At 72.3% G+C, this 113,996-nt stretch carries 105 protein-coding genes, 1 tRNA gene and 5 pseudogenes (1 of these 111 running past the window's edge); 60 read left to right on the top strand and 51 right to left on the bottom strand.

Going from position 1 to position 113,996, the window contains the following annotated elements:
* The 3 genes in view from FVS66_RS09615 to hmgA are tightly spaced (at most 14 nt apart) and all read right to left on the bottom strand, a layout consistent with a single transcriptional unit that may run on beyond the window.
* Positions 1-1,033, bottom strand: the 5' portion of a protein-coding gene (locus FVS66_RS09615; protein ID WP_149180597.1) for a type ISP restriction/modification enzyme. Its footprint begins 176 nt before the window's first position; the window shows 1,033 of its 1,209 coding nt (coding positions 1-1,033); it begins with the start codon at positions 1,031-1,033; the stop codon falls past the left edge of the window.
* Positions 1,034-1,047: 14 nt separating this feature from the next.
* Complete coding sequence (locus FVS66_RS09610) at positions 1,048-1,818, bottom strand: GntR family transcriptional regulator (RefSeq protein WP_399225213.1); 771 nt, start codon at positions 1,816-1,818, stop codon at positions 1,048-1,050.
* A 9-nt stretch (positions 1,819-1,827) separates the two neighbouring features.
* Positions 1,828-3,162: a homogentisate 1,2-dioxygenase gene (hmgA, locus tag FVS66_RS09605; RefSeq protein ID WP_187645454.1), complete on the bottom strand. Its 1,335-nt coding sequence runs from the start codon at positions 3,160-3,162 to the stop codon at positions 1,828-1,830.
* A 297-nt stretch (positions 3,163-3,459) separates the two neighbouring features.
* Here hmgA and FVS66_RS09600 point away from each other — a divergent pair, with 297 nt between their 5' ends.
* The 6 genes from FVS66_RS09600 to FVS66_RS09575 all read left to right on the top strand — a co-directional run bounded on the left by FVS66_RS09600 (position 3,460) and on the right by FVS66_RS09575 (position 11,519).
* Positions 3,460-4,044: a TetR/AcrR family transcriptional regulator gene (locus FVS66_RS09600; protein WP_262386897.1), complete on the top strand. Its 585-nt coding sequence runs from the start codon at positions 3,460-3,462 to the stop codon at positions 4,042-4,044.
* A 93-nt stretch (positions 4,045-4,137) separates the two neighbouring features.
* Positions 4,138-6,435 carry a molybdopterin oxidoreductase family protein gene (locus FVS66_RS09595; protein WP_149180595.1) on the top strand — a complete coding sequence of 766 codons (2,298 nt, stop codon included), beginning with the start codon at positions 4,138-4,140 and terminating at the stop codon, positions 6,433-6,435.
* 367 nt (positions 6,436-6,802) lie between these two features.
* A complete protein-coding gene (locus FVS66_RS09590) occupies positions 6,803-7,267 on the top strand; it encodes a DUF3574 domain-containing protein (protein WP_149180594.1) in 465 nt (154 codons plus the stop codon).
* Positions 7,268-7,410: 143 nt separating this feature from the next.
* Complete coding sequence (locus FVS66_RS09585) at positions 7,411-8,802, top strand: aldehyde dehydrogenase family protein (RefSeq protein WP_149180593.1); 1,392 nt, start codon at positions 7,411-7,413, stop codon at positions 8,800-8,802.
* 24 nt (positions 8,803-8,826) lie between these two features.
* Positions 8,827-9,912 (top strand): Zn-dependent alcohol dehydrogenase, encoded by a 1,086-nt coding sequence (locus FVS66_RS09580; protein WP_149180592.1) that lies wholly within the window; start codon positions 8,827-8,829, stop codon positions 9,910-9,912.
* A gap of 221 nt (positions 9,913-10,133) precedes the next feature.
* On the top strand, positions 10,134-11,519 hold the full coding sequence (locus tag FVS66_RS09575; protein WP_149180591.1) for an MFS transporter: 1,386 nt from the start codon (positions 10,134-10,136) through the stop codon (positions 11,517-11,519).
* Positions 11,520-11,673: 154 nt separating this feature from the next.
* Here the strand turns inward: FVS66_RS09575 and FVS66_RS09565 are convergent, their stop codons facing one another.
* Positions 11,674-12,357: a TetR/AcrR family transcriptional regulator gene (locus FVS66_RS09565; RefSeq protein WP_149180590.1), complete on the bottom strand. Its 684-nt coding sequence runs from the start codon at positions 12,355-12,357 to the stop codon at positions 11,674-11,676.
* A gap of 57 nt (positions 12,358-12,414) precedes the next feature.
* Between FVS66_RS09565 and FVS66_RS09560 the strand changes: the two genes are divergently transcribed.
* The 3 genes from FVS66_RS09560 (at position 12,415) to FVS66_RS09550 (ending at position 14,713) form a co-directional block, all read left to right on the top strand.
* Complete coding sequence (locus FVS66_RS09560; RefSeq protein WP_149180589.1) at positions 12,415-13,572, top strand: acyl-CoA dehydrogenase family protein; 1,158 nt, start codon at positions 12,415-12,417, stop codon at positions 13,570-13,572.
* A gap of 139 nt (positions 13,573-13,711) precedes the next feature.
* Positions 13,712-13,999 carry a YiaA/YiaB family inner membrane protein gene (locus tag FVS66_RS09555; RefSeq protein WP_149180588.1) on the top strand — a complete coding sequence of 96 codons (288 nt, stop codon included), beginning with the start codon at positions 13,712-13,714 and terminating at the stop codon, positions 13,997-13,999.
* Between the two features lie 84 nt (positions 14,000-14,083).
* Positions 14,084-14,713, top strand: coding sequence for a TetR/AcrR family transcriptional regulator (locus tag FVS66_RS09550; RefSeq protein WP_149180587.1), 630 nt, complete (start codon positions 14,084-14,086; stop codon positions 14,711-14,713).
* Here the strand turns inward: FVS66_RS09550 and FVS66_RS09545 are convergent.
* Positions 14,704-15,168 carry a MaoC family dehydratase gene (locus FVS66_RS09545; protein ID WP_149180586.1) on the bottom strand — a complete coding sequence of 155 codons (465 nt, stop codon included), beginning with the start codon at positions 15,166-15,168 and terminating at the stop codon, positions 14,704-14,706. The two genes, FVS66_RS09550 and FVS66_RS09545, sit on opposite strands and share 10 nt — an antisense overlap.
* A 120-nt stretch (positions 15,169-15,288) precedes the next feature.
* Here FVS66_RS09545 and soxR point away from each other — a divergent pair, with 120 nt between their 5' ends.
* A complete protein-coding gene (soxR, locus tag FVS66_RS09540; RefSeq protein ID WP_149180585.1) occupies positions 15,289-15,765 on the top strand; it encodes a redox-sensitive transcriptional activator SoxR in 477 nt (158 codons plus the stop codon).
* Between the two features lie 133 nt (positions 15,766-15,898).
* Here soxR and FVS66_RS09535 read toward each other — a convergent pair whose 3' ends face one another.
* Positions 15,899-16,525, bottom strand: a complete 627-nt coding sequence (locus tag FVS66_RS09535; protein ID WP_149180584.1) for a hypothetical protein — start codon at positions 16,523-16,525, stop codon at positions 15,899-15,901.
* A 257-nt stretch (positions 16,526-16,782) separates the two neighbouring features.
* Positions 16,783-18,069, bottom strand: coding sequence for a DUF1343 domain-containing protein (locus FVS66_RS09530; protein WP_149180583.1), 1,287 nt, complete (start codon positions 18,067-18,069; stop codon positions 16,783-16,785).
* Positions 18,070-18,198: 129 nt separating this feature from the next.
* Between FVS66_RS09530 and FVS66_RS09525 the strand changes: the two genes are divergently transcribed.
* Together FVS66_RS09525 and FVS66_RS09520 are read left to right on the top strand one after the other, a co-directional pair.
* Positions 18,199-18,963: an SDR family oxidoreductase gene (locus FVS66_RS09525; RefSeq protein ID WP_149180582.1), complete on the top strand. Its 765-nt coding sequence runs from the start codon at positions 18,199-18,201 to the stop codon at positions 18,961-18,963.
* Between the two features lie 74 nt (positions 18,964-19,037).
* A complete protein-coding gene (locus FVS66_RS09520) occupies positions 19,038-19,634 on the top strand; it encodes a TetR/AcrR family transcriptional regulator (protein ID WP_149180581.1) in 597 nt (198 codons plus the stop codon).
* Positions 19,635-19,754: 120 nt separating this feature from the next.
* Here the strand turns inward: FVS66_RS09520 and FVS66_RS09515 are convergent, their stop codons facing one another.
* The 4 genes from FVS66_RS09515 to FVS66_RS09500 form a co-directional block, all read right to left on the bottom strand.
* Positions 19,755-20,969 (bottom strand): acyl-CoA dehydrogenase family protein, encoded by a 1,215-nt coding sequence (locus FVS66_RS09515; RefSeq protein WP_149180580.1) that lies wholly within the window; start codon positions 20,967-20,969, stop codon positions 19,755-19,757.
* A gap of 5 nt (positions 20,970-20,974) precedes the next feature.
* Positions 20,975-21,997 carry a phosphotransferase family protein gene (locus FVS66_RS09510; RefSeq protein WP_149180579.1) on the bottom strand — a complete coding sequence of 341 codons (1,023 nt, stop codon included), beginning with the start codon at positions 21,995-21,997 and terminating at the stop codon, positions 20,975-20,977.
* 196 nt (positions 21,998-22,193) lie between these two features.
* Positions 22,194-23,105, bottom strand: a complete 912-nt coding sequence (locus tag FVS66_RS09505) for an MBL fold metallo-hydrolase (RefSeq protein WP_149180578.1) — start codon at positions 23,103-23,105, stop codon at positions 22,194-22,196.
* Between the two features lie 220 nt (positions 23,106-23,325).
* Positions 23,326-23,622: a hypothetical protein gene (locus tag FVS66_RS09500; protein ID WP_149180577.1), complete on the bottom strand. Its 297-nt coding sequence runs from the start codon at positions 23,620-23,622 to the stop codon at positions 23,326-23,328.
* Between the two features lie 84 nt (positions 23,623-23,706).
* Between FVS66_RS09500 and FVS66_RS09495 the strand changes: the two genes are divergently transcribed.
* Positions 23,707-24,642, top strand: a complete 936-nt coding sequence (locus FVS66_RS09495; RefSeq protein ID WP_149180576.1) for an NADP-dependent oxidoreductase — start codon at positions 23,707-23,709, stop codon at positions 24,640-24,642.
* Between the two features lie 45 nt (positions 24,643-24,687).
* On the opposite strand, the gene FVS66_RS09490 is transcribed toward FVS66_RS09495, so the two are convergent.
* The 3 genes from FVS66_RS09490 to FVS66_RS09480 are packed head-to-tail and all read right to left on the bottom strand — an operon-like array spanning position 24,688 to position 25,934.
* The gene (locus tag FVS66_RS09490) at positions 24,688-25,014 is read right to left on the bottom strand and encodes a DUF202 domain-containing protein (protein ID WP_149180575.1); all 327 of its coding nucleotides are present in this window, start codon (positions 25,012-25,014) and stop codon (positions 24,688-24,690) included.
* Entirely contained in the window at positions 25,011-25,403 is a 393-nt protein-coding gene (locus tag FVS66_RS09485) for a DUF202 domain-containing protein (protein WP_149180574.1), read from the bottom strand. The genes FVS66_RS09490 and FVS66_RS09485 overlap by 4 nt, the downstream gene beginning before the upstream one ends.
* 9 nt (positions 25,404-25,412) lie before the next feature.
* Entirely contained in the window at positions 25,413-25,934 is a 522-nt protein-coding gene (locus FVS66_RS09480; RefSeq protein ID WP_149180573.1) for an NUDIX domain-containing protein, read from the bottom strand.
* Between the two features lie 97 nt (positions 25,935-26,031).
* On the opposite strand from FVS66_RS09480, the gene FVS66_RS09475 reads away from it, so the two are divergent.
* Positions 26,032-27,687, top strand: a complete 1,656-nt coding sequence (locus FVS66_RS09475) for an FAD-binding dehydrogenase (protein ID WP_149180572.1) — start codon at positions 26,032-26,034, stop codon at positions 27,685-27,687.
* 38 nt (positions 27,688-27,725) lie between these two features.
* Here the strand turns inward: FVS66_RS09475 and FVS66_RS09470 are convergent, their stop codons facing one another.
* The 10 genes and pseudogenes from FVS66_RS09470 to xylB form a co-directional block, all read right to left on the bottom strand.
* Entirely contained in the window at positions 27,726-28,349 is a 624-nt protein-coding gene (locus tag FVS66_RS09470; RefSeq protein WP_149180571.1) for a hypothetical protein, read from the bottom strand.
* A complete protein-coding gene (locus FVS66_RS09465) occupies positions 28,346-29,743 on the bottom strand; it encodes a hypothetical protein (protein ID WP_149180570.1) in 1,398 nt (465 codons plus the stop codon). The genes FVS66_RS09470 and FVS66_RS09465 overlap by 4 nt, the downstream gene beginning before the upstream one ends.
* Entirely contained in the window at positions 29,740-30,516 is a 777-nt protein-coding gene (locus FVS66_RS09460) for an ATP-binding cassette domain-containing protein (RefSeq protein ID WP_262386889.1), read from the bottom strand. Before FVS66_RS09460 ends, FVS66_RS09465 begins: the two co-directional genes overlap by 4 nt.
* Before the next feature lie 31 nt (positions 30,517-30,547).
* Positions 30,548-30,970 carry a hypothetical protein gene (locus FVS66_RS09455; protein WP_149180569.1) on the bottom strand — a complete coding sequence of 141 codons (423 nt, stop codon included), beginning with the start codon at positions 30,968-30,970 and terminating at the stop codon, positions 30,548-30,550.
* Between the two features lie 176 nt (positions 30,971-31,146).
* Positions 31,147-31,548: a DUF4440 domain-containing protein gene (locus tag FVS66_RS35810; RefSeq protein WP_399225228.1), complete on the bottom strand. Its 402-nt coding sequence runs from the start codon at positions 31,546-31,548 to the stop codon at positions 31,147-31,149.
* Positions 31,534-31,953 (bottom strand): annotated as a pseudogene (locus FVS66_RS35805) (ASCH domain-containing protein); the annotation flags it as partial. The gene FVS66_RS35810 and the pseudogene FVS66_RS35805, both read right to left, overlap by 15 nt.
* 87 nt (positions 31,954-32,040) lie before the next feature.
* Positions 32,041-32,550, bottom strand: coding sequence for a gluconokinase (locus FVS66_RS09445; protein WP_149180567.1), 510 nt, complete (start codon positions 32,548-32,550; stop codon positions 32,041-32,043).
* Between the two features lie 27 nt (positions 32,551-32,577).
* Positions 32,578-33,390 carry a pseudouridine synthase gene (locus FVS66_RS09440; RefSeq protein WP_399225202.1) on the bottom strand — a complete coding sequence of 271 codons (813 nt, stop codon included), beginning with the start codon at positions 33,388-33,390 and terminating at the stop codon, positions 32,578-32,580.
* 387 nt (positions 33,391-33,777) lie between these two features.
* Positions 33,778-36,066: an alpha-xylosidase gene (gene yicI, locus FVS66_RS09435; protein WP_149180565.1), complete on the bottom strand. Its 2,289-nt coding sequence runs from the start codon at positions 36,064-36,066 to the stop codon at positions 33,778-33,780.
* A complete protein-coding gene (gene xylB / locus FVS66_RS09430; RefSeq protein WP_149180564.1) occupies positions 36,063-37,532 on the bottom strand; it encodes a xylulokinase in 1,470 nt (489 codons plus the stop codon). The genes yicI and xylB overlap by 4 nt, the downstream gene beginning before the upstream one ends.
* Positions 37,533-37,661: 129 nt before the next feature.
* On the opposite strand from xylB, the gene xylA reads away from it, so the two are divergent.
* A complete protein-coding gene (gene xylA, locus FVS66_RS09425; RefSeq protein ID WP_149180563.1) occupies positions 37,662-38,831 on the top strand; it encodes a xylose isomerase in 1,170 nt (389 codons plus the stop codon).
* 131 nt (positions 38,832-38,962) lie between these two features.
* On the opposite strand, the gene FVS66_RS09420 is transcribed toward xylA, so the two are convergent.
* Entirely contained in the window at positions 38,963-40,225 is a 1,263-nt protein-coding gene (locus FVS66_RS09420; RefSeq protein ID WP_149180562.1) for an ROK family protein, read from the bottom strand.
* Positions 40,226-40,302: 77 nt separating this feature from the next.
* Positions 40,303-40,390, bottom strand: a tRNA-Leu gene (locus tag FVS66_RS09415).
* Positions 40,391-40,560: 170 nt separating this feature from the next.
* Here FVS66_RS09415 and FVS66_RS09410 point away from each other — a divergent pair.
* The 3 genes from FVS66_RS09410 (at position 40,561) to FVS66_RS34895 (ending at position 43,260) form a co-directional block, all read left to right on the top strand.
* On the top strand, positions 40,561-41,895 hold the full coding sequence (locus FVS66_RS09410) for a M20/M25/M40 family metallo-hydrolase (protein WP_149180561.1): 1,335 nt from the start codon (positions 40,561-40,563) through the stop codon (positions 41,893-41,895).
* Positions 41,896-42,073: 178 nt separating this feature from the next.
* Positions 42,074-42,307 (top strand): chaplin, encoded by a 234-nt coding sequence (locus tag FVS66_RS09405; protein WP_149180560.1) that lies wholly within the window; start codon positions 42,074-42,076, stop codon positions 42,305-42,307.
* Positions 42,308-42,456: 149 nt separating this feature from the next.
* Positions 42,457-43,260 (top strand): chaplin family protein, encoded by an 804-nt coding sequence (locus FVS66_RS34895; protein WP_187645453.1) that lies wholly within the window; start codon positions 42,457-42,459, stop codon positions 43,258-43,260.
* Between the two features lie 76 nt (positions 43,261-43,336).
* On the opposite strand, the gene FVS66_RS09395 is transcribed toward FVS66_RS34895, so the two are convergent.
* Positions 43,337-43,525, bottom strand: a complete 189-nt coding sequence (locus FVS66_RS09395) for a DUF5703 family protein (protein ID WP_149180559.1) — start codon at positions 43,523-43,525, stop codon at positions 43,337-43,339.
* 47 nt (positions 43,526-43,572) lie between these two features.
* Here FVS66_RS09395 and FVS66_RS09390 point away from each other — a divergent pair, with 47 nt between their 5' ends.
* A complete protein-coding gene (locus tag FVS66_RS09390) occupies positions 43,573-44,244 on the top strand; it encodes a hypothetical protein (RefSeq protein ID WP_149180558.1) in 672 nt (223 codons plus the stop codon).
* A 138-nt stretch (positions 44,245-44,382) separates the two neighbouring features.
* Here the strand turns inward: FVS66_RS09390 and FVS66_RS09385 are convergent, their stop codons facing one another.
* Entirely contained in the window at positions 44,383-46,890 is a 2,508-nt protein-coding gene (locus FVS66_RS09385; protein ID WP_399225197.1) for a helix-hairpin-helix domain-containing protein, read from the bottom strand.
* Positions 46,887-47,876, bottom strand: a complete 990-nt coding sequence (locus FVS66_RS09380) for an aldo/keto reductase (protein WP_149180557.1) — start codon at positions 47,874-47,876, stop codon at positions 46,887-46,889. Before FVS66_RS09380 ends, FVS66_RS09385 begins: the two co-directional genes overlap by 4 nt.
* A gap of 138 nt (positions 47,877-48,014) precedes the next feature.
* Between FVS66_RS09380 and FVS66_RS09375 the strand changes: the two genes are divergently transcribed.
* A complete protein-coding gene (locus tag FVS66_RS09375; RefSeq protein WP_149180556.1) occupies positions 48,015-49,067 on the top strand; it encodes an LLM class F420-dependent oxidoreductase in 1,053 nt (350 codons plus the stop codon).
* A 234-nt stretch (positions 49,068-49,301) separates the two neighbouring features.
* A complete protein-coding gene (locus FVS66_RS09370; RefSeq protein ID WP_149180555.1) occupies positions 49,302-50,087 on the top strand; it encodes a ferritin-like domain-containing protein in 786 nt (261 codons plus the stop codon).
* A 33-nt stretch (positions 50,088-50,120) separates the two neighbouring features.
* Here the strand turns inward: FVS66_RS09370 and corA are convergent, their stop codons facing one another.
* Positions 50,121-51,104, bottom strand: coding sequence for a magnesium/cobalt transporter CorA (corA, locus tag FVS66_RS09365; RefSeq protein WP_149180554.1), 984 nt, complete (start codon positions 51,102-51,104; stop codon positions 50,121-50,123).
* 62 nt (positions 51,105-51,166) lie between these two features.
* On the opposite strand from corA, the gene FVS66_RS09360 reads away from it, so the two are divergent.
* The 4 genes from FVS66_RS09360 to mshC all read left to right on the top strand — a co-directional run bounded on the left by FVS66_RS09360 (position 51,167) and on the right by mshC (position 54,672).
* The gene (locus FVS66_RS09360; protein ID WP_149180553.1) at positions 51,167-51,853 is read left to right on the top strand and encodes a histidine phosphatase family protein; all 687 of its coding nucleotides are present in this window, start codon (positions 51,167-51,169) and stop codon (positions 51,851-51,853) included.
* An 80-nt stretch (positions 51,854-51,933) separates the two neighbouring features.
* On the top strand, positions 51,934-52,524 hold the full coding sequence (locus FVS66_RS09355) for a DUF3090 domain-containing protein (protein WP_149180552.1): 591 nt from the start codon (positions 51,934-51,936) through the stop codon (positions 52,522-52,524).
* A complete protein-coding gene (locus tag FVS66_RS09350) occupies positions 52,488-53,321 on the top strand; it encodes an SCO1664 family protein (protein WP_149180551.1) in 834 nt (277 codons plus the stop codon). Before FVS66_RS09355 ends, FVS66_RS09350 begins: the two co-directional genes overlap by 37 nt.
* 121 nt (positions 53,322-53,442) lie before the next feature.
* Positions 53,443-54,672 (top strand): cysteine--1-D-myo-inosityl 2-amino-2-deoxy-alpha-D-glucopyranoside ligase, encoded by a 1,230-nt coding sequence (gene mshC, locus FVS66_RS09345; RefSeq protein WP_149180550.1) that lies wholly within the window; start codon positions 53,443-53,445, stop codon positions 54,670-54,672.
* Between the two features lie 457 nt (positions 54,673-55,129).
* Here mshC and FVS66_RS09340 read toward each other — a convergent pair whose 3' ends face one another.
* On the bottom strand, positions 55,130-56,191 hold the full coding sequence (locus FVS66_RS09340) for a PAC2 family protein (protein WP_149180549.1): 1,062 nt from the start codon (positions 56,189-56,191) through the stop codon (positions 55,130-55,132).
* A 189-nt stretch (positions 56,192-56,380) separates the two neighbouring features.
* Here FVS66_RS09340 and FVS66_RS09335 point away from each other — a divergent pair.
* Positions 56,381-56,461 (top strand): annotated as a pseudogene (locus FVS66_RS09335) (short-chain dehydrogenase); the annotation flags it as partial.
* 36 nt (positions 56,462-56,497) lie between these two features.
* On the opposite strand, the gene FVS66_RS09330 reads toward FVS66_RS09335, so the two are convergent.
* The 5 genes from FVS66_RS09330 to FVS66_RS09310 form a co-directional block, all read right to left on the bottom strand.
* A complete protein-coding gene (locus tag FVS66_RS09330; protein ID WP_149180628.1) occupies positions 56,498-57,169 on the bottom strand; it encodes an FCD domain-containing protein in 672 nt (223 codons plus the stop codon).
* A 164-nt stretch (positions 57,170-57,333) separates the two neighbouring features.
* Positions 57,334-58,947, bottom strand: a complete 1,614-nt coding sequence (locus FVS66_RS09325; protein WP_149180548.1) for a glycerol-3-phosphate dehydrogenase/oxidase — start codon at positions 58,945-58,947, stop codon at positions 57,334-57,336.
* Positions 58,948-58,953: 6 nt separating this feature from the next.
* Positions 58,954-60,486: a glycerol kinase GlpK gene (glpK, locus tag FVS66_RS09320; protein WP_149180547.1), complete on the bottom strand. Its 1,533-nt coding sequence runs from the start codon at positions 60,484-60,486 to the stop codon at positions 58,954-58,956.
* 46 nt (positions 60,487-60,532) lie between these two features.
* Positions 60,533-61,291, bottom strand: coding sequence for an MIP/aquaporin family protein (locus FVS66_RS09315; RefSeq protein ID WP_149180546.1), 759 nt, complete (start codon positions 61,289-61,291; stop codon positions 60,533-60,535).
* A 350-nt stretch (positions 61,292-61,641) separates the two neighbouring features.
* Entirely contained in the window at positions 61,642-62,406 is a 765-nt protein-coding gene (locus tag FVS66_RS09310; protein ID WP_149180545.1) for an IclR family transcriptional regulator, read from the bottom strand.
* Between the two features lie 243 nt (positions 62,407-62,649).
* Here FVS66_RS09310 and metH point away from each other — a divergent pair, with 243 nt between their 5' ends.
* The 5 genes and pseudogenes from metH (at position 62,650) to FVS66_RS09290 (ending at position 69,808) form a co-directional block, all read left to right on the top strand.
* Positions 62,650-66,171 carry a methionine synthase gene (gene metH, locus FVS66_RS09305; protein WP_149180544.1) on the top strand — a complete coding sequence of 1,174 codons (3,522 nt, stop codon included), beginning with the start codon at positions 62,650-62,652 and terminating at the stop codon, positions 66,169-66,171.
* A 201-nt stretch (positions 66,172-66,372) separates the two neighbouring features.
* Positions 66,373-67,074 carry an HAD family phosphatase gene (locus FVS66_RS09300; protein WP_149180543.1) on the top strand — a complete coding sequence of 234 codons (702 nt, stop codon included), beginning with the start codon at positions 66,373-66,375 and terminating at the stop codon, positions 67,072-67,074.
* Between the two features lie 473 nt (positions 67,075-67,547).
* A pseudogene (locus FVS66_RS36780) lies at positions 67,548-67,937 on the top strand (hypothetical protein); the annotation flags it as partial.
* A 59-nt stretch (positions 67,938-67,996) separates the two neighbouring features.
* A complete protein-coding gene (locus FVS66_RS36775) occupies positions 67,997-68,182 on the top strand; it encodes a hypothetical protein (RefSeq protein WP_399225232.1) in 186 nt (61 codons plus the stop codon).
* Positions 68,183-68,221: 39 nt separating this feature from the next.
* Positions 68,222-69,808 carry an ABC transporter substrate-binding protein gene (locus FVS66_RS09290; protein ID WP_149180542.1) on the top strand — a complete coding sequence of 529 codons (1,587 nt, stop codon included), beginning with the start codon at positions 68,222-68,224 and terminating at the stop codon, positions 69,806-69,808.
* A 60-nt stretch (positions 69,809-69,868) separates the two neighbouring features.
* On the opposite strand, the gene FVS66_RS09285 is transcribed toward FVS66_RS09290, so the two are convergent.
* Together FVS66_RS09285 and FVS66_RS09280 are read right to left on the bottom strand one after the other, a co-directional pair.
* Positions 69,869-70,540 carry a response regulator transcription factor gene (locus FVS66_RS09285; RefSeq protein WP_149180541.1) on the bottom strand — a complete coding sequence of 224 codons (672 nt, stop codon included), beginning with the start codon at positions 70,538-70,540 and terminating at the stop codon, positions 69,869-69,871.
* A 9-nt stretch (positions 70,541-70,549) separates the two neighbouring features.
* Positions 70,550-71,410 (bottom strand): RecB family exonuclease, encoded by an 861-nt coding sequence (locus FVS66_RS09280; RefSeq protein WP_149180540.1) that lies wholly within the window; start codon positions 71,408-71,410, stop codon positions 70,550-70,552.
* A gap of 122 nt (positions 71,411-71,532) precedes the next feature.
* Here FVS66_RS09280 and FVS66_RS09275 point away from each other — a divergent pair, with 122 nt between their 5' ends.
* From FVS66_RS09275 to FVS66_RS09265, 3 genes are all read left to right on the top strand, one after another.
* Positions 71,533-72,786 (top strand): site-2 protease family protein, encoded by a 1,254-nt coding sequence (locus FVS66_RS09275; protein ID WP_149180539.1) that lies wholly within the window; start codon positions 71,533-71,535, stop codon positions 72,784-72,786.
* Positions 72,787-72,851: 65 nt separating this feature from the next.
* Positions 72,852-73,739: a tRNA (adenine-N1)-methyltransferase gene (locus FVS66_RS09270; RefSeq protein ID WP_149180538.1), complete on the top strand. Its 888-nt coding sequence runs from the start codon at positions 72,852-72,854 to the stop codon at positions 73,737-73,739.
* A gap of 216 nt (positions 73,740-73,955) precedes the next feature.
* Entirely contained in the window at positions 73,956-74,528 is a 573-nt protein-coding gene (locus tag FVS66_RS09265; protein WP_149180537.1) for a hypothetical protein, read from the top strand.
* A 4-nt stretch (positions 74,529-74,532) separates the two neighbouring features.
* On the opposite strand, the gene FVS66_RS09260 is transcribed toward FVS66_RS09265, so the two are convergent.
* Positions 74,533-74,844 carry a ferredoxin gene (locus tag FVS66_RS09260; RefSeq protein ID WP_149180536.1) on the bottom strand — a complete coding sequence of 104 codons (312 nt, stop codon included), beginning with the start codon at positions 74,842-74,844 and terminating at the stop codon, positions 74,533-74,535.
* A gap of 254 nt (positions 74,845-75,098) precedes the next feature.
* On the opposite strand from FVS66_RS09260, the gene arc reads away from it, so the two are divergent.
* From arc to prcA, 6 genes and pseudogenes are all read left to right on the top strand, one after another.
* Entirely contained in the window at positions 75,099-76,865 is a 1,767-nt protein-coding gene (gene arc, locus FVS66_RS09255; protein WP_149180535.1) for a proteasome ATPase, read from the top strand.
* A 263-nt stretch (positions 76,866-77,128) separates the two neighbouring features.
* Positions 77,129-78,640: a depupylase/deamidase Dop gene (gene dop, locus FVS66_RS09250; protein ID WP_149180534.1), complete on the top strand. Its 1,512-nt coding sequence runs from the start codon at positions 77,129-77,131 to the stop codon at positions 78,638-78,640.
* 140 nt (positions 78,641-78,780) lie between these two features.
* The gene (locus FVS66_RS09245; RefSeq protein ID WP_062646942.1) at positions 78,781-78,999 is read left to right on the top strand and encodes a ubiquitin-like protein Pup; all 219 of its coding nucleotides are present in this window, start codon (positions 78,781-78,783) and stop codon (positions 78,997-78,999) included.
* A gap of 148 nt (positions 79,000-79,147) precedes the next feature.
* Positions 79,148-79,335, top strand: a pseudogene (locus FVS66_RS09240) (endonuclease domain-containing protein); the annotation flags it as partial.
* Positions 79,287-80,132 carry a proteasome subunit beta gene (prcB, locus tag FVS66_RS09235; RefSeq protein WP_149180533.1) on the top strand — a complete coding sequence of 282 codons (846 nt, stop codon included), beginning with the start codon at positions 79,287-79,289 and terminating at the stop codon, positions 80,130-80,132. The pseudogene FVS66_RS09240 and the gene prcB, both read left to right, overlap by 49 nt.
* 38 nt (positions 80,133-80,170) lie before the next feature.
* Positions 80,171-80,947 (top strand): proteasome subunit alpha, encoded by a 777-nt coding sequence (prcA, locus tag FVS66_RS09230; protein ID WP_149180532.1) that lies wholly within the window; start codon positions 80,171-80,173, stop codon positions 80,945-80,947.
* Positions 80,948-81,019: 72 nt separating this feature from the next.
* Here the strand turns inward: prcA and FVS66_RS09225 are convergent, their stop codons facing one another.
* A complete protein-coding gene (locus FVS66_RS09225) occupies positions 81,020-82,048 on the bottom strand; it encodes a LacI family DNA-binding transcriptional regulator (RefSeq protein WP_149180531.1) in 1,029 nt (342 codons plus the stop codon).
* Between the two features lie 147 nt (positions 82,049-82,195).
* Between FVS66_RS09225 and FVS66_RS09220 the strand changes: the two genes are divergently transcribed.
* The 11 genes from FVS66_RS09220 to FVS66_RS09170 all read left to right on the top strand — a co-directional run bounded on the left by FVS66_RS09220 (position 82,196) and on the right by FVS66_RS09170 (position 93,690).
* Positions 82,196-83,479 (top strand): MFS transporter, encoded by a 1,284-nt coding sequence (locus FVS66_RS09220; protein WP_149180530.1) that lies wholly within the window; start codon positions 82,196-82,198, stop codon positions 83,477-83,479.
* A gap of 9 nt (positions 83,480-83,488) precedes the next feature.
* On the top strand, positions 83,489-84,850 hold the full coding sequence (gene pafA / locus FVS66_RS09215) for a Pup--protein ligase (RefSeq protein ID WP_149180529.1): 1,362 nt from the start codon (positions 83,489-83,491) through the stop codon (positions 84,848-84,850).
* Between the two features lie 210 nt (positions 84,851-85,060).
* Positions 85,061-86,044, top strand: a complete 984-nt coding sequence (locus FVS66_RS09210; protein ID WP_149180528.1) for an FKBP-type peptidyl-prolyl cis-trans isomerase — start codon at positions 85,061-85,063, stop codon at positions 86,042-86,044.
* A 42-nt stretch (positions 86,045-86,086) separates the two neighbouring features.
* A complete protein-coding gene (locus FVS66_RS09205) occupies positions 86,087-86,458 on the top strand; it encodes an FKBP-type peptidyl-prolyl cis-trans isomerase (RefSeq protein WP_149180527.1) in 372 nt (123 codons plus the stop codon).
* 205 nt (positions 86,459-86,663) lie between these two features.
* Complete coding sequence (locus tag FVS66_RS09200; protein WP_149180526.1) at positions 86,664-87,650, top strand: YafY family protein; 987 nt, start codon at positions 86,664-86,666, stop codon at positions 87,648-87,650.
* A gap of 46 nt (positions 87,651-87,696) precedes the next feature.
* A complete protein-coding gene (locus FVS66_RS09195; RefSeq protein WP_149180525.1) occupies positions 87,697-88,653 on the top strand; it encodes a WYL domain-containing protein in 957 nt (318 codons plus the stop codon).
* 40 nt (positions 88,654-88,693) lie between these two features.
* Positions 88,694-88,966, top strand: a complete 273-nt coding sequence (locus FVS66_RS09190) for a hypothetical protein (RefSeq protein ID WP_149180524.1) — start codon at positions 88,694-88,696, stop codon at positions 88,964-88,966.
* A 19-nt stretch (positions 88,967-88,985) separates the two neighbouring features.
* The gene (locus tag FVS66_RS09185; protein WP_149180523.1) at positions 88,986-89,189 is read left to right on the top strand and encodes a hypothetical protein; all 204 of its coding nucleotides are present in this window, start codon (positions 88,986-88,988) and stop codon (positions 89,187-89,189) included.
* Between the two features lie 186 nt (positions 89,190-89,375).
* A complete protein-coding gene (tatA, locus tag FVS66_RS09180) occupies positions 89,376-89,657 on the top strand; it encodes a Sec-independent protein translocase subunit TatA (RefSeq protein ID WP_149180522.1) in 282 nt (93 codons plus the stop codon).
* Positions 89,658-89,743: 86 nt separating this feature from the next.
* Positions 89,744-90,688, top strand: a complete 945-nt coding sequence (gene tatC / locus FVS66_RS09175) for a twin-arginine translocase subunit TatC (protein ID WP_149180521.1) — start codon at positions 89,744-89,746, stop codon at positions 90,686-90,688.
* Positions 90,689-90,861: 173 nt separating this feature from the next.
* Complete coding sequence (locus tag FVS66_RS09170; protein ID WP_149180520.1) at positions 90,862-93,690, top strand: RNA helicase; 2,829 nt, start codon at positions 90,862-90,864, stop codon at positions 93,688-93,690.
* 77 nt (positions 93,691-93,767) lie between these two features.
* Here the strand turns inward: FVS66_RS09170 and FVS66_RS36535 are convergent, their stop codons facing one another.
* The 4 genes from FVS66_RS36535 to FVS66_RS09155 all read right to left on the bottom strand — a co-directional run bounded on the left by FVS66_RS36535 (position 93,768) and on the right by FVS66_RS09155 (position 98,088).
* Positions 93,768-94,634 carry an HAD-IC family P-type ATPase gene (locus FVS66_RS36535; RefSeq protein ID WP_316248176.1) on the bottom strand — a complete coding sequence of 289 codons (867 nt, stop codon included), beginning with the start codon at positions 94,632-94,634 and terminating at the stop codon, positions 93,768-93,770.
* Positions 94,549-96,582 carry an HAD-IC family P-type ATPase gene (locus FVS66_RS09165; protein WP_316248175.1) on the bottom strand — a complete coding sequence of 678 codons (2,034 nt, stop codon included), beginning with the start codon at positions 96,580-96,582 and terminating at the stop codon, positions 94,549-94,551. The genes FVS66_RS36535 and FVS66_RS09165 overlap by 86 nt, the downstream gene beginning before the upstream one ends.
* A gap of 70 nt (positions 96,583-96,652) precedes the next feature.
* The gene (locus FVS66_RS09160; protein ID WP_149180519.1) at positions 96,653-97,174 is read right to left on the bottom strand and encodes an ABA4-like family protein; all 522 of its coding nucleotides are present in this window, start codon (positions 97,172-97,174) and stop codon (positions 96,653-96,655) included.
* Positions 97,171-98,088: a hypothetical protein gene (locus FVS66_RS09155; protein WP_149180627.1), complete on the bottom strand. Its 918-nt coding sequence runs from the start codon at positions 98,086-98,088 to the stop codon at positions 97,171-97,173. The genes FVS66_RS09160 and FVS66_RS09155 overlap by 4 nt, the downstream gene beginning before the upstream one ends.
* A 183-nt stretch (positions 98,089-98,271) precedes the next feature.
* Here FVS66_RS09155 and FVS66_RS09150 point away from each other — a divergent pair, with 183 nt between their 5' ends.
* Positions 98,272-98,922, top strand: a complete 651-nt coding sequence (locus FVS66_RS09150; protein ID WP_149180518.1) for a MerR family transcriptional regulator — start codon at positions 98,272-98,274, stop codon at positions 98,920-98,922.
* 125 nt (positions 98,923-99,047) lie between these two features.
* Here FVS66_RS09150 and FVS66_RS09145 read toward each other — a convergent pair whose 3' ends face one another.
* The gene (locus FVS66_RS09145; protein WP_149180626.1) at positions 99,048-99,887 is read right to left on the bottom strand and encodes a siderophore-interacting protein; all 840 of its coding nucleotides are present in this window, start codon (positions 99,885-99,887) and stop codon (positions 99,048-99,050) included.
* A gap of 48 nt (positions 99,888-99,935) precedes the next feature.
* The gene (locus FVS66_RS09140) at positions 99,936-100,844 is read right to left on the bottom strand and encodes a 5'-3' exonuclease (RefSeq protein WP_149180625.1); all 909 of its coding nucleotides are present in this window, start codon (positions 100,842-100,844) and stop codon (positions 99,936-99,938) included.
* 149 nt (positions 100,845-100,993) lie between these two features.
* Between FVS66_RS09140 and FVS66_RS09135 the strand changes: the two genes are divergently transcribed.
* Together FVS66_RS09135 and FVS66_RS09130 are read left to right on the top strand one after the other, a co-directional pair.
* Entirely contained in the window at positions 100,994-101,551 is a 558-nt protein-coding gene (locus FVS66_RS09135; protein ID WP_149180517.1) for an XRE family transcriptional regulator, read from the top strand.
* On the top strand, positions 101,551-102,270 hold the full coding sequence (locus FVS66_RS09130; RefSeq protein WP_187645458.1) for a helical backbone metal receptor: 720 nt from the start codon (positions 101,551-101,553) through the stop codon (positions 102,268-102,270). Before FVS66_RS09135 ends, FVS66_RS09130 begins: the two co-directional genes overlap by 1 nt.
* Here the strand turns inward: FVS66_RS09130 and FVS66_RS09125 are convergent.
* A complete protein-coding gene (locus tag FVS66_RS09125) occupies positions 102,197-103,327 on the bottom strand; it encodes a C4-dicarboxylate ABC transporter (RefSeq protein WP_149180515.1) in 1,131 nt (376 codons plus the stop codon). The two genes, FVS66_RS09130 and FVS66_RS09125, sit on opposite strands and share 74 nt — an antisense overlap.
* Before the next feature lie 70 nt (positions 103,328-103,397).
* Here FVS66_RS09125 and FVS66_RS09120 point away from each other — a divergent pair, with 70 nt between their 5' ends.
* Complete coding sequence (locus FVS66_RS09120) at positions 103,398-104,300, top strand: LysR family transcriptional regulator (RefSeq protein WP_149180514.1); 903 nt, start codon at positions 103,398-103,400, stop codon at positions 104,298-104,300.
* Between the two features lie 303 nt (positions 104,301-104,603).
* Here the strand turns inward: FVS66_RS09120 and FVS66_RS09115 are convergent, their stop codons facing one another.
* From FVS66_RS09115 to FVS66_RS09105, 3 genes are all read right to left on the bottom strand, one after another.
* The gene (locus FVS66_RS09115; protein WP_149180513.1) at positions 104,604-105,287 is read right to left on the bottom strand and encodes a gamma-glutamyl-gamma-aminobutyrate hydrolase family protein; all 684 of its coding nucleotides are present in this window, start codon (positions 105,285-105,287) and stop codon (positions 104,604-104,606) included.
* Positions 105,284-106,756 (bottom strand): ethanolamine permease, encoded by a 1,473-nt coding sequence (eat, locus tag FVS66_RS09110; RefSeq protein ID WP_149180512.1) that lies wholly within the window; start codon positions 106,754-106,756, stop codon positions 105,284-105,286. The genes FVS66_RS09115 and eat overlap by 4 nt, the downstream gene beginning before the upstream one ends.
* A gap of 153 nt (positions 106,757-106,909) precedes the next feature.
* Positions 106,910-107,632, bottom strand: a complete 723-nt coding sequence (locus FVS66_RS09105) for an FCD domain-containing protein (protein WP_149180511.1) — start codon at positions 107,630-107,632, stop codon at positions 106,910-106,912.
* 78 nt (positions 107,633-107,710) lie between these two features.
* Here FVS66_RS09105 and FVS66_RS09100 point away from each other — a divergent pair, with 78 nt between their 5' ends.
* From FVS66_RS09100 to FVS66_RS09085, 4 genes are read left to right on the top strand one after another with little or no spacing between them, the layout of a single operon-like run.
* Positions 107,711-109,087 carry a glutamine synthetase family protein gene (locus tag FVS66_RS09100; protein ID WP_149180510.1) on the top strand — a complete coding sequence of 459 codons (1,377 nt, stop codon included), beginning with the start codon at positions 107,711-107,713 and terminating at the stop codon, positions 109,085-109,087.
* A gap of 3 nt (positions 109,088-109,090) precedes the next feature.
* Complete coding sequence (locus FVS66_RS09095; protein ID WP_187645452.1) at positions 109,091-110,470, top strand: aldehyde dehydrogenase family protein; 1,380 nt, start codon at positions 109,091-109,093, stop codon at positions 110,468-110,470.
* 7 nt (positions 110,471-110,477) lie between these two features.
* The gene (locus FVS66_RS09090; RefSeq protein ID WP_149180509.1) at positions 110,478-111,263 is read left to right on the top strand and encodes a 3-oxoacyl-ACP reductase; all 786 of its coding nucleotides are present in this window, start codon (positions 110,478-110,480) and stop codon (positions 111,261-111,263) included.
* Positions 111,264-111,283: 20 nt separating this feature from the next.
* Positions 111,284-112,192: a DUF2510 domain-containing protein gene (locus FVS66_RS09085; protein ID WP_149180508.1), complete on the top strand. Its 909-nt coding sequence runs from the start codon at positions 111,284-111,286 to the stop codon at positions 112,190-112,192.
* A 13-nt stretch (positions 112,193-112,205) separates the two neighbouring features.
* Here FVS66_RS09085 and FVS66_RS09080 read toward each other — a convergent pair whose 3' ends face one another.
* The gene (locus FVS66_RS09080) at positions 112,206-113,408 is read right to left on the bottom strand and encodes an amino acid deaminase/aldolase (RefSeq protein WP_149180507.1); all 1,203 of its coding nucleotides are present in this window, start codon (positions 113,406-113,408) and stop codon (positions 112,206-112,208) included.
* Between the two features lie 183 nt (positions 113,409-113,591).
* Between FVS66_RS09080 and FVS66_RS35420 the strand changes: the two are divergent.
* Positions 113,592-113,996 (top strand): annotated as a pseudogene (locus FVS66_RS35420) (hypothetical protein); the annotation flags it as partial.

The following is a 113,996-nucleotide window of genomic DNA, read 5'->3' as shown; positions in this document are numbered from 1 at the left end:
CCAGGAGGGCCAGGACGGTGATGAGTTCCAGGAGTTCGGACGTCCACTCCTGGGGCCAGACCGGCGGGCGGATCGCGTCCAGGGTGCCCGGCTCCGGCGCGGCGGTGCGGCGCTCGAACCAGAGCGGGAGCATACGGACGCCGCCCATGTGGAACTCCCAGGCCGCCGCCGGGACCGGGGCGATGCGGCCCGCGCCCACGTGCAGCACCTCCTCCTCGGCGTCGTACTCCAGAGTGCCGGGGTGCGGCGGGAGCGCGGCCCGTACGTAGGGGCGCCGCCCGCCGGGCAGGCGTGGCCGCTCCCGGCCCCGCGCGCCGCGCAGCTGGACGTCCGTGAGCCGGTGGCCCAGCTCCACGCCGGACGCCCACACCTCCGGGTCGGCGGGCAGCGGCACCCGGCACCCGCCGGGCGAGGGGAGCGCCGCTGCGGCCGCCCAGGCCAGCAGGTCCTCGGCGGTGACGTCCCGGTCGTACCGCGACCCGAGCAGTGCCAGGAGCCCCGGCGTGACGTTCGGCTCCCGCCCGCCCGGGCGCCGGTACAGCGGACGGATGCGGCCCGGGCGCCCCGCCGGTGAGCGGCCGTCCGGGAGGACGGCCGTCACCAGCAGCGCGGGGCCGGCCGCCTGCGGCACGTACCCCTGCTCCACGGCGAACAGCTGCCGCCCGTCCGCCACCCGCCAGAGCTCCGGCCGCGCCATGTCGATGAGCCGGTGGTCCGGCAGCAGCCACTGCTCGTCGAACGGCCCGTACGCCAACCGCACCGGCTCCGGGCACGGTCCGCACTCCCGCGCGAGCCGCCCGGTCCCGGTCCGCTGCCCCGGCAGCGCGGCGACCGCACTGCGCGGCGTCCGCGCCCGGCTCGGGCGGAACAGGGCCTCGCGCTCCGCGCCCTCGGTCGCCGTCAGCGCGTCCCAGCGCGCCCGCAGCGTCCGTACGTCAGGGGCGACCACCCACTCCCGCCCCAGCCGCAACGGCGCCACGGACCAGGGCATGAGCTCGTCGAGCAGCGGCATCTCATCGGTCACGGGCCGCATCGTAGTAACCGCGCTCAGTCCGCCTCGACCGTCACCGTGAACGAGAACCGGTCACCCCGGTACCGGATCCGCGCCACGTCCACCACCCGGCCGTCCTCGTCGTACGTCACGCCCGTGTAGTGGAGGATCGGCGAGAGCAGCGGGACCTCCAGCAGCTCGGCCGTCGCCGGGTCCGCGAGGCGGGCCTCCACCGTGTCGGTGATCCGGCTGATGCGCACCCCGACGGTGTCCCGCAGCACCTTCGTCATCGGCCAGCGCTCCAGATCCGCCAGGTCGATCCGGTCCGCGACGTCCGGTCGGACCGCGTTCTCCGCCCAGTTCGTCGGCTCCCCGGTCTCCACGTCCCGGCGCAGCCGCTTGTATGTGACGACCTCCGCCACGTCGGGGAAGTGCTCGGCCAGCTCCCCGGGCACCTTCACCGCGCCGCTCCCGAGGATCGTGGTCCGCTCACCCGACTGCTGCGCCACGATCGCGTCGATCGAACCGAGCAGCCGGCGCGGGGCACTGCGCCGGGCGCCCGGCTCGATGAAGGTGCCGCGCCGCCGGTGCCTGCTGATCAGGCCCTCCTCCTCCAGCTCCTTGAGCGCCTGGCGCATGGTGAGCACGCTCACCCCGTAGTGCGCCGCGAGCTGCTCCTCGGTGGGCAGGCGGAGCGGCGCGTCGGGGGAGCGGCCCAGTATCGAGGCGCGCAGGGACTGGGAGACCTGGTACCAGAGCGGCAGCTTGCGGTTCAGGACCAGCGAGTCGGGGGCGAAGGCGGACACGGCATCTCCGTACTGCTGCATGCGGCGGTGCTACGAGCGGAAGTGGCGCTCCAGACCCTGCCACACGTCGTCGTACCCCGGCTGCAGGTGGTCCGCGTTCGCGGCCTGGGCCGTGGTCGTGACCGGCCAGCGGGTCTCGAACATGAAGGCCAGGCCGTCGTCGACCTTCTGCGGCTTCAGCTCGACGGCGCTCGCCTTGTCGAACGTCTCCCGGTCCGGGCCGTGCGCGGACATCATGTTGTGCAGCGACCCGCCGCCGGGCACGAAGCCCTCGGCCTTCGCGTCGTACGCGCCCTCGATGAGGCCCATGTACTCGCTCATCACGTTGCGGTGGAAGTACGGCGGCCGGAACGTGTCCTCGCCGACCAGCCAGCGCGGCGCGAAGACGACGAAGTCGACGCTCGCGAGACCCGGGGTGTCCGACGGGGACGTGAGGACGGTGAAGACCGACGGGTCGGGGTGGTCGTAGCTGATCGTCCCGATGACGTTGAAGGTCCGCAGGTCGTAGACGTACGGCAGATGGGTGCCGTGCCACGCGACGACGTCCAGCGGCGAGTGGTCGTACGTGGCCCGCCACAGATTGCCGCAGTACTTGTTGACGACCTCGACGGGGCCCTCCACGTCCTCGTACGCGGCGGCGGGCGCCCGGAAGTCACGCGGGTTGGCGAGTCCGTTGGCGCCGATCGGGCCGAGTTCCGGCAGCTCGAACGGGCGGCCGTAGTTCTCGCACACGTATCCGCGCGCGGTCGCGTCCAGCAGCTCGACGCGGAAGCGGACACCGCGCGGGATCAGCGCCACCTCTCCGGGGCGGGCGGCGAGCAGGCCCAGCTCGGTGCGGAGCAGCAGCCCGCCGTGCTCGGGGACGATCAGAAGCTCGCCGTCGGCGTCGCTGAACACCCGGTCCATGGAGCTGTCGGCGTGGTACAGGTGCACGGCCATGCCGTTGCGCTCTGCCGCGTCGCCGTTGCCGCCCACGGTCCACAGGCCGGCCAGCCAGTCCGTGCCGGGCGCCGGGGCCGGGAGCGGGTTCCAGCGCAGCCGGTTCGGGTCCGGCACGGACTCGGTGAACGGGGCCGTGCGGAGGGCGCCGTTGCCGGTGCGCGTGAACGGCGGGTGCGCGGCGGACGGGCGGATGCGGTACAGCCACGAGCGGCGGTTCTGGGCGCGTGGCTCGGTGAAGGCGCTGCCGCTCAGCTGCTCCGCGTAGAGCCCGAGCGGGGCGCGCTGCGGGGAGTTCCGGCCCTGCGGCAGGGCGCCGGGGACGGCCTCCGAATGGTGCTCGTTGCCGAAGCCGGAGAGGTACTCCAGGCTCTCGGCGGTCTTTCGCGTCTGCTCGTTCGCCGGTACGGCGCCGCCCATGCTCATCGCGTGCTCCTGCTGCTCATGGAATCCTATGTAAGACCGTAGGATTCCAGGCGGCCCGCGTCAACGGGGGCTGGGCCGCGGGGGTGAGGATGGGACGGTCCCGCCGCCCGAGGGGTTCCCCGCACGGCCCTGCGGCGGCCGCCCTCGTCCGCATCATGGAACCCGTGCCACAGTCGCAGCCCCGGCGGCAGTCCCCGCCGCAGTCCCCGCCGAAGTCCCCGTCCCGGCCCCAGGCCCCCTCCCACCTCAACACGGTGGTCCAGGCCCCACGTCCCGTCGCGGTGGCGCCCGCCCTCCCTGCGCCGGGCCCCCGTCCAGCGGCGCAGCGCCGAGCGTCTGGCCCGCATCCTCGACGCCTGCGCCGAACTCCTCGACGGGACCGGTTACGAAGAGCTCAGCACCCGGGACGTCGCCCTGCGCGCCGGCGTGCCGATCGGCTCCGTCTACCGGTTCTTCTCCAGCAAGCGCGCCATGGCGACCGCGCTCGCCCACCGCAACCTCGACCGCTACGCCACACGGATCACCGCCCGCCTCGCGGACCACGCCGACCTGGGCGCGCACGCCGCCGTCGACGTCGTACTCGACGAGTACCTCGCGATGAAGCGCACCGTGCCCGGCTTCGCCCTGGTGGACTTCGGAGTGCCGGGCCCCGCCGAGGCGCCGGACGACGACCCGAACCGTCTCGTGGCGGACCGGATCTGCGCCCTCCTCGCGGAGCGCGCGGACGCGGGCGAGGTGCTGCGCCGCAAGGTCCTCGTCGGCGTCGAGGTGGCGGACGCGCTGCTGCGGCTCGCGTTCCGGGCGGACCCGGACGGTGATCCGGCGCTGATCGCCGAGACCAGGGAGCTGCTCCACGCCTGTCTCGGGCCGGTTCTGCGCTGACCGTCGCCAACGTGCGTACCGGTCGGTATGCTCGGCTCCGTTCGCATCAGCAGCCCGCCGTCCGATGTCCGCCGTAGAGCCGGGGGAGACCCGATGTCCACCACCACCGCACCGCGTATCTGCCCGCTCTGCGAAGCCACCTGCGGGCTGACCCTCACCATCAGCGGCACCCGTGTCACCGGTGTCCGCGGGGACCGCGACGACATCTTCAGCCGGGGCTTCATCTGTCCCAAGGGGGCGTCGTTCGGCGAGCTGGACGCCGACCCCGACCGGCTGCGTACCCCGCTCGTCCGCGAGAACGGCACCCTGCGCGAGGCCGGCTGGGACGAGGCGTTCGATGTCGTCGCCCGCCGGCTCCCGCCGCTCCTGGCCGCCCACGGCCCGAACGCCGTAGGCGTCGTCCTGGGCAACCCGAACGTCCACACCATGGCCGGCGCCCTCTATCCGCCCCTGCTGCTCGGCGCGCTGCGCACCAGGAACGTGTTCAGCGCGTCCACCGTCGACCAGATGCCCAAGCATGTCTCCAGCGGGCTGCTCTTCGGCGACCCGCACGCCATCCCGGTCCCGGACCTGGACCGCACGGCCCATCTGCTGATGCTCGGCGCCAACCCGCTGGAGTCGAACGGCAGCCTGTGCACCGCACCCGACTTCCCCGGCCGCCTCAAGGCCCTGCGCAAGCGCGGCGGCACCCTCACGGTCGTCGACCCGCGCCGCACCCGCACCGCCCGCCTCGCCGACCGGCATGTGGCGATCCGCCCCGGTACGGACGCCCTGCTCCTGGCCGCGCTGGCCCAGGTGCTGTTCGCCGAGGACCTCACCGACCTCGGCGACCTCGGCCCCCATGTGGAGGGCGTCGAGGACGTCGCGGCGGCGGTACGGGACTTCACGCCCGAGGCGGTCGCCGAAGCGTGCGACCTGGAGCCGGACCTCATCCGCGTGATGGCCCGCGAGCTGGCGGCGGCGCCCTCCGCGGCCGTCTACGCGCGCGTGGGCGGCAGCACCGTCGCGTACGGCACCCTCACCAACTGGCTCGTGGACGTCCTGAACGTCCTGACCGGCAACCTCGACCGGCCGGGCGGCGCCCTGTTCCCGCTCTCCGCCACCGCGCCCGCGCTCCGCCCCGCCGGGCCCGGCCGGGGCTTCGACCTGGGCCGCTGGGCGAGCCGAGTGTCGGGTCACCCGGAGGCCAAGGGCGAACTGCCGATCTCCGTGATCGCCGAGGAGATCGACACCCCGGGCGAGGGCCGGATGCGCGCGCTGATCTCGATCGCCGCGAACCCCGTCCTCTCCGCCCCGGACGGGGACCGCCTGGACCGCGCCCTCGCCGACGGTCTGGAGTTCATGGTCGCCATCGACCCGTACCTCAACGAGACCACCCGCCACGCCGACGTGGTCCTGCCCCCGCCGCCGCCCGCGCAGAGCGCCCACTTCGACTTCGCGTTCAACAACTTCGCCATCCGCAACCAGGTCCGCTTCTCCCCGGCCGCCGTCCCGCTGGAGGAGGGCCTGATGAGCGAGTGCGAGATACACGCCCGGCTGATCCTCGCGGTCACGGACCAGGGCCTCCTCCGCTCGGGCGAAGCCGAGAGCCCCGAGAGCCCCGAGAGCCCCGGGAGGCACGCTTCCGCCGTGGACGCCGTGGACGCCGTGGACGCCGTGGACGCCGCGGACGCCGTGGACGCCCTGGCAATCGACCGCACCCTCGCCAGGGCGGTGACCGAACCCCACTCGCCCGCCCACGGCCAGGACCCGGCCGAGTTCGCGGCCCGGCTCACCGGCGGCACGTCCGCCGAGCGGCGCCTCGACCTGATGCTGCGCCTCGGTCCGTACGAGCTGACCCTCGACCAGCTCCTCGCCAACCCGCACGGCATCGACCTGGGGCCGCTCCAGCCGCGGCTTCCGCGGGGCCTGAAGACCCGCAGCGGCCGCGTCGAGCTGCTCCCGGCCCCGATAGCCGCCGACCTGCCCCGTCTGCGTAAGGCCCTCGACGGCACCCCGGCCCGGCTGGTCCTGGTGGGCCGCCGCCATCTGCGCTCCAACAACAGCTGGCTGCACAACATCCCGGCCCTCAACCGCGGCACCAACACCTGCACCCTCCAGGTCCACCCCGACGACGCGGCCCGCCTCGGCCTCGCCGACGGCGCACCGGCCCGAATCAAGGGCGAGGGCGGCGAACTCGAGGCCCCGGTCGAGGTCACGGACGCGATCCGCAGGGGAGTGGTGAGTCTCCCGCACGGCTGGGGCCACGACCGCCCCGGCACCCGCATGGCCGTCGCCGCCGCCCGCCCCGGCGTCAATGTCAACCAACTCCTCGACGGCACCCGCCTCGACCCCCTCTCCGGCAACGCCGTCCTCAACGGCTTCCCGGTGGAGGTGTCGCCGGTGGGCTGACCGGGCGACCGGGCGCGGCACGCCGTCGGGTACAGGTTCACCTGGACCTCCGGAGGGGCCGGCGGTGCCGGGAAGACGGAGGTGTTCCGCGTCGGCTGTCCCGAAGGCGGGCAGCGGCCGGAACGGCCAGGGTCCGCGCGGCGGTGTCGGCGCGGGCGGCGGCGGCATGGCGGAGACCCCGTCCGACGACGGTTCGGAGTCCGGCGTCGGTGCGGCGCTCGCGGCGGGCCCACGCCGTACCGCGTGGGCCCGCCGGGTGATTCCGGCCGGAACCAGTGTTTCCGCGCGCCTTCGCGGAGTCTCCCTGCCACAGTGATCGTCGCTCCGCCGCACCTCCCGGTGCCCGTCGTCGCAGAGGAGACCCCGCATGCCCGTCCGCGCCCTCACCGCCCGCGCCCGCCTCTCCGCCGCCGCGGCCGTCGCCCTCGTCGCGGTCGGCGCCCCCACCGCGTACGCGACCCTGGGCGACGAAGCGGCTCCCGCCGCCGCGTCCGCCGCGTCCCAGCCGTTTGTCGAGACCCGGCTCCTCTTCGGCACCGAGCGCCCCGACGGCGGCCCCGACGTGACCGACCGGCAGTTCATGGCCTTCGTGGACCGCGAGGTCACCCCCCGCTTCCCGGACGGGCTCACCGTGCAGGAGGGGCACGGCCAGTGGCGGGACGCCGCAGGGAAGATCGAGCGGGAGCGGTCCTACGAGCTGATGCTGCTCTACCCGACCGCCGACGCCCGTGTCGGCGGCCTCAGGATCGAGCAGATCCGCGAGGCCTACAAGCGCGCCTTCGGCCAGGAGTCCGTCGGACGGGTCGACGACCGGGTCCGCGTCGACTTCTGACCGGGGCCGGCCGGGAGGGGCCGTACGGCAGGTTCGCCCCATTCCGTGGCGCCTGGCTCTGGCGATAGAAAACTACCGCCGCTAGTTTGGGTCGTCGGGGGACGACAGCCACACAGTGAGCCAGGCCGAAGGAGACAGAGCGGATGAAGATCCACGAGGGGATGTACATCGACGGCGCGTGGCGGCCCGCCGCCGGCACCGGCACCATCGCCGTGGTGAACCCGTCGGACGAACAGGTCATCGCCCAGGTGCCGGCAGGCTCGGCCGAGGACGTCGACGCGGCCGTACGCGCCGCCCGGGCGGCCTTCCCCGCCTGGGCCGCCACCCCGCCCGCCGAGCGCGCCGCCCGCCTCACCGCCCTGCGCGACGCCCTCGTGGCCCGGCAGGACGAGGTCGCCGCGACCGTCACCGCCGAGCTGGGTGCCCCGCCGAAGCCCGCCCACGCCGTGCACGCCGGGCTGCCGGTCGTGGTCACCGGCTCGTACGCCGAGCTGCTCGGGACGTACCCCTTCGAGGAGAAGATCGGCAACTCCACCGTGCTGCTGGAGCCGGTCGGCGTCGTCGGCGCGATCACGCCTTGGAACTTCCCGCTCCACCAGGTCGTCGCCAAGGTCGCCCCGGCGCTCGCCGCGGGCTGCACCGTCGTCCTCAAGCCCGCCGAGGAGACCCCGCTCACCGCGCGCCTGTTCGCCGAGGCCGTCCATGAGGCGGGCTTCCCGGCGGGTGTCTTCAACCTGGTCACCGGCCTCGGCCCGGTCGCCGGTCAGGCCCTCGTCGAGCACGACGGCGTCGACCTGATCTCCTTCACCGGCTCCACGGGGGTCGGCAGGCGCGTCGGCGCGGCGGCGGGCGGCGCAGTCAAGCGGGTCGCCCTGGAACTCGGCGGCAAGTCCGCCAGTGTCATCCTGCCCGGGGCCGACCTGGCCGAGGCCGTCGGCCTCGGAATCGCCAACGCCATGTTCAACTCCGGCCAGCGGTGCAACGCCCTCACCCGGGTCCTCGTTCACAAGGACCAGTACGAGGAGGCGGTGGCCATCGCCGCCGAAGCCGTCGCCGGGCACACGCCGGGCAAGGACGTCGGCCCGCTCGTCAGCGCCGACCAGCGGGACCGGGTCGTCGGCTACATCGAGAAGGGCCTCGCCGAAGGCGCCCGGCTCGTCGCGGGCGGGCCCGAAGCGCCCCTGGACCGCGGCTACTACGTCGCGCCGACCGTCTTCGCGGACGTCACGCCGGACATGACGATCGCTCAGGAGGAGATCTTCGGCCCGGTCGTCGCGCTCCTGAAGTACGAGGACGAGGAGGAGGCGCTGCGGATGGCCAACGGCACCGTGTACGGGCTCGCGGGCGCCGTGTGGGGCGAGCCCGGGGCGGCCGTCGCCTTCGCCCGGCGTATGGAGGCCGGCCAGGTCGACATCAACGGCGGCCGGTTCAACCCGCTCGCGCCCTTCGGCGGTTACAAGCAGTCGGGCGTCGGCCGCGAGCTGGGTGCCCACGGACTCACCGAGTACCTGCACACCAAGTCCCTCCAGTTCTGACACCTCTGAGCCAGGAGTAGAACGATCGTGGTCGTACGCGCCGCCGTCCTGCCGTCCGTCGGGTCTCCGCTGGAGATAGCCGGCATCGAACTCCCCGAGCCCGGCCCCGGCCAGGTCCGGGTCCGCCTCGCCGCCGCCGGGGTCTGCCACTCCGACCTGTCCCTGTCCGACGGCACCATGCGTGTGCCCGTCCCCGCCGTCCTCGGTCACGAGGGCGCCGGCACCGTCGTCGCCGTCGGCGAGGGTGTCACGCGGGTCGCGCCCGGGGACGGGGTCGTCCTCAACTGGGCGCCGTCCTGCGGCGCCTGCCACCACTGCGGGCTCGGCGAGGTGTGGCTCTGCGCCGACGCGCTGAGCGGCGTGGGCCGCGTGTACGCCATCACCGAGGACGGTACGGAGCTCCACCCGGGCCTGAACGTCGCCGCGTTCGCCGAGGAGACCGTCGTCGCCGCGGACTGCGTGCTGCCCGTCCCCGACGGCGTACCGCTCACCGACGCGGCGCTCCTCGGCTGCGCCGTCCTCACGGGCTACGGCGCGGTCCACCACTCCGCACGGGTCCGCCAAGGCGAGTCGGTCGTCGTGTTCGGGGCCGGCGGGGTGGGCCTGGCCGCCCTTCAGGCCGCCCGGATCGCGGGCGCGGGGCCGGTCGTCGCGGTCGACGTGTCGGCGGAGAAGGAGCCCCTGGCGCGGGCGGCGGGTGCGACGGACTTCCTCGTCGCCTCCGGCACCACGGCGAAGGAGATCCGGAAACTGACCGGCGGTCACGGCGCCGACGTGGCCGTCGAGTGCGTCGGCCGGGCCGCCACCATCCGTACCGCCTGGGACTCCACCCGGCGCGGCGGCCGCACGACGGTCGTCGGCATCGGCGGCAAGGAGCAGCAGGTGACGTTCAACGCCCTGGAGATCTTCCACTGGGGCCGCACCCTCTCCGGCTGCGTGTACGGCAACTCGGACCCGGCCCGGGATCTGCCCGTCCTGGCCGAGCACGTCCGCGCCGGGCGCCTCGACCTGAGCGCCCTGGTCACGGACCGCATCACCCTCGACGGCATCCCGTCCGCCTTCGACAACATGCTGGCGGGCAAGGGGGGCCGCGCCCTGATCGTCTTCTAGGCCCGTACCACAGGCACCGCACCCACCCCGGCCGTCCTCGCGCGGCCGGGGTGCTCGTGCTGCCCGGACGCCGCCCCGACAGCACCGTACCGAGGGTAATAGCTGACCGGAAAGTGATGCCGTTCAGTGCGTTGACTACATACCAGCCGGTCGGTACGGTCCCCGTCAATCAAGGCGCTCCGCCCCCTCTCGTCCCCCGCACCCATCGGAGTGTGCACCGCATGGACACGGCACCCGCACCCGCTCCCACCACGCCCACCCCAACCGACGGCAACCGGCGAAGAGTGGCCACCGCGGCCGCGCTCGCCTCGGCCGTCGAGTGGTACGACTACTTCGTCTTCGGTATCGCCGCGGCCCTCGTGCTCGGTGATCTCTACTTCCCGGCGGGCAGTTCGTCGGCCGGTGTCCTCGCCGCCTTCGCCACCTTCGCCGTCGGCTTCCTGGCCCGCCCCATCGGTGGCGTCATCGCAGGTCAGCTCGGTGACAAGCGGGGCCGTAAGCCCATGCTGGTCCTCGCGCTCACCCTGATGGGCTTCGCCACAGTCGGCATCGGCCTGCTTCCCACGTACGCGACGATCGGCATCGCCGCCCCGGTGCTCCTCGTCGTCTTCCGCGTCCTCCAGGGCATCGCCGTCGGCGCCCAGTGGGGCGGCGCGATGCTCATGGCCACCGAGTACGCCCCCGAGGGCAAGCGCGGCCTGTACGGCAGCCTCGTCCAGCTCGGCGTCCCGATCGGCGTCGTGACCGCCAACACCGTCTTCCTGATCGCCGGCGCCCTCACCAGCGACGCGTCGTTCGTCGCCTGGGGCTGGCGCGTGCCGTTCTTCGTCGGCTTCCTGGTGCTCGGCCTCGCCTGGTACATCCACGCGAAGGTCGAGGAGACCCCCGCCTTCAAGGAGGCCGAGCGTGCCCTGGCGGAGCAGGAGAAGACCAAGGCCCGGTCCCCGCTGGGCACGATCCTCCGCCACCACATGGGCACGGTGTTCCTGGCGGGCGGGTCCTTCGCCGTCAACACCGCGACGTTCTACATCGTCATCACCGGTGTCCTGGACTACTCGACGCGGACCCTGTCCATGGACCGCAGCTCCGTGCTGATGGTGTCCCTCGGAGTCAGCCTCACCCAGCTGGTGCTGATACCCGCGGCGGCGTCCCTGTCCGACCGCGTCGGACGTCTGCGCATCTACGCCGCGGGCGCGGTCGGTCTGCTGCTGTGGGCCGTCCCGATGTTCCTGCTCATCGACACCGCGTCACTGCTGTGGCTGGCCGTCGGCACCTTCGTCTGCAGCTGCTTCCTCAGCATCATGTACGGGCCGCAGGCGGCGCTCTTCGCCGAGCTGTTCACGGCGGAGATGCGGTACACCGGGGCCTCGCTCGGCTACCAGATCGCGGCCGTGCTCGGTGGCGGACTGGCGCCGTTCGTGATGGTGCTGCTCCTGGAGGCGACCGGGACGTCGATGTCCGTCTCCGGTTACATCATCGGTCTCGCGGTGATCGCCCTGATCTCCATCAAGATCCTGTCCTCCCGTGCGGCCGGGGCCGCGAAGGAGGCGCGGGAGGGCCAGGAGTCGCCGGAGGCGGAGACGGCTCCGGCGGCCGCCCGGGACTGACCGTGGCGTCCGCGCTCCCGGCCGCCCCGGCCCGCCCTCGCGGCCGGGAGCGCGACACCGCCACGCCCGCCAGGCGGACCGCCCCCGGTGTGCGCGGCCAGGTCCTCCACCAGCTGTGCCGCCCGAGCGTCCGCTGCGGTCCGGCATCGCCCGCTCATCCTTCGGCGGCCGCCGAAGTGTCACGGCCCGTGACCCCCGCCGCCGCCACCTCCGCGTGCTGGTGGGCCAGCCCGTCCAGCAGGGCCCGGAGCCCCGTCTCGAAGGCGCCCTCGTCGACCTTCTCGCGGCGCTCGGCGAGCAGGTGCGCCTGGCCCAGGTGGGGATAGTCGGCCGGGTCGTACGCCGTCTCGTCGTCGACGAAGCCGCGGGCGAAGGAGCCGAGCGCCGAGCCGGTGATGAAGTACCGCATGAGCGCGCCGATGTACGTCGCCTGGGCGGGCGGCCAGCCGGCCCGCACCATCGCGCCGAACACCGCGTCGGCGACCCGCAGACCGGCCGGGCGCCGCCCGGGGCCCCGGGCGAGGACCGGGACGATGTTCGGGTGGTCGGTGAGCGCGGCGCGGTAGGAGACCGCCCAGTCGTGCAGTGCGGTACGCCAGTCACGGCCGTCGCCCTCGTCGAACATCGACAGATCGACCTGGGCGCTCACCGCGTCCGCGACCGCCTCCAGGATCTCGTCCTTCGTCCGGAAGTGGTTGTACAGGGACGGCCCGCTGACTCCGAGTTCGCCGGCGAGACGCCGGGTCGAGACCGCTTCCAGCCCCTCCGCGTCGACCAGTGCGGCCGCCGCGGCGACGATGCGTGCTCGGCTGAGGAGGGGCTTGCGCGGTCTGGCCATGCGGCTCATAGTAGGGCTGCCCATAAAAACTAGCACTGATAATTAAAGGGGGCCCGCGTGAACCTGGAGCTCAGCGAGGAGCAGGAAGCCGTCCGCCGGCTCGCCGAGGACTTCGTCCGCCGCGAGGTGACCCCGCACGCCGCCGCCTGGGACCGCGCCGAGAGCGTCGACCGGGCCATCGTGAAGAAGCTCGGCAGGCTGGGCTTCCTCGGCCTCACCGTCCCGGAGGAGTACGGCGGTTCCGGCGGCGACCACCTCGCGTACTGCCTGGTCACCGAGGAGCTGGGGCGCGGTGACTCCGCCGTGCGCGGCATCGTCTCCGTCTCGCTGGGCCTGGTCGCCAAGACCATCGCCACCTGGGGCGACGAGGAGCAGAAGCGCGCCTGGCTGCCCGGGCTCACCTCCGGCGACACCCTCGGCTGCTTCGGCCTCACCGAGCCCGGCACCGGCTCCGACGCCGCCGGCCTGGCCACTCGTGCCGTACGCGACACGGGGCGCGGCGACTGGGTGATCAACGGCTCCAAGATGTTCATCACCAACGGCACCTGGGCCGACGTCGTCCTGCTCTTCGCCCGCACCGGCGACGTCCCCGGCCATCGCGGCATCTCCGCCTTCCTGGTCCCCGCCGACACCCCCGGCCTGACCCGCCGCGCCGTCCACGGCAAGCTGGGCCTGCGCGGCCAGGCCACCGCCGAGCTGGTCCTCCAGGACGTCCGCGTCCCCGCCGGGGCGCTCCTCGGTCCCGAGGGCAGGGGCTTCGCCGTCGCCATGTCCGCCCTGGCCAAGGGCCGGATGTCGGTCGCCGCCGGCTGTGTGGGTATAGCCCGGGCGGCGCTGGACGCGGCCGTCGGCTACGCGGGGGAGCGCGAGCAGTTCGGCAGGCCCATCGCCTCGTACCAGCTGGTGCAGGAGCTGATCAGTGACATCGCCGTGGACGTCGACGCGGCCCGGCTGCTGACCTGGCGGGTCGCGGACCTCGTCGACCGCGGCCAGGACTTCGCCACCGCCGCGTCCCAGGCGAAGCTGTTCGCCTCCGAGGCCGCAGTGCACTGCGCCAACAACGCCCTCCAGGTGTTCGGCGGCTACGGCTACATCGACGAGTACCCGGTGGGCAAACTGCTCCGCGACGCCCGCGTCATGACGCTCTACGAGGGCACCAGCCAGATCCAGAAGCTGATCATCGGCCGCGCGCTCACCGGCGTATCGGCGTTCTGAGCGCCGGGCCCGGGTGCGGCCGCTGCGTACGGCCGCTGTGTACGGCCTCTGCGCGGGGTGGCTGAATACGGAGTCTGAGTACGCGGTCTGAGTATGTGCGCGGATGTGTCCCGCGCCACAGCCGAGCATGCTCGACGGCATGAGTGACACACCGGTCAAGCAGCAGAACACCGCGGCCTACTACGGCCAGGCCGTCGCCTCCTTCGGCATAGCCCTGGCGGCCGTCGCCCTGGGAGTCGCCAACCTGGACGCCGATGCCTGGGTGCGCGCCTTCCTCGGTATCGCCGTGCTCTACCTCACCACCTCCGCGTTCACGCTCGCCAAGGTCGTCCGCGACCGTCAGGAGGCGGGGCAGATCGTCAGCCGCGTCGACCAGGCGCGCCTGGAGAAGCTGCTCGCCGAGCACGACCCCTTCCAGAAACTCTGAGCCCTGCTCCGGACCCGCGCTCTAAGCGCTTGCTCAGCTTCGCGGTATGGTGTTCGTTCCTTGTGTGATGGGAAGGGGCGAACGATGAGTACGGCGGAGGAGACAGCCGGCGGCGACGAGACGCCGTGGGAAGAGGTCACCCCTGACGCGGCCAGGCGGCTCCTCATCGCCGCCGTGGACGCCTTCGCCGAGCGGGGTTACCACGCCACCACGACGCGCGACATCGCGGGCCGCGCCGGGATGAGCCCGGCCGCGCTCTACATCCACTACAAGACGAAGGAAGAGCTGCTCCATCGGATCAGCCGGATCGGCCACGACAAGGCCCTGGAGATCCTGGAGGCGGCGGCGTCCGCCCCCGGCACCGCCGCCGAGCGGCTCGCCGACGCCGTACGCAAGTTCGTCCGCTGGCACGCCGAGCGGCACACCACCGCGCGCGTGGTCCAGTACGAGCTCGACGCCCTCGCCCCCGAGCACCGCGCCGAGATCATCGAGCTGCGCCGCGGGACCGACGCCGTGGTGCGCCGGATCATCAGCGAGGGCGTCGAGGCGGGCGAGTTCGACGTCCCGGACGTGCCCGGCACCACCCTGGCCGTCCTCTCGCTCTGCATCGACGTGGCGCGCTGGTTCAACGCGCAGGGCCGCCGTACGCCGGACGAGGTCGGCGATCTCTACGCCGACCTCGTCCTGCGCATGGTCCGCGCGGTTCAGAAGTAGTAGCGGGACAGCGACTCGGCGACGCACACCGGCTTGTCGCCGCCCTCACGCTCCACCGTGACCAGCGCGGTCACCTGCACCCCGCCGCCGCCCGCGTCCTCGACGGCCTGGAGGACCGCGCTCGCGCGCACCCGGGAGCCCGCCGGCACCGGCGCCGGGAACCGCACCTTGTTCGTGCCGTAGTTGACGCCCATCTTCATGCCCTCGACCCGCAGGACCTGCGGTACGAGCGCGGGCAGCAGCGACAGCGTCAGATAGCCGTGCGCGATGGTCGTCCCGAACGGACCGGCCGCGGCCCGCTCCTGGTCCACATGGATCCACTGGTGGTCCCCGGTGGCATCGGCGAACAGGTCGATCCGCTTCTGGTCGACCTCCAGCCAGTCGCTTCGCCCCAGCTGCTCGCCCACCGCGGCGCGCAGCTCGTCGGCGGAGGTGAAGATCCTCGGCTCTGCCATCCCTGCTCCCTCTCCCAGGCCATTACCACATATCGTTTACCGCTTACCGCGCATGTCCAAGCGCTTGCTTAGCATGCTGGGGCCGGTTGCCCTTGTCAACGGACCAGTAGGGTTCGAGGGGTGCCGCAGATTCCAGAGAAGATCCATGAGCTCACCGTCGGCCAGCTCTCCGCACGCAGCGGGGCGGCCGTCTCCGCCCTGCACTTCTACGAGGCCAAGGGCCTGATCAGCAGCCGCCGCACCAGCGGCAACCAGCGCCGCTTCAGCAGGGACGCGCTGCGCCGCGTCGCCTTCGTGCGGGCCGCGCAGCGCGTCGGTATCCCCCTGGCCACCATCAGGCAGGCCCTCGCGGAGCTGCCCGAGGAGCGCACGCCCACCCGCGAGGACTGGGCGCGGCTCTCCCGGGCCTGGCGCTCCGAGCTGGACGCCCGTATCCAGCAGCTCGGCCGGCTCCGCGACCACCTCACCGACTGCATCGGCTGCGGCTGTCTGTCCCTCGACACCTGCGTGCTGTCGAACCCGGACGACGCGATCGGCGAGCGCATCGCCGGATCGCGCCTGCTGCCCGAGCGCACCACGAAGGGCTCGAAGGAGTAGCGCCGGGCTGCTCGTGCTCCGTGCCGTCCGCGCGTACCCCCGGCCGGCCGCGCGCCGGCGCGGGGGTGTGGTGCGAGACGGCGCCCGTACCCACCTCCACGCGCCCCCGCTCACACCCCGTACGATCCGCCGCTCACCCCACGGCCGCCAACTCCCGCACCGCGCCCCCGTGCACCGCCGGCCCCCGCGCCGCCGACAGCGCCTCGTCCGTCAGTACGGGCGCGGGCACCACCACCCCGCACTCCGTGCACACCGGCCCGCACCCGGGCACGCCCGTGCCGCCCGGCCGCCACACGAACCCCGCCCCGTCGCACACCGGGCAGCGCGCGCCCGGCGCCGCCTCCAGGGCCGATATCAGCCGCCGCAGCGCCTCTCCCAACGGCATCGCCGGGTGCACCGCCGGGTCGACGCACCGGGCGACCCCGTTGCCGCCCCAGGTGCGCCGGTGCCAGTCGTCGACCGCCGCCGGCCGCCGCAGCCCCAGGTGCTTCTCCCGCCGACGGCGCTCCGCGAACTCCCGCTCGTACACGAGCCACACGGCCCGCGCCTCCTCCAACTCCTCCAGCGCGGCCACCAGCCGCGCCGGATCGGGATCCCGGTCCTCGGGCCCGAACCCGTGCCGTCCGCACAGGTGATCCCAGGTGGCCCGGTGCCCGTACGGCGCGAACCGCTCCAGGCATTTGCGCAGCGAGTAGCGCCGCAGCGCCACATCGCACCCGGGATCACGAACCTGTCTGGCGAGACTCCGGAAACCGGCCATCGCTCCGCCACCTCCGTCGCTGGTACTTCGGCGTCGTTGAAGAGACGTACGGGTGCCCGCTCCGGCTCCATCGAAAAACCGATGGGCGCCATTACCGGTACGTCCCCTCACTGATACGGAAGGGCGCCGAGTGACGTTCGGTGTCGGCGATCCGGAAAATGTGACGGCCAGTCACTTCACCGATTCCTACCGCCAGTAACCTCCGGCACCCGCCTTGGCGCCAACGCCCTCAACGCAGACTCACCGCCGTTGGGTCGTCAGCGGTACAGCAGATACTCCGCCCGCACCGCCCGGAACGCCGCCAGATCCCGCTGCCAGGCGCCGACCACCTCGTCCGTCGCCGCGCCCGCGTCGACGAGCGTCCGCACGGTCGCCGACCCGGTCAGCTTGTCGATCCAGTGGTCGGCCCGCCACGCGAACCCGCTCCACGTCCGCTTCGCCGACACCAGCAGCCCGATGCCCGTCCGTACGGGGTCGAACGCGGCCCGGTCGTGGACGTGCACTTGCACCCCGCCGACCGTCTTCCCCTGGAACTTGGAGAACACCGGTGCGAAGTACGCCTCACGGAACCGCACCCCCGGCAGCCCGAGGCCGTTCGCCGCCTCGGCCCACCGCCGGTCGATGCCCTCGGCGCCCAGCAGTTCGAACGGCCGCGTCGTGCCTCGCCCCTCCGACAGGTTCGTGCCCTCGAACAGGCAGGTCCCCGGGTACACCAGCGCGGTGTCCGGTGTGGGCATGTTGGGGCTCGGCGGCACCCACGGCAGCCCCGTCGCGTCGAAGAAGTCCCGCCGTCGCCACCCCGCCATCCGTACGGTCTCCAGCTCGACCGGCCGCCGCGCCAGGAACTCCCCGTTGAACAGCCGAGCCAGCTCCGCCACCGTCATCCCGTGCGCCTGCGCGATCGGCTCCCGCCCCACGAACGTCGCGAACTCCTTGTCCAGCACCGGCCCGAGCGCCGCGCGCCCGCCGATGGGGTTCGGCCGGTCCAGTACGACGAAACGTTTCCCTGCCAGCTCCGCCGCGACCATGCAGTCGTACATGGTCCAGATGTACGTGTAGAAGCGCGCGCCCGCGTCCTGGATGTCGAACACCACCGTGTCCACGCCGGACGCCGTGAAGATGTCCGCCAGCGCCTGACCGCTCTCGAGGTATGTGTCGTACACCGGCAGCCCCGTCGCCGGGTCGTCGTACCGCCCCTCCGATCCGCCCGCCTGGGCCGTGCCCCGGAAGCCGTGCTCGGGGCCGAACACCGCCACCAGGTTCACCCGGTCGTCGGCGTGCATCACGTCCACGATGTGCCGTGCCCCGGGCGTCACCCCGGTCGGGTTGGTGACCACGCCGACGCGCTGTCCGGCCAGCACCCCGTACCCGTCCGCCGCGAGCCGCTCGAATCCCGTCCGTACACGCCGCCCGGCACCTTCACCGCGACCGCCGTCGCCGCCCTCGTCGGTCCCGGGCGCCGCGGGTGCCGCCGCGAGGCCCACGGCCCCGGCCGCTCCCAGGGCGCCGCCCGCGGCCAACAGGCCCCGTCTGGACACGCTCATGGCCACCTCCGTGATCGCCCCGTCACGCTCCGGCATGACCTCGCAGGCTAGCGCGGGCCCCCTTCCCGCTGTACATACCGACCGGTTAGTCTGTCGGCGAGGCAGCGAACGTCGGAGATGGGGTTCACGATGAGTACGGTCCAGGGCGCAGGCGTGGTCGTCACCGGGGCGGGCGGCGGTATCGGTGCCGCCCTCGCGCGCAGGTTCGCCGCGGAGGGTGCCCGTGTCGTCGTCAACGACCTCGACCCCGGCCGTACGAAGGCCGTCGCCGACGAGATCGGCGCCACCGCCGTGCCCGGCGACGCCTCCACGATCGTGGACGAGGCCCGCGAGGTCCTCGGCGGCACCGTAGACATCTACTGCGCCAACGCGGGCCTCGCCTCGCCCGGCGACGCGTTCGCCGAGGAGACGGTCTGGTCCGCGGCCTGGGATGTCAACGTCATGGCCCACGTCCGCGCCGCCCGGGCCCTGCTGCCGGACTGGCTGGAGCGCGGCAGCGGCCGGTTCGTCTCCACCGTCTCGGCCGCCGGGCTGCTCACCATGCTCGGCGCCGCCCCGTACAGCGTGACCAAACACGGTGCGTACGCCTTCGCCGAGTGGCTCTCGCTCACCTACCGCCACCGTGGCCTCAAGGTCCACGCCATCTGCCCGCAGGGTGTCCGTACGGACATGCTCACCGCCGCCGGATCGGCCGGCGAACTCGTGCTCGTCCCCACCGCCATCGAGCCCGAGGACGTCGCCGAAGCGCTCTTCGCGGGCATCGAGGAAGACCGGTTCCTGATCCTCCCGCACCCCGAGGTCGCCGACTTCTACCGGGCCCGCGCGGCCGAGCCGGAGCGCTGGCTGGGCGGCATGAACCGCGTCCAGCGCACCTGGGAGGGCACCGGAGGGTGATCCGCGAGGGGGGTAGTGGGAAGATCGGTCGACGACCCGGCGAACCGTACGACGGAAGAGAGAGGTGGCGGCACATGGGCAGGACGACGGACGGGGGCGGCGCCACACCTGTCCCGAGCAGGCTGCTGGCCGCCGCCACCCGCCTCTTCGCCGAACAGGGCTACGACCGCACCTCCGTGCAGGAGATCGTCGAGGCGGCCGGCGTCACCAAGGGTGCCCTCTACCACTACTTCGGCTCCAAGGAAGACCTGCTCCACGAGGTGTACGCGCGTGTGCTCCGCCTCCAGCAGGAGCGGCTCGACGCCTTCGCGGGCGCCGACGCCCCCATCGAGCAGCGGCTGCGCGACGCCGCAGCCGACGTCGTGGTCACCACCATCGAGAACCTCGACGACGCGTCCATCTTCTTCCGTTCCATGCACCATCTGAGCCCGGAGAAGAACAAGCAGGTACGCGCCGAGCGCCGCCGCTACCACGAGCGGTTCCGCGCCCTCATCGAGGAGGGCCAGCGCGCCGGTGTCTTCTCCACGGCGACCCCCGCCGACCTCGTGGTCGACTACCACTTCGGCTCGGTGCACCATCTGTCGACCTGGTACCGCCCCGAGGGCCCGCTCAGCCCGCAGGAGGTCGCCGACCACCTGGCCGACCTCCTGCTGCGGGCGCTGCGCGCGTAGCGCTCTCCCCGCACACCGAAAGGGCCCGCGGCGGGTCGACGGCCTTCCGGCCGGCTTCCCGCCGCGGGCCCTTTGTGCCCGTAGGGGCACCCCTGCCCTCCGGGGTCTGTCGGCGCCCTGTCAGGCGTACCGCTTCAGCTCGCGCCGGGCGAGTGACCGCTGGTGCACCTCGTCCGGCCCGTCCGCGATCCGCAGCGTCCGCGCCGCCGCCCACAGGTCGGCCAGCGGGAAGTCCTGGCTCACCCCGCCCGCGCCGTGCAGCTGCACCGCCCGGTCGAGGATGTCCACCACCGTGCGCGGCGTGGCGATCTTGATGGCCTGGATCTCGGTGTGGGCGCCCCTGTTGCCGACCGTGTCCATCAGCCAGGCGGTCTTCAGGACCAGCAGCCGCAGCTGCTCCACGGCCACCCGGGCATCCGCGATGGACGCCTGGACCTGCCCCTGCGCGGCCAGCGGCTTCCCGAAGGCCGTACGGGACACGGCCCGGCGGCACATCAGCTCGATGGCCCGCTCGGCCATGCCGATGAGCCGCATGCAGTGGTGGATCCGCCCGGGCCCCAGCCGCGCCTGAGCGATGGCGAAGCCGCCGCCCTCCTCGCCGACGAGGTTGCCGACGGGCACCCGGGCGCCGTCGAACACCACCTCGGCGTGGCCGCCGTGGGAGTGGTCCTCGTACCCGTACACCCGCATCGCGCGCCGGACCTCGACGCCCGGGGTGTCGCGGGGCACGAGCACCATGGACTGCTGACGCCGGATGTCGGCACCGTCCGGGTCGGTCTTCCCCATCACGATGAAGATCCGGCAGTCGGGGTGCATGGCCCCGGAGATGTACCACTTCCGGCCGGTGATCACATACTCGTCACCGTCCCGCTCGATACGGGTCTCGATGTTCGTCGCGTCGGCCGAGGCGACCTCCGGCTCGGTCATCGCGAACGCGGACCGGATCTCCCCGGCGAGCAGCGGCTCCAGCCACCGCTTCTTCTGCTCGTCGCTGCCGAACGCGGTCAGCACCTCCATGTTCCCCGTGTCCGGGGCCGCGCAGTTCAGCGCGGTCGGCGCCAGGTGCGGCGACCGGCCGGTGATCTCGGCGAGCGGCGCGTACTGGAGGTTGGTGAGACCGGCGCCGTACTCCTCGTCCGGCAGGAAGAGGTTCCACAGTCCCTGCCGCCGCGCCTCCGCCTTCAGCTCCTCCACCACCGGCGGCACGTCCCACGGGGAGGCGAGCTTCGCCCGCTGGTCCTCGGCGACCGGCTCGGCCGGGTACACGTGCTCGTCCATGAAGGCGAGCAGCCGGGCCCGCAGCTCCTCGGTGCGCGCGTCCATCGCGAAGTCCATGGATGTCAGCCTTCCTGGAGGGTGTTGAGGCCGTGCTCGATGAAGACCGGGACCAGCTCGCCGATCCGGTCGAAGCCGGCGCCGACGGTCTGGCCCAGCGTGTAGCGGTAGTGGATGCCCTCGAGGATGACGGCGAGCTTGAACCAGGCGAACGCCGTGTACCAGGCGAGTGAGGAGACGTCCCGCCCCGAGCGGGCGGCGTACCGCTCGACCAGCTCACGGGGATCGGGATGGCCGGCGGCCGTGGCCGTCGTACTGATGACGGAGCCCGGCACATCGAGCGGGGTGCCGTACATGACGAGCAGCCCGAGGTCGGTGAGGGGGTCGCCGAGGGTGGACATCTCCCAGTCGAGGACGGCGGTGATCCGGTCGTCGTCCCCGATGAGGACGTTGTCGAGCCGGAAGTCCCCGTGCACGACGGTCGCGGCGGGGGAGGTGGGCAGCTCCCGCCCGAGCGCGGCGTGCAGCTCGTCGATCCCGGCGAGTTCACGCCCCCGGGAGGCGGCCAGTTGCTTGCCCCAGCGGCGCAGCTGCCGGTCCAGGAAGCCGGCGGGCCGTCCGAAGTCGCCGAGGCCGACGGCCTCCGGGTCCACCGCGTGCAGCTCGACCAGTGTGTCGACCAGGCCGAGTACGGCACTCCGGGTGCGCCCGGGGCCCAGCGGGGCGAGCTGCTCGGCGGTGCGGTACGGGGTCCCGGGCACGAACTCCATGACGTAGAACGGCGCACCCAGCACGGAGTCGTCCTCGCACAGCAGCACCGGCTCGGGCACCGGGACGGCGGTCGGGTGCAGGGCGCTGATGACCCGGTGCTCGCGCTTCATGTCGTGCGCGGTGGCCAGGACGTGGCCGAGCGGCGGGCGCCGGACGACCCACCGGCGGGTGCCGTCCGTGACGATGTACGTCAGGTTGGAGCGGCCGCCCTCGATCAGCCGACCACTGAGCGGCCCGTTCACCAGCCCGGGCCGTTCGCGGTCCAGTAGGCCGCGCAACCGCTCGGGGTCGAGGCCTGGCGGCGGGGCAGAGCTCATGGTGCGCACCTCCGGGGGGGGCGGGAACGAGTACCCGGGCATCATGACCGACCAGTCGGTATGTCGTCCACCCCGCCCCGTGAGAAACCCGCCACGTGCAGGTCTTCAGCGGGCGCCCGGCCGGGTGCGGCGGCCCGGCGCCCGGGTCATACGCGCCGGTCGGGTGCCCGGTCAGGCGCCCGGTCGGGCGCGGCGGTCAGGCGTGGCAGGCCACCGGCATGCCGCCGTTCATCGCGGCCATGTCGCCGAAGACCGCCGCCACGTCCAGCGGCGAGCCCTCAGGGAGGCCGTTCAGTTCGGCGTAGGCGCGGTGGATGTTGGCGACCAGGCGCTCGCTCTCGCGCAGCTCGCCGAACTCGCCCAGGTCCGCCGTCCGGGCCACCTCCAGGGGGGTGAGCCCCTTGGTGCGGCCCGCCTCCGCGAGCTCGGCCACGTACCGCAGGTACGCCTCCGTCGCGTCGTACACCGACGGATCCGCGATCGGCCCGTGCCCCGGCACTACCGTCTCCGCGTCCAGCGAGCGCAGCACCTCCAGTGCCCGGAGCGACCCGCCCAGCGAGCCCGTCGCGAGGAACGGCGTCCCCCCGTGGAAGATCAGGTCCCCGGTGAAGACGACCCCCCGCTCCGGCAGGTGCACGATCGTGTCGCCCACCGTGTGCGCGGCCCCCGGGTGGATCAGCCGCACCTCCGTACCGCCGGCGTGCAGAGTCATCCGGTCGCTGTACGTCACCGAGGGCGCCGTGACCTGGATGTCCCCGAAGTCGGTCCGGGGCCAGATCAGGTGCAGCTGACGCCCCGCCGCGAGCACCTCCCGCCGGCACGCCTCGTGTCCGACCACCGTGGCCTCCGGCAGGAACACGGAGTTGCCGTATGTGTGGTCGCCGTGGTGGTGCGTGTTCACGATCGTCCGGGGCGCCGGGGCGCCCGTCGCGAGCAGCGCGTCGCGCAGGCTCCGTGCCCGCCGCTCGGTCGCGGTGGTGTCGATCAGGACGGTGTCGGTTCCGTCGCTGACGAACCCGGCGTTGTTCAGGCACCACCCGCCGTCCGGCTGGACGTAGGCGTGCACATCAGGTGTGAGCTGGACGGTGTACGGGTCGGTAGCGGGCACCGGTGTCCCCCCGAGTCGTGGCCGAACTGGACAGGCAGAGCCTGCCAGTCGGCGCCGACGGGGGAGACGGCGGGGTTCACCCCGGAGGGGGGTGACGGAACGTCGGCGGTAGGCCGCCGGAGCGCCGACGGGAGGTCGGCGCGAGGTCGACGGCGGATCGAAGGGGGTCGACGGCGGATCGAAGGGGGTCGACAGGGGTCGACAGGGGTCGACGGGACGGTCAGTGGTCGTCCCAGTGTCCCTCGTGCGCCGCGTGCCGGTGCCCGTCGTGCAGGTAGTCGACGTGGTCGCCGTGCGCCACGGCCGGGTGCCCGCAGCTGTCGCTGTGCTCATGCGCGTGGCCGCTGTGGGCGATGTGCTCGCCCGGCTCGCACTCGTCCCAGTGCCCGGAGTGCTCCCGGTGCAGATGCCCGTCGTGGGCGTAGTCGACGTGGTCCCCGTGGACCACGGACGGGTGGCCGCAGGCCGGGCCGTGGACGTGCGCGTGTGCGGGGTGTTCCTGATGCAGGGCCGTCATGGCAGAGCCTCTGTGTGGAGGGCCGCTAACACTCCCAGGTTATCCCTGTTTGCCTGATTGATCACCTTGATGGAGGGTCGTCGCATGAAGGCGATCAGCTACAGCCACTACGGCGGCCCCGAGGCCCTGGAGTTCGGCGAGCGCCCGGACCCGAAGGTGGGCCCCGACAAGGTGCTGGTCGAGGTGCGCGCGGCGGCCGTGAACCCGGTCGACTGGAAGTGCCAGGCCGGCTACCTGGACACCGTCCTGGACGCGGTCTTCCCGGTCGTACCGGGCTGGGACGTCTCCGGTGTGGTGGTCCAGCCCGGGGCGTCCGTCCCGGAGTTCGGGGTGGGCGACGAGGTCATGGGGTACGTACGCGAGGACGTCCTGTGCCACGGCACCTTCGCCGAGTACGTCGCCGCACCCGTCCGCACGCTGGCCTGCAAGCCCCGCAACCTGGGCTTCGAGGAGTCGGCGGCCCTGCCTCTGGTGGGCCTCACCGCCTACCAGGTGCTGCACCGTGCGCTGCGTCTCCGGGACGGCGAGACACTGCTGGTGCACGCCGCGGCGGGCGGCGTCGGCGCGATGGCGGTGCAGATCGCCCGCCACCTGGGCGCACGCGTGATCGGCGGGGTCCGCGAGACGGGCGTCGACCGCGCACGGGAGCTGGGCGCGGAGCCCGTGGTGTACGGCGACGGGTTCACGCGCCGGGTGCGCGCCCTGGCCCGGCACGGGGTCGACGCGGTGCTGGACACGCTGGGCGGCCACGCCCTGAAGACCTCGGCGAACCTGCTGGCCCCGGAGGGCCGTCTCGCGTCCATCGCGGACGGCGAGGTCGTCGGCCTGGGCGGCCGGTACCTCTTCGTACGCCCCGACGCGGACGACCTGGCGGCGCTGGCCGACCTCGTCGAGCAGGGCGTGCTGACGGTGAAGGTGGCCCGCACGTACCCGCTGGAGGAGGCCGCGGAGGCGCAGCGCGCGGCGATGGCGGGCGGCCTTCAGGGCAAGGTGGTCGTCACGGTCGACCGGGCGGACTGATCCGGGCGGACTGATCCGGGCGGACTGAACCCGTACCGGGCGCCCTCACATCACCACCCCCACGGCGAACGCCGCCAGCGCGACGGTACACACCGCGGCCGCGACCGCGCCCCGTACGGTCAGCGCCTGCGGCCGCCCACGCTCCAGCCCCCGGATCCTCCGCTGGGCCACCGTCAGGAACGCCACCCACACCAGCAGTGACAGCGCCGCCCCCAGCACTCCGGCCGCCGACACCTCGCCCTCGCCCCCGCCGCCGTCCACCGCCTGCCGCGCGGCGAGCACGGCGGCGACGGTGCACGACAGCGTCGTACGCCGCCACGCCAGCCGCGTCCGTTCCGGCTGCAGGCCCGGGTCGCGAGGGCCGTCCGTCACCCCGTCCACCCGAACAGCACGACCAGCACCATGGCGACGGCCACCAGCCCCACCGCCAGGCCCAGCAGCGCCGGGAACCGGCTGACCGGCAGGTCGTCACCGCGCCGCATCGCCCGCTCGCACCGCACCCAGTGGTTCACCGCCCGCACCGCGCACAGCGCCCCGGCCCCGAGCAGCGCGAGTGCCATCCCGACCCGCACCCCCCACCGCAGATCCGGCAGGAACTGGTCCACGGCGAACCCGCCGCCCACCAGCGCGAGACCGGTCCGCAGCCATGCGAGAAACGTCCGCTCATTGGCGAGCGAGAACCGGTAGTCGGGCGTCTCGCCCTCCTCGCGAACCCGCTGCGGCGAGAACCACAACCGCACACTCCGCCCGAAGTCACCCACCCGAGCACCCTAACCGCGCGCCATCCGCAGCCGCTCCCACGCCGCCAGGCCGTCCGGGACCCACTCCCGTTCCCTGAGCAGCGCCGCCAGGTCGCACTCCGGGACGAAGGAGTGCCAGGCGACCTCCTCCCGCTGCGGGGCGACCGGGAGGGTGCAGCGGACCTCGTAGACCCGGGACCACCAGGAGCCGCGGCCGCCGGGGCCGTCGTCGTACAGGAACTTCAGGACCGGCACCGGGCGCGGCAGGCCCCGCACGCCGAGTTCCTCCTCCGCCTCGCGCAGGGCCGCGGCGTCGTACGTCTCGCCCGCGCCGACGACGCCGCCCACGAACATGTCGTACAGCGACGGGAAGACCAGCTTCGCCGCGGTGCGGCGGTGCACGAAGATCCGGTCGTCGGCGTCGCGCACCAGGACGAACACGCAGCGGTGGCGCAGACCGCGTGCGTACACCTCGCCGCGCGGCAGTTGTCCGGCCACTTCGTCGTGCTCGTCGACGACGTCCAGGAGTTCCTCGGCGGGGGATGTGCTCATGGACAAGTCCCTTCCATGCGTTCCGGGAGGTTGACGTGGTTACTGCCGCGTACAGAAGATCGGACCACTCCGAGCATCCCCGGAAGGACGGAACCCCATGGCGTACGACGCTGATGTGATCGTGATCGGTGCGGGACTCGCCGGTCTGGTCGCCACCGCCGAGCTCGTCGACGCCGGGCGGAGCGTGATTCTCCTCGACCAGGAACCGGAGCGGTCCATCGGCGGCCAGGCCCACTGGTCCTTCGGCGGGCTCTTCCTCGTCGACTCGCCCGAACAGCGCAGGATGCGTGTGCGGGACAGTCACGACCTGGCCCTCCAGGACTGGTTCGGCACGGCCGGCTTCGACCGGCCCGAGGACCACTGGCCGCGCCGCTGGGCCGAGGCGTATGTCGACTTCGCGTCCGGCGAGAAGCGCTCCTGGCTGCACCGGCAGGGCGTCCGCTTCTTCCCCGTCGTCGGCTGGGCGGAGCGCGGCGGCTACGGCGCCACGGGCCACGGCAACTCCGTCCCGCGCTTCCACATCACCTGGGGTACGGGCCCGGGCCTCGTCGCCCCCTTCGAGCGCCGCGTCCGGGCGGGCGTGGCGAGGGGGCTCGTACAGACCAGGTTCCGGCACCGCGTCACCGGTCTCGGCCGGACCGGCGGCCTCGTCGACACCGTGAGCGGCGAGATCCTGGAGCCGTCCGACGCCGAGCGGGGCGTGGCGAGCGGCCGGGAGGTCGCCGGGGCGTTCGAGTACCGCGCCCAGGCGGTGATCGTGACCTCCGGCGGCATCGGCGGCAACCACGACCTCGTCCGCGCTCAGTGGCCGGAGCGGCTCGGCACCCCGCCGAAGCGCATGCTCTCGGGCGTTCCCGCCCATGTGGACGGACTGATGCTCGGCATCGCCGAATCGGCCGGCGCCCACCTCATCAACCGCGACCGTATGTGGCACTACACCGAGGGCGTCGAGAACTGGAACCCCATCTGGGCCCGCCACGGCATCCGCATCCTCCCCGGCCCGTCGTCCCTCTGGCTGGACGCCCGCGGCCGCCGCCTCCCCGTCCCGCTCTTCCCCGGTTTCGACACGCTCGGCACGCTCGAACACATCATGAGGTCCGGCCACGACCACACCTGGTTCATCCTCGACCAGAAGATCATCGGCAAGGAGTTCGCGCTCAGCGGCTCGGAACAGAACCCGGACCTGACCGGCAAGTCGGTCCGCGACGTCCTCGGCCGCGCCCGCACCGACGTCCCGGCCCCCGTGAAGGCGTTCATGGACAAGGGCGTCGACTTCGTCGTCGAACGGGACCTGTCCGCGCTGGTCCGCGGTATGAACGCGCTGACCGACGAGCCGCTGATCGACGAGGCCGCGCTGCGCCGCGAGATCGTCGCCCGCGACCGCGAGATGGCCAACCCGTTCACCAAGGACCTCCAGGTGACGGCCGTCCGCGGCGCCCGCAAGTACCTGGGCGACCGCCTGATCCGTACGGCGGCCCCGCACCGCATCCTCGACCCTAAGGCGGGACCGCTTATCGCCGTACGCCTCAACATCCTCACCCGCAAGTCGCTCGGCGGCCTGGAGACCGACCTGTCGTCCCGCGTCCTGACCGCCGGCGGCGACCCCCTCCCCGGCGTCTACGCGGCAGGCGAAGCCGCGGGCTTCGGCGGCGGCGGCGTCCACGGCTACCGCGCACTGGAGGGCACGTTCCTGGGCGGCTGCCTCTTCTCGGGCCGCGCGGCGGGCCGCGAGGCGGCGAAGGCGGTCGCATAACGGCCACCCCGCACCGCCCCGCGCCGACCCCGCACCGCTCAGGCGCGCTCCGCGCGTTCGCCGCGGCGTGGGGCCGCCGTGGCCGCCGCCACCAGGCCCGCCGCGCACAGCACCGCGGCGGTCACGGCGGCCGACCCGCTGGCCGGGCCGTGGATGGACCACGCCCAGGGCTCGGGGGTGCTGTCCCAGCGGACCCCCAGCAGCAGGGTGGGGCCGAACATCGCCAGCGGCAGCAGCCAGGCCAGGCCGCTCCCGAACAGCCGTGCGCTGATCATGGCGAGGCCCAGATAGCCGGCGACGTTGCGGACGGCCGCCGACGTCATGTCCAGGGAGGCGCCCGCGACCAGCGGCAGGGCGGCCAGCACAGCCGCGTACAGCAGTGTCACGGCCATGTGGGCGGCACGGATCAGCCGCATCGGCCGGGCCGCCGTACTCTCCAGGTCCGCCATCGGCGAGTACAGCGTCGTGGCCAGGACGACCGCGTGCACGACCGGCACGACCGCCGCCAGCGGAACGCTGTAGTCCGCCAGGTACCGCAGCTGAGGCAGCGGCACCTGGCTCCCCGCGTACACCGCTGCCGCCACGGCCACCGCCAGCGAGATCAGCGCGGCACGCGGCACATTCCGGCTACGGCAGTACGGGACGAGCACGCCGGCCGTCACGGCGCCGACCCGTCCGCCGTCCCGTCCGCCGACCCGGCCGCCGTCCCGTGCGGCGCCTCCGCGTCCTGCCGCGCCGCGGCGGCCTGCGGCAGCAGCGGCATCGGCCGGCAGGCCCGGATGGCCTCCGCCGCGGTCTCGATCCAGCCGTCCTGCGTCGCCCGGGGCGTCGCCGAGAACCGCCCCAGCGCCGCGTCGAACTCATCACCCCAGTACGGCGCGGGCGCCCCCGCGCGGCCGCGGACGACCGCCTCGAAGAAGAAGGTGCCCGGGTAGCCCCCGGCCTGCTTCATCAACGGCACATCGCACCCGGACGGCGGCAGCGGCAGCGACGCCGACATCATCTGCTCGGTCATGTCCTGCTGCCCCGTCCCCGCCGACATCACGGGCAGCTCACCCGTCGTCGCCGGGTCCTCGGGCCGCAGCCCGCGCTCGTAGAACGTGCGGTTGAGGCCCGGCACCGACCCCAGCGCCGCGTCGACCGCCTTCGCCGCGCCCCGCGCGACCGGCAGCAGATGCCGGTCCTCGGGCCACAGACACGCGGTCGTACGGCCCGACGTCGTACACACCGGCCGCTCGGGCTGCGGAGTGCGCACCGCCCAGGCCAGCTCCGGCTCGGCGGGCCGGTACGTGAGCAGCAGACCGGCCGACACGGCCGCCACCAGCACCGGAGCGAGGAGCAGGGCCACCCGCGGACGCGTCGCCCGCCTCCGCAGCAGCCCCGGCAGCGCCAGCACCGACAGCCCGGCCGACAGGCACCACGCCGTCGCCGTCAGGAGCCGTTCGGCACGCGGCTGGAAGGACATGTCCCAGTGCTCGTCGATCGCGGGCAGGAGGGCGGACGGGAAGCCGGTACCGTCCGCGCCGGTCAGCGCGAGGGCGACCAGGCATCCGTACCAGCCGATACCGACCAGCGGCGCCACGATCCGGGACGGTACGAGGCTGCCGACGGCGACCCCGACGGCGGCCTGCAGCCCGACGACGGACGCTCCGAGCAGCAGCGGCGTCCAGACGGGTGCCGTGACGGCGCTGACCTCCGCGGTCCGGCCGAACGCGACCGCGACGAGGAGGGCGTACGCCGCCACGGTCCACGCCATGGCCGAAGCCCACACCACCACCGCCTGGCTCCAGGCGCCGCGCGCGGTGGCCTCCGCCCAGGCGACCGTACGGAACCGGTGCACACGGCCCGCGGTCCACGCGGCGGCGGCAGCCGTCATGGGGCCCATCACCATCACGGCGAAGACCTGCACCTCGACGGCGGTCTGCGCCCACCACCCGACCCAGTCGCTGGTCGCCGCGTCGTCACCGGCGAAGTGCCACAGGCCCACAGCCGCGATGACGGCGGCGACCCACCTGGACTCGCCGCGCCGCATCTCGGTCCACAGCACGCGGATCACAGCGCGGCCCCTTCCGGCCCGACCACATGCAGGTAGCCACTCTCGACCGTCCCGCCGTCGCCGGGCAGCGCGCACAGCTCGTCGACGGTCCCGGTGAAGCGGACGCGCCCTTCGAGGAGTACGGCGATCCGGTCGCAGGTGTGGGCGACGTCCTCCGCGAGGTGGGTGCTCATCACGACCGCCGAGCGTGTGCCGAGCTCCCGGATCAGGTCGCGGAAGCCGACGCGCTGCGCGGGGTCGAGGCCGACGGTCGGCTCGTCGAGCAGCACGAGCGCGGGCCGGTTGACGACGGCCTGCGCGATACCGACACGGCGCAGCATGCCGCCGGACAGCTCACCCATGCGCCGGCCCGCGTACTTGTCCATGCCGACGAGGGCGAGCGCCTCCCGGGCCCGCGCCCGCCGTTCCTTCGCCGGGACCTTGCGGAGCCAGGCGGCGTACTCGGTGAACTCCAGGGCGGTGAAGCGCGGGTAGAAGCCGAAGGACTGGGGGAGCACGCCGATGCGCTGCCGTACGCGGCGGACGGTCCCGCGGCCCGCCGTCCGCTCGCCGAGGAGGGTGACGGCGCCCTGCGCGGGCGGCTGGGCGGTGGTGAGGAGGGAGAGCAGGGTGCTCTTTCCGGCGCCGTTGGGCCCGAGGAGGCCGGTCACGCCGGACGGGAATGTCAGCGACACCCCGTCCAGCGCGACGAGCGCCCCGTAGCGGACCGACACGGCCTCGACGGCCGCGACCGGCTCGGGGCCGACCGCGGCGCGTTCGTTGCCAAGGGACACGGTGTTCCTGTCAGTTCAGCTGATCGTGCTGCTAGTTCTGCGCGTTCACGTACCCGTAGGCGCGGCTGCCGGGGATACCGGCCCAGGACGCCTTCGTGTAGTACTTCTTGTTCGTGCCGGTGCCGGCGTAGGAGCCGCAGCCGTACGGCGAAGAGTAGTTCTTCGACACCGACGCCTTCTTGCTGTCCGGCGACCAGGAGATGTCCTGCCAGACGGACCCGCTGAAGGTCTGGATGTCGCTGGTGGGCACGTCACCGCAGGCGCGGGCGCGGCCGCTGCTCGGCCCCGCCCAGCGGTCGCCGTCCTCCTTGCTGCCGGCGGTGGCTATGGAGAACGGCAGTCGGCTGCCGTTGATCTCCCCGGCCACCGCGCTGAACGCGGGAACGACGACGGCGATCGCGGTCGCCGCCGCGACGACCGCGGTCCTGCCCTTCGTGGAGCTGCGCTTCCACATATGAATTCCCCCTGAAATAGGGCCTGTTGAGTGGTCATCAGGGAGCCTAGGCAGCCCTTTCGGTGCTCGTCTGTGGCGAAGATCACCACGTGTCGCAAATCTGACGCAAAGGCGGGATGTCGCCTGCCGATGGCCTGAAAGCAGACTCGTACGTCGTCGCCGCCCACCGGGTGCGGCTACATCCCCTCCGGAACGGGTGTCGCCTGGTGGTAGTAGATCCGCCACGGCGTGCCCGAGCCGTCCGCCGCCCGCCGCCACAGGGAACTGCGGCGCGCCCGGCGCCCGGAGACCGCCGTCTCGTACGTCAGGTGGACCAGGTCCGGGGCCAGCAGGACGCCTGCCATCCCGGCCGACTGGTGGCGTGTCACGTCGCCCGTGCCCCGGTCCGTACCGCCGTCCATGCCGGGCAGCTCCGCGAGCATCTTGTCGCGGGTCCAGAGTCGCCCCGACGCGCCGACCTCCGTGAAGCCGGGGTCCAGCAGCCGCTCCGCCGCCGCCCGCGACGCCCGCACGGCCGGGTCCATCAGCCGCAGCTCACCCGCGACCGCCGCGGCCACCGGGTCCAGCACCTCCACCACGCGGAATCGCTCCGCCACCACCCGGGTCGTGTCGTCCACCGTGAACTCCGCGTCGCCGAGCGCGTCCCGCAGTGCGTCGCCGCGCCAGAACCGTTCGTGCGCGGCCCGCCACGCGTTCACCGTCCGATGGCCCTCGCCCTCGTCGACCGCGTGCCGGAGGTCCACGTCGCCGAGCGGCAGCACCCGTACGCCGGTCACCTCCACCACCGCGACCGCGTGCCCCGCCGAATCGATCAGCGCCGACCGCTCGCCGGGCACCGGGAGTGGCGCACCCGCGGTCTCGTACTCGGCGAGGAGACTCGTCGTGGCGGTCTTCGTCCCGGTCAGGACGGCGGCGACCAGCCGGTCGCGGAGCGGCCCGGGAAAGGCCAGTTCGTACGACGCGAGCTGTGTGGGGTCCGTCATGCGCGCGAGTGTCACACACGTGCCGTGCCGGGCGCTCCGGATTTCCGGCGTGCCCGGCGCGGGCCCGTCACCACAGCCGCCGCCCGGCTACGGCGCCGGTGACGACAGCGCGGACACGGCGCGGTCGGCGATCTCCTCGGGCCTGCCGGACACGTCTACGGCGACCCCCGCCTCGTCGTCGCCGAGCGGCTGGAGCGTCGCGAACTGCGAGTCGAGCAGCGCCGTGGGCATGAAGTGATCGCGGCGCGCGGCCATCCGCTCCTCGATCATCGCCCGGTCCCCGGTCAGATGCAGGAACACCACGCCGGGCGCGGCCGCCCGCAGCCGGTCCCGGTACGACCGCTTCAGCGCCGAACCGCTCACCACCCCGCCGAGCCCCGCGCGGCCCCTGGCCCACCGCCCGATCGCGTCGAGCCAGGGCCACCGGTCCGCGTCGTCCAGCGGGACACCGGCCGACATCTTGGCGATGTTCGTCCCGGGGTGGAAGTCGTCGCCCTCCGCGTACGGCACGCCAAGACGCTCGGCGACCAGACGTCCGATGGTGGTCTTACCGCTCCCGGCGACCCCCATCACCACGACGACCAGGGGATTCTCCATGAGAAGTGCCTCGCTGTCCTGTGGCGGTCACCCGCGGCCGCTGAGCCTCAACCGGCTCTCGAACCGCACGGGCGTGCCGGTGAACGGGTCGGAGAACTCCAGCACACGCGCGAGCAGTTGCAGCGGCCGCTGGTGGTCGTCCGGCCCGTCGTCCCGTACGACGGGGTAAAGGGGATCGTTGAGAAGGGGGATCCCCACCCGGTTCATATGGACCCGCAACTGATGGGTACGCCCGGTCTCCGGCACGAGCCGGTACCGCCCGGTCCGGCCGTCGTGCTCCACCAGCTCGATCCGGCTCTCGCTGTTCGGCTCGGCGCCCGGCACCTCGTACGCGGCGACGACCCCGCGCTCCTTCACGATGTGGCTGCGCACGGTCACCGGCAGCGCGAGCCCGGGATCGTACGGCGCCACCGCCTCGTACTCCTTGCGCACCCGCCGGTCCCGGAACAGCGTCTGGTACGCGCCCCGGTCCTCGGCCCGCACGACGAACAGCACGAGCCCGGCGGTGAGCCGGTCCAGGCGGTGCGCGGGCTGCAGCTCCGGCAGCCCCAGGTCCCGCCGCAACCGGGCGAGCGCGGTCTCGGTCACATGCCGCCCACGGGGAGTGGTGGCCAGGAAGTGCGGCTTGTCTGCGACGACGATCCGCTCGTCTTGATGGACGACGCCCACCTCGAACGGCACCCGCTCCTCGGGCGGGAACTCCCGGTGGAACCACAGACACCGCCCGGCGGTGTAGGGCTCCCCGGCCCCGACCGGCCGGCCGTCCACCCCGACGAACAGGCCCTCGGCCAGCATCGCGTCCACCCGCTCGACCCCGATGGCCCCCGCATACCGCTCCACCAGATGATCCCGAACGGTTCCCCACACCCCACCGGGATCATCCGGCAACCGCACCCGCACGGCATCGATCCCATCCCGCTGAGCCAACGGCCCACCAGGCGACTTCTTCCCGCGACGACCCACGCCCCAACGGTAACCGCCGGTTCCCGCCAGGGGCCGTCCGCCCGCCGTTCCGTCGCGGGCCGCGCCCGCCGGTTCCCTGTGGGCAGGCGTTCCATGGGGCGATGGGGGTACCCATGCTCGGGCGGAGCCGACGGCTTGGGGGAGGGCTTGGGGGAGGGCGGGCACAAGGAACCGGCGCGGTGCCCCGTCCAGCGGGGCTGCGCCACCGGCACGGTGCCCCCGTCCAGCACCCTCGCCGTCGGCACGGCGCACCCTCCAGCCGCCTCACCGCAGCGGCACGACAACCTCCCCCGCACCCCGGGCGGACCCCGCCCCCGGCACCCGCACCCGGAACGGCCGGTCCGTGCCGCTCGCCGTGACCCGCACGGCGCCCCCGTCCCGTACGACCGCGAACGCCGCCGCCTCCGCCCCCGCCAGGTCCGGGACCGTCACCGAGACCCCGTCCGCGTCCGGCTGGACCAGCAGGGTCAGGCCCTCCAGCCAGTCCCCGTCCGGCCGCTGGTCGTCCGCGCCCAGCGGCAGCACGGCCCCCGGCCGCACATACAGCGGCAGGCTCGCGAACCCGTGCGTCTCGCGACGCCACACCGGCCCGGTCACCGTCTCGCCGGTCAGCAGGTGCGTCCACACACCCTCCGGCACATAGAACTCGACCTCGCCGTCCGCCGAGAACACCGGCGCGACCAGCAGATCGGGGCCCAGCATGTACTGCCGGTCCAGCGCCCGGCACCCCGGATCGTCCGGGAACTCCAGCAGCATCGGCCGCATGAGCGGCACCCCGATGCGATGCGCCTCCACGGCAGCGCCGTACAGGTACGGCATCAGCCGGTGCTTCAGCTCGGTGAACTGCCGGGCGACCTCCACCGCCTCGTCCCCGAACTCCCACGGCACCCGGTACGACGTGTTGCCGTGCAGCCCGCTGTGCGAGGACAGCAGCCCGAACGCCAGCCACCGCATGAAGACCGCAGGCTCCGGCGTGCCCTCGAACCCGCCGATGTCATGGCTCCAGAACCCGAACCCGGAGAGGCTCAGCGAGAGACCGCCCCGTAGCGACTGGGCCATCGCCTCGAACGACGCGAAGCAGTCTCCGCCCCAGTGCACGGGGAACTGCTGACCGCCGGCGGTCGCCGACCGGGCGAGGAGAAGGGCCTCGCCCTCCCCCCGCTCCTTCTCCAGGAGTTCGAAGACGCACTGGTTGTAGAGCTGCGCGTAGTAGTTGTGCATCCGCTCCGGGTCGGAGCCGTCCCACCACACCACATCGGTCGGGACGCGCTCGCCGAAGTCGGTCTTGAAGCAGTCGACGCCCTGGTCGAGCAGCACCTTCAGCTTCGCCTGGAACCAGGCGCGCGCGTCGGGGTTGGTGAAGTCCACCAGCGCCGTCCCGGCCTCCCACAGGTCCCGCTGCCAGATGTCGCCGTTCGGCCGCTTCACCAGATACCCCAGCGCCGCGCCCTCCGCGAAGAGCGTGGACCTCTGCCCGATGTACGGGTTGATCCACATGCCGATCCGCAGGCCGCGCTCCTTGAGCCGGGCCGGCATGCCCTCCGGGTCCGGGAACGTCTCCGGGTCCGTCTGGAAGTCCGACCACTGGTACTCGCGCATCCAGGAGCGGTCGAAGTGGAGCACCGACAGCGGGATCTTCCGCTCCGCCATCCCGTCCACGAACGACGTGACCGCCTCCTCGTCGTACGACGTGCGGAACGACGTCGTCAGCCACAGCCCGAACGACCACGCCGGCGGCAGCGCGGGCCGCCCGGTCAGCGCCGTGTACCGGGCCAGCACCTCCTTCGGCTTCGGCCCGGCCACCACGTAGAACTCCAGCGACTGGTCCTCGACGCTGAACCGCACCTGGCCGACCGACTTGGAGCCGATCTCGTACGACACCTTCCCCGGGTGGTTGACGAAGAGGCCATAGCCCCGCGAGGACAGGTGGAAGGGCACGTTCTTGTACGCCTGCTCGCTGCTCGTGCCGCCGTCCGCCTGCCAGATGTCGACGGTCTGGCCGTTCTTCACGTACGGCGTGAACCGCTCGCCCAGCCCGTAGACGTTCTCGCCCACCGCCAGCGCCAGCTGCCCGACCATGTGGTGCGCCCCGTCGGCGTCCACGACGAAGGCCGTGCCCTTGGACTCCACCCCGGTCAGTCGCCGCCCGTCCGCGTCCAGGAAGGTTAGCCCCCACGGCCCGTCCCGGTCCAGACGTACGGTCAGCGGCCCGCTGGTCAGCTCCGTGACAGGGCCCTCCCGCCGGGTACGGGCGAAGCCACCGCCGCCCGTGTCGTCGCCGGGCAGCACGAACTCCGGCCCGTGGTTCGCCTTCCCCGCGTGGTGCGTGGTGCGGATGCCGATCACGCCCTCGGCGGGGGAGAAGCACTCCACGGTGAGCAGCGGCGAGTCGAGCGTGTGCTCCCGGTGCTCGACCCGCTCGACCCGCTCGACCCGCTCGACCGCCGCGTACGCGGTGAAGTGGTCGTCGCCGACGTGCAGATCGCGCACCTCGGTGGCGTACGAGGCGCGGACGCCGTCACGCGTCAGCCAGAAGCCGTCGGTGAACTTCATCGATGTCCCTGTGTGGTGAGGAGAGCGGGGGTCGCCCGGTCGAGTACGGCGGCGATCCGGTCAAGGGTGGCACGGTCGGGCTCGACCGGCGGCAGCGTCTCGCCCTCGCCGGTCCGCCAGACGCCCGCGAGGGCCACCGGGTCGTCCCCGGTCGCGGCGCTCGCGGCGAGCGCGGCGGCGCCGAGCGCGACGAGTTCGGTCGTACGGGGCAGGACGACCGCCCGGCCGGAGAGCCGGCGCACGGTCTCCACCCAGGTGCGGCCCCGGGAGCCGCCCCCGACGAGCCGCAGCGGCGCGTCACCGGCGCCGGTGGCCGTGGGCAGCTCGTCCAGCGCGCGCAGCAGCGCGAAGACGGCGCCCTCGTAGGCGGCGCCGAGCAACTGCTGCGGCGTGGTGGCGTGGCGGAGCCCGGTGAGCAGCCCCGACGCGCCCGGCAGGTCCGGGGTGCGCTCGCCGTCGAGGTACGGGAGGAGGACGGCCTCGCCGCCGGGCGCGGCGTCCTCGCGGTCCAGGCCCAGCAGCGCGGCCACCTTGTCGACGGCGAGCGTGCAGTTGAGGGTGCAGCCCAGCGGCAGGTACGTGCCGTGGCCGTCGGCGGCGGCGAAACCGGCGAGCGCGGCGGTCGCGGGGCGGACCCGGGTGGCCGCGAACACGGTGCCGGACGTGCCGAGCGAGAAGGCAGGGTGGTCGAGCAGCCCGGCCGCGCCGAGGCCGAGCCCGACGGCGGCGGCCATGTTGTCGCCGGTCCCGGCCGCGACGGCGACCCCGGCGGGCAGCCCGAGCGTGTCGGCCGCCGAGGCGGTCAGCGTGCCGACCCGGGTGCCGCCCGTGGGCGCGACCTCGGGCAGCAGGGCGGCGTCCACGCCCAGCAGGTCGAGCAACTCGGCGTCGTAGGCGCCCGTCGCGGTGGAGTACCAGCACGTCCCGGACGCGTCGCCGGGGTCGGTGACGGCGGCCCCGGACAGCCTCTCGGTCAGGAAGTCATGGGGGAGCCGCACGCCGGCGGCGGCCGCGGCGACCCGGGGCTCGTTCTCGCACAGCCACCGCCACTTGGCGGCGGTCATGGCGGCCACGGGCACGGAACCGGTCCGCCGCAGCCAGGCGTCGGGGCCGCCGAGTCCGTCGGTGAGGGCGACGGCCTGCGGGGCGGAGCGGGTGTCGTTCCACAGCAGGGCGGGCCGCGACGGACGGCCGTCCGAGCCCAGTACGACGAGCCCGTGCTGCTGCCCGGCGACGGCGATCCCGGTGACCGCCGCTGGCTCGGCCCCGGCCTCCCTCAGACCGGCTGCGACGGCCTCCGCGAGTGCGGCCCACCACTGCTCGGGGTCGCTCTCCCGGGCGCCGCCCTCTCCGGTCACGGTGTGCGGAGCGCGGCCCACGGCGAGGAGCCTGCCCGATGCGGCGTCCACGACGGCCGCCTTGGTCGACTGCGTGGAGCTGTCCACGCCGATGACTAGGGAGTCCATCTTTTGATCGTACACAAAACAAATTCCATGGCACCAGAGCCGCGGCGGGCGCGCCCTCTTGGCGGGAGCCGCTGTGTGGGCTATTAGTAATCAAAGCAAACAAATATCCGAGTCGAGGGACGAGTGACCATGCCGGACCGCTTCACCCCCACCCCCGAGGACAGGTTCACCTTCGGTCTGTGGACCGTGGGCTGGCGGGGTGCCGACCCGTTCGGCGCCGCGACCCGCCCGGCCCTCGACCCGGTCGAGTCCGTGGAGCGCCTCGCCGCGCTCGGCGCCCACGGCGTGACCTTCCACGACGACGACCTCATCCCGTTCGGCTCCTCCGAGGCCGAGCGCGACGCAGCCGCCAAGCGGTTCCGTGACGCGCTCGACCGCACCGGCATGAAGGTCCCCATGGCCACCACCAACCTCTTCACGCACCCCGTCTTCAAGGACGGCGCCTTCACCGCCAACGACCGCGACGTCCGCCGCTACGCGCTCCGCAAGACCCTCCGCAACATCGACCTCGCCGTCGAGCTCGGCGCGGGGATCTACGTCGCCTGGGGCGGCCGCGAGGGTGCCGAGTCCGGCGCCGCGAAGGACGTCCGCGTCGCCCTCGACCGCATGAAGGAGGCGTTCGACCTGCTCGGCGAGTACGTCACCGAGCAGGGCTACGATCTGCGCTTCGCCATCGAGCCCAAGCCCAACGAGCCGCGCGGCGACATCCTGCTGCCCACCGTCGGCCACGCCCTCGCCTTCATCGAGCGCCTGGAGCGCCCCGAGCTCGTCGGCGTCAACCCCGAGACCGGCCATGAGCAGATGGCCGGCCTCAACTTCCCGCACGGCGTCGCCCAGGCCCTGTGGGCGGGCAAGCTCTTCCATATCGACCTCAACGGCCAGTCCGGCATCAAGTACGACCAGGACTTCCGCTTCGGCGCCGGCGACCTCCGTCAGGCATTCTGGCTCGTCGACCTCCTGGAGACCGCCGGCTACGAGGGCCCCCGGCACTTCGACTTCAAGCCCGTCCGCACCGACGGCTTCGACGGCGTCTGGGAGTCCGCCCGCGCCTGCATGCGCAACTACCTCGTCCTCAAGGAGCGCGCCGCCGCCTTCCGCGCCGACCCGGAGGTCCAGGAGGCGCTGGCCGCCTCCCGCCTCCCCGAGCTGGCACGGCCCACCGCCGAGGACGGCCTGGCGGCCCTGCTCGCCGACCCGAAGGCGTACGAGAGCTTCGACGTCGAGGCCGCCGCCCGGCGCTCCATGGCGTTCGAACGCCTCGACCAGCTGGCGATGGAACACCTCCTGGCCACCCGCTGAGCGGCCCGCCCCCGACCTCCGCCGTTCAAGCGCCGGCAGGCGCGAAACGGGGGGCCGGAGGCGGAGCCCCCGGTTTCGGGAAGGGGCGGGACAGGAGACGGAGGGGCGGGACAGGAGACGGACGACCCCGGCTACCCCACCCGCGCCACATACCCGACCGGATCGGTCACCACGTCCCGTACCACCAGCGCGGCAGCGCCCCGCGCCGCATCCCCCGACGAGGACGACGCGCGCAGCCGCCCGCCGCCCGCCGGCCACAGCCCCGACACGACCCGTCGGCTCAGCTCACCGTCCGCCGCCGGACCCAGCCACGGCATCAGCGGCCGGAACACGCCGCCCAGCACCACCGCCTCGGGGTCCAGCAGGTTCACCGCGCCCGACACCACGAGCCCCAGCATCCGCCCCGCCCGCTCCAGCGCCGCGACCGCGAGGGCGTCGCCGGCCGCCGCGCGCCGCTCCAGCTCCGCGACCCCCGGCCCGCCCGCGTCCTCGTCGATCCCGGCGCCCCGCAGCAGCGCGGCCTGCCCGGCGTACTGCTCCAGGCAGCCCCGCGAACCGCACCGGCACTCCGGGCCCTCCGCTTCCGCCACCACATGCCCGATCTCTCCGGCGAACCCGTGCGCCCCGCGCAGCAGCTCCCCCTCGACGACGACGGCGCCGCCCACGCCGATCTCACCGGACAGGTACAGAAAGCTCCGCGCCCGCGTCCGTCCCGCCGCGGTCCCGTCCCCGTCCCCGTCCCCGAACCACAGCTCGGCCAGCGCCGCCGCGTTGGCCTCGTTCTCGGAGCCGACCGGCAGATCCCCGAGCCCCGGCCGCAGGGCGCCCAGGGCCTGCCCGAACAGGTCCTCCGCCGCGACCTGGTTCCAGCCCAGGTTGGGCGCCTGCCGGACGGTGCCCCCGGACACGAGGCCGGGCAGCGCGAGCCGTACCCCGGCGGGGCGCAGCTCCTGCTCGCCCGCCGACTCCAGCGTCCGCGCCGCGATCCGGGCCGCCCGCGCCAGCACCTCACCGGGCGGTACATCCCGGTTGTCCAGATGCTCGGTGAGGCGCACACGGTCGGTACCGGCCAGGTCGACGACGCACACCGACACGTAATCGACGTTGATCTCGACGCCGAGCCCGGCCGGCCCGGTCCGCGCCACCCGCAGCGCCGTCCCCGGCCGCCCCGCCTGCCCGCTGAAGGTCTTGCCCGACTCGGTCAGAAAACCGCTGCCGAGCAATTGCTCGACCAGCGACGACACCGCCGCCCGCGTCAGGCCCACCCGTGCCGCGACCGCCGCCCGGGTGGCCTCGCCCTCGTCGTGCACGGCCCGCAGCACGAGGCTCAGATTGTGCCGCCGCACGGTGGCCTTGTCGGCCTTGGGCTCCAGCGGATCCAGTGTCTTCTTCATCGCCTCTCGCAGAGCAGCAGCGCACCAGCACATCAGCGCAACAGCAGAAAGACCCCAGAAGGACTGGGGTCTTCGCGTGGTGTCCGAGGGGGGACTTGAACCCCCACGCCCGATAAAGGGCACTAGCACCTCAAGCTAGCGCGTCTGCCATTCCGCCACCCGGACAAGGTGTCTGTCTCGCGGCCCTGGGCCGTTCCGACGTGGAAAACCATAGCAAACATTCGGCGTGCCCGATCACGCCCCCGCCCCCGGGTGCCCTTGGGCCGGGCGCCCCGTCGGGAGGAGGATGGCGCCAGACCACCAGCACCGACAGCACCGACGCGGGAGGAACCAGCGTGAGCGTGTCGAACCAGGCCAGGACCGGCCCCGGCGCCACCGCCGAGAGCGAGGTCGTCGACCTCTGCAGCGAGCTCATCCGTATCGACACCAGCAACTACGGCGACCACTCCGGCCCCGGCGAGCGCGCCGCCGCCGAGTACGTCGCGGAGAAGCTCGCGGAGGTGGGCCTGGAGCCCAAGATCTTCGAGTCCCACAAGGGCCGCGCCTCCACGGTCGCCCGGATCGAGGGCGAGGACCCATCGCGGCCCGCGCTCCTCATCCACGGCCACACCGACGTCGTCCCCGCCAACGCCGCCGACTGGACGCACGACCCGTTCTCCGGCGAGATCGCCGACGGGTGCGTCTGGGGCCGCGGCGCGGTCGACATGAAGGACATGGACGCGATGACCCTCGCGGTCGTACGGGACCGGATGCGCAGCGGCCGGAAGCCGCCGCGCGACATCGTCCTGGCGTTCCTCGCGGACGAGGAGGCGGGCGGCACATACGGCGCCCGTTATCTGGTCGACAAGCACCCCGAGCTCTTCGACGGCGTCTCGGAGGCGATCGGCGAGGTCGGCGGCTTCTCCTTCACGGTCAACGAGAAGCTGCGGCTGTATCTCGTCGAGACGGCGCAGAAGGGCATGCACTGGATGCGGCTGACCGTCGAGGGCACCGCCGGGCACGGCTCCATGACCAACGACGACAACGCCATCACGGAGCTGTGCGAGGCGGTGGGCCGCGTCGGCCGGCACCAGTGGCCGGTGAGGGTCACCAAGACCGTACGGTCGTTCCTGGACGAGCTGTCCGACGCGATCGGCACACCGCTCGACCCGGAGGACATGGAGGCCACTCTCGCCAAGCTGGGCGGTATCGCCAAGATGGTCGGCGCCACGCTCCGTAACTCCGCGGCCCCGACCATGCTCGGCGCGGGCTACAAGGTGAACGTCATCCCAGGCCAGGCCACCGCCCATGTCGACGGAAGGTTCCTGCCCGGGTACGAGGAGGAGTTCCTCGCCGACCTCGACCGGCTGCTCGGACCGCGCGTGAAGCGCGAGGACGTACACGCGGACAAGGCGCTGGAGACCAGCTTCGACGGCGACCTGGTGGACGCCATGCAGTCGGCGCTGCGGGCCGAGGACCCGATCGCCCGGGCCGTGCCGTACATGCTCTCCGGCGGTACCGACGCCAAGTCCTTCGACGACCTGGGCATCCGCTGCTTCGGCTTCGCACCGCTCAAGCTGCCGCCGGAGCTCGACTTCGCCGGGATGTTCCACGGCGTCGACGAGCGCGTGCCCGTGGAGGGCCTGGAGTTCGGTGCGCGGGTCCTGGACCGGTTCATCGACGCCAGCTGAGGGGACCCCGGGATACGCGAGCTGAAAGTCGTCTGAAACGACGCTCCAACAATCGCCCGCGTGTGCACGTCTGACCGAAAAGGGTGAACGGGGTCGCTGCCTCGTAGCCCGCTTGGCTTCCTCTCGTTACAGGTGGTGCGGTCCGCGGCTGGGACCGCATTGCCAACAAGGAGGAACAATGATCAAGAAGGTTGTCGCGACTGCGGCTGCCACCGGCGGTCTGGTGCTGGCCGGCGCGGGCATGGCCGTCGCCGACGCGGGCGCCCAGGGTGGGGCGGTCGGCTCCCCTGGTGTCATCTCGGGCAACGTCGTCCAGGTGCCGGTCCACGTACCGATCAACGCCTGCGGCAACACGGTCGACGTCATCGGCCTGCTGAACCCCGCCTTCGGCAATGCCTGCGCCAACGCCTGAGCTCTCGCCGAGGCGTTGAGTCTCGACCCGTGAGGGTCTGAGCCCGGTCGGCCTCGGAGCGCGCGCCATGCGCTCCGGGGCCGGTGGGTGTTCGTCCTCCGCGCGAGGTGCTCGGAGGCATTCGGAAGCCTAGAAGGCAGGAACAAGCTATGCGACAGGTCACGCGCAAAGGCCTGACCATTGTGGCGGCGGCGGGCGGCGTGCTCGCCCTCGGCGGCGGCTACGCACAAGCGACGAACGGCGCGGGAGCGGACGGGGTCGCGTCCAACTCCCCCGGCGTCGTGTCCGGCAACTCGGTGCAGGTGCCGGTCAGCGTGCCGGTGAACGCGTGCGGGAACACCGTCAACGTGGTCGGGGTGCTCAACCCCGTGTTCGGCAACACGTGCGCCAACGGGTCGAGCGGCGCAAACGCGAGCGGCGCACACGCGAGCAGCTCGACCAGCGACTCGCCGGGTGTCGTGTCCGGCAACAACGTCCAGGCGCCGGTCAACGTGCCGGTGAACGCCTGCGGCAACAGCGTGGACGTGGTGGGCGGTCTGAACCCGTCCTTCGGCAACGGCTGCGCCAACGGCTCGACGACCCCGAACACCCCGGGCAGCCCGGTCGACCCGGGCACCCCCGTCGACCCGGGCACCCCCGTCGACCCGGGCAACCCGGTCGACCCGGGTACTCCGGTCGACCCGGGCACCCCCGTCGACCCGGGTACTCCGGTCGACCCGGCTACCCCCGTCGACCCGGGCGAGCCCGCCAACCCGGCCAACCCCGGTGAGTCCCGTACGCCCGGCGACTCCGGCTCCCCGCTCGAGCCGAACGCAGCCACTCCGCAGGGCGTCGGCAGCGACGACGAGCTGGCCCAGACCGGCTCCGCCGCGCTCGGCATGCTCGCCCCGGCCGGTGCGGCCGCGCTGCTCGGCGGCACGGTCCTCTACCGCCGCGCTCGCCGGTCCGCGTAACCGGAGAGCATCCGTCCGCGCACACGACGGAGCGGGGTCCGCAGCGGCGGACCCCGCTCCGTCGCGTTCTCCGCCCCTACCAGGTGGCGCGCACCTGACGAATGATGCGCCGCCGCAGCCGCACCCGGCGGCTCCCGTCACGGAACAGGGTGAGACGGTCCAACTCCCAGTGCCCGTACTCGGCTTGGTCGGTCAGCAGCCGCGTGGCCTCCCCGCGGGAGACGCCTCGCGGCACATACACGTCGACAAATTCGTATTCCGGCATCGCATCTATTGTGCGGGCACGGCCCAGGTACGGATAGCGTCTGCGGTATGTCTGATGCTGCGCAGCCCACCGCTGCCGAGGTACGCGCCGCCGCCGAGGCGGTCAAAGCCGCACTGGACCGTCATCTGGCGGCGGTCGAGAACCGCTCCGGTGACGACGACCCCGAGGTCTATGCCGCGTTCAACGACCTGGCCGCCGCGGCCGAGGCGTACGACGAGCGGCTGTACGACCGCTACGACGAGGTCACCCCCTTCGAGATCCCCGGTGTCGAGGACTCCCTGCCCCCGTATGCGGGGCCCGGGCAGCCCAACGCGCTGAGCGTACTGATCCGCCGTGACTACGCCGTGGCGGAACCCCAGCGGCTGCTGGCCCAGGCACAGCGCATCGCCGACGCCGACCGCGACGCCGACGAGGACGCCACGTCCGGGACCGCCGCGGCGGTCGGCGCAGGCGTCCACGCGGCCCTCGGGGTGCTGTTCGGCGAGTACGAGCCGGACGAGATCGCGTCCCGCCACAAGGAGTTCGGCCTGGAGGAGGGCGACTCCACCCTGTGGGTGGCGGCCGCTGACGAACTCCCCGAACCGGGGGAGTGGCTCAGCACCCCCTTCGACCAGGCAGACCCCACCCGCGTCATCTGCCGCTTCGACGTCAGCGCGGTCTTCGACGAGGACGAACTCTACGAGGAAGATCCCACAGGAAGATCCCACGAACTCCCCTGACGGCTCCCCGCCCGGAACCCGTCCGCCGGTGGCGGGGGCGTCCGCCGGTGCGGAGGGGCGCCCAGTGTGGCGCCCCGGCCGGCGGGCGGCCCGCCGGCCGGGGCCAGTCGGCGGCCGGCGGGGCCGAGGCGACCCCGGCTACTCGGCGGGCGCCCCCTCCACCGTCTCCAAGAGCCCCCGCAGCCGAGTCACCCGCTCGCGCGCGCTCCCTTCCGCGACCGCCCGCCCCAGCGCCTGGTCCACCCCGTGGACCACCGACAGGTGCCGCTCGCCACGGCCGAAGGCCGTATAGACCCACGCCCGGCTCAGCCCCTGCGCCGCGTCCCCCGGCAACACGACGACCGCCGCCGGCCACCGCATCCCGGCCGCCTGGTGGGCGGTCAGCGCCCAGCCGTGGCGCACCACGGACTCCACCCGGTCCTTGGCCACGACCACCCGCTCGCCCACGCCGCCGCCGACCTCGCAGTCCAGGTGCAGCCCCTCCGCGTCGGCGGAAGCCACAGTCGCCTGCACCGTACGCCCCGGCGCCACCGCGTACGCGACACGATCACCCGGATCGAAGCCGCCGAAACGCCCGGGCCCCGGATTGAGCCGCTGCTTCAGCGCCGCGTTCAACGCCCGTGTCCCCGCCGACCCTCCATGGCCCACGGTGATCACCTGCGTCCGCTCCGGAGGCACGCCCAGTGCCCGGGGTACCGAGTCGGCGACCAGCTGCACCGTCCGGTGCACCGCCTCGCCCGCGTCCCGCACCGGAACGATCACGACCTCCTTGCCGGGCGCGTCCACCTGGTTCAGCTCACCGACACCGATGCCCGACACCAGCTCCCCGATGGGCCCGGGGTCCGGCGTACGGGACGCGACCTGCGGACACAGCCGCGCGGCCAGCAGGTCCGCGAAGACCCGCCCCGCTCCCGCCGACGGAAGCACATGCGGATCGCCGCTCAGCACCAGACGGCACCCGTCCGGTACGGACTCCACGAGCATCGCCGCGGTCTCCACGTCCAGCTGCGGCGCGTCCAGCACCACCAGCAGGTCCAGCGCGAGCGCCCCGTCCTCGTCCCGTCCCGGCCCGGCCGCGCCCGACAGCAGCGCGGCGACCGTCACGGCCCCCACGTCGGGGCCCAGCCGCCGCCGGCCGTTCTCGGTGTGCACCGCCACGGCCGCCCGCAGCCCCAGCCCGCGCGCCGCCCCGGCCAGCGCCACCGGCTCCGCGCGCGAAGCCTCGCCGCCCGTGTGTGCCACCAGACCCTGCGCGGCGACCGCCCTGGCCAACTCGGCCGGCTCGGCCGCCGCCCAGCGCGGGTCGGGACCGGAACGCGCGAGGCGGGCCAGCCCGTCCGCGAGGCTCTCCTCGGCCAAGGCGTACCGGTCCAGCCCCAGCAGCACGGGCAGGGGCTCCGCGCCCCCCTCGGTGACCGCCTTGTCCTCCGCCTCGTCCTCCGACTCGTCCTGCGCCACGTCCTCCGACCCGTCATGGAACACCAGCACCGCACCCTCGGCGACTGCGTGCCGCACGGCCTCCTCCGGGTCGGGCACGGACCGCTCGGCGAGCGCCGCCCGCACAGCCGGCGCGTCCAGGGCCGTGTGCCCCTGGCGGGCCGCGCGCTCCAGCAGCCAGGTCACGAGGGCGTCGCCGCGCCGCTCGTCCCCCGGCCCGCACCCGGCGCCGAGGAGCGCCCGCGCGAACCCGTCGGCCTGCTCCGGCAGCACGCCCGGCACCGCCAGCAGCCGCCACGGGTCCTCGCGCAGCAGCTCGCCCGCCGTCTCCCCGAGCACCGTCGCGACCCGCACCGCCAGCCCCTCGGGCGCGCCGCCCTCGGTCAGCACAGCCCGTACGGCGGCCACGGTCTCCGGTGCCGCCACCCGCGGCGCGGGCGCCACGGGAGCCACGGCCTGGGGCCGCGGGGATACGCCGGCCGGCACGGGAGCCATCCGCCGGGGCGTGGGCTCCGGGACGGGGGAGCCCTGGAACGCGGTGCTCGGCTTCTCGCCGCTCTCCACCGCCCGCACGGCCGCCAGCAGATCCGCCGCACGGCCGCTCAGCTTGGCGCCGCTCTCGATCGGAGCCTCGCGCTCGGACTTCCGCCGCTCGATCCGCTCCCGCAACTCCCGCTGTGCCGCCAGCTCGGCCTCGGGCCCGGAGGGCGAAGCGCTCCCCTCCTCGCCCCCATCGGGCCCACCCGCCGCGAGTGCCTCCCCGCCCGCCGCGGCCTCGGCACCGGAGCTCCCTCCGCCGCCTCCGGACGGCCCCTCGCCGCCCTCGCGGCCGGGCCCGGCACCCGCGTCCGCGTCCGCGTCGTCGGTCTGCGAGCCCGCCGCGGCTCCGGCTGCCGCGCCGGTGCCCATACCCGCGTCCGGCTCGGCGCCCGTCCCCGCAAGGCCCCGCGCGCTCGTCGCCCCCACGTCGGAGGCGCCATCGGCGCGCCCGCCCGCATCGGTCTCCGGGACCGCCCCCGCGGCGGCCCCGGTGTCCGCGCCCGCCTCCGCGCCGGAGTCGCGGCCGGACTCCGTCCCCGCCTGTCCGGTCGGCTTCGCGTCGCCCGTCGTGTCGCCACGCGGATCCGTCACCCCGGTGGTCGGCTCGGGGGCGGTCCGGTCGTTGTCGGACGGGGAGCCGGGGGTCTCCCCCCGGGGAAGCGCGGTCACAGGGTGCTCCAGTCCTGGTCGGGGTAGCGGTGCACGGGCGCCGACACGTCGTCGAGGGCCCGGCGGATCTCGTCAGGAAGACTAAGGCTCTCCACTGACAGCGCCGCCGCGAGCTGACGCGCGTCGCGCGCGCCCATCACCGGCGCCGTCACTCCCGGGCGGTCCCTGACCCACGCCAGGGCCACCTGCAAGGGTGTCACCGCCAGACCGTCGGCCGCCGTCGTCACGGCGTCCACGACGCGCTGGGCCGACTCGTCGAGGTACGGCTCCACGAAGGGCGCCATGTGCTCGGACGCCCCCCGGGAGCCGGCTGGTACGCCGGTGCGGTACTTGCCCGTCAGGACACCGCGCCCCAGCGGGGAGGACGGCAGGAGGCCGACGCCCAGGTCGCGGGCCGCGGGGAGGACCTCCCGTTCCACCCCGCGCTGGAGGAGGGAGTACTCCATCTGCGTGCCGGCCAGGCGGGCGCGGGTTCCGGGCATGGCCAGCTGCCAGGTCGCCGCCTTGGCGAGCTGCCAGCCGCAGAAGTTCGACACGCCCACATAGCGGGCCCGTCCGCTGGTCACGGCCATGTCGAGGGCCTGGAGAGTCTCCTCCAGCGGTGTCCACGGGTCGTAGGCGTGGACCTGCCACAGGTCCACATAGTCCGTGCCCAGCCGGGCCAGTGACGCGTCCAGCGCGGACAGGAGGTGCCCCCGCGAGCCGTCGAAGCGGCGCTCGGGGTCCGGGTCCGGCACGCTGCCGGCCTTTGTGGCGATGACCAGTTCGCGGCGCGGCAGCAGCCGCTCCACCAGCTGTCCGAGCAGATACTCGGCCTCCCCGCCGCCGTACACGTCGGCCGTGTCGACCAGCGTCCCCCCGGCCTCCCAGAACACCTTCAACTGCTCCGCGGCCGCGTGCTCGTCCGTGTCCCGCCCCCAGGTGAGGGTGCCCAGCCCGATCCGGGACACGCGCAGGCCGGTACGGCCGAGATGCCTCTGCTCCATGGCCGCGAGATTACTGGCCGGGGGCCCACGCGCAGAGACCCTGTGGACAACGCGTCCGGCAGGCCCACTGCCATACCGGCCGCCCGCGCGCTAGAGTCCGCTCACCACAGACGTTACTGATCAGTAAAAGGGGACGGCATGCGGCTCGGCATCAACCTCGGCTACTGGGGCGCCGGCATGGACGGCGACAACCTCGCCGTCGCACAGGAGGCGGACCGTCTCGGCTACGACGTGTGCTGGGCGGCCGAGGCGTACGGCTCCGACGCGCCCACCGTGCTCTCGTGGGTGGCCGCGCAGACCGAGAACATCGACGTCGGCTCGGCCATCATGCAGATCCCGGCCCGCCAGCCCGCCATGACAGCCATGACGGCCGCCACCCTCGACTCCCTCTCCGGCGGCCGCTTCCGCCTCGGCCTCGGCGTCTCGGGACCGCAGGTCTCCGAGGGCTGGTACGGCGTCACATTCGACAAGCCGCTCTCCCGCACCCGCGAGTACGTGGAGATCGTCCGCAAGGCCATGTCCCGCGAACGCCTCAGCTACGACGGGGAGCACTGGACGCTGCCCCTTCCCGGCGGCCCCGGCAAGCCCATCAAGCTGACCGTCCACCCGCAGCGCGAGCACATCCCGCTGTACATCGCCGCCATCGGGCCCAAGAACCTCGAGCAGACCGGCGAGATCGCCGACGGGGCGCTGCTCATCTTCCCGTCGGCCGCTCATCTGGAGGAGACCGCTCTGCGGCACATCCGTGCCGGGCGTGAGAAGGCCGGGCTGACCATGGACGGGTTCGACGTGTGCCCGACCGTGCCCCTCGCCGTCGGCGACGACATCGCCGCGCTCGCCGACACCTTCCGCCCGTACACCGCCCTCTACGTCGGCGGAATGGGCAGCCGCAGGCAGAACTTCTACAACCGGCTCGCCCAGCGCATGGGCTACGAGAAGGAAGCCGCCGAGATCCAGGACAAGTACCTGTCCGGAGACAAGAACGGAGCCGCGGCCGCCGTACCGCACCGGCTCATCGACGAGACCACCCTGCTCGGCTCCGTCGAGCGGATCGCCGACCGGATGCGCGCGTACGCGGCGGCCGGAGTCACCACCCTCACCCTCGCCCCGGCCGGCTTCACCCTCGACGAGCGGATCGCCGCCCTGCGGGCCGGTACCGAGGCGCTGGAGCGCGCCGGTCTCGTCGACTGAGGGAGACCGGGCGGGTCCGCGAGGTCCGGGCAAGCCTGCGGCCGTGGTGGGGGCTCGGGGTCATCCCCGCCACGGCCGTCACGCAGCACAACGCGCCACCCGCCCCGACGGTTACGCACCGACGGCCGGGCGCGCGGGCCGCGCGCTCCTCCGTTCGGCGGAGTACCGGCGCTGAGCTGTTGCCATGCCCCCCGGACGGCACTTGACTCGTGCCGACACGTGGAGGTGACAGCGATGCTCTCGGCCCGCAGCCTGTTCCAGGAAATTGTCGACAACGACAACTCCTACCAGCTGTTCTGTTCCATCGCGGCCAGCGGCGAGGCTCAGGGCGGCTGGGAGAACAGCCGCATCGCCGCCCTGGTACCGCCGAGCATGAGCGATCTCGCCCCCAAGATCACCCGGCACGGCGCCGACGAGGACAAGCACGGCCGGATCTTCCAGGCGCTGCTGAAGAAGCGCGGCCTGGACCCGGTCCCCGTGCCACCCGAGACCGACTACACCATGCTCCTGGAACGCGCGGGCATCGGCCTCGCCCACGACAAGCTCCGCCGCGACGAGCCGCTCGACGAGCACGACATCCTCGTCTACCTGGCGCACAGCCGGGTCACCGAGCAGCGCGCCGCCGACCAGATGGAGATGCTCGTCAAGAACTTCGGGGACCACCCCGAGGTCGGCAAGGCCATCCGCATGATCTCCCAGGACGAGGACAACCACCTCGCGTACTGCCACGAGGAACTGCTCCGCCTCGCCCGGGCCGGGCACGGCCGCACCATCCAGCGCACCCTCCGCGAGTGCACCCTCGTCGAGATCGCCATCTACCGCGACGTCAGCCTGGCCGTCATGGGCCACATGGGCCGCATCCTGAAATGGCCCCGCGCCAAGTCCGCGGCCCTCGCCGCGGGAATCCGCGCCATGTACGCGTACGAGCGGGCCGGCGGCTGGCGGCACATGGTCACGCTCACCATGCCCGACCGTCGTGACGCGCTCGGCGGCCCCGCCGAGACGGCGCCCGTCGTCTGACCCGTACGCCGACAGGGGCGCCCGCGAGTCCGGTCACATCCAGCCCCGGCGCTTGAACGTCCGGTACAGGCCGACCACCGCGACCGCCATCAGCACCACCACCGCCGGATACGACCACACCCAGTGCAGCTCCGGCATGTGCGTGAAGTTCATGCCGTAGACGCCCGCGACCATCGTGGGCACCGCGGCCATCGCCGCCCATGCCGAGATCTTCCGCATGTCGTCGTTCTGACGCACACCCATCTGCGCGAGATGCGCGGAGAGGATGTCCGAAAGCAGCCGGTCCAGGCCCTCCACCTGCTCGCTGGCCCGCGTCAGATGGTCACTGACGTCCCGGAAGAACGGCCGCGACTCCTCGCTGACGAACGGCACGCCCGCACCCGCCAGCCGCTGCATCGGGGCGGCCAGCGGCCCCGCCGCCCGGCGGAACTCCAGCACCTGCCGCTTGAACGTGTAGATCCGCGACGCCGTGTTCTTCGCGTCGCCCCCGGCCGGCTGGAAGACATCCGCCTCCAGCTCCTCCAGGTCCGCCTGCAGCTCGGCAGCCACATCGATGTAGAGGTCGACGACGGCGTCGCTTATCGCGTACAGCACCGACGTCGGACCGTGCCGCAGCACGTCCGGCTCCGCCTCCAGCCGCCGCCGCACCTCCGACAGCGGCGCGCCCTCGCCGTGCCGGACGGTCACCACGAACGAATCGCCCATGAACACCATCAGCTCGCCCGTGGAGACCCTGTCGCCCTGCGGCTCGTACCGCACCGGCTTCAGCACCAGGAACAGCGAGTCGTCGTACACCTCCAGCTTCGGCCGCTGGTGCGCCTTCAGCGCGTCCTCCACGGCCAGCGGATGCAGCCCGAACTCCTCGGACACCCGGTCGAACTCCTGGGCCGTCGGCTCGTGCAGCCCGATCCACAGGAACGCGTCGACCGTCCCCCTCGCCTCCGCCAGTGCGGCGACGACATCGGTGGGGCCTTCACGGCGGCGCCCGGCCCGGTAGATGGCACAGTCCACGATCACGGCGGCATTCTTCCCCGTACCGCCGTCCCACGCACGCCCCCACGGGCCCTAGGCTGGCCGTCATGGCGACGTTGATCCTCGTACGGCACGGACGTTCCACCGCCAACACCGCGGGTGTCCTCGCGGGCCGCACCCCAGGCGTCACCCTCGACGAGCGTGGTGCCGCCCAGGCCGCCGCGCTCCCCGGGCGGCTGGCCGGCGTCCCGCTCGCCCTCGCGGTCAGCAGCCCCCTCCAGCGCTGCCGCGAGACGCTGGAGCCCCTGCTCGCCGCACGGCCCGGGCTGGTCCTGCACACCGACGAGCGGATCAACGAGTGCGACTACGGCCACTGGTCCGGCCGGAAGCTCGCCGAGCTCGCCGACGAGCCCCTCATGGAGGTCGTCCAGCACCACCCGTCCGCGGCCGCCTTCCCCGGCGGCGAGTCGATGCGCGCCATGCAGGCCCGTGCCGTCGACGCCGTACGGGAGTGGAACGAGCGCGTGGAGGCCGATCACGGCGACGACGCCGCGTATGTGATGTGCTCGCACGGTGACATCATCAAGTCGCTCGTCGCGGACGCCCTCGGCATGCATCTCGACCTGTTCCAGCGCGTCCACGTCGACCCGTGCTCCGTCACCGCGATCCGCTACACCCGGACCCGGCCGTTCCTCGTCCGCCTCGGCGACACGGGCGACTTCGGCGCCCTCGCGCCCCGCGAAGACACCGGCGGCGGAGCCGCGGAGGTGGGCGGCGGCGCGGGCGCACCGTGATCGCTCCGCACAGTAGGGTGGATGCGCTGCCGTGGCGGCCGTGGCGTCGAACTCAAGAACAAGATCAAGGGAGAGGGAACGTGTCCCGTCAGGTGTTCCTCTATGACCCGCCGGAGCGCTTCGTGGCCGGTACGGTCGGGCTGCCTGGCCGCCGTACGTTCTTCCTGCAGGCGTCCGCCGGAGGGCGGACCACCAGCGTCGCCCTGGAGAAGACCCAGGTGGCCGCGCTCGCCGAGCGCATGGACGAACTCCTCGACGAGGTCGTGCGCCGCACCGGCGGGAACGCCCCGGTCCCCGCCGTGGCCCCCGCCGACGTCTCCGACAGCGCGCCCCTCGACACGCCGGTGGAGGAGGAGTTCCGCGTCGGCACCATGGCACTCGCCTGGGACGGCGAGGAGCAGCGGCTGATCGTCGAGGCGCAGGCGCTCGTCGAGCTCGACGTCGACTCCGAGGAGGACCTCGCCGAGGCCGAGGAGCGGCTCCTCCAGGACGAGGAGAACGGCCCGCCGATGCTCCGCGTCCGCCTCTCCGGCGCCCAGGCGAGGGCCTTCGCCAAACGCGCCCTCGACGTCGTCAACGCCGGCCGCCCGCCGTGCCCCCTGTGCAGCCTGCCGCTCGACCCGGAAGGACACGTATGTCCGCGCCAGAACGGATACCGCCGCGGGGCCTGACGGCCGTCCCCGACGTGCTGGAACTGCTCGCCGAGGGCGAGCTGACCGTACGCGGCCAGGTCCGTGAGGCGTCCAACGCGGTGCTGTTCTGCTCGGTCTCGTACGAGGGCGAGGAGATCGACTGTGTGTACAAGCCGGTCGCGGGTGAGCGGCCGCTGTGGGACTTCCCGGACGGCACGCTCGCCCAGCGGGAGGCCGCGGCGTACGCCGTGTCCGAGGCGACCGGGTGGGGTCTCGTCCCGCCGACCGTCCTGCGCGACGGGCCGTACGGGCCGGGCATGGTCCAGCAGTGGATCGAGCCCGACGCCGCGGCCGAGCCCCTCCTGGCGCTCGTGGAGGACGGCGAGCCCGGCGACGGGTGGCGACCGGTGGGCCATGCCGAGGTCGGGGAGGGCCGCACCGCGCTGCTGGTCCACGCCGACGACATACGGCTGAGGCGCCTCGCGGTGCTGGACGCGGTCATCAACAACGGCGACCGCAAGGGCGGACACCTGCTGCCCGCGGGGGGCGGCAGGCTGTACGCCATCGACCACGGCGTCACGTTCCACGTGGACGACAAGCTGCGGACCCTCTTCTGGGGCTGGGCCGGGAAGCCGCTGCCGGACGAGGCCCTGGACGTCCTGTCCCGGCTGGACGCGGAACTGGCACAGGGCGCGCCGCTGGCCACCCGGCTGGGGCAACTGATCACCCCGGCGGAGGTGACCGCCCTGCGCGCCCGGGTCAGCGCCCTCCACACCACCGGCCGGCACCCCGCGCCGTCCGGCAACTGGCCCGCCGTCCCCTGGCCCCCGGTCTGACCGAGCCGCACGGAGCCGCCATCCCCCAGCACACCGGGGAGGTCGGGCGCAAGAGCGCGGAACCGGACATGATCCTGCATCCGGTTCGTATCCGGAACAGGCGTCCGGTTACGCTCGGAGCATGCATGCCTGGCCCGCTTCTGAGGTCCCCGCCCTGCCCGGCAAGGGCCGCGACCTCCGGATCCACGACACCGCGACCGGCGGACGAGTGACCCTCGACCCCGGTCCCGTCGCCCGTATCTATGTCTGCGGCATCACGCCGTACGACGCGACCCACATGGGTCACGCGGCGACCTACAACGCGTTCGACCTCGTTCAGCGCGTGTGGCTCGACACCAAGCGGCAGGTCCACTACGTGCAGAACGTCACAGATGTCGACGATCCGCTCCTGGAGCGGGCCGTCCGCGACGGTGTCGACTGGACGAGTCTCGCCGAGCGCGAAACGTCCCTGTTCCGCGAGGACATGACGGCGCTGCGGATGCTGCCGCCGCAGCACTACATCGGTGCCGTCGAGGCGATACCGGGCATCGTTCCCCTCATCGAGCGCCTCCGTGACATGGGCGCCGCCTATGAGCTCGAAGGGGACGTCTACTTCTCCGTCGAGTCCGACCAGCACTTCGGCGAGGTCTCCCACTACGACGCCGAGGCCATGCGGGCCCTCTCCGCCGAGCGCGGCGGCGACCCCGACCGCCCGGGCAAGAAGAACCCGCTCGACCCCATGCTCTGGATGGCCGCCCGTGCGGGCGAGCCCAGCTGGGGCGGCGCCTCCCTCGGGCCCGGACGGCCCGGCTGGCACATCGAGTGCGTGGCCATCGCGCTCGACCACCTCGGCATGGGCTTCGACGTCCAGGGCGGCGGCTCCGACCTGATCTTCCCGCACCACGAGATGGGCGCCTCGCACGCACACGCGCTGACCGGCGAGTTCCCCTTCGCCAAGGCGTATGTGCACGCGGGGATGGTCGCCCTGCACGGGCAGAAGATGTCCAAGTCCAAGGGGAACCTGGTCTTCGTCTCCGCGCTCCGCCGCCAGGGCGTCGACCCGGCGGCGATCCGGCTCTCCCTGCTCGCCCACCACTACCGCGCCGACTGGGAGTGGACCGACCAGGTCCTCCAGGACGCAGTCGACCGCGTCGGCCGGTGGCGTGCCGCCGTCTCCCGGCCGGACGGGCCGTCCGCGGACGCACTGGTGGAGGAGATCCGCGACGCGCTCGCCGACGACCTCGACACGCCCACGGCACTCGCCGCGGTCGACCGCTGGGTCGAGCGGCAGCGGACAGAGGGCGGTACGGACGAGGGCGCGCCCGGCATCGTCTCACGCGCCGTCGACGCGCTGATGGGCGTGGCGCTCTAGCCCAGGCGCCCCGCCACCGAAACCTCGGCCGCCCCGGGACGTCTACGTCCCGGGGCGGCCGACGCACGGAGGCGGAGTGACAGCCACCTCCGGTCGCCTCATGTCACGTTCCTTCGCACACAGAGGACCTCGGGGCGCGGCCGTCGCGCCCTCACGCCCGGCGCGGCCTGGTTCACCGACTCGTTCAAGCAGCAGCTCCACCGGCTGTCCCTCGTGACGTGGTCCGCCTGGACGACGCCGGTACAAGGGGCAGGCCGATCGCCCGGAGCGCCGACCCGCTCTTCCGCGTCCCGACGTCGGCCGCGGCCTGGGGCGGCCGGATCTACCTGCCGCACGCCCGCTCCGACGTGGTGGCGGTCACCCGGGTCCGAGCCGAGGTCCGCCTGCGAGGCCCGGTGCTCGGCGCGACGGGGCGGCACCGCTGTCGTGGTGCCGCCCCGTCGCGGGCCGTGCCGTCCTACTCCGAGGAGTCGTCCCGGTCCCCGGGGCCGGTCTCGCCGTCCGCCGCACTGTCCTGCGTACCGTCCGTCCCGCCGTCCGTCCCGCCGTCCGGCTCACGCTTCGGCGGCTTGGGCGGGCGCGTACGGCCGCTGGACGGGTCCCGCAGATACGAGGTGTCGCCGCCCTCCGTCGCATGCCCCGGCGTTCCCGGCAGCGCACCGGGGCCGGTGCCGGGCCCGCCGTCCCGCCGCCGCAGATACCGCTCGAACTCCCGCGCGATGGCCTCGCCCGACGCCTCCGGCAGCTCGGCCGTGTCCCGCGCCTCCTCCAGCGTCTGGACGTACTCGGCCACCTCGCTGTCCTCCGAGGCGAGTTGGTCCACGCCGACCTGCCAGGCCCGGGCGTCCTCGGCCAGTTCGCCCAGCGGGATGCGCATGTCGATCAGGTCCTCGAGCCGGTTGAGGAGCGCCAACGTCGCCTTCGGGTTCGGCGGCTGCGACACGTAGTGCGGCACCGCCGCCCACAGGCTCACCGCCGGGACACCCGCGTGCGTGCACGCCTCCTGGAGGATGCCGACGATGCCCGTCGGACCCTCGTACCGGGTCTCCTCCAGCTCCAACCGCCGCGCCAGGTCCGGGTCGGACGTCACGCCGCTCACCGGCACGGGCCGTGTGTGCGGGGTGTCGCCGAGCAGCGCGCCCAGGATCACGACCATCTCCACGCCCAGCTCGTGGGCGAAGCCCAGGATCTCGTTGCAGAACGAGCGCCAGCGCATCGACGGCTCTATCCCGCGGACCAGGACCAGGTCCCGGGGCTTTTCGCCGCCGACGCGGACCACGGACAGCCGGGTGGTGGGCCAGGTGATCCTCCGCACCCCGCCGTCCAGCCACACCGTGGGCCGGTTGACCTGGAAGTCGTAGTAGTCCTCGGCGTCGAGCGCCGCGAACACCTCGCCCTTCCACTCCCGTTCCAGGTGTGCGACCGCGGTGGAAGCGGCGTCGCCGGCGTCGTTCCAGCCCTCGAACGCGGCCACCATGACCGGGTCGATCAGCTCGGGAACCCCCTCGAGCTCGATCACCCAGGCCTCCTTCCGAAGTTCCGTGCGTACGAACCAACCTTACGGCGTGCGGGGCCCCTGCCCGCAGCCCCTTGTACACGTCCGGATGCTGTATCGGCCGCCCGCCACAGGGCGCGCCGGACCAGGGGCGACGGGGGTGATTCATCCGAGGTCGAGCCGATGCTCCGCCGTGAGACCGAGCGATTCGACCCGGCCGCCGCGGCCGTCACCGGCACCGCGCTCGCCGTCGACGGAGGCATGCGGGGCCTGCGGCTCCGCCCGGCCACGTAATCCGCCGCGTAATCCGCCGCGTGACAAGAGCCGTGCTCAGAGCACCGCCCGCAGCCACTGCTCCACGCTCGCGATGTGCACCGTCGCCCACGACCGGGCCGCCTCGGCGTCGCGGTCCCGCAGGGCCGTCAGGATCGCCCGGTGCTCGTACAGCGTCCGGCCCACCGCGTCCTCCTGCGTCAGCCCCCGCCACACCCGGGCCCGGGTCGTCGGCCCGGACAGCCCGTCCAGCAGCGAGCACAGCACCGTGTTGCCCGAGGCGCCCACGATCCGCCGGTGGAAGTCCAGGTCGGCGGCGACCAGCTCGTCCACCGGAGGCTCGCTGCCCAGCGCGTCCAACGCGGCGTCCAGGGCGTCCAGTTCCGGGACGCTGATCCGGTGCGCGGCCATCGCGGCCGCGGCCGGCTCCAGGATGCGGCGTACCGCGAGGAACTCCAGGACCGTGTCGTCCCGGTGGAAGTCCACGACGAAGCTCAGGGCCTCCAGCAGCAGCTGCGGGTCCAGGCTGGTGACATACGTGCCGTCGCCCTGCCGTACGTCGAGGATGCGGATCAGCGACAGGGCGCGCACGGCCTCGCGCAGCGAGTTGCGGGACAGGCCCAGCCCGGCGGCGAGCTCGCTCTCCTTCGGGAGCCGGTCGCCGGGTCGCAGCTTTCCCGAGACGATCATTTCCTTGATCTTCTCGATCGCCTCGTCGGTCACGGCCATGATGTCGTCCCCCATGTGTCTCAGACATCCGATGTATAAGCTGTGTGAGCGTACAAGAATCGAGAGGGCGGCCCCCGATGGGAGCCGCCCTCGTGACCCTGACCGAGGGTCCCCCCCTGCTTGAGCGAAAGCCGAGAGCTCGGGGGCGGGTCAGGTTTCAGCGGTCAGCGCTTCTCGCCGAGCATCCCCTCGACCTTGGCGCGGATCTCGTCCGTCGCCAGGCCGCGGATCGTCAGCGTGGTACGGCGGCGCAGCACGTCGTCCGCCGTCTCCGCCCACTCCCGGTCGCGGGCGTAGGCGACCTGCGCCCAGATCTCCGGGGCGTCCGGGTGTATGCGCTCGCCCAGCTCCGGGTTCTCCGACGCCATGCGCGCGATGTCGAAGGAGAGCGAGCCGTAGTGGGTCGCCAGGTGGCGGGCGGTGTCGGCGGCCATGCGCGGGCCGGGCGTGCCGCCGTCGACGAGCAGCCGGTGCGCGACCGCGTTCGGGTTGGCGATGCCGGGCAGCGGGAGCTTCTTCGGCAGGCTGTCGAGAGGCTCCATGTCGTCGGCGAGCGGGCGCCCGGGCAGGGTCGCCAGCTTGTTCAGCACCGTACGGCCGATGTGGCGGAACGTCGTCCACTTGCCGCCGGCCACCGACAGCATCCCGCCGCGGCCCTCGGTGACGACCGTCTCACGCTTGGCCTTCGACGTGTCGCCGGGGCCTCCCGGCAGGACACGCAGACCGGCGAACGCGTAGGTGATCAGGTCGCGGTCGAGCTGCTGGTCGCGGATGGAGAAGGCGGCCTCGTCCAGGATCTGGGCGATGTCCTTCTCGTTGACCGCGACATCGCCCGGCTCGCCCTCGTACTCCTCGTCGGTGGTGCCGAGGAGCAGCATGTCCTCCCAGGGGAGGGCGAAGGTGATGCGGTACTTGTCGATCGGGGTGGCGAGCGCGGCCTTCCACGGGGAGGTCCGCTTCAGGACGAGGTGCGCGCCCTTGGAGAGGCGGATGGACGGGGCCGCGTTCGGGTCCTCCATCCGTCGCAGGTGGTCCACCCACGGACCGGTCGCGTTGAGCACCAGGCGGGCGTCGACACCGAACTCGGTGCCGTCGACGGTGTCCTTCAGCTCGGCGCCGGTGACGCGGCCCTGGGTGAAGCGCAGTCCGGTGACGGCCGCGTGGTTGAGGACGGTGGCGCCCGCCTCGACGGAGGCGCGGACCGTCATGAGTGCCATGCGCGCGTCGTTCATCTGGTCGTCGCCGTAGACGGCCACGGCCTTCAGGTTTTCGGTGCGCAGCTCCGGCACGTCCTGCGCGGCCTTCGCCGGGCTGAGGAGATGGCCGACGCCGTCACCGAAGGCGGAGAGCGCCGAGTACGCGAAGACGCCCGCGCCGAGCTTCGCGGCGCCGTGCGGCCCTCCCTTGTACACCGGGAGGTAGAAGGTGAGCGGGTTCGCCAGGTGAGGGGCGACCTGCCGGGAGACCGCACGGCGCTCGAAGTGGTTCTCCGCGACCAGCTTCACCGCGCCGGTCTGCAGGTAGCGCAGACCGCCGTGGAGAAGCTTGGAGGAGGCGGAGGAGGTGGCGCCGGCGAAGTCGCCGGCGTCCACCAGGGCCACCCGCAGCCCGGACTGGGCGGCGTGCCAGGCGGTGGAGATTCCGAGGATGCCGCCGCCGATGACCAACAGGTCGTAGGTCGCCTTGGACAGCTGCTCCCGGGTCTCGGCGCGGCTCGGCAGTGAACCGGCAGCCGGGTGCGTCCCGAGGGTGGTGGGGACGCTCTGCAGGGTGGTCATGTCGAATTACTCCTCGTCCTCGATCCAGCCCATGGTCCGCTCGACGGCCTTGAGCCAGCTCTTGTACTCGCGGTCGCGGATTTCCGCGTCCATGCGGGGGGTCCATTCGGCGGCACGGCGCCAGTTGGACCGCAGCGCGTCGGTGTCGGGCCAGAAGCCGACGGCCAGGCCGGCGGCGTAGGCCGCGCCGAGGCAGGTCGTCTCGGCGACCATCGGGCGCACGACGGGTGCGTCCAGGACGTCCGAGAGGGTCTGCATCAGCAGGTTGTTGGAGGTCATGCCGCCGTCGACCTTGAGCGCCGTCAGCTCGACGCCGGAGTCCTTGGTCATGGCGTCGGTGATCTCGCGGGTCTGCCAGGCGGTGGCCTCCAGGACCGCGCGGGCGATGTGCGCCTTGGTGACGTACCGGGTGAGGCCGGCGATCACACCGCGGGCGTCGGAGCGCCAGTACGGGGCGAACAGGCCGGAGAAGGCCGGTACGAAGTAGGCGCCGCCGTTGTCCTCGACGGAGGACGCGAGCGTCTCGATCTCGGCGGCGGAGTTGATCAGGCCCATCTGGTCGCGCATCCACTGGACCAGCGAGCCGGTGACGGCGATCGAGCCTTCCAGGGCGTAGACCGGCGCCTCGTCGCCGATCTTGTAGCCCACGGTGGTGATCAGGCCCGAGTAGGAGTTGATGATCTTCTCGCCGGTGTTCAGCAGCAGGAAGGTGCCGGTGCCGTAGGTCGACTTGGCCTCGCCCTCGGAGAAGCAGGTCTGGCCGAACAGGGCCGCCTGCTGGTCGCCCAGCGCGGAGGCGACCGGGACGCCGTCCAGGACGCCGCCCTTTACGGTGCCGTACACCTCGGCGGAGGAGCGGATCTCCGGCAGCACGTCCGCCGGAACCTCCATGGACTCGAGGATCTTCTGGTCCCACTCCATGGTGTGGAGGTTCATCAGCATGGTGCGGGAGGCGTTGGTGACGTCGGTGACGTGGTGACCGCCGTCGACTCCGCCGGTCAGGTTCCAGATGACCCAGGAGTCCATGGTGCCGAAGAGGATGTCGCCGCGCTCGGCGCGCTCGCGCAGGCCCTCGACGTTGTCAAGCAGCCAGCGGACCTTCGGGCCGGCGAAGTAGGAGGCGAGGGGCAGGCCGGTCTCACGGCGGAAACGATCCTGCCCGACGTTGCGGCCGAGCTCCTTGCAGAGGGCGTCGGTGCGGGTGTCCTGCCACACGATGGCGTTGTGGACGGGCTCACCGGTGTTCTTGTCCCAGAGCAGCGTGGTCTCACGCTGGTTGGTGATGCCGATGGCCTTGACGTCGGCGGCGGTGATGCCGGCCTTCTCGATCGCGCCGGCGACGACTTCCTGGACGTTCGTCCAGATCTCGGCGGCGTTGTGCTCCACCCAGCCCGGCTTGGGGAAGATCTGCTCGTGCTCCTTCTGGTCGACGGAGACGATGCGCCCGTCGCGGTCGAAGACGATGCAGCGGCTGGAGGTCGTGCCCTGGTCGATGGCCGCGATGAAGGGGCCGGTGCCGTGGGAGGTCGTGGCGGTCATACGGGGGTGCTCCTCGAAGTCTTTGGAGTGGTCGGGTCTGCTGGGCTCAGGCGAACGCGAGGGAGTAGATACCCGCGGCCGCGGCGGAGCCGATCAGCGGTCCCACGACGGGGATCCAGGAGTAGCTCCAGTCGGAGCCGCCCTTGTTGGGCAGCGGGAGCAGGGCGTGCACGATGCGGGGGCCGAGGTCACGCGCGGGGTTGATGGCGTAACCGGTCGGGCCGCCGAGCGACAGACCGATGGAGACGACGACGAAGGCGACGATCAGACCGCCGAGGACGTTCAGTCCCTTGCCGTCGTTGTTGAGGCCCTGCGTGAGCACGGCCAGGACCAGCACGAGGGTGCCGATGGTCTCGGTGGCGAGGTTCTGCCACACGTTGCGGATCTCGGGCCCGGTGGAGAAGACACCGAGGACGGGCCCGGGGCCTTCGACGGCCGGCTTGTCGGCGATCTCCGGGTCACGGAGGTGCGCCTGGAACTGGCCGTAGTAGGCGATCCAGACCAGCGTGGCGCCGATCATGGCGCCGAGGAGCTGGCCGGCGATGTAGACCGGAACGTCGCTCCAGTCCCCGTTGTTGAGGGCGATGCCGACCGTTACCGCCGGATTCAGATGGGCGCCGGAGAGGGCGCCTGTCATGTAGACGGCGGTCATGACCGCGAAGCCCCACCCGAAGGTGATGGCGACCCAGCCGGCGTTCTGCGCCTTCGAGCGCTTGAGCACGACGGCGGCGACGACGCCTCCGCCGAGGAGGATGAGTACGGCGGTACCAATGATCTCGCCGATGAAGATGTCGGAGCTGGACACCCGCGACTCCTTTGTCCTTCGTCCAGGAAAGGCGAACCCCGGGTCCCTCCGGTGGTCCGTGCCCTCGGGGTGAGGGCCTTGCCGGCCTCCTGGCGTTGTCACACTCTAGCGTGTAATCCCGGTAGGTGTTCGACAATGCCGACCGATGGACGGCAGTTTTGCCCCCGGGTTAATTCCACGTCAAGGCTTCGAGCCCGAGAGACCCGATCGTTACCGGGGTTGCTCCGCGCGGACGTGCCGCAGGGGCCGAAAGGTGGGCGCAGAGCACACGAGCGGTGCCTGCGCGTGTGCGTGTGCACAAGGGCGCCGGTGCTCCCGCCGCCCGGTTCCCGGGCGGCGCCGGCCGAGCCTCAGAAGCGGCCCGCGCCCAGATCGCGGGACACGGCCCGCGCCGTCTCGCGCACGGCGGCGACCAGCTCGGACCGCAGCTCCCCGCGGTCGCAGACCCGCTCCACGGCCCCGGTGATCGCCACGGCCCCCACCGGCATCCTCCGCCGGTCGTGGATGGGCGCCGCCACGGAGGCGACGCCCTCCCAGGTCTCCTCCAGGTCCGCGGCCCACCCGCGTGCCCGGGTCAGGTCCAGCAGCTCCTCGAAGTCGTCCGGAGCGGTGACCGTGCGCGGCGTGAACGCCTTGCGGTCGATCTCCATGACCTCGCTGTGCGCGACCGGGTCGTACGCCGACAGCACCTTCCCCAGCGCCGTGGAGTGCAGCGGCTGCATCGCGCCGACCTCCAGCACTTGACGGCTGTCGTCCGGGCGGAACACATGGTGGATGACCAGCACCCCGTGCTGGTGCAGCACGCCCAGGTGCACGCTCTCGCCGCTCGACCGGGCCAGGTCGTCCGTCCAGACGAGGGCGCGGGCCCGCAGCTCGTGCACGTCCAGGTAGCTGTTCCCGAGCCTCAGCAGCTCCGCGCCCAGCTGGTACCGCCCCGACGCGTTGTCCTGCTCGACGAAGCCCTCGGCCTGCAGGGTGCGCAGAATGCCGTGCGCGGTGCCCTTCGCCAGTCCGAGCGACGACGCGATGTCGGAGAGACCCAGCCGGCGCTCTCCGCCCGCGAGCAGTCGCAGCATCGCCGCCGCCCGCTCAAGCGACTGGATGTTCTTCGCCATCCCCGCCCCGCTCCTTCTCTCCATGCAGTTCGACAATGCTGAACACTATCGGTCGTTGCCGACCCCGGGCCACATCGTGAACGTGGAACGGGCCACCTGGCCGGTCTTCGACCCCCGCCAAGCATGCCGTCCGCCACGTGGGACGACGTGCCCACCCCGGGGTGCGGCCGGTTAGGCTGACGAGGTGCGCCTCCTGCCCGGAGGCGCAAAGCCGACAGCCGTCGCACTCCAGGGAGCACTTCCATGGCCTCGCTGCCGACCCCTTCCGCCCCGCCCGCCGACAGCGGCGCCCGAGCCGCCGCCCTCCGCGACGCCCTCGCGACCCGTGTGGTCGTCGCCGACGGAGCCATGGGCACGATGCTCCAGGCGCAGGACCCCACTCTGGACGACTTCCAGAACCTCGAGGGCTGCAACGAGATCCTCAACATCACGCGGCCGGACATCGTCCGCTCCGTCCACGAGGAGTACTTCTCCGTCGGCGTCGACTGCGTCGAGACGAACACCTTCGGCGCGAACCACGCCGCACTCGCCGAGTACGACATCGCCGGGCGCGTCCACGAGCTGTCCGAGGCCGGCGCCCGGATCGCACGCGAGGTCGCCGACGAGTACACCGCCTCCACCGGACAGCAGCGGTGGGTCCTCGGCTCCATGGGCCCCGGCACCAAGCTGCCGACCCTCGGGCACGCCCCGTACACCACCCTCCGCGACGCCTACCGGCAGAACGCCGAGGGCATGATCGCCGGCGGCGCCGACGCCCTCCTCGTCGAGACCACCCAGGACCTCCTCCAGACCAAGGCCGCCGTCCTCGGCGCCCGCCGCGCCCTGGACGCCCTCGGCGCCGACCTGCCGCTGATCGTCTCCGTCACCGTCGAGACCACCGGCACGATGCTCCTCGGCTCCGAGATCGGCGCCGCGCTGACCGCGCTGGAGCCCCTCGGTATCGACATGATCGGGCTGAACTGCGCCACCGGCCCCGCCGAGATGAGCGAGCACCTCCGCTACCTCGCCCGCCACTCGCGCATCCCCCTGTCCTGTATGCCCAACGCGGGCCTGCCGGTCCTCGGCAAGGACGGCGCCCACTACCCGCTCACCGCCCCCGAGCTCGCCGACGCCCAGGAGACCTTCGTCCGCGAGTACGGACTGTCCCTCGTCGGCGGCTGCTGCGGTACGACCCCCGAGCACCTGCGCCAGGTCGTCGAGCGGGTCCGCGACCTCACCCCGACCGTCCGCGACCCGCGCCCCGAGCCCGGCGCCGCCTCGCTGTACCAGACGGTGCCGTTCCGCCAGGACACCTCCTACCTGGCGATCGGGGAGCGGACCAACGCCAACGGCTCCAAGAAGTTCCGTGAGGCCATGCTGGAAGGCCGCTGGGACGACTGTGTCGAGATGGCCCGCGACCAGATCCGTGAAGGCGCCCACATGCTCGACCTGTGCGTCGACTACGTGGGCCGCGACGGCGTCGCCGACATGGAGGAGCTCGCCGGCCGCTTCGCCACCGCGTCGACCCTGCCGATCGTCCTCGACTCCACCGAGGTCGAGGTGATCCGCGCCGGTCTGGAGAAGCTCGGCGGCCGGGCCGTCATCAACTCCGTCAACTACGAGGACGGCGACGGCCCCGAGTCCCGTTTCGCCAAGGTCACCGCGCTCGCCCAGGAGCACGGCGCCGCGCTCATCGCGCTGACCATCGACGAGGAGGGCCAGGCCCGCACCCCGGAGAAGAAGGTCGAGATCGCCGAGCGGCTGATCGCCGACCTCACGGGCAACTGGGGCATCCACGAGTCCGACATCCTCATCGACACCCTCACCTTCACCATCTGCACCGGCCAGGAGGAGTCCCGCAAGGACGGCATCGCCACCATCGAGGCGATCCGCGAACTCAAGCGCCGCCACCCCGACGTACAGACCACACTGGGCCTGTCCAACATCTCCTTCGGCCTCAACCCGGCCGCCCGCATCCTGCTCAACTCGGTGTTCCTCGACGAGTGCGCCAAGGCCGGACTCGACTCGGCGATCGTGCACGCCTCGAAGATCCTGCCGATCGCCCGCTTCGACGAGGAGCAGGTCACCACCGCCCTCGACCTCATCTACGACCGGCGCTCCGAGGGCTACGACCCCCTCCAGAAGCTCATGGCGCTGTTCGAGGGCGCCACCGCCAAGTCCCTCAAGGCGGGCAAGGCCGAGGAACTCGCCGCCCTCCCGCTGGAGGAGCGCCTCAAGCGCCGCATCATCGACGGCGAGAAGAACGGACTCGAAGCAGACCTCGACGACGCCCTGCGGACCCGCAAGGCCCTCGACATCGTCAATGAGACCCTCCTGGACGGCATGAAGGTCGTCGGTGAGCTGTTCGGCTCCGGCCAGATGCAGCTGCCGTTCGTCCTCCAGTCCGCCGAGGTCATGAAGTCCGCGGTCGCCCACCTGGAACCGCACATGGAGAAGACCGACGCCGACGGCAAGGGCACCATCGTCCTCGCCACCGTCCGCGGTGACGTCCACGACATCGGCAAGAACCTCGTCGACATCATCCTGTCCAACAACGGCTACAACGTCGTCAACCTCGGCATCAAGCAGCCGGTCTCCGCGATCCTGGAAGCCGCCGAGGAACACCGGGCCGATGTCATCGGCATGTCCGGACTCCTCGTCAAGTCCACCGTGATCATGAAGGAGAACCTGGAGGAGCTCAACCAGCGTGAGCTCGCCGCCAGGTATCCCGTCATCCTCGGCGGCGCCGCCCTCACCCGCGCCTACGTCGAGCAGGACCTCCACGAGATCTACCAGGGCGAGGTCCGCTACGCCCGCGACGCCTTCGAGGGCCTGCGCCTCATGGACGCCCTCATCGCCGTCAAGCGCGGCGTCCCCGGCGCCACCCTGCCCGAGCTCAAGCAGCGCCGGGTACGCGCCACCGAGACCGCCGTCGTCGAGGAGCGCGCGCCCGAGAGCGGCGTCCGCTCCGACGTCGCCACCGACAACTCCGTACCCGAGCCGCCGTTCTGGGGCACCCGCGTCGTCAAGGGCATCCAGCTCAAGGAGTACGCCAGCTGGCTCGACGAGGGCGCCCTGTTCAAGGGCCAGTGGGGCCTCAAGCAGACCCGCACCGGCGACGGGCCGTCGTACGAGGAGCTCGTCGAGACCGAGGGCCGGCCCCGGCTGCGCGGCTGGCTGGAGCAGCTCCACACCCAGAACATGCTGGAAGCGGCCGTCGTCTACGGCTACTTCCCCTGTGTGTCCAAGGGCGACGACCTGATCCTCCTCGACGAGCGGGGCAACGAACGCACCCGCTTCACCTTCCCGCGCCAGCGCCGCGGCCGCCGCCTGTGCCTCGCCGACTTCTTCCGCCCGGAGGACTCCGGCGAGACCGACGTGGTCGGCCTCCAGGTCGTCACGGTCGGCTCCAGGATCGGCGAGGCCACCGCCGAGCTGTTCGCCTCCGACTCCTACCGCGACTACCTCGAACTGCACGGTCTCTCCGTCCAGCTGGCCGAGGCACTCGCCGAGTACTGGCACGCCCGCGTCCGCGCCGAACTCGGCTTCGCCGGCGAGGACCCCGCCGACGTCGAGGACATGTTCGCCCTCAAGTACCGCGGCGCCCGCTTCTCCCTGGGCTACGGTGCCTGTCCGGACCTGGAGGACCGCGCCAAGATCGCCGACCTCCTGCGCCCCGAGCGGATCGGCGTCCAGCTCTCCGAGGAGTTCCAGCTCCACCCGGAGCAGTCCACGGACGCCATCGTCATCCACCACCCGGAGGCGAAGTACTTCAACGCCCGCTGACGCACGGCACAGGGCGGGCCGCTGACGGCGCGCGGCCCTGTGCCGTGGGTGACGGCGCGGCGGCGCGCCGTCACCCAGCGGGCGCACTCCGGCGCACGGCGACGTACACTGGTCGATCCAGTGCAGGCCGGTCGCATACCTCCGCCGGGAGTTCCAGGGGGGCCGCGGCCGGCCTTCTCGTCCCCCATGGAGGTGTGCCGGATGACCAGCACCGTCCCCGTGTCCCTGACCCGAACGGCCGACGGGTCCGCCCTGCAGGCCGTGTTCCTCGACATGGACGGCACCCTTGTCGACACCGAGGGCTTCTGGTGGGACGTGGAAGTCGGGGTCTTCGCCGACCTCGGCCACCGGCTGGACGAGTCCTGGCGCGACATCGTCGTCGGCGGTCCCATGACCCGCAGCGCGGGCTACCTCATCGAGGCCACCGGCGCCGACATCACCCTCCCCGAGCTGACCACCCTCCTCAACGACCGGTTCGAGGAGCGTATCGACGGCGGTGTGCCCCTCATGCCCGGCGCCGCCCGCCTCCTCGCCGAGCTGACCGCCCACGCCGTCCCGACCGCGCTGGTCTCCGCCTCGCACCGCCGCATCATCGATCGCGTCCTGCGCTCGCTCGGCCCCGACCACTTCACGCTCAGCGTCGCCGGCGACGAGGTCCCCCGTACGAAGCCGCACCCCGACCCGTATCTGCTCGCCGCCCGCCGGGTCGGCGCCGACCCCGCCAGATGCGCCGTCGTCGAGGACACCGCCACCGGCGTGGCGGCCGCCGAGGCGGCGGGCTGCCGCGTCGTCGCCGTACCGTCCCTCTCGCCCATCGCACCCGCCGACGGCCGCGTCGTCGTCGGTTCGCTCGAAGAAGTCGATCTCGGTTTTCTCCGTGCATTGATCACAGGAATGGACTGACTCGCACACCGAGCGTGTGCCGTTGAATATCGGGAAAACTCTGGGCGCCGGAGCGTGCATTTTCCGTGACGGGACGGTGGGCGCCTCGACGTGACCTTGGTCACCCAGCGTGGTGCCGACCTGGTGGCCGCAAAAACGCACATGCCCGGATCTGGCCGCTTCGGGCTGGTCCATGTGTCCGGATTCATCAGTGCCTGTACGAATCATTCCGACGTTTCCCGGCCAGTCGACCGTGCCCAAAGATCACTTTCTGATGACGTCTCAACTCGACCGCGGTCCGGTATTGGTGGCGATGCCACTAATCTTTTCGGCGAGCACTTCGCCGCGCATTCCATGTGCCACGGCCGCCACAAAGCAGCCGTGAACACATGGTCGGTCGTTCGCACCCCGGTCCGATCGCCCCGCCCCACAGGGCGGCAGCGGCGGAGGCTCCGCACAAACCACCCCCGTGCCGGACCAGGAGTACGTCCCAGATGAACCGCAAGACCTTGGCGCTGCCGGCCCTGGCGGGCCTGCCGGCCCCTCTTCTCGCCGCCTGCGGCGGCGAGACGGCCGGCACCGCCGGAGGCGACGCCATCGTCGTCGGAACCACCGACCGGTTCACCGCCACCGCGGACGCCCCCGCTCCCTTCGGCCCGGCCCACGCGTACGACACGGGAACCTGGAACGTGCTCCGCCAGACCGTCCAGACCCTGATGCGCACCCCGCGCGGCAGCGGCCGCCCCGATATCGACAGCATCGAGGCCACCGCGCTCCGCGAGGGCTTCCAGGTCGACGGCTCCGGCCCGTACACGATGACGCCCCAGGTGCGGGACGGCCACCTCGTCGACGTCGTCTTCACCAAGAACCCCCGCTGCAAGGGCGAATCCCCTGCGCCGGCGACGAGGCACGCGACTCGCTCGTCCCGGCCTCCCGCCGCGCCGTGGACCGCGCCGCCGCCCCCGTCTTCCAGCGGCTCCAGGACATCGTCGCCAACGACGTCCCGGTGCTTCCGCTTCGGCAGGGCAAGCAGTACGTCGCCTCCCGCGACACCCTCACCGGCGTCGAACGCGCGCTCAACACTTCCTCGGACCTGCAGCTCTGGGAGCTCGGCCGAGGCAACGCCTGACCCCCGCTGTACCGAAGAGATCCAGAGGCAAAGGTTCCAGTGAAGGCACACAACAAGTGGCTGACGGCCCCGCTCGCCGCGGGGCTCGCCGCCGCCACACTCAGCGGCTGCGGCACCGAAAAGGACGCCGGTTCCGGTGGCGGCGGGACGGTCGTCGTCGGCATGTCCGACGAAGTCCTGGCCACCGACCCGGCCGCCGGCTACGACCCGGGCTCCTGGCTGCTGTTCAACAACGTCTTCCAGTCGCTGCTCAGCTTCCCCAAGGGCGCCACCGTGCCCCAGCCGGAAGCCGCCGAGCAGTGCGACTTCGACAAGGGCGCCAGCACCGTCTACCGCTGCACCCTGCGCGAGGGCCTGAAGTTCAGCAACGGCAACCCGCTCACCGCGGAGGACGTCAAGTTCTCCTTCGAGCGCGCCCTGAAGATCGACGACCCGGACGGGCCCGGACCGCTCCTGTCCACGATCGACAAGATCGAGACGCCCGACGACAAGACCGTCGTCTTCACACTGAAGGTGCCCGACGCCACCTTCCCCAGCAAGATCGCCTCCGGTGCCGGCTCCATCGTCGACCACCGCGAGTACCCGGCCGACTCGCTGCGCGCCGACGGCAAGGCCATCGGCTCCGGCCCGTACAAGCTGGACTCGTTCGACGACGAGGAAGCCGTCTTCGCCGTCAACCCGGAGTACAAGGGCACCGCCAAGGTCAAGAACAGCGGCGTCACGCTGAGGCTCTACCAGGGCGACCGCAAGGCCCTCGCCGAAGCGCTGACCAACGGCGACGTCGACGTCGCCTACCGCGGCCTCGCCTCCGCCGACATCAAGGAGCTCAACGGCTCTCCGACGGCCGGCCAGAAGGGCATCGAGGTCATCGAGGGCTCCAGCGCCGAGGTCCAGCACCTGGTCTTCAACATGAAGGACCCGGTCGCCGGCAAGCTCGGTGTCCGCAAGGCCATCGCCCACCTCGTCGACCGCGACGCCCTCGTCCAGGACATCTACCAGTCCACGGCGACCCCGCTCTACTCGATCGTCCCGGCGGGCATCCTCGGCCACAACACGGCCTTCTTCGACCGCTACGGCGACCGCCCGCAGCCCGACAAGGCCAAGAAGGCCCTGCAGGACGACGGCATCAAGGACAAGGTCAAGATCACCCTCTACTCCACGCCCAGCCGCTTCGGCCCCGGCACGGACGAGCAGATCAAGGCCATCGCCAAGCAGCTCAACGACAGCGGGCTGTTCGAGGCCGAGGCGAAGTCCGTCGAGTACGACCAGTACGAGAAGGACATCGCGGCCGGCAAGTACGGCGTGTACGTCAAGGGCTGGGTCCCCGACTATCCGGACCCGGACAACTTCACGCAGCCGTTCTTCGGCGAGGACAACGTCCTCGGCAACCACTACGAGAACAAGAAGATCACCGGAAAGATCATCCCGGACACCGCCGCGGCCGCCGACCGGAGCTCCGCCCAGGAGGACTTCGGCAAGCTCCAGAACATGGTGGCCGACGACGTCCCGCTGCTCCCGCTCTGGCAGGCCAAGCAGTACGCGGTCGCCTACAACACGGTCACCGGCCTGGAGTGGACGCTGGACGCGTCGACGGTCTTCCGCTTCTGGGAGATCAAGAAGGGCTGACGCCGCCACAACACCGGTGCCCCCGTGGATACTCCACGGGGGCACCCGGCGCTTTCCGGCCTACTGCGCGCCCGGCCGCACCAGCCCGCTCTCGTACGCGTACACCGCCGCCTGCACCCGGTCCCGCAGGCCCAGCTTGGTCAGCACATGACCCACATGCGTCTTGACCGTCGTCTCCGACACGAACAGGTCCGCCGCGATCTCCGCGTTCGACAGCCCCCGCGCCACCAGCTTCAGCACCTCGACCTCACGCTCCGTCAGCGTGTTCAGGGCGCCCGGCACCGGCTCGTCCCCCGACGGGAGATGGCCCGCGTACTTGTCGAGGAGCCGCCGCGTGATGCTCGGCGCCAGCATCGCCTCACCGGCCGCCACCACCCGGATCGCCTGCACCAGCTCGTTCGCCGGCGCGTCCTTCAGCAGGAATCCGCTCGCCCCCGCCCGCAGCGCCTCCACCACATACTCGTCGAGGTCGAACGTCGTGAGCACCAGGACCTTCGCCGGCCCGTCCCGCCCCGGTCCCGTGATCTGCCGGGTCGCCTCCACCCCGTCCATCCGGGGCATCCGGATGTCCATCAGCACCACATCGGGCTGCAGCGCCCGCACCTGGTCGAGTGCCTGGAGGCCGTCCCCGGCCTCCCCCACCACCGCGATGTCCTGCTCCGCCTCCAGAATCATCCGGAAGCCGGTGCGCAGCAGCGGCTGGTCGTCGACCAGTAGGACGCGGATAGCCACGGGTACTCCTTATGAGATCGCTGGACCCGGCCCATTCTGCCCCGACCCGGCCGGGCGCACCGACAACGGGTAGACCGGGGGAGTCCCGCCGAACTCCGGACAGAACGCCTGGTGGTCGCACCAGCCGCACAGCTTCGTCGGCCGGGGCCGCCAGTCACCCGTCTCCGTCGCCGTCCGGATCGCCTCCCACAGCGCCTGCAGCTTCCGCTCCACGCGCCGCAGATCGGCCATCACCGGGTCGTACGTCACCACATCGCCGCTGCCCAGATACACCAGCTGCAGCCGCCGCGGCACCACACCCTTCAGCCGCCACACCACCAGCGCGTAGAACGTCATCTGGAACAGCGCGCTCCCGCCGTACTCCGGACGCGGCGCCTTGCCCGTCTTGTAGTCGACGATCCGCACGTCCCCCGTCGGCGCCACGTCGACCCGGTCGATCACGCCGCGCAGCCGCAGCCCCGACTCCAGCTCCGTCTCCACGAACATCTCCCGCTCCGCGGGCTCCAGCCGCGTCGGGTCCTCCAGCGTGAACCACCGCTCGACGAGCTCCTCCGCCTCCCGCAACCAGCGCGCCAGCCGCTCCCCGTCCGTGTCGTCCTCGAACAGCGTCTCCAGCTCCGGCCGCGACTCCAGCAGCCGGCTCCACTGCCCCGGGATCATCGCCCGCGCCTTCGGCGCCGTCCGCTCCAGGGCGGGATCGTCGAAGAGCCGCTCCAGCACCGCGTGCACCAGCGTGCCCCGCGTCGCCGCCGGGCTCGGCTTCTCCGGCAGCCGGTCGATCACCCGGAACCGGTACAGCAGAGGGCACTGCATGAAGTCGCTCGCACGGGACGGCGACAGCGAGGCGGGCGGCTGCGGGCTCGAAGTCATGACTCAGACCCTACGACCCGCCACCGACAGCAAGCGGCATACCATCGACGGCAGACCACCACACACTGCATGATCGAGCGAGAAACACCCCCCAACCCCACCCTCCACATCGAAGGGACCCCGTGAACCAGGACGACGAGAGCGGCGACAGCACGCGCCCGCGGTCCGACACAGAGGGCACGACCCGCGACACCGGCAAGCAGCGACGTACCGACGAACCCGGTGGCGGCCTGCTCATGGGTCGTATCTTCGGTGTGCCCGTCTACGTCGCCCCCAGCTGGTTCCTGGTCGCCGCCCTCATCACCTGGGTCTTCGGCGGACAGCTCGACCGCGTCCTGCCCGAACTCGGCAACGCCCGCTACCTGGTCTCGCTCTTCTTCGCCGTCGCCTTCTACGCCTCGGTCCTCGTCCACGAACTCGCCCACACCGTCGCGGCGCTCCGCTTCAAACTGCCGGTGCGCCGCATCCAGCTGCAGTTCTTCGGCGGGGTCTCCGAGATCGAGAAGGAGTCGGAGAGCCCCGGCCGCGAGTTCGTCCTGGCCTTCGTGGGGCCGCTGCTCTCGCTCGTACTCGGCGGGGTCTTCTACGCCGGGATGCAGGCCGTCGAACCCGGCACCGTCCCCGGCGTCCTCCTCGCCGGTCTGATGATCTCCAACCTCATCGTCGCCGCCTTCAACCTCCTGCCCGGGCTGCCCCTCGACGGCGGGCGCATGCTGCGCGCCGTCGTCTGGAAGATCACCGGCAAGCCCATGACCGGCACGATCGCCGCGGCCTGGGTCGGCCGCGCGCTCGCCGTGACCGTGCTCATCGGCCTGCCCCTGCTCACCCACACCGGCGCCCTCGGCAACGCCACCGACGAGATCAGCGGCATGGACACCGTCATGGACGCGCTGCTCGCCGCGATCCTGGCCGCCATCATCTGGACCGGCGCCGGGAACAGCCTGCGCATGGCCCGCCTCCGCGAGCACCTCCCCGACCTGCGCGCCCGCGCCCTCACCCGGCGCGCCGTCCCCGTCCAGCCCGACATGCCCCTCTCCGAGGCGCTGCGCCGCGCGAACGAGGCGGGGGCGCGTGCCCTCGTCATCGTCGACGGCCAGGGCGAGCCGACGGCGCTCGTGCGGGAGACGGCCATCGTGGGCATCCCGCAGCACCGGCGGCCCTGGGTCGCGGTGAGCGGCCTCGCGCAGGAACTCACCGACGGCATGAGGGTCCCGGCCGAGCTGGCCGGAGAGGCGCTGCTGGACCGGCTGCGCGAGACACCCGCGACCGAGTACCTGGTCGTCGAGGAGACCGGTGAGGTCTACGGGGTGCTCTCCACCGCCGATGTGGAGCGGGCGTTCGTGCGGGCCATGGCACGGCCCGAGGCGTCCTCGTAGGAGCCGCGGGGGCGCGAGGGACCGGTGTGGTCAGGGTGCACAGCCTCGGCAGGTACCCTGGTCACATGTCCGAACCGACCGGTGCCGCCCGCCGTCGCGGGCCCTTCAAGGTCGGGGACCAGGTCCAGCTCACCGATCCCAAGGGACGCCACTACACGTTCACGCTCGAGGCCGGGAAGAACTTCCACACCCACAAGGGTTCCTTCCCGCACGACGAGCTGATCGGCGCCCCCGAGGGCAGTGTTGTCCGTACCACGGGAAACGTCGCCTACCTCGCGCTGCGCCCCCTGCTCCCCGACTACGTCCTGTCCATGCCCCGCGGGGCCGCAGTCGTCTACCCCAAGGACGCGGGGCAGATCCTCGCCTTCGCCGACATCTTCCCCGGCGCACGCGTCGTCGAGGCCGGCGTCGGCTCCGGGTCGCTCAGCAGCTTCCTGCTGCGCGCCATCGGCGACAGCGGCATGCTCCACTCCTACGAGCGCCGCGCGGACTTCGCCGAGATCGCCCAGGCCAATGTGGAGCGCTACTTCGGCGGCCCCCACCCCGCCTGGCAGCTCACCGTGGGCGACCTCCAGGACAATCTGACCGACACCGACGTCGACCGCGTCATCCTGGACATGCTCGCCCCCTGGGAGTGCCTCGAGGCCGTCTCCAAGGCGCTCGTCCCCGGCGGCATCCTCTGCTGCTACGTCGCGACCACGACCCAGCTGGCCCGCACCGTGGAGTCCATCCGCGAGATCGGCTGCTACGCCGAGCCGCAGCCCTGGGAGTCGATGATCCGCAACTGGCACGTCGAGGGCCTGGCCGTCCGCCCCGACCACCGGATGATCGGCCACACCGGATTCCTCGTCACCGCCCGCCGCCTGGCCGACGGTGTCGAACCGCCCATGCGCCGCCGCCGCCCGGCCAAGGGCGCCTACGGCGAGGACTACGAAGGCCCGAACAAGGGCTGACACCCGGGCAACGTCACAGCGCCGCCGCCGAGTTCCCGCACCCCGCCGGGAAACTCCGCGGCGGCGCTGTCGCGTTCGGCCGGGTGGTGAGCGTCCCGTAGCCGTCCGACCGTCACCCGCCCGTTGCCACCCCCTGGTTCCCCCGGTCTGTGACGTGTGGCACGATGCTGGCCACCTCCACCACCCCCGCCGCACAGCCCACAGGAGACACCCCGCGTGCAGACCTCCGCCGTCCCGGACCTCGCGCACACCCACGCCCGACCGCGGCACTGGCTCGCGACCGCCACCGCCATGGCCGGCGTCGTCGTCCTCGCCGGGCTCGTCCAGCCCGAGCCCGCCACCGCCTCACTCGCCGGTACGCGGCCGGCGGCCCCCGCCCCGGACGCCCCGGCCCCCGACGCCGCCACCGCGACATACCCGCTGGCCTGCGCGGGAGCGCCCACGACGGTCGCCAGGACCGCCACCGGCGACCTCGACGGGGACGGCCGGCCCGAGACCGTCGCCGCCGCCCACTGCGAGGCCGGCTCCGGCACCCCGCCGCACGGCCTGTACGTCCTCACCCGCGGTCGCGGGGGCGGCACGGGCGCCCGCGTCGTCGCCACCCTCGTCTATCCCGCCGACAGCGTCGGCGTCGGGCACCTCGCAGTCCGTGACGGAGTCGTCACCGCGACCCTGCTCGGCTACTCGTCGCCCGACGTGCCGCGCTGCTGCCCCGATGAGCGGGAAACCGCCAACTGGCGGTGGACCGGAGGCGCGTTCCTCCGCACCGCCGGGACCCTGAGTCAGTAGGCCGCTACTCGGAGTCCGGGCCGTAGACTTCAACCCTGTCCGAAACGCGCCGTACATGGATGCAGTCGCCGGGGCACTCCTTCGCGGAGTCCACGACGTCCTGGAGCAGCGGCAGCGGTACGGGCGTCGTCGCGCCGGCCTCCTGGAGCAGCTCGTCGTCGGAGCCCTTCACATACGCCAGCCCGTCGATGTCGAGTTCGAAGACCTCGGGCGCGTACTGCGCGCAGATCCCGTCGCCGGTGCAGAGATCCTGGTCGATCCAGACCTCCAGAGCCTCTCCGGCGGCCGTGGTGGGAGCCTCGTGCTGCGCGGTCATATGCCCTGCCGTTTCCTGCGTCGGGTGAAGCGTCCAGAAGTAAGTCGGGCCCTCCCTGGCGGGTGTTGGCCACTGACGACGATACAACCGGCCGCTTTCCGATGTTGATGGGTGGGTATTCCCTTGACGTGGGGGAGAGCGCAAGGGTGAAGATCGGACACACCCCGAGAGTCTTTGTGATCTAGGGGTTTCAATCACCACCCACGCAGGTAGGGTCTGGAAGCGTCCAGCTCCCCTTGGAGGAGGTGAGGACCGTGGCAGCCCACGACGACGACATCAACCGCGGCATCCGGCCGGGGCGGGGGTCTGACGACCCTGCCGGCCAGGTCGCCTATCTCGAGCAGGAAATCGCCGTCCTGCGACGCAAGCTCGCCGACTCTCCGCGGCACACGAGGATTCTCGAGGAGCGGATCGTCGAGCTGCAGACCAACCTGGCCGGCGTGTCCGCGCAGAACGAGCGGCTCGCCAACACGCTCCGTGAGGCCCGCGACCAGATCGTGGCCCTCAAGGAGGAGGTCGACCGGCTCGCCCAGCCACCGGCGGGCTTCGGTGTCTTCCTGCAGGCCAACGAGGACGGCACCTGCGACATCTTCACCGGGGGCCGCAAGCTCCGGGTGAACGTCAGCCCGAGCATCGAGCTCGACGAGCTCAGGCGCGGCCAGGAGGTCATGCTCAACGAAGCGCTCAACGTGGTCGACGCCATGGAGTTCGAGCGCGCCGGGGACATCGTCACCCTCAAGGAGATCCTCGAGGACGGCGAGCGCGCCCTGGTCATCGGCCACACCGACGAGGAACGAGTGGTGCGCCTCGCCGAGCCCCTGCTGGACGTCACGATCAGGCCCGGCGACGCCCTGCTGCTCGAGCCCAGGTCGGGCTATGTCTACGAGGTCATCCCGAAGAGCGAGGTCGAGGAACTCGTCCTCGAAGAGGTGCCGGACGTCGACTACACCAAGATCGGCGGTCTGGGAAACCAGATCGAGCTGATCCGCGACGCCGTCGAGCTCCCGTACCTCTACCCCGACCTCTTCCAGGAGCACGAGCTCCGGCCCCCGAAGGGCATCCTGCTGTACGGCCCGCCCGGCTGCGGCAAGACGCTCATCGCGAAGGCCGTCGCCAACTCCCTTGCGAAGAAGGTCGCCGAGGTCACCGGGCAGCCCGCGGGGAAGAGCTACTTCCTCAACATCAAGGGCCCCGAGCTCCTCAACAAGTACGTCGGTGAGACCGAGCGGCACATCCGCCTCGTCTTCCAGCGTGCCCGCGAGAAGGCCGGTGAGGGCACTCCCGTCATCGTCTTCTTCGACGAGATGGAGTCCCTCTTCCGCACCCGGGGCTCCGGCGTCAGCTCGGACGTGGAGAACACCATCGTCCCGCAGCTCCTCGCCGAGATCGACGGTGTGGAGGGTCTTGAGAACGTCATCGTCATCGGTGCCTCCAACCGCGAGGACATGATCGACCCGGCCATCCTGCGGCCCGGGCGTCTCGATGTGAAGATCAAGATCGAGCGTCCGGACGCCGAGGCCGCCAAGGACATCTTCGGCAAGTACCTGACACCGTCGCTGCCGCTCCACGCGGACGACCTCGCCGAGCACAGGGGCTCCAAGGAAGCCGCCGCCCAGGCCATGATCCAGTCGGTCGTGGAGCAGATGTACGCGGAATCCGAGGAGAACCGGTTCCTCGAGGTCACGTACGCCAACGGCGACAAGGAAGTCCTGTACTTCAAGGACTTCAATTCCGGTGCGATGATCCAGAACATCGTCGACCGGGCGAAGAAAATGGCCATCAAGGCCTACCTCGACCAGAATCAGAAGGGCATTCGCGTCTCCCACCTCCTCCAGGCATGCGTGGACGAGTTCAAGGAGAATGAGGACCTGCCCAACACCACCAACCCGGACGACTGGGCCCGGATCTCCGGTAAGAAGGGCGAGCGGATCGTCTTCATCCGCACCCTTGTCACCGGAAAGCAGGGTGCCGACACCGGACGCTCCATCGACACGGTGGCGAACACCGGCCAGTACCTGTAGTAGCACGCAGAACCGGCTGCGGATGTCCCGGGAGCCCCGAAAGGGGGAGGGCATCCGCAGCCGCCTGCTTTCCACAGGGAACCGCCACGTATGGACCACACCGGAGCAATGACGCAATTGATCTCCCCCTCAGCGCAAAGGCGCTCTAGGCTCTTCCGTACCGCCGAATCGCGCAGTGCGGGGTCGGGCACCGCACACGCATCGGAGAACCGGTACTCGAGCGCCGTTCCCGCGCGGGGACGCCGCCGGGCAAGGAGGGCCGCATGACCGTACGGCGAGTAATGGGCATCGAGACGGAGTACGGGATCTCCGTCCCCGGCCACCCGAACGCCAATGCCATGCTCACCTCGTCCCAGATCGTCAACGCCTACGCGGCGGCGATGCACCGGGCGCGCCGCGCCCGCTGGGACTTCGAGGAGGAGAACCCACTGCGGGACGCCCGCGGCTTCGACCTCGCCCGCGAAGCCGCCGACGCCAGCCAGCTCACCGACGAGGACATCGGCCTCGCCAACGTCATCCTGACCAACGGCGCCAGGCTCTATGTGGACCACGCGCACCCCGAGTACAGCGCCCCGGAGGTCACCAACCCCCGCGACGCCGTCCTCTGGGACAAGGCCGGCGAGCGGATCATGGCCGAGGCGGCCGAGCGCGCCGCCCAGCTGCCCGGCGCCCAGCCCATCCACCTCTACAAGAACAACACCGACAACAAGGGCGCCTCCTACGGCACGCACGAGAACTACCTGATGAAGCGGGAGACCCCCTTCTCGGACATCGTGCGGCACCTCACGCCGTTCTTCGTCTCCCGCCAGGTCGTCACCGGCGCGGGCCGTGTCGGCATCGGCCAGGACGGCCAGGAGCACGGCTTCCAGCTCAGCCAGCGGGCGGACTACTTCGAGGTCGAGGTGGGGCTGGAGACGACCCTCAAACGGCCCATCATCAACACCCGCGACGAGCCGCACGCCGACGCCGAGAAGTACCGCCGCCTCCATGTGATCATCGGAGACGCGAACCTCTCGGAGATCTCGACGTATCTGAAGCTCGGGACGACATCGCTGGTGCTTTCCATGATCGAGGACGGCTTCATCACCGTCGACCTCGCCGTGGACCAGCCCGTGCGGACCCTTCACCAGGTCTCGCACGACCCGACGCTCCAGCGCCTGATCACGCTGCGCAGCGGCCGGACACTCACCGCCGTACAGCTCCAGATGGAGTACTTCGAGCTGGCCCGGAAGTACGTGGAGGACCGCTACGGCGCCGACGCCGACGAGCAGACCAAGGACGTGCTGGTCCGCTGGGAGGACACCCTGGGCCGGCTCGAGAACGACCCGATGAGCCTGGCCGGCGAGCTGGACTGGGTCGCGAAGCTGGAGCTCATGGAGGGCTACCGGCGCCGGGACCAGGTCGACTGGGACGCGGCACGCCTCCACCTGGTGGACCTCCAGTACGCGGACGTACGCCCCGAGAAGGGCCTGTACAACCGTCTGGCGGCCCGCGGGCGCATCAAGCGTCTCCTGGACGAGGCGGACGTGGAGCGGGCCGAGAAACAGCCTCCTGAGGACACCAGGGCGTACTTCCGCGGCCGCTGCCTGGAGCAGTACGCGGACGACGTCGCGGCGGCCTCCTGGGACTCCGTGATCTTCGACCTGCCGGGCCGTGACTCCCTGCAGCGGGTGCCCACGCTGGAACCGCTGCGGGGCACACGCGATCACGTCAAGGAGCTCCTGGACCGCTGCCGCACGGCGGAGGAGCTGGTCCGGGTCCTTTCCGGCGGCTGAGGTGCTTCACGGGGCCACCGCAGGGAATCATGAAGGTGGCCCCCGGACGTTGAGAAAGACAGGGCCGATGTCAGACCGGGCTTGTAGGGTCTGATCTTGAGACACCTGACCAAGCGGGCAATCCGAGCGGGGTGAGGGATATGGCGACCAAGGACACCGGCGGCGGGCAGCAGAAGGCCACGCGCTCCACCGAGGAGGTCGAGGAGCAGGCACCCGAGGCGCAGGCCTCGGAGGACCTCAAGGAGCGCCAGGAGAAGCTGAGCGACGACGTCGACTCCGTCCTGGACGAGATCGACGACGTACTCGAAGAGAATGCAGAGGACTTCGTGCGGTCCTTCGTTCAAAAGGGTGGCCAGTAGGGTCCCTTCCCTTCGAAACTAAGGTAATGGGGGGCTGGGTATCGAGCACGATGTGAAGAGCGCTGCTCGCGGTGGAGCGTGTACGAGCCGCGAGCAGCCTTCACACGGCGGCGCACGCCGTCCCGCCGCGGGCTTCCGCGCGGACCCGCCCGCCACCCATGTGGATCATCGTCACCGGACGGGTAAGGTCCGTGGCGTACTGTGCTTCAACTGCAATTCGGCCATCGGCAAGTTGGGAGACGATCCCGACACCGTCGTCGGGCTGCCGCCTACCTGGAGGGGAACTCGTGGAAGCCAACACTCGTAGTACCGGGCGTCTGCCGGCTGCCTTCCTGACGCCTGGGTCCTCGTCCTTCATGGACTTCCTGGCCGAGCACGCGCCCGAGCAGTTGCCGGGGCGCCGGACGCTGCCGGCCGTGAAGGGGGCGATCGAGGTGCCGCACGGCACGACGATCGTCGCGGTCACGTTCCCCGGGGGCGTGGTCCTGGCCGGTGACCGGCGGGCCACCATGGGCAACATGATCGCGCAGCGCGACATCGAGAAGGTCTTCCCGGCCGACGAGTACTCGGCCGTGGGTATCGCGGGCACGGCCGGTCTGGCCGTGGAGATGGTCAAGCTCTTCCAGCTGGAGCTGGAGCACTTCGAGAAGGTCGAGGGCGCCCAGCTCTCCCTGGAGGGCAAGGCGAACCGGCTCTCCACGATGATCCGCGGCAACCTGGGCATGGCCATGCAGGGCCTCGCCGTGATCCCGCTGTTCGCCGGCTGGGACGTGGACCGCGAGAAGGGCCGCATCTTCTCGTACGACGTCACGGGCGGCCGCTCCGAGGAGCAGGGCTACGCGGCGACCGGCTCGGGCTCGCTCTTCGCGCGCGGGTCGATGAAGAAGCTCTACCGCGAGGACCTCACCGAGCAGCAGGCCGTCACCCTGGTGGTGCAGGCGCTGTACGACGCGGCGGACGACGACTCGGCGACCGGCGGCCCGGACGTGGCGCGCCGGATCTACCCGATCGTCACGGTGATCACGGAGGACGGTTTCCGGCGGCTGAACGAGGTGGAGTCCTCCGACGTGGCCCGCTCGATCCTGGAGCGCCGTATGGAACACCCGGACGGCCCGCGCGCCGAGCTGCTCTGATGTTCCCCCAGCCACTGACAGAAAGGGACGGATAGCCGGTGTCGACGCCGTTCTATGTCTCACCCCAGCAGGCCATGGCCGACCGGGCGGAGTACGCCCGTAAGGGCATCGCCCGGGGGCGCAGTCTTGTTGTGATGCAGTATGCCGACGGCATCGTCTTCGTCGGTGAGAACCCGTCCCGTGCGCTGCACAAGTTCAGCGAGATCTATGACCGGATCGGCTTCGCCGCGGCCGGAAAGTACAACGAGTACGAGAATCTGCGGATCGGCGGGGTGCGCTACGCCGATCTGCGCGGTTACACCTATGACCGTGACGATGTGACGGCGCGTGGGCTGGCGAATGTCTACGCCCAGACCCTGGGCACCATCTTCTCGAGCGCGGGGGAGAAGCCGTACGAGGTGGAGCTGGTCGTCGCCGAGGTGGGTGTCTCGCCCGACGGTGACCAGATCTACCGTCTGCCGCACGACGGGTCCATCGTCGACGAGCACGGCTCGGTCGCGGTCGGCGGCAACGCCGAGCAGATCAGCAGCTTCCTGGACCAGCGCCACCGCGACGGCATGTCGCTGGCGGAGGCGCTGAAGCTGGCCGTGCAGGCCCTGTCGCGGGACACCAACGGCAGCGAGCGGGAGATCCCCGCGGAGCGGCTCGAAGTGGCCGTGCTGGACCGTACGCGTCCGCAGTCGCGGAAGTTCAGGCGAATCGTCGGGCGGCAGCTGGCGCGGCTGCTGGCGGCGGAGGAGCCCGCGAGCGCCCCGACGGACGACGCCGATGACGAGTCGGAGATCGCCGAGGGTCCGGAGGACTCGGAGGCGTAGTTTCCGGCCAGATTTCACGCGCTGAGCGCCCCGGTCCGCCCCCAAGGGCGGGCCGGGGCATTTCTGTGCCCGTCAGTCCTGCGGTGGTGGGGCGGTGGAGCCGCGGACCCGCAGGGTGACCGGCAGGTCCGCGCTGTCCGGTGTACGGCCGTCCAGGACGGCGAGGAGGGCCTCCATGCCCCGTTCGCCGACCCGCTCGGCGGGCAGGCCCACGGTGGTCAGCTCCGGTTCCAGGGCGGTCGCCAGCGCCAGGTCGTCGAATCCGGTGACCGACACGTCCTCCGGGACGCGCAGCCCCAGCCGCCGTACGGCCTTGCAGGCGCCGGCGGCGACGATGTCGTCGTCGCAGACCAGGGCCGTGGGGCGGGGCCCCGGCGCGGTCAGGGCCCGTTCGGCGGCCTCCCGGGCGCCGGCCACGTCGAGGGGCGCCGGGACGGTGCGTACGGTGATGTCGGGGCGTCCGCCGAGGCGTGCGGCGAGGGCCTTGGCGCGGACGTCGAAGGTCCAGGACGGGACGGCCGAGGCCAGGTGTGCGAAGCGGCGGTGCCCGAGGCCCAGGAGATGGTCCGTCACCTGACGCACACCGTCCGCCATGTCCAGGTTGACCTGCACGGCGGAGCCGGGGTCGGCGGGGTCGCTGTCCAGCATGACGAGAGGCAGGTCGGTGCCCCGGAAGGCGGTGAGGGCGCCGGTGGCCATGGAGCTGGCGATGACGCCGTCGAGGGCGGCCCGGGCGGAGGCGAACGGGTCCTTGGCGGGGCCGACGCCTTCGGGGGACGGGTAGAGGACGACGCCGAAGCCGTGCCGGGCGGCCACCCCGGCGGCGCCTGTGTAGACGCGGGCGAAGAACTCGTTGGTGAGCGCCGGGACGACGAGCAGCGCGGTGCGGGTGCGGCCGAGGCGCAGGTTGCGGGCGGCGAGGTTGGGCCGGTAGCCGAGTTCGCGGGCGGTGTCGCGGACGAGTCCGGCGGTCCGTTCGGAGACGCGGCCGCGCCACTTGTCGCCGAGGACGAGCGAGACGGTGGCCTGGGAGACGCCGACGGCGCGGGCGACGTCGCGGCTGGTGGGGCGGGGCCCGCCGAGCGGTTCCGGGGCCTTCACTGGTCCGCCTCCGTATCGGTGTCCGTGACCGCCGGCTTCTGCGTGGCGGTGCGCGGGGTGGACCCGCGGCTGCCGACATGGTACGTATGACGAATCCAGGTTATACGTAAAACCTCGTGCGTGGTGCGCCGGGGAGGGGAGCAGGACATGGGCGTGACAGGCGGCGGGTACGCCGACATCCTCAGGGCACCGCACGCCATGCGGCTGCTCGTGGGCACGCTGGTGGGCCGTCTGCCCAACGGCACCGCGCATGTCGCGATCGTGCTGTTCACGCGTGCGGAGGGCGGCGGCTACAGCCTCGCGGGCGCGCTCGCCGCCGTGTACGGGCTCGCCACGGCGGCCGGGCAGCCGCTGCTGGGGCGGGCGGTCGACCTGTACGGGCAGCCGCGCGTGCAGTTCCCGGCGGCGGTCGTGTCGGCGCTGGGCATGGTGTGGCTGGCGGCGGCGGGGATCGGGGTGCTGCCGGTGGCCTTCGCCGCCGTGGTCGTGGCGGGTTTCTTCACGCCGCCCCTGGAAGGCGGCCTGCGTGCCCTGTGGCCGAGCGTGCTGGGCAGGGAGGACCGGGTGCACCGGGCGTACGCGCTGGACGCGGTCGCCCAGGAGGTCATGTTCACGGTTGGGCCGCTGCTGGTGACGCTGCTGGTCTGGCTCTGGTCGCCGGCCGCCGCGCTGCTCGTGATCAATGTGGCGGGGCTGCTCGGCGCACTGTCGGTGGTCGTGTCGGCCCCTTCGCGCGCGTGGCGCTCGGAGCCGCGCGAGGCGCACTGGCTGGGGGCGCTGCGCTCCGGCGGACTGCTGGCGCTGCTCGGCTCGTTCTTCTTCGTCGGCCTGGCGCTCGGGTCCATCACGGTGGCCGCGATGGCCTACGCGGACCGGCACGGGGGCGACGCCGTGTACGGCGGGCTGATGGCCGCGCTGGGACTGGGCGCGCTGGTCGGCGGGCTCGTCTACGGGGCCCGGCCCTGGGCGGGCGCCCCCGAGGCCCGGCTGCGGGTGCTGGTCGGGCTGCTGGCGCTGGGGTACCTGCCGCTGATGCTCGTCCCGGGCGTGGTGGCGATGACGGTCCTGGCCGCGGTCTCGGGCGTGTTCCTGGCGCCGGCCATCGCGTGCGCGTTCATCGTCGTGGACCGGCACGCGCTGCGCGGCACGGTGACGGAGGCGTTCTCGTGGCTGGTGACCACGTTCGGTGTGGGCGCCGCACTGGGCGCGGCCGTGGCGGGCCCGGCCCTGGAGCTGGCGGGTGTGACCGCGGGGTTCGCGGTGGCCGGCGCGGGCGGGCTCGCCGCGCTGCTGGTGCTGCTGGCCACGCGCGGGGTGCTGGCGGTTTCTCCGCGAAAGGCGGCGCAGGCGGCCGAACACGTGGTGCGCGTATCGGAAAATGATCGAAACGGTACCGTCGAACCCGGTTTCAGCGCGGGCCGTCAGGCGTAATGTTCTGTCATGGACCGCCGCATTTTCGGGCTGGAGAACGAGTACGGCGTCACGTGCACGTTCAGGGGACAGCGCCGACTGTCTCCTGACGAAGTGGCGCGCTACCTCTTCCGCCGTGTCGTGTCATGGGGCCGCAGCAGCAACGTCTTTCTGCGGAACGGCGCCCGCCTCTACCTCGACGTGGGATCGCATCCGGAATACGCAACACCCGAATGCGACAGCGTGACCGAGCTGGTCACCCATGACAAGGCCGGTGAGCGCATTCTCGAAGGTCTGCTCGTGGACGCCGAACGCCGCCTGCACGAGGAGGGAATCGCGGGCGACGTCTATCTCTTCAAGAACAACACCGACTCGGCGGGGAACTCCTACGGCTGCCACGAGAACTACCTCGTCGCCCGGCACGGCGAGTTCTCACGGCTCGCGGACATCCTCATTCCGTTCCTCGTCACCCGCCAGCTGCTCTGCGGCGCGGGCAAGGTGCTGCAGACCCCGCGCGGCGCCGTCTACTGCGTCAGCCAGCGCGCGGAGCACATCTGGGAGGGCGTCAGCTCCGCGACGACCCGGTCCCGGCCCATCATCAACACCCGCGACGAGCCGCACGCGGACGCCGAGCGATACCGGCGCCTCCACGTCATCGTCGGCGACTCCAACATGTCCGAGACCACGACGCTGCTGAAGGTCGGCGCCACCGACCTGGTGCTGCGGATGATCGAGGCCGGCACGGTGATGCGCGACCTGACCCTGGAGAACCCGATCCGGGCGATCCGCGAGGTCAGCCATGACATCACCGGCCAGCGCAAGGTGCGTCTGGCCAGCGGCCGTGAGGCGTCCGCGCTGGAGGTCCAGCGGGAGTACTTCGAGAAGGCCGCCGACTTCGTGGACCGGCGCGGTATCCGTACGGGCACGGTGGCGCAGGTGCTGGAGCTGTGGGAGCGGACCCTCGACGCGATCGAGACGGAGGATCTCGACCGGATCGGCACCGAGATCGACTGGGTGATGAAGTACAAGCTCCTGGAGCGGTACCGGACCAAGCACAACATGACCATGTCGCACCCGAGGATCGCCCAGATAGACCTCGCCTACCACGACATCCACCGCCGCCGCGGGCTGTACTACCTGCTGGAGAAGAAGGGGCAGGCCGCCCGGGTCTGCAACGACCTGAAGATCTTCGAGGGCAAGTCGGTGCCGCCGCAGACCACCCGGGCCCGGCTGCGTGGCGACTTCATCCGCCGTGCCCAGGAGCAGCGCCGTGACTTCACGGTGGACTGGGTGCATCTGAAGCTGAACGACCAGGCGCAGCGCACGGTGCTGTGCAAGGACCCGTTCCGGTCGGTCGACGACCGGGTGGAGAAGCTCATCGCCGGGATGTGAGCGCGTGTCAGCGCCTCGGGCCCCGCACCGGGCGACCGGTGCGGGGCCCGAGGCGTGTCCGGAAGGGGAAGTGGGGAAGCGGGGGAGCGGAGTCGGGGCGGGGAACGTGCCGGGAGGTGCGTACGTTCCTCGTGCGGTGCCCGGCGCACGCCGTAGAGTGGCGCGCACGCCAGTCGCAAGATCGACCCCCGACCAGATACGAGGCTTCCCGTGCGTCGTCGCTCCCTCCTCCTCGCGGTTCCCGCCGGCCTGATCACGCTCTCGGCCTGCGGTGAGGACACGGCAGACAAGGACAAGGACCAGGTCGCCGAGAGCCCGTCGGCCCCGGAGCCCGGCGCCTCCGCGAAGGTCGTGGACGGTCCGGTCCCCGCCATCACGGCCGGCACGAAGTTCGGTGAGAAGCCGACCGTCGCCAAGGGCGAGGGCAAGCCGTCCGGTGACCTGGCCGTGAAGACGGTCATCGCCGGCTCGGGCACGACCGTCGCGGAGGGGGACTACGTCCAGGCCCACTACCTGGGCCAGATCTGGGACACGGCGAAGGTCTTCGACAACTCCTACGACCGTAAGCAGCCGCTGGTGATCCAGCTCCAGCAGGGCTCCGTCATCGACGGCTGGCGCATCGGGCTGGCCGGCAAGAAGACGAACAGCCGCGTCGAGATGGCCGTCCCGCCGTCGCTGGGCTACGGCTCCGAGGGCCGCGGCGACATCAAGGGCACCGACACGATGGTGTTCGTCATCGACGTCCAGGACACCTTCAACGGCAAGAGCTCCGCCAAGGGCAAGGAGGCCCCTCAGGACGACGCGGCCCTGCCCAAGGTCGGCACCAACACCGACGGCAAGGCGCCGAGCATCACCGTCCCGAAGGCCGCCGCGCCGAAGAAGCTCGTCGCCGAGTACATCCTCGAGGGTGACGGCGAGGAGGTGAAGCCGGAGGACAAGCTGCTGCTCCAGTACAAGGGCGTCCTGTGGGACGGCGGCAAGGAGTTCGACTCCACCTACTCCCGCGAGCAGCTCGCCGCCTTCCCGCTCCAGCAGCTCATCAAGGGGTGGCAGGAGGGCCTCGCCGGCAAGAAGGTCGGCAGCCGCGTCATGCTGGTCGTGCCGCCGGACCTCGGCTACGGCGACCAGGCGTCGGAGGGCATCCCGGCCAACTCCACCCTGGTCTTCACACTCGACATCCTCGCGAAGATGTAAGACTGTGCGGGTTGTGCACAAACGATCAACAGGAGCACTGACGTGAGCATCGACAAGCCCGAGGTCGACTTCCCGGGTGGCGAGCCGCCGGCCGATCTGGAGATCAAGGACATCTGGGTCGGCGACGGCGCCGAGGCCAAGGCCGGCGACATGGTGAAGGTTCACTACGTCGGTGTGTCCTTCTCCTCCGGCGAGGAGTTCGACGCCTCCTGGAACCGTGGCACCCCGCTGCAGTTCCAGCTCGGTGTCGGCCAGGTCATCCCGGGCTGGGACAAGGGCGTTCAGGGCATGAAGGTCGGCGGCCGCCGCCAGCTGGTCATCCCGCCGCACCTGGCGTACGGCGACCGTGGCGCCGGCGGCAAGATCGCGCCGGGCGAGACGCTGATCTTCGTCTGCGACCTCGTCGCGGTCTGATCCGCCGTCCGTCGCGCCACGCGCGCGACGGAACCGGCCTCCGAGGGCCCGAGCCCGACCGGCGCGGGCCCTCAACCGTCCGGCCCCCGTTCCCCCGGCCGCGACAGGTGTTCGAGGTGATCCGGGGGCGACTTTTGTCACGCCACCCCGGGACGGTACGGTCATCGGGCGATAGTGACTCCATAAGAAGAGGTGCTGGGCGTCGATGGCCATTGCCAAGGCCGAGCGGCTGATGAATCTTGCGCTGTGCCTGCTGGGGACGCGGCGCCCGCTCAGCAAGCGCGAGCTGCGCGGCTCCATCGAGGCATATGTCGAGGCGTTCGGCCCCGGCGACGGCGGCGCGTCCACCTCCGACGACTCGTTCAACCGCATGTTCGAGCGGGACAAGGACGATCTGCGTGAACTCGGCCTGGTCATCGAGACCGTCGAGAACCTGGAAGGCGAGACCGGCTACCTCGCCCGCCGTGACTCCAACCGCCTGCCGCCCGTCCACCTCGACGCCGAGGAGGCCGCCGCACTCGGCCTGGCCGCCAAGGTCTGGCAGCAGGCCCGCCTCGCCGGCGCCGCCAGCGGCGCCCTGCAGAAGCTGCGCGCCGCCGGTATGCCCGAGGCGGAGGACCCGTACGAGGACCGGCCCGGCGCCCTCGAACCGCGCATCCCGGTCCACGAGACCGCCTTCGAACCGCTGATGCTGGCCTGCCGCGACCGGCGGCCCGTCGTCTTCGAGTACCGCAAGTCCAACGCGGCCCGCGCGGAGCCCCGGCATGTCGAGCCCTGGACGCTGGAGTGCTGGCGCGGCCACTGGTACCTGGCGGGCTGGGACCGCGACCGGAGCGCCGAGCGGGTCTTCCGGCTCTCCAGGATCACCGGCAAGGTCCGCTCGCGGGCCGGCGCCTTCACCGCTCCCGTGCCGGACGTCTCCACCGTCCGCGAGACGGTGGAACGCTGGGCCGGCGAGAGCGCCACCCGCACGGCGCTCATCCGGCTGCGCGCCGACTGCGGCTACCCGCTGCGAGCCCGCGCCCTGACCGTACGGCCCCGCGGCGACGGCTGGGACGAACTGGAGATCCCGTACGGGCACGGTCTGGACGCCTGGCTGGTCGAGTTCGGCCCCGACGTCGTCGTACAGGAGCCCGCGGACCTGCGCGCGGACGTGGTGGACCGGCTGCGCGCCGTCGCCAAGGGCTGCTGAGCAGGGCTGCTGAGGAACACGGACGGGACGGACGGACGAGCGAGCGATGGCCCCCAACGCGATCGACCAGACCAGGCGGATGCTCTCCCTGGTGACCTACCTGCGGGAACGCCCCGGCGCCCATGTCGGCGACGTCGCCCGCGCCTTCGGCATCACCGAGGCCGAGCTGATCGCCGACCTCGACGTCCTGCCCATGTGCGGCACCAGCTTCCGCGGCGGTGACCTGCTCGACATCGACACCGACGGCGAGCAGATCTGGTGGCACAACCCCGACGACGTCGCCGCGCCCCTGCGCATCGCCGCCGACGAGGCCACGGCCCTGCTCGTCGCCGCCCGCGCCGTCGCCACGCTGCCCGGGCTGCGCGAGAGCGACCGTGAGGCGCTGCTGCGCGCCACCGCCAAGCTGGAGGCGGCGGCCGGGGAGGCTGCGGGCGCCAGCGCCCGCCTGTCCGTGACCTTCGAGTCCGAAGGAGGCGTCTTCGCCGAGGTCGACCGGGCCATCTCGGAACGGCGCAGGCTCTGGCTGCGCTACTACTCCCCGGCCCGCGACGAGCTGACCGAGCGCGAGGTCGACCCCATCCGGCTGTTCGCCGTCGGCCATACGTACATGGAGGCGTGGTGCCGGCTCTCCGAGGCGCGGCGCACCTTCCGGCTCGACCGGGTGGCGGAGATCCGGATCCTCGACGAGCCGTCCGCACCCCCCGAGATCGAGCTGCGCGACCTGTCCGAAGGGCTCGTCCAGCCGTCGGCCGACGACCCCGAGGTCGTGGTCGAGGTGGGTCCCGGCGGACGCTGGGTCGCCGAGTACTACCCGCACGACAGCGCCGAGGAGCTGCCCGACGGCGGCCTCCGCATCGCGCTGCGCACCCCCGATCCGGCCTCCTTGCGGCGGCTCGCCCTGCGCCTGGGCCGCGACGGGCGGATCGTCTCGCCGCCCGCCCTTGCGGAGAGTGCGCAGCGGGCGGCGCGGGAAGCGCTCGCCGCGTACGACGGCCAGGACTGACCGGGCATCCAGCACGCCACCGGATGGGGAGATGAAAGTCATGGGGGACACGGGAGACACGGCTCTTCTGCCCGGCATCCCGGCGCCACGCGGACCGGTCCTCTTCAAGGCCGCCTGCCCCGAGTGCCGGGGCCGCTTCGAGCTGTCGGCCGGCTCGCTGCGCCTCGCCATCGGCGCCAGCCGCCGTACGACCTTCTACTCCTTCACCTGCCCCGAGTGCGGTTCCGCCGTGCGCAAGCCGGCCGGTGAGCGGATCGTCGAACTCCTCACCGGCGGCGGCGTGCGGACGCTGCGGCTCCACTCCACCGTCTGACACCGTCTAGGCTCTGCCCATGCTCTGGCCCATGCTCGCCGTCGCCCTCGGGTTCCTCGGGATCGCCGTCCTCGGACTCCTCGGCATCCGTGTGTTCACCGAGGCCCAGCGCCTCGGCCGTCAAGTGACCTACGCCACAGAGCGGATCGGCCGTGCCGCCGAAGACCTGGAACGGTCCGCGGCGGACCTCGCGAAGACCGGCGAGACACTGCCCCGCCCGTGACGGCGCACCACCCGGCCGGCCGCGGAACGGCACGTCATACCCGTGACTCCGCACACCACGGGTACGTCGGGGGATTGCCCCGTGTTTACCCCAGAGGGTTACGATGACTACCCGCGCGGGCGGTCTGCACAGTCATGCGTCCGCACCGCTCCGGTTCAGGTGACCTCGGTCAGAAGGTAGGCAAACATGGGTCAGGTCGGTATCTGGCAGCTGGCCATCATCCTGGGGATCGTCGTGCTGCTCTTCGGCGCCAAGAAGCTGCCGGAGGTGGCCCGTTCGCTGGGCAAGTCCGCCCGCATCCTCAAGAGCGAGGCCGCCGCCATGAAGAACGACGGCCCCAAGGACGACGCGCAGCAGACCGCCGGCACGGCGGAACAGACCGCGGCGCCCAGGACCATCCAGGCCGCCCCCGGGGACGTCGCCTCCGCCCGCCCCGTCGAAGAGCCGAAGCGGACCGCCCAGGGCTGAGACGGCCGTCACACGCTTCACGGTTCGTCACAGGTAATCGGGTGGCCGCCCGGACAGTCGGCCGCTCTCCGAGATAAGGACGTGGGTTGCTCAAGTCTGCCCGCAAGAAGCCCAAGGACCCCGAGGGGCGGATGCCCCTGGTCGACCACCTGCGCGAGCTGCGCAACCGACTGCTCAAGTCGCTCCTTGCCTTCCTGCCGCTGATGATCGTGGCGCTGTTCTTCTCCAAGGACATCGCCGAGTTCCTGAGCGCCCCCGTGCCCCGCTGCCTGAGCGAGCAGGACCCGGCCGCGCAGGCCGGCAAGTGCGCCGTGCTCTCGCAGATCGGCATCACGTCCCCGTTCACCACATACGTCAAGGTGGCCATCATGGCCGCCCTCGTCGCGTCCGCCCCGGTCTGGCTCTACCAGCTGTGGGCGTTCATCGCGCCCGGCCTCCACCGCAACGAGAAGAAGTACGCGGTCTCCACCGTCGTGGTCGGTACGCCGCTCTTCGTCTTCGGCGGCTACCTCGCGTACTGGATCCTCCCGCACGCGGTTCCGCTGCTCCTCAGCTTCAGCGTCGACGGCTCGGTCAACTACATCACCGTCGACGACATGATTGGCATGACCATCAAGCTGGTCCTCGCCTTCGGTCTCGCCTTCCAGATGCCGCTCCTGCTCGCCCTGCTCAACGCGGGCGGCGTGGTCAGCGGCCGGCGGATGCTCGGCTGGTGGCGCGGCATGGTGATGGGTATCGCGATCTTCTCCGCGATCGTCACGCCCACGGACCCGCTGTCGATGGTCGCCCTGGCGATCCCGATGACCGCCCTGTACTTCGCCGCCGTCGCGTTCGCCCTTCTCAACGACCGCCGCAAGAGCCGCCGCGAGGGGCCCGAGCTGAGCGACGACGAGGCATCCACGCTCGACCTCACCCCCGAGGACGTCGGCCCGGGCGAACCGGTCCGCACCGCCCCCGCCCTGCCGGAGCAGGCGAGCGGCGAGGCGGACAGCACCGCCAGGCGCGTCAACGGCTACGACGACATCACCTGACCCGGCCACCGCCGTAAGGATTCGGACGGCCGGCCGCGCACGCGCTGCGCGGTCGGCCGTTCACTGTGCGCCGCGCCGGAAGGCGCCGGTGCCGGCCGCCGGAAGAAGCCCTGAACAAGGTCGAATAAACGCTGAGCTGACTGTCGGCGCCGCCGGGTAGTCTCGATAGCAAGATGACAGACGACCTCACACCAGCGGAAGCGTACGCGGCCGCCCGGCTCAGGGCCGCCGAGCAGGCCACCGCGCTCCACGCCTTCCGCGATCTCTACGACTTCGAGCTGGACCCGTTCCAGATCGAGGCATGCCACGCCCTGGAGGCGGGCAAGGGCGTGCTCGTCGCCGCACCGACCGGCTCGGGCAAGACCATCGTCGGCGAGTTCGCCGTGCACCTCGCCCTCGAACAGGGCCGCAAGTGCTTCTACACGACGCCGATCAAGGCGCTCTCGAACCAGAAGTACACCGACCTCGTCAAGCGCTACGGCCCCGAGAAGGTCGGCCTGCTCACCGGCGACAACAGCGTCAACTCCGACGCGCCGGTGATCGTCATGACCACCGAGGTGCTCCGCAACATGCTCTACGCGGGCTCCCAGTCGCTCCGCGGTCTCGGGTACGTGGTCATGGACGAGGTGCACTACCTCTCCGACCGGTTCCGCGGCGCCGTGTGGGAAGAGGTGATCATCCACCTCTCCGAGTCGGTGACGCTCGTGTCGCTCTCCGCGACCGTTTCCAACGCGGAGGAGTTCGGTGACTGGCTCGACACGGTCCGCGGCGACACCGAAGTGATCGTCTCCGAGAGCCGCCCCGTGCCGCTGTGGCAGCACGTCCTGGCCGGCCGCCGGATCTACGACCTCTTCGAGGAGGAGACCGACCACGGCGGCCGCGGCGTCGCCCGCCGCGAGGTCAACCCCGACCTGGTCCGCCTCGCCCGCATGGAGAACTCGCGCACGTACAACCCCCGCGACCGGCGCCGCGGCAAGATGGTGCGCGAGGCCGACCGCGAGCGGGAGCGCCGCCAGCGGTCGCGGATCTGGACCCCGGGCCGCCCCGAGGTCATCGAGCGCCTCGACGCAGAGGGACTGCTGCCCGCGATCACGTTCATCTTCAGCCGCGCGGGCTGCGAGGCCGCCGTCCAGCAGTGCCTCGTCGCCGGGCTGCGCCTCAACGACGAGGAGGCCCGCGGGCGCGTCCGCGAGATCGTCGAGGAGCGCACGGCGTCGATCCCCTCCGAGGACCTGCACGTCCTGGGCTACTACGAGTGGCTCGAAGGGCTGGAGCGGGGCATCGCGGCCCACCACGCGGGCATGCTCCCCACCTTCAAGGAGGTCGTCGAGGAACTGTTCGTCCGCGGCCTCGTCAAGGCGGTGTTCGCCACCGAGACCCTGGCGCTCGGCATCAACATGCCGGCCCGTTCAGTGGTGTTGGAGAAGCTCGTCAAGTGGAACGGCGAGCAGCACGCCGACATCACACCCGGCGAGTACACACAGCTGACCGGACGAGCGGGGCGGCGCGGCATCGACGTCGAGGGCCACGCCGTGGTGCTCTGGCAGCGCGGCATGGACCCGACGCACCTGGCGGGCCTCGCAGGCACGCGCACGTATCCGCTGCGGTCCAGCTTCAAGCCGTCGTACAACATGGCGGTGAACCTGGTCGACCAGTTCGGGCGGCACCGCTCGCGCGAACTGCTGGAGACCTCCTTCGCCCAGTTCCAGGCGGACCGGTCGGTCGTCGGCATCTCGCGTCAGGTGCAGCGCAACGAAGAGGGCCTGGAGGGCTACCGGGAGGGCATGACCTGCCACCTCGGCGACTTCGAGGAGTACGCGCGGCTCCGCCGCGACCTCAAGGACCGCGAGACCGAGCTGGCCAAACAGGGGGCGGCCCAGCGGCGCGCCGCCGCGGCCACGTCCCTGGAGCGGCTCAAGCCAGGTGACGTCATCCACGTGCCGACCGGCAAGTTCGCCGGGCTCGCGCTGGTCCTGGACCCGGGCCTGTCGGCCGGGCGGTCCAACGGCCACCGCGGCTTCGAGCAGTACGACGGGCCGCGCCCGCTGGTGCTCACCGCGGAGCGCCAGGTCAAGCGGCTCGCGTCGATCGACTTCCCGGTGCCGGTCGAGCCGCTGGAGCGGATGCGTATCCCGCGCTCCTTCAACCCGCGTTCGCCCCAGTCACGCCGCGACCTGGCCTCGGCGCTGCGCACGAAGGCCGGGCACATCGCGCCGGAGCGGCACCGCAGGCAGCGGTCCGCCGCCGTCGACGACCGCGAGATCGCCCGGCTCCGCGCCGACCTCCGCGCCCACCCCTGCCACGGCTGTGACGAGCGCGAGGACCATGCGCGCTGGGCGGAGCGGTACCACCGGCTGCAGCGGGACACACGGCAGCTGGAGCGCCGCATCGAGGGCCGGACGAACACCATCGCCCGCACTTTCGACCGGATCGTGGCCCTGCTGACCGAGCTGGACTATCTGCGCGGCAACGACGTCACCGAACACGGCAAGCGGCTCGCCCGGCTCTACGGCGAGCTGGACCTGCTGGCGAGCGAGAGTCTGCGCGAGCGCGTATGGGAGGGCCTCGACCCGGCCGAGCTCGCGGCGTGTGCGTCGGCGCTCGTGTACGAGGCGCGGCAGTCGGACGACGCGGTCGTGCCCAAGGTGCCGTCGGGCAGGGCGAAGGCCGCGCTGGGCGAGATGGTGCGGATCTGGGGCCGACTGGACGCCCTGGAGGAGGAGTTCAGGGTCAGTCAGGCGGAGGGCGTCGGGCAGCGTGAGCCGGACCTCGGGTTCGCCTGGGCCGCGCACCAGTGGGCGTCGGGCAAGAGCCTGGACGAGGTGCTGCGGGAGGCGGAGATGCCGGCCGGTGACTTCGTCCGCTGGTGCAAGCAGGTCATCGATGTGCTCGGTCAGATCGCGGCGGCCGCGCCGCGCGAGGACAGCACGGTGGCGAAGAGCGCCCGCAAGGCGGTCGACGGACTGCTGCGGGGTGTGGTCGCGTACAGCTCGGTGGGCTGACACCCGGTAGCACCTGGGAGGCCCGGCGCGTATGTCCGGAAGGGTCCGGCCGGTTGTTCCGGCCGGGCCCTTCGGCGTCACATCGGCCTGCTGCCGTAGCGCTTGTGGGCCGCGACGGCGACGGAGGTGACGAGCGCCACGCCGAGGATGCGCAGCCACGACTCGGCGGACAGGGGCGCCGTGTGGAACAGCCTGTTCATCACCGGAAGGTAGGTCAGGGCGAGTTGGCCCGCGATCTGGGTCAGCACGCCTCCGACGACCCACCGGTTGGAGAACAGGCCGACGCGCCACACCGAGCGGGTGAGCGAGCGGCAGCTGAAGAGGTAGAACAGCTCCACGGCGACGAACACGTTGAGGGCCGCGGTGCGTGCCTCGGCCACGTCGGCGCCGAGGCCCTGCTCCCAGGAGAACACCCACCAGCTGCCGGCCAGCAGCAGGGCGGAGACCAGCACCACGCGGACGATCAGGGGCCCGGTGAGAAGGGGGCGTGCCGGGTCACGGGGCGGCCTGGTCATGATGCCGTTCTCCTTCGGTTCGAAGGCGAGCATCAGGCCCAGGGCCACCGCGGTGGTCATGTTGATCCACAGGATCTGCGTGGGCAGGATCGGCAGGGTCGTGCCGAGGAGAATGGCCACCAGGATGACCAGGCCCTCACCCATGTTCGTCGGCAGGGTCCACACCACGAACTTGGTGAGGTTGTCGAATACGCCGCGCCCCTCTTCGACGGCGGACTCGATGGTGGCGAAGTCGTCGTCGGTGAGGACCATGTCGGCCGCGTCCTTGGCGACTTCGGTGCCACCGGCGCCCATCGCGATGCCGATGTCCGCCTGGCGCAGGGCGGGCGCGTCGTTGACGCCGTCACCGGTCATGGCCACGACCCTGCCGCGGTCCTGGAGGGCTTCGACCAGGCGGAGCTTCTGCTCGGGGGAGACCCGGGCGTACACGCGGGCACGGTCGACGGCGTCCGGGTAGGCGTCGGCGGGAAGGGCGGCGAGATCGGTCCCGGTGAGGACGAGGTGCTGCTCGGTGCCAGGGGGGGAGGAGGCCGAGCCGGCTCGCGATCGCACCGGCCGTGGCCGCGTGGTCCCCGGTGATCATCCTTACGGTGATGCCCGCGCTGTGGCATGCCTCGACGGCGGCGCCCGCCGCGGCGCGGGGCGGGTCCAGCATGGCCTGCAGTCCGGCGAGCACGAGTCTGCCGGGGAGGTCGTCCTCGCCGAAGGCATCGGGGTCGGCGGGCGTCTGTACGGCGGTGGCGATGACGCGCAGCCCGGCGGCGGCGAGGGACTCGGCGGCCGTGAGCACGGCGGCCAGGTCCAGCGGGCGCGTGGTGCCATCGGCGGCCAGCTGCCCCGAGCACAGGCTGGCGACCTGCTCCACCGCCCCCTTGACGAGGAGGAGGTGCTCGCCGGTGCCGGTGCCGGTGTCGCGGTGCAGGGTGGCCATATAGCGAAGGTCGGAGCTGAACGGGATCGCGGCGACGCGCGGGTACCGCTCGCGTACCGCGGCCGGGATTCCGCCCTTGTGGGCGGAGACGAGCAGCGCGCCCTCGGTGGGGTCCCCGATGACGGTCCAGCGGCCGGCTCGGGGGCCTTCGTGGGCTTTGTGCGATTCGTGGCCTTCGCGGGTCAGTGTGGCGTCGTTGCAGCAGGCGCCGGCGAGCAGGCACCAGCGCAGTGCGGCACTGTCGTCGGCCGTGGCGATTCCGCCGCCGTCGGCGCGCTCGATGGCGCCCTCGGGGTCGTACCCGGAGCCGGACACGTCGTACCTGGCGTCAGGCGTCCACACCGCCCGTACCGTCATCTGGTTCTCGGTGAGTGTGCCGGTCTTGTCCGAGCAGATGTCCGTGGTGCTGCCCAGGGTCTCGACGGCGGGCAGCCGGCGGATCAGCGCCCGGCGCCTGGCCATGCGTGCGACACCGATGGCGAGGGTGATGGTGACGGCGGCGGGGAGGCCCTCCGGGATCGCTCCGACGGCCAGGGCGACGGCGGCGGTGAACGTGTCGACCGCGTCCTGTCCGCGCGCGATGCCGACGGCGAAGGTGATGGCGGCCAGGGCGAGGATGACCACGGTCAGGACGCGGCTGAAGGCGGTCAGTTTGGCGGTGAGAGGTGTGGCCAGCGTCGCAGCGGCGCCGACCAGACGGTGGATCTCGCCGAGTTCTGTCTCGGCGCCGGTCGCCACGGCGATGCCGGAGCCCTGGCCCGCTGTGACCAGGGTCCCGGAGTGCACCATGTTGAGGCGGTCCGCCACAGGGGTGCGGGCGTCCAGAACGGTCTCGTCCTTGGCGACCGGCAGGGACTCCCCGGTGAGTGCGGACTCGTCCACACGCAGTCCGGTGACGCGAAGCAGCCGGAGGTCCGCGGGGATCTTGTCGCCGGCTTCCACCTGTACGAGGTCGCCCGGCACGAGTTCCTCGGACGGCACGTTCCGTTCGAGGCCGTCGCGGACGACGCGGGCGGTGGTGTGCACCATCGAACGGAGACTGTCCAGGGCCGCCTCGGCCTTGGACTCCTGGAGGTAGCCGACGAGGGCGTTGACGAGGACCACACCGAAGATCACGGCGGAGTCGACATACTCGCCGAGGGCGGCGGTGATCGCTCCGGCGGCGATGAGGATGTGGATCAGCGGGTGGTGGAACTGGCGCAGGGCCACCCGGAGCGGACCGCCGCGCGCGGCCGTGGGCAGCGCGTTGGGCCCGAACCGTTCCAGCCGCCGCGTCGCCTCCTCGGACTCCAGCCCGCGCCGGGGGTCGGTGCCGAGGAGCAGGACGACCTCGTGGGACGCCAGACTGTGGTGGGCGGAGGCTCGGGGGGTGGTGGGTGCGCCGGGGTACGTGCGGCTGCGGCTCGGGCCGCCGGTGCTGCGTGTGGTGTCCCTGCCTGAGGGCACGACTCCCTCCGATCCGGTGGTGCGGCCGCGGGACCCCCGCTGACGCGACCGGTCCGTCCCCGCACGTTTCCTACGATCTCCACCATGCTGGGTGTGCCGCATCCGTTCCAGGGCCGTCCGGCCCGACGGAGGCTGTCAGGTCCCGGCCCGGTCTGCCCGACGGGCCCTTCGCCGTTCGGTGGGCGAGAGCCGCCCGAAGGGGCAGGAAGAGCAGCAGGGCTACGGGGGACAGGAGGATGGTCAGCACCAGCAGCGGGCCGCTCACCAGCGGGTGGAGGCCGAGCCTGCGGGACTCCAGGAACACCCACTGGCCGATCAGCAGGTCCCAGGCGATGACCTGGGCCCAGATCGCCCCTGCCCCGTCCGCCAGGGCGGTCAGCGCGCGGAACGTCTCAAGGTCCGGCTCCCGCACGGCCGCCCACAGCTCGGGCACGACCGGGGCGGCGAGGCCGAGGTAGACCAGCAGGATCGGTACGACCGTCAGCGGTGAGGCGGCGACGCGCGCCGTCCACGACCACTTCGGGGCCAGGATCATCAGCAGCCAGACCGGCGCGGCCAGGGCGAACGACAGCTCGAAGAGGAGGACGGTCACCGTGCGGACTCCCGGTCCTTCGCGGTGGTGGGGGAGGCGGTGGGGGCGGGGGCGGTACGGAGGGACGCCAGGACCCCTGCGGCCGTGAGCACCACGACGGCCGCGGCGGCGCCGAGCGTGGCCGCGTCCGGGCCGAGCAGCGGCTGTCCCCGCACGGCCTGCACGCTGACCAGGGCCAGCACCGCCGCGTACGCGCCCGAGGCGACGAGCATGAGGCGGAGCCGTACACGCGCGTCGCCGAGCCGCCGGAAGCGCGGCGCCAGGGCGACGAGCACGAGCAGGAGGAGCGGGAGCACCTGCAGGGCGTGCATGCCGACGAAGTGCGGGATGCGCAGATCGCCGCCGGTCGTGGACCAGCCGGTCAGCGCCATGCCGGCACCGCCGTCCTGGACGCCGACGCTGTGCGCGCCGACGGTGTCGGAGACGCCTCGCCGCTGGCCGGGCGCGGGCTGCGCCATGACGAAGCCGAACGCCGCGCCGATGAGGGCGAGGACCGTGCCGAGCCGGATCGTCCAGGCGGTGGCGCGGTCGGCGAGCCGGGCCCGGAAGAGGAGTACGGCGATGGCCAGAGTGGCGAACCAGAGGACCGCGGCGGTCGCGCCCATCGCGTTGTAGACGGCGGTGTCGAACGGCGTCTCGTAGTTGAAGTGGCTGCGCTCGCCGCGGACGGCCTGGCCGGCGATCAGGACCATCTCGACCACACAGGCGAGCGCGACGACCGTCCCGGCCCCGTACGCGGCGCGCCGCCCCGCCCGGCCGCGGTGGGGCAGCAGGGACAGCATCCAGGCGAAGGACAGGCAGTAGGCGGCGAAGGACACCCCGAACTTGAACGGCTTCGACCAGATCGGCACGCCGCTCAGCAGGCGGTCGTCCAGGACCAGGCCGGCCGCGGCCGCGACAGCCGTGACCGCCATGGCGGCGGCGGCGACCACCAGCGGCCGGTGCAGGCCGGGCAGTCGGTGGAGCGAGGACGACGACATGAGGCACCCCCCAGAGATGGAATGGATAGCGACACTCTCCGCTATCCGATAGTGAGACTATCTATGATGGAGTGGGCCTTGGCAAGGTCAGGGCACGAAAGGGCGGGTGAACGTGGCGTGCGTGTAGGTGAGTTGAGTCGCAGGACCGGTGTCTCGGTGCCGACGATCAAGTACTACGTACGGGAGGGCCTGCTGCCGGCCGGGGAGCTGAGCAGCCCCAACCAGGCCCGCTACGACGAGTCGCACGTGCGAAGGCTGAGGCTCGTCCGCGCGCTGATCGACGTGGGCGGGATGTCAGTGGCGGCCATCCGGGACGTGCTGGAGGCGATCGAGGACCCGTCGCGGTCGGTGCACAAGGTGCTGGGCGCGGCGCACGACCACATCGCGCCGCGCGAGGGCGGCGAGGACGACGCGGCGCGGGAGGCGGCGGCGGAGCAGGTCGCGGAGCTGATCGCCCGGCGGGGGTGGCGGGTCCATCCGGGCAACCCGGCGGCCCGCTCGCTGGCCGACACGCTGGCCGCGCTGAGGCGGCTGGGGCACGAGCGGCTCGTGGACCTCTCGCTCGACACATACGCGGAGGCGGCCGAGCGGGTGGCGGCGGTGGATATGGCCTATGTGACGGGTGAGGTGGCGCGGGAGGAGGTCGTCGAGAGCGCGGTGGTCGGGACGGTGCTGGGCGACGCCCTCCTCGTCTCCCTGCGGCGCCTCGCCCAGGTCGACGCGTCGGCCCGTGCGTACGGCGGGGAGGCGCTGCCGCCGAGCGTGTGAGGGCGGGGCACGACGCGGCACTCTTCGCGGCCTCGGCGCCCGCGCCCTCCGGGTGGCGCCCCGCGGACCTCGGAGGCCCTGGACAAGGCGCTGTGCCGGTCGGCCACCGCCCGGTGGGAACAGCCCTACGCGGCTTCCTGCTCGCGTTCCACCTGGGCGTTCCACTCGCGCTTGACGGCGCGCCAGGCCTCGTCCGTCTTGCCGAGGCGCCAGTAGCCCGAGATGGAGAGGCGGTCGAGCGGGACGCCGCGGTCGACGCGGAGGTGGCGGCGGAGTTCCTTGATCGCGCCGGCCTCGCCGTGGACGAACGCGTGGACCGTGCCGGCCGGGAAGGCCAGGTCCCGTACCGCCGTGACGAGGGCCTCGCCGACCGGGCGGCCGCGCCGCGGGAGCCACTGGATCTCGGCGCCGGCCGGTGCGGCGATCTTCAGCTCGTCGTCCGGCTCCGCGACCTCGATGAAGGCGTACGCCACGGCGCCCTCCGGCAGCCGCTCCAGCGCCGCCGCGATGGCCGGCAGGGCGCTCTCGTCGCCGACCAGCAGATGCCAGTCCGCGTCCGGGTCCGGCGCATAGCCACCGCCCGGCCCGAGGAACCGCACCGTGTCGCCGGCCCGCGCCCGCGCCGCCCACGGCCCCGCGAGCCCCTCGTCGCCGTGCACGACGAAGTCGACCGTCAGCTCGCGCTGAACCGCGTCCCACGCGCGCACCGTGTACGTGCGCTGCGCCGGCCACTGGTCGCGCGGCAGTTCCTCCCGGATGCGCTCCAGGTCGAACGGCTCCGGGTACGTCACGCCCTCCGGCGCGAAGAGGATCTTGACGTAGTGGTCCGTGAAGCCGCTCGTGGCAAAGGCGTCCAGTCCCTCGCCGCCGAGCACGATCCGCACCATGTGGGGCGCGATCCGCTCGGTGCGCACCACCTGAGCCTCATGGGCCTTCGGTGTCCTGCGGGACGGCGCTTCCGCCACGGCGATCTCCCAGGGAAGTGGTTGCTTAGGCATGCCTAAGCTAACACCTCATCGGGACAGAACGGCGAGCAGCCGCTCCAGCGACCCCCCGAGTCCCCACTTTTCCGCCAGTCCCCGCAGCGCCACCGGATCCACCGGCCCGGCGGGCAGCGCCGGGTCGAACGGCGGCAGCGGCACATCGTCGGCGACCCGTACGACCTTCGGCGCGACCGCCAGGTAGTCGCGCGCCTCGTCCAGCCGCTTGCGCTGGGCCGGGGTCAGCTTCGCCGCCGGGTCTTCCAGCGCCGCCATGATCCCCGCCAGGTCCCCGAACGCGTCCAGCAGCTTCGCCGCCGTCTTCTCGCCGACGCCGGGAACGCCCGGCAGCCCATCGCTAGGGTCGCCCCGCAGCGTGGCCAGATCCGCGTACCCCGGCCCGTCCACGCCGTACTTCCCGCGCAGCCACTCCTCGTCCGCCACCTGCAGCGTGCCGACGCCCTTCACCGGGTACAGCACCCGCACGCCCCGGGAGTCGTCCACCAGCTGATACAGGTCCCGGTCGCCCGTCACGATGTCCACCGGGCCGGTGGCCCGCGCCGCGAGCGTGCCGATCACGTCGTCCGCCTCGTACCCGGCGACACCGACCCGCGCGACGCCCACCGCGTCGAGGACCGCCTCGATCACCGGGACCTGCGGCGACAGCGTGTCCGGGACCTCCTCCTCGTCCGGCAGGCCGGCCGCCGTCTCCACCGCCACCCGGTGTGCCTTGTACGACGGGATGAGCTCCACCCGCCAGGCCGGCCGCCAGTCGGCGTCCATGCACGCGACCAGATCGTCCGGCCGGTGGTCCTGCACCAGCCGGGCGATGAAGTCCAGCAGTCCGCGCACGGCGTTCACCGGCGTGCCGTCCGGGGCCTTCACCGAGTCGGGGACCCCGAAGTAGGCCCGGAAGTACAGGGAAGCGGTGTCGAGGAGCATCAGGCGTCGCGTCACACCTCGCATGATGCCGTACGGCACGGACAGGACAGGTGCCGAAGCGCTTCAGCCGTTTGCGCTACTCGGCGGTACTCCCGCTGCGTAAGGTGGTCGGAAGAGGAAGAGGAAGGGGAAGGGAGGGAGCCGGAGACATGGACGACAAGGAAACGCCGCGGGTCGGCAACGCCGTGCGCAGAAGGCGCAGGGCGCTGTCGCTGACCCTCGCCGCCGTCGCCGAGCGCAGCGGCCTGTCCGTGCCCTTTCTCAGCCAGATCGAGAACGAGCGCGCCCGCCCCAGCATGCGCTCTCTGGAGTGCATCGCCGACGCGCTGAAGACCACCGCCGTCGAACTGCTCGACGCCGGCGACGCTGCCCGTACGGTCGATGTCGTCCGGGCGGCCGCCGGCGCCGACGACGCGGCCGCACCACCCGGCGTACGCGCCCTGGTGCGCGGCGAGCACCAGATGCACGCCGACGAGTTCACCGGCGAGCACGACGCCGGACGCGAGCTGGTCCTGCGCAACGACGCCCTGCTGTACGTCGCCGACGGCACCGTGGAGGTGGAGGCCGAGGGCCGGGCGTACCGGCTGGAGCGCGGCGACACCCTGTACCTGTCCGGCGGCGTACGGCACCGCTGGCGCGCCTCCGGGCCAGGCACGCGCGTGCTCGTGGTCGCCGTGGCGCCCCACATGGAGGCGGCCGACCAGTGATCCGCGTCGTGTCCCTGGTGCCGTCCCTCACCGAGGCCGTCGCCGTGACCGCCCCCGGGGTGCTCGTCGGTGCCACCGACTGGTGCACCCACCCCGCCGGCCTCGACGTGGCCCGGATCGGCGGCACCAAGAACCCGGACGTCCCCGCGATCGTCGGACTGCGCCCCGACCTCGTGATCGCGAACGAGGAGGAGAACCGCGCGCCCGACCTCGCCGCCCTGCGCGCCGCCGGCCCGGAGGTGCTGGTCACCGAGATCCGGGACCTGCCCCAGGCGCTGGCCGAGCTGGACCGCGTACTGCGCGCGTGCGGCGTACCCGCCCGGCCGCGGTGGCTCGACGACGCCGAGGCGGCCTGGGCGGAGGTCACCTTGGACGGCCCGTACCGGAAGGCCGTCGTACCGGTCTGGCGGCGGCCCTGGATGGTCCTCGGCCGCGACACCTTCGCCGGCGACCTCCTCGTCCGGCTCGGCGTCACCAACGTGTACGCGGACCATGCCGACCGCTATCCGCGCATCCCCCTGGACGAGCTGCGCGCCGCCGGCGCCGACCTCGTCGTCCTGCCCGACGAGCCGTACCGGTTCACCGCCGACGACGGGCCCGAGGCGTTCGACGGACTGCCCGCCGCGCTCGTCGACGGGCGGCACCTCACCTGGTACGGCCCGTCCCTCGCCCGGGCTCCGGAGATCCTCCGCCGGGCCCTGCGAGCAGCGTTCCGCTGACCAGGCCCCGTACGGTCCCCGAGGCGGCCACCAGCCACGCCGCCACCAGCACGGCGTACAGCGCCACCGCCGCTCCGCTCAGCGCCACCAGGCCCGTGTGCCGCGCCAGTCCCTCCAGGCCCGTCACACATGTGCCCACCGGGAACGTGAACGCCCACCACGTCATCCCGAAGCACATGCCCCGCCGCCGTGCCCGCACCACCAGCGCACCGGCGAGCGCCAGCCACAGCAGCGCGAAGCCCATCACCGGCACCCCGTACAGCACGGCCAGGCCACCCGCGTACGGCACGTCCGGCGACGCCGCGTCCGCGAAGGCGTTCGCCGCCGTCGTCGACTGGCCCAGCGGTCCCAGCACCAGCAGCAGCGCCGGCGTCAGTGCCGGCGGCGGCGGGCCGCCCGTCACCAGCCGCCCGAAGACCAGCGGCAGGATCAGCAGCGCCGCCAGCAGGCTCAGCCCGAACATGCCGTGGCAGGCCGCCAGCAGCGTCCCCCGCGACTGACCCTCCGGCAGGTACGGCACCAGCAGCGGGCCGACGGCGGCCGACACCATCGGCGCGACCACCGGCAGCAGCCACACCGGCGACGCCTCCTCGATCCTGTGCCGCACCACCATCAGGTACGGGACGGCCACCGCCGCCGCCAGGCCGACCGCCGTCCCCACGGTGAACAGCACCGCGCCCAGGGCCACCGCCGCGCCCGTGCCGATCCAGTCCCGGCCCACCAGCAGCGCGCCACCGCCGACGGACACCAGTGCCATGGCCGCACAGCCGTGGAACGGCGCGACGGCCGCGTCCAGCAGGTGGGCCCGCGCCTGGTCCCGGTGGTGCGCCCAGTGCGCGGCCCGGGCGGCGAGCAGGGCCGACAGCATCAGCAGCGACAGGGCCCACACCGCCGTACAGGCCGTCCGCAGCCCCGGCACGTCCAGTGGCAGCGCCGCACCCGCGTTGCCCACGATCGCGGTGCCCATGACGGCTGCGTACCACTGGGGGCCGAGGTGCCGGACGGCGGCCGTGGGCGTGGTGGGCGTGCGGGGGAGCCGCTGGACGAGGATGGCCATGCCGCCACCCTGACCGCGCGGCGCACCCCCGACCAGGGACCTTCCCTCTATGGCCCCATAAGCTGGGATTATGAGCCTCTCGCATCGTGTACCGGATCTCGGAGCCCTGGAGCTGCTCATCGCCGTGGCCCGGCACGGCAGCCTCGGCCGGGCCGCCCGCGAAGTCGGCATCTCCCAGCCCGCCGCCAGCAGCCGGATCCGCTCCATGGAACGACAGCTCGGCGTGGCCCTCGTCGACCGCTCGCCGCGCGGCTCCCGGCTCACCGGCGCGGGCGCGCTCGTCACGGACTGGGCGCGGCGGGTCGTGGAGGCGGCGGAGGCGTTCGACGCGGGTGCGCAGGCGCTGCGGGACCGGCGGGACTCGCGGCTGCGGGTGGCCGCGTCGATGACCATCGCCGAGTACCTGCTGCCCGGCTGGCTGATCGCCCTGCGCGCGGAGCGCCCGGACACCGCGGTGTCGCTGCACGCCGGGAACTCGGCGGCGGTGGCCGCGCGGCTGCTGGAGGGCGAGGCGGACCTCGGGTACGTGGAGGGGCTCGCCGTGCCGGAGGGGCTGACCGGCGCGGTCATCGCTCACGACCGGCTCGTGGTCGTCGCCGCGCCGTCCCATCGCTGGGCCCGCCGCCGCGCCCCGATCACGCCCGCCGAGCTGGCGGCGACGCCCCTGGTGCTCCGCGAGTACGGGTCGGGCACCCGGCAGGTCCTCGACTCGGCGCTCGCCGGGTACGGGGGGCTCGCGGCGCCGTTGATGGAGCTCGCGTCGACCACCGCGGTGAAGGGGGCGGCGGTCAGTGGTGCCGGACCCGCCGTCCTCAGCGAACTGGCGGTCACCGAGGAACTGGCGTCCCGCCGCCTGACCGAGGTGCCCCTCGACGGCGTCGACCTCCGCCGCGCCCTCCGAGCCGTCTGGCCCAAGGGCCCCCGCCCCACGGGCCCGGCCCGCGACCTCCTCTCCATGTCCAGAGCCCGCTGACCGCACCGGCGTGCCTTCCCTCTGGCATGGGACCCGTCCCGCCTCCGGCGTGCAGGTGGACGGGGCAGGCCGCGGTGGTCCGCAACGGATACGACCGGGGGCCTCGCCGCACGCAGCGCACCCGGACCGCACCCGGACCGCACCCGGACCGCGCCCGGACCGCGCCCGGACCGCGCCCGGACCGCGCCCGGACCGCACCCGGACCGCGCCCGGACCGGGGGCGTTCCGGACGGCCATGAGGTCCCGCCGGGCGGCAGCGGGCGCGGTGACGCGCCCAGCGCGTGAGCGCGCCCCGACCGGACGTCAGGAGGACGCCGCCCGCACCAGGCCCGCCATCACCCGCGCGTCCTCTCCCATCTCCGGATGCCACTGCACTCCCAGCACCCACCCCCGCTCCTCCGGCAGTTCCACCGCCTCGACCGTGCCGTCCTCGGCGTACGCGGACGGGAGGAGGGCGGTGCCCAGGCGGTCGACCGCCTGGTGGTGGTGGGTGGGGACCTGGACCGCCTCGGGGACCAGGGAGCCGTAGCGGGTGTCCGGGACCGGTTTGACCGTGTGGTGGCTGAAGCGGCCCGGCTCCACCACATGCCCGTCCAGGTGCTGGACGAGCGTGCCGCCGAGGGCGACGTTGAGGAGCTGCATGCCGCGGCAGATGCCCAGCACCGGGGTTCCCGCCGCGAGGGCCGCGTCGAGCAGGGCCAGCTCCCACGCGTCCCGGTCCCGCGCGGGCGGGCCCGTCCTGGGGTCGGGCTCGGCCCCGTACCGTAGGGGCTCCACATCCGCGCCGCCCGCGATGACGAGCGCGTCGAGCCGGGCGACGGTCTCCGCCGCCACGTCCGGCGCGTCCGGCGGCAGCATGGCGGCGATACCACCCGCAGCCCGCACCAGCCGCGGGTACGCGGCGGGCAGCAGCGCGGCGGGCAGATCCCAGACGCCCCACCGAGCGGGGTCGAGGTAGGTCGTCACACCGACGAGGGGCTTGCTCATACGGAACGGTCCTTTCCTGCGCGGTCGAGCTCGGCCTCGGCCGCCGCCAGCGCCGCGAACTCCTCCTCGGGTGCGCTCGCGACGAGACGGTGCCGACTGTAGAACGCGAAGTACGCGACGGCGATCACATAGACGCCGAGTGCCATCAGCGCGGCCTCCTGGTCCACCAGGAACGTCGCCACCAGCGCGGACAGCGCGAGGACGAAGGCGACCGACGAGGTCAGCACCCCGCCGGGCGTACGGTAAGGGCGGTCCAGGTGCGGCTCGCGGCGCCGCAGCACGATGTGGGAGAGCGCCATCATGGCGTACGAGATGGTCGCGCCGAACACCGCGATGTTCAGCATCCGCGCCCCGTCCCCGGTCCCGGCGGCCAGCGCGAAGCCGATCGCACCCGGGATCAGCAGCCCGAGGTACGGGGACTTGCGGCGGCTCGTCAGCGACAGGAACCGGGGCAGGTACCCGGCTCTGGACAGCGCGAACAGCTGCCGCGAGCCCGCGTAGATCAGCGAGAAGAACGACGCCACCAGGCCGGCCAGTCCCGCGTAGTTGACGAACCTGCTCAGCGCCGTCGTCCCGCCGTCCCCCTCCAGCGCCACGACCAGCGGATTGCCCGCGTCCTGGATGGCGGCGGCGCCCCGCGCCCCGGTCGCCGCGAAGAACGTCACCACGGCCAGCAGCACCAGCACGCCCATCGACAGGGACATCGCCCTGGGCATCGACCTGACCGGGTCCTTGGCCTCCTCGGCGGCGAGCGGCACGCCTTCCACGCCCAGGAAGAACCACATCCCGAACGGGAACGCCGCCCAGATGCCGAGCAGCCCGTACGGCAGCCAGGAGCCGGCGCCGAAGGCCGTCGTGTCCACCGGGATGTCGTTGAGGCCGTCCGCCCGGAACTCGGTGAACGCGCCCACCGCGAAGATCAGCAGCGCCGCCACCGCGACGGCGGTCACGATCAGGCTGAAGCGCAGGGCCTCGCCCACGCCCCACAGGTGGATGCCGATGAAGATCGCGAAGCAGGCCAGGTACACCGGCCAGCCGGACTCCAGGCCGAACAGCTTCAGCGACTCGATGTAGTCGCCGATGAAGATGGAGATCGCGGCGGGGGCCAGGATGTACTCGATGAGGATGGCGGTGCCGGTGAGGAAGCCGCCCCAGGTGCCGAGCGCCCGCCGTGCGAAACCGTAGCCGCCGCCCGCCGCGGGCAGGATCGCGGACAGCTCGGCGAGCGCGAACACGAGGCACGCGTACATCGCGCCCATCAGGACCATCGCGATGGCCAGCCCGCCGAAGCCGCCCTCGGCGAGGCCGATGTTCCAGCCGGAGTAGTCGCCGGAGACGACGTACCCGACGCCGAGCCCGGTCAGCAGCAGCCAGCCGGCGCTGCCCTGCCGCAGTGCGCGGCGCTTCAGATAGTCGTCGGTCGGTGCGGCACCACTCGCCGTGGTGCCCGTGGTGTCTTCCAGCGTCATGGCAGCGTCAGCTCCCCGCCTCGGGTCCAGCCCAATGGAATGGAGCCATACCTTTGCGGGGTGGCGGGGGTTACGCAAGACCCCTGCGTCACTTTCGGGGTACGCGCGCCACCCGCGCGCCGTCCCCGCGCGGTGCTCACCGGCCGCCCGCCGTCACGCCAGGAAGCCACGCAGCAGTGCCGCCGTCCCCGCGCAGTGCTCACGCGCCACCTCGCGTGCCCCGTCCGCGTCGCCCTCCAGGACCGCCTCCACCAGCGCGTCGTGCTGATGCTGGGCGTGCTCCAGGTTCCGTACGAGCAGCGGGATGCAGTCCAGCAGGTCGTTCACCGTGGCTCGTACCGCCGCGTACTGCGCGGTCAGCGTCGGTGAGCCGGACAGCTCGGCGAGCGTCAGGTGCAGCAGCGTGTCCTGGCGCCGGTAGTCGTCCAGCGGCGCGTCGTGCGTGGCCCGCAGCGCCGTACGGAGCCGCTCCGCGTCCTCGCCGGCCAGCCCCTGCCCCGCACACAGCCCGGCCGCGCCGGTCTCCAGCACCTCCCGGAACCGCAGCGCGTCCTCCACGTCCACCGCAGCGATCCGGCGCCGCAGCTCGGCCTCGCCGGACTCGCGGTCCCGGCGCAGCACGAACGTTCCGCCGTACCGTCCGCGCCGGCTCTCCAGCAGGCCCTGCTCCTGGAGCACCTTGAGCACCTCGCGCAGCGTCACCCGGCTGATCCCCATCCGCTCGGCCAGCTCCCGCTCCGCCGGCAGCCGCTCCCCGGCCGGCACCAGGCCGAGCCGCACCACCTGGAGGATCTGCTCCAGAGCCTCCTCGAACCCGCTCCCCGCCCGTACCGGCCGCAGCACGGGCGTCAACCGGTCGGACGCCTGCTTCACCATGTGGCCGTCTCCTCTTCCCAATCAATGGTTCTCGGCAATACCTTATGACTCCCGGCTGATCCAAGGAGGACCCACCCCGTGGCAGACCGCACACCCCCACTCTCCGTCGAGGAGCTCCGCGCCCTCGTCGTGAGCGGCGATATCGACACCGTCGTCCTGGCCTTCCCCGACATGCAGGGGCGCCTCCAGGGCAAGCGGTTCGCCGCGCCCTTCTTCCTCGACGAGGTCCTGGAGCACGGCACCGAGGGCTGCAACTACCTGCTCGCCGTCGACACCGACATGAACACCGTCGACGGCTACGCCATGTCCTCCTGGTCCACCGGCTACGGCGACTTCGGCCTCCAGCCCGACCTGGGGACGCTCCACCGCGTCCCCTGGCACCCCGGCACTGCCATGCTCATCGCCGACCTCGCCTGGCACGACGGTGCCCCCGTCGTCGCCGCGCCCCGCCAGATCCTCCGCCGCCAGCTGGAGCGGCTCGCCGAGCACGGCTATACGGCGCATGTCGGCACGGAGCTGGAGTTCATCGTCTTCAAGGACACCTACGAGCAGGCCTGGGACGCCGACTACCGCGGCCTCACCCCGGCCAACCAGTACAACGTCGACTACTCGATCCTCGGCACCGGCCGCGTCGAACCCCTCCTGCGCCGCATCCGCAACGACATGGCCGGCGCCGGTCTGACCGTCGAGTCCGCCAAGGGCGAGTGCAACCCCGGTCAGCACGAGATCGCGTTCCGCTACGACGAGGCCCTCACCACCTGCGACCACCACGCCGTCTACAAGACCGGCGCCAAGGAGATCGCCGCCCAGGAGGGCGTCTCGCTCACCTTCATGGCGAAGTACAACGAGCGCGAGGGCAACTCCTGCCACATCCACCTCTCCCTCCAGGACGCCGACGGCCGTAACGTCATGGCCGGCGACGGCCCGGTGGGCAGCGTCGCCGCCATGTCGCCCGTCATGCGCCACTTCCTCGCCGGGCAGCTGGCCGCGCTCCGCGAGTTCTCCCTTCTCTACGCCCCGAACATCAACTCGTACAAGCGTTTCCAGCCCGGCTCCTTCGCGCCCACCGCCGTCGCCTGGGGCCATGACAACCGGACCTGCGCCCTGCGGATCGTCGGCCACGGCCGGTCCACGCGCTTCGAGAACCGCCTCCCCGGCGGCGACGTCAACCCGTATCTCGCCGTCGCCGGGCTGGTCGCCGCCGGCCTGTACGGCATCGAGCACCGGCTGGAACTCCCCGAACCGTGCGCCGGCAACGCCTACTCCGGCGACTACGAACACGTCCCGACCACCCTCCGCGAGGCCGCCGAGCTGTGGGAGAACAGCGCCCTCGCGAAAGCCGCCTTCGGTGACGAGGTCGTCGCGCACTACGCCAACATGGCGCGTGTCGAGCTCGCCGCCTTCGACGCCGCCGTGACCGACTGGGAGCTGCGCCGCTCCTTCGAACGCATGTGAGGCATGAAGTTGACCACCGAGCTCCACATCCTGAACCCCGCCACCGAAGAGGTCATCGCCACCGTCCCGGCCGCCACCGCCGCCGATGTGGACACCGCCGTCACCCGGGCCGCCCACGCCCGCCGCGCCTGGGCGGCCGCCGCCCCCGCCGACCGCGCCCGGCTGCTGCGCCGCTTCGCGGCCGCCGTCGACGACCACCTGGAGGAGCTCGCCCTCCTGGAGGTCCGCGAGGCCGGCCACACCGTCGGCAATGCCCGCTGGGAGGCCGGCAACGTCCGCGACCTGCTGGACTACGCGGCCGGGGGAGTGGAGCGGCTCACCGGCCGCCAGATCCCCGTACCCGGCGGCATCGACCTGACGATCCTCGAACCGCTCGGCGTGATCGGCGTCATCGCCCCCTGGAACTTCCCCATGCCGATCGCCGCCTGGGGCACCGCCCCGGCTCTCGCGGCGGGGAACGCGGTGATCCTCAAACCCGCCGAGACCACCCCGCTCACCGCCCTCCGCCTCGCCGAGCTGGCTCTGGAGGCGGGCCTTCCCGAGTACCTCTTCCAGGTACTCCCCGGCGAAGGCCCCGTCGCCGGCTCCGCCCTCGTCGAGCACCCCGGCGTCGCGAAGATCGTCTTCACCGGCTCCACCCGCGTCGGCAAGGGCATCATGGCCGCCTGCGCCGACCGCGTGAAGCGTGTCACCCTGGAACTCGGCGGCAAGAACCCCAACATCGTCTTCGCCGACGCCGACATCGAGGCCGCCGCCCTCGCCGCGCCCATGTCGTTCCTCGACAACTCCGGCCAGGACTGCTGCGCCCGCACCCGCATCCTCGTCCAGCGCACGGCGTACGACCGGTTCATGGAGCTCCTCGCCCCCGCCGTCGAGAAGGTCGTCGTCGGCGACCCGGCCGACGAGCGGACCCAGATGGGCCCCCTCATCTCCCGCGCCCAGCTCGACCGCGTACGGTCCTACGTCCCCGACGACGCCGACGCCGTACGCGGCACCGCCCCCGAGGGCCCCGGCTTCTGGTACCCGCCGACCCTCCTCACCGGCCTCGCCCCGGACGCGCCGGCCGCCACCGACGAGGTCTTCGGCCCCGTCGCCGCCGTACTGCCCTTCGATGACGAGGCCGACGCCGTACGCCTCGCCAACGCCACCGACTACGGCCTGTCCGGCTCCATCTGGACCCGCGACGTGGGCCGCGCCCTGCGGGTCTCCCAGGCCGTCCAGGCGGGCAACCTCTCCGTCAACTCCCACTCCAGCGTCCGCTACTGGACCCCGTTCGGCGGCTACAAGCAGTCCGGCGTCGGCCGCGAGCTGGGCCCCGACGCCCTCACCGCCTTCACCGAGACCAAGAACGTCTTCATCAGCACGAGCAGCACGGAAGGCTGACGCACGCATGACCGAGAACCAGAACATCTGCCGCCGACTCGTCGGCCGTACGGCCGTCATCACCGGGGCCGGCAGCGGCATCGGCCTCGCCACCGCGCGCCGCCTCGCCTCCGAGGGCGCCCACGTGGTGTGCGCCGACATCGACGAGACGGCCGGCAAGGCCGCGGCCGACGAGGTCGGGGGCCTCTTCGTACGTGTCGACGTCACCGACCCCGACCAGGTCGAGGCTCTCTTCGAGACCGCGTACGACACGTACGGCAGCGTCGACGTCGCCTTCAACAACGCGGGCATCTCACCGCCCGACGACGACTCGATCCTGGAGACCGGCCTGGAGGCGTGGAAGCGCGTCCAGGAGGTCAACCTCACCTCCGTCTACCTGTGCTGCAAGGCCGCCATCCCCTACATGCGCCGCCAGGGCAGGGGCTCCATCATCAACACGGCGTCCTTCGTGGCCATCATGGGCGCGGCCACCTCGCAGATCTCGTACACCGCCTCCAAGGGCGGCGTCCTCGCCATGTCCCGCGAACTGGGCGTGCAGTTCGCCCGCGAGGGCATCCGCGTCAACGCCCTCTGCCCCGGCCCCGTCAACACCCCGCTCCTGCGGGAGCTGTTCGCCAAGGACCCCGAGCGGGCCGCGCGCCGCCTCGTACACGTCCCGGTGGGCCGGTTCGCGGAGGCGGAGGAGATCGCCGCGGCGGTCGCGTTCCTCGCCAGCGACGACGCCTCCTTCGTGAACGCGACGGACTTCCTGGTGGACGGCGGGATCGCCGGCGCGTACGTCACGCCGCTCTGACCGCTGACTAGTCTGACCGCATGAGCATGACGACACCGCCGGGCTGGTACCCGGACCCCGCCGTACCGACCGTCGAGCGCTGGTGGGACGGCACCGCATGGACCGGCCACACCCGCCCGGCGGACGGCGGCCGGCCGACGGCGGTCGTCGTCCCCCCGAAGCCGCGCACCGGACGCGTGCTCCAGATCGCCGCCGCGGCACTCGCCGTGGCGGCGGTCGTCACCACCGTGGTCCTCCTCCGCCCGGGCGGCGACGGGACCCCGGTCGCCAAGCAGCCGGCCGCGTCGCCCGCTTCGGCCCCGGCGTCCCCGAGCCCGTCCGAGGAACCCCAGGACCCGCAGCCGTCCGCAACGGCCGAGGACGACTCCGTCCTCGTCGACCAGCTCAACGGCATCACCCTGCCCGTACCCCAGGGGTGGGAGAAGCCCGACACCGGCATCGACCGGTCGCCGGGCATGGCCATGACCGACGACTACAAGTGCCCCAACACCACGCGGTACTGCAAGCGCGGCCGCGTCCTGTCCCGCACGCTCACCTCCAGCGCCACCACGCCCGAAGCCATGGCGAAGGAGGACATCTCCGAGGCCGCCGAGCAGCTGTACGGCGAGGACGGCCTCGGCAACCGGCCGTACGGCGGGATCAGCTCCCACAAGGTGGTCGCCGCCCGCCAGGCAGTCGTCGCGGGCCGCACCGGCTACCTCGTCCGCTGGCAGGTCACCACCGGCAAGGGCCCCGGCGGCTACGTCCAGTCCCTGGTGTTCCCGTCGCCGAACGGCGTCGAACATCCCGTTGTCGTACGGTTCGCGTTCGACGCCGGGCAGGAGGCGCCGCCGCTCACCCTCATGGACGAGATCACCAAGGGCATCCGCCCCATCGGCAGCTCGACCAGCGGCGGCGTGGGCAGCAGCCTGGCGCCGGGCAACGGCTAGAGGCGGGCAACGGCTAGAGGAAAGTGCGCCCTTCGCCGCGATAGGTCGGCACGGTCGCTGTGGTGCGATCGCCCTCGATCAGATGGAGCCGGTCGAACCGCTCGCACAGCTCGCCCGCCTTCGCGTGCCGGAACCACACCTTGTCGCCGATGAGGAGATCGTCGGCGGCCGACCCCAGCAGCGGCGTCTGCACCTCACCCGGCCCCTCCTGCGGGTCGTAGCGCAGCCCCTCCGGCAGATACGGCACCGGCAGCCGGTCCCGGCCGGCCGCACCCGACGCGGGGTAGCCGCCGCCCAGCACGGTCACCACGCCGACGCCGGGCCTGCGCACCACGGGCTGCGCGAACAGGGCGGCGGGGCGGCCGGTGAACGACGAGTAGTCGTCGAACAGCCGCGGCACGTACAGCCCGGACCCGGCGGCGACCTCCGTCACGGCGTCCTCACCGGCCGTGTACTGGACGCTGCCGGTGCCTCCCCCGTTGACGAACTCCAGGTCCGGTGCCACCGCCCGCACGGCCGCGACCACGGCCGCCCGCCGTGCCGCCAGCTCCCGCCGCGCCATGGACTGCATCAGCCGCACCGCCCGCGACCGCACCGGCCGCCCCGCGACCGTGTCCCCGACCCCGGCGACATGCCCCTCGTACGCCATCAGCCCCACCAGCCGGAACCCGGGCCGCCGCACCACCGAGCGGGCGAGCTCGGCGAGTTGAGCGGGCTCACGCAGCGGAGACCGGAGGGCGCCGATCCGCACACGCCCACCGAGCAACCGCAGCGAGGTGTCGAGCTCGAGACAGACACGTACGACCTCCCGCCCCCCGGCCCGGGTGGCGTCCACGAGGTCCAGCTGCGCCGGATCGTCCACCATGACCGTGACCGCCCGGGCGAGCTCGGGGTCGGCTGCGAGTTCGGCGAACCGGGCGCGATCGGCGGACGGATACGCCAGGAGGATGTCCTCGAACCCGGCCCGGGCGAGCCACAGAGACTCCTCCAGCGTGAACGACATCACCCCCGCGAACCCGGGGCGCGCCAGTACCCGCTCCAGCAGCGCACGGCAGCGCAGCGACTTGCTCGCGACCCGGACCGGCTTGCCCGCGGCACGGGCCACGAGGTCGTCGGCGTTGGCGTCGAAGGCGCCCAGATCGACGACGGCGAGGGGCGCGTCGAGATGGGCGGTCGCCCGGTCGTACCGGGCACGGTCAGCGGCACGGGGAGTCATGGCCAGAGCGTGCCAGACGGCGCTACCGGCGGGTAGGGGACATGGAGGGGACGTTCCGGTCAGATCCGCCCCGACCTGCGGCCTCGTTCCCGCGGGCGCGCCGACAGCCTTTAGAGTGACGGCTACACGCTGATGAACGGGCCTGCCCCGGCGGCGGTTCAGGTACGACGACGAGGGGGGCGGATGAGCACCGAGGCACGGCGCCCGGAGCCGCCCGGCACACCGGCCCCGCGCCCCGCCGTGGAGCCCGAGGCGGACACGGAGACCACCACCCGCCTCCGCCCGGCCCGCCAGGCCCCTCAGCCCCCGGCCACGCGTCCCGCAGGCCCCGCTGCCCCGCCCGCGCGGACGACCACTCCGGGTCCCGCACGTCGGCCCGACGGGTCCGGCGACTCCCCGGCACCCGCGCACACGCCCAACGTCCCCCGGCAGCCCACCCCGAGGACATCGACGCCCGCGACACCGGCCGACTCCGCCACCGGTACGACGGCCCCCGCCCCGGACACGCAGGCGCCGCCCTCCGCGCCCTCGCACGCCCCGCGTCCCGGCGCCCCCACGCCCACTACCCCGCCGCGCCCGGCAGCGGCT

This window comes from Streptomyces sp. TRM49041, assembly GCF_008271805.1.
Lineage (GTDB): Bacteria > Actinomycetota > Actinomycetes > Streptomycetales > Streptomycetaceae > Streptomyces.
Note: the sequence above shows the minus strand (reverse complement) of the source record. Positions and strands in the feature narration are given on the sequence as shown.

Bases quoted from the DNA above. Each gene is read 5' to 3' on its own strand.
- FVS66_RS09610 (WP_399225213.1), bottom strand. From the start codon at position 1,818: ATGCAGCAGTACGGAGATGCCGTGTCCGCCTTCGCCCCCGACTCGCTG.
- hmgA (WP_187645454.1), bottom strand. From the start codon at position 3,162: ATGAGCATGGGCGGCGCCGTACCGGCGAACGAGCAGACGCGAAAGACC.
- FVS66_RS09595 (WP_149180595.1), top strand. From the start codon at position 4,138: ATGTCCACCACCACCGCACCGCGTATCTGCCCGCTCTGCGAAGCCACC.
- FVS66_RS09590 (WP_149180594.1), top strand. From the start codon at position 6,803: ATGCCCGTCCGCGCCCTCACCGCCCGCGCCCGCCTCTCCGCCGCCGCG.
- FVS66_RS09585 (WP_149180593.1), top strand. From the start codon at position 7,411: ATGAAGATCCACGAGGGGATGTACATCGACGGCGCGTGGCGGCCCGCC.
- FVS66_RS09575 (WP_149180591.1), top strand. From the start codon at position 10,134: ATGGACACGGCACCCGCACCCGCTCCCACCACGCCCACCCCAACCGAC.
- FVS66_RS09565 (WP_149180590.1), bottom strand. From the start codon at position 12,357: ATGGCCAGACCGCGCAAGCCCCTCCTCAGCCGAGCACGCATCGTCGCC.
- FVS66_RS09555 (WP_149180588.1), top strand. From the start codon at position 13,712: ATGAGTGACACACCGGTCAAGCAGCAGAACACCGCGGCCTACTACGGC.
- FVS66_RS09550 (WP_149180587.1), top strand. From the start codon at position 14,084: ATGAGTACGGCGGAGGAGACAGCCGGCGGCGACGAGACGCCGTGGGAA.
- FVS66_RS09545 (WP_149180586.1), bottom strand. From the start codon at position 15,168: ATGGCAGAGCCGAGGATCTTCACCTCCGCCGACGAGCTGCGCGCCGCG.
- FVS66_RS09535 (WP_149180584.1), bottom strand. From the start codon at position 16,525: ATGGCCGGTTTCCGGAGTCTCGCCAGACAGGTTCGTGATCCCGGGTGC.
- FVS66_RS09530 (WP_149180583.1), bottom strand. From the start codon at position 18,069: ATGAGCGTGTCCAGACGGGGCCTGTTGGCCGCGGGCGGCGCCCTGGGA.
- FVS66_RS09525 (WP_149180582.1), top strand. From the start codon at position 18,199: ATGAGTACGGTCCAGGGCGCAGGCGTGGTCGTCACCGGGGCGGGCGGC.
- FVS66_RS09520 (WP_149180581.1), top strand. From the start codon at position 19,038: ATGGGCAGGACGACGGACGGGGGCGGCGCCACACCTGTCCCGAGCAGG.
- FVS66_RS09515 (WP_149180580.1), bottom strand. From the start codon at position 20,969: ATGGACTTCGCGATGGACGCGCGCACCGAGGAGCTGCGGGCCCGGCTG.
- FVS66_RS09510 (WP_149180579.1), bottom strand. From the start codon at position 21,997: ATGAGCTCTGCCCCGCCGCCAGGCCTCGACCCCGAGCGGTTGCGCGGC.
- FVS66_RS09500 (WP_149180577.1), bottom strand. From the start codon at position 23,622: ATGACGGCCCTGCATCAGGAACACCCCGCACACGCGCACGTCCACGGC.
- FVS66_RS09495 (WP_149180576.1), top strand. From the start codon at position 23,707: ATGAAGGCGATCAGCTACAGCCACTACGGCGGCCCCGAGGCCCTGGAG.
- FVS66_RS09480 (WP_149180573.1), bottom strand. From the start codon at position 25,934: ATGAGCACATCCCCCGCCGAGGAACTCCTGGACGTCGTCGACGAGCAC.
- FVS66_RS09475 (WP_149180572.1), top strand. From the start codon at position 26,032: ATGGCGTACGACGCTGATGTGATCGTGATCGGTGCGGGACTCGCCGGT.
- FVS66_RS09455 (WP_149180569.1), bottom strand. From the start codon at position 30,970: ATGTGGAAGCGCAGCTCCACGAAGGGCAGGACCGCGGTCGTCGCGGCG.
- FVS66_RS09445 (WP_149180567.1), bottom strand. From the start codon at position 32,550: ATGGAGAATCCCCTGGTCGTCGTGGTGATGGGGGTCGCCGGGAGCGGT.
- yicI (WP_149180565.1), bottom strand. From the start codon at position 36,066: ATGAAGTTCACCGACGGCTTCTGGCTGACGCGTGACGGCGTCCGCGCC.
- xylB (WP_149180564.1), bottom strand. From the start codon at position 37,532: ATGGACTCCCTAGTCATCGGCGTGGACAGCTCCACGCAGTCGACCAAG.
- xylA (WP_149180563.1), top strand. From the start codon at position 37,662: ATGCCGGACCGCTTCACCCCCACCCCCGAGGACAGGTTCACCTTCGGT.
- FVS66_RS09420 (WP_149180562.1), bottom strand. From the start codon at position 40,225: ATGAAGAAGACACTGGATCCGCTGGAGCCCAAGGCCGACAAGGCCACC.
- FVS66_RS09405 (WP_149180560.1), top strand. From the start codon at position 42,074: ATGATCAAGAAGGTTGTCGCGACTGCGGCTGCCACCGGCGGTCTGGTG.
- FVS66_RS34895 (WP_187645453.1), top strand. From the start codon at position 42,457: ATGCGACAGGTCACGCGCAAAGGCCTGACCATTGTGGCGGCGGCGGGC.
- FVS66_RS09395 (WP_149180559.1), bottom strand. From the start codon at position 43,525: ATGCCGGAATACGAATTTGTCGACGTGTATGTGCCGCGAGGCGTCTCC.
- FVS66_RS09390 (WP_149180558.1), top strand. From the start codon at position 43,573: ATGTCTGATGCTGCGCAGCCCACCGCTGCCGAGGTACGCGCCGCCGCC.
- FVS66_RS09380 (WP_149180557.1), bottom strand. From the start codon at position 47,876: ATGGAGCAGAGGCATCTCGGCCGTACCGGCCTGCGCGTGTCCCGGATC.
- FVS66_RS09375 (WP_149180556.1), top strand. From the start codon at position 48,015: ATGCGGCTCGGCATCAACCTCGGCTACTGGGGCGCCGGCATGGACGGC.
- FVS66_RS09370 (WP_149180555.1), top strand. From the start codon at position 49,302: ATGCTCTCGGCCCGCAGCCTGTTCCAGGAAATTGTCGACAACGACAAC.
- FVS66_RS09360 (WP_149180553.1), top strand. From the start codon at position 51,167: ATGGCGACGTTGATCCTCGTACGGCACGGACGTTCCACCGCCAACACC.
- FVS66_RS09350 (WP_149180551.1), top strand. From the start codon at position 52,488: ATGTCCGCGCCAGAACGGATACCGCCGCGGGGCCTGACGGCCGTCCCC.
- mshC (WP_149180550.1), top strand. From the start codon at position 53,443: ATGCATGCCTGGCCCGCTTCTGAGGTCCCCGCCCTGCCCGGCAAGGGC.
- FVS66_RS09330 (WP_149180628.1), bottom strand. From the start codon at position 57,169: ATGGCCGTGACCGACGAGGCGATCGAGAAGATCAAGGAAATGATCGTC.
- FVS66_RS09325 (WP_149180548.1), bottom strand. From the start codon at position 58,947: ATGACCACCCTGCAGAGCGTCCCCACCACCCTCGGGACGCACCCGGCT.
- glpK (WP_149180547.1), bottom strand. From the start codon at position 60,486: ATGACCGCCACGACCTCCCACGGCACCGGCCCCTTCATCGCGGCCATC.
- FVS66_RS09310 (WP_149180545.1), bottom strand. From the start codon at position 62,406: ATGGCGAAGAACATCCAGTCGCTTGAGCGGGCGGCGGCGATGCTGCGA.
- metH (WP_149180544.1), top strand. From the start codon at position 62,650: ATGGCCTCGCTGCCGACCCCTTCCGCCCCGCCCGCCGACAGCGGCGCC.
- FVS66_RS09300 (WP_149180543.1), top strand. From the start codon at position 66,373: ATGACCAGCACCGTCCCCGTGTCCCTGACCCGAACGGCCGACGGGTCC.
- FVS66_RS09280 (WP_149180540.1), bottom strand. From the start codon at position 71,410: ATGACTTCGAGCCCGCAGCCGCCCGCCTCGCTGTCGCCGTCCCGTGCG.
- FVS66_RS09270 (WP_149180538.1), top strand. From the start codon at position 72,852: ATGTCCGAACCGACCGGTGCCGCCCGCCGTCGCGGGCCCTTCAAGGTC.
- FVS66_RS09260 (WP_149180536.1), bottom strand. From the start codon at position 74,844: ATGACCGCGCAGCACGAGGCTCCCACCACGGCCGCCGGAGAGGCTCTG.
- dop (WP_149180534.1), top strand. From the start codon at position 77,129: ATGACCGTACGGCGAGTAATGGGCATCGAGACGGAGTACGGGATCTCC.
- FVS66_RS09245 (WP_062646942.1), top strand. From the start codon at position 78,781: ATGGCGACCAAGGACACCGGCGGCGGGCAGCAGAAGGCCACGCGCTCC.
- FVS66_RS09220 (WP_149180530.1), top strand. From the start codon at position 82,196: ATGGGCGTGACAGGCGGCGGGTACGCCGACATCCTCAGGGCACCGCAC.
- pafA (WP_149180529.1), top strand. From the start codon at position 83,489: ATGGACCGCCGCATTTTCGGGCTGGAGAACGAGTACGGCGTCACGTGC.
- FVS66_RS09200 (WP_149180526.1), top strand. From the start codon at position 86,664: ATGGCCATTGCCAAGGCCGAGCGGCTGATGAATCTTGCGCTGTGCCTG.
- FVS66_RS09195 (WP_149180525.1), top strand. From the start codon at position 87,697: ATGGCCCCCAACGCGATCGACCAGACCAGGCGGATGCTCTCCCTGGTG.
- FVS66_RS09190 (WP_149180524.1), top strand. From the start codon at position 88,694: ATGGGGGACACGGGAGACACGGCTCTTCTGCCCGGCATCCCGGCGCCA.
- FVS66_RS09185 (WP_149180523.1), top strand. From the start codon at position 88,986: ATGCTCTGGCCCATGCTCGCCGTCGCCCTCGGGTTCCTCGGGATCGCC.
- tatA (WP_149180522.1), top strand. From the start codon at position 89,376: ATGGGTCAGGTCGGTATCTGGCAGCTGGCCATCATCCTGGGGATCGTC.
- FVS66_RS09170 (WP_149180520.1), top strand. From the start codon at position 90,862: ATGACAGACGACCTCACACCAGCGGAAGCGTACGCGGCCGCCCGGCTC.
- FVS66_RS09155 (WP_149180627.1), bottom strand. From the start codon at position 98,088: ATGGCGGTCACGGCTGTCGCGGCCGCGGCCGGCCTGGTCCTGGACGAC.
- FVS66_RS09140 (WP_149180625.1), bottom strand. From the start codon at position 100,844: ATGCTCCTCGACACCGCTTCCCTGTACTTCCGGGCCTACTTCGGGGTC.
- FVS66_RS09135 (WP_149180517.1), top strand. From the start codon at position 100,994: ATGGACGACAAGGAAACGCCGCGGGTCGGCAACGCCGTGCGCAGAAGG.
- FVS66_RS09125 (WP_149180515.1), bottom strand. From the start codon at position 103,327: ATGGCCATCCTCGTCCAGCGGCTCCCCCGCACGCCCACCACGCCCACG.
- FVS66_RS09120 (WP_149180514.1), top strand. From the start codon at position 103,398: ATGAGCCTCTCGCATCGTGTACCGGATCTCGGAGCCCTGGAGCTGCTC.
- FVS66_RS09115 (WP_149180513.1), bottom strand. From the start codon at position 105,287: ATGAGCAAGCCCCTCGTCGGTGTGACGACCTACCTCGACCCCGCTCGG.
- eat (WP_149180512.1), bottom strand. From the start codon at position 106,756: ATGACGCTGGAAGACACCACGGGCACCACGGCGAGTGGTGCCGCACCG.
- FVS66_RS09105 (WP_149180511.1), bottom strand. From the start codon at position 107,632: ATGGTGAAGCAGGCGTCCGACCGGTTGACGCCCGTGCTGCGGCCGGTA.
- FVS66_RS09095 (WP_187645452.1), top strand. From the start codon at position 109,091: ATGAAGTTGACCACCGAGCTCCACATCCTGAACCCCGCCACCGAAGAG.
- FVS66_RS09090 (WP_149180509.1), top strand. From the start codon at position 110,478: ATGACCGAGAACCAGAACATCTGCCGCCGACTCGTCGGCCGTACGGCC.
- FVS66_RS09085 (WP_149180508.1), top strand. From the start codon at position 111,284: ATGAGCATGACGACACCGCCGGGCTGGTACCCGGACCCCGCCGTACCG.
- FVS66_RS09080 (WP_149180507.1), bottom strand. From the start codon at position 113,408: ATGACTCCCCGTGCCGCTGACCGTGCCCGGTACGACCGGGCGACCGCC.